86 protein-coding genes (1 of these 86 cut by a window edge) are annotated in these 89,719 nt (G+C 37.9%); 63 read left to right on the top strand and 23 right to left on the bottom strand.

Features of this window, described 5'->3' with window-relative positions; translation table 11 throughout:
• Positions 1-301: 301 nt before the first annotated feature.
• The 4 genes from glgA to rsmC all read right to left on the bottom strand — a co-directional run bounded on the left by glgA (position 302) and on the right by rsmC (position 5,541).
• Positions 302-1,774, bottom strand: a complete 1,473-nt coding sequence (gene glgA / locus H5084_RS02510) for a glycogen synthase GlgA (RefSeq protein ID WP_310735726.1) — start codon at positions 1,772-1,774, stop codon at positions 302-304.
• Between the two features lie 81 nt (positions 1,775-1,855).
• The gene (gene glgC, locus H5084_RS02505; RefSeq protein ID WP_182689429.1) at positions 1,856-3,079 is read right to left on the bottom strand and encodes a glucose-1-phosphate adenylyltransferase; all 1,224 of its coding nucleotides are present in this window, start codon (positions 3,077-3,079) and stop codon (positions 1,856-1,858) included.
• A gap of 56 nt (positions 3,080-3,135) precedes the next feature.
• Positions 3,136-4,362 carry a glucose-1-phosphate adenylyltransferase gene (glgC, locus tag H5084_RS02500; protein ID WP_182689428.1) on the bottom strand — a complete coding sequence of 409 codons (1,227 nt, stop codon included), beginning with the start codon at positions 4,360-4,362 and terminating at the stop codon, positions 3,136-3,138.
• Between the two features lie 129 nt (positions 4,363-4,491).
• Positions 4,492-5,541: a 16S rRNA (guanine(1207)-N(2))-methyltransferase RsmC gene (gene rsmC / locus H5084_RS02495; RefSeq protein ID WP_182689427.1), complete on the bottom strand. Its 1,050-nt coding sequence runs from the start codon at positions 5,539-5,541 to the stop codon at positions 4,492-4,494.
• Between the two features lie 225 nt (positions 5,542-5,766).
• Here rsmC and H5084_RS02490 point away from each other — a divergent pair, with 225 nt between their 5' ends.
• A complete protein-coding gene (locus H5084_RS02490) occupies positions 5,767-7,680 on the top strand; it encodes an EAL domain-containing protein (RefSeq protein WP_182689426.1) in 1,914 nt (637 codons plus the stop codon).
• A gap of 59 nt (positions 7,681-7,739) precedes the next feature.
• On the opposite strand, the gene H5084_RS02485 is transcribed toward H5084_RS02490, so the two are convergent.
• Positions 7,740-8,681, bottom strand: coding sequence for a 1-aminocyclopropane-1-carboxylate deaminase/D-cysteine desulfhydrase (locus H5084_RS02485; protein WP_182689425.1), 942 nt, complete (start codon positions 8,679-8,681; stop codon positions 7,740-7,742).
• A 154-nt stretch (positions 8,682-8,835) separates the two neighbouring features.
• Here H5084_RS02485 and H5084_RS02480 point away from each other — a divergent pair, with 154 nt between their 5' ends.
• The 5 genes from H5084_RS02480 (at position 8,836) to H5084_RS02460 (ending at position 13,008) form a co-directional block, all read left to right on the top strand.
• Positions 8,836-9,168, top strand: coding sequence for a YnfA family protein (locus H5084_RS02480; protein ID WP_182689424.1), 333 nt, complete (start codon positions 8,836-8,838; stop codon positions 9,166-9,168).
• A gap of 136 nt (positions 9,169-9,304) precedes the next feature.
• Positions 9,305-9,682, top strand: coding sequence for an MmcQ/YjbR family DNA-binding protein (locus H5084_RS02475; RefSeq protein WP_182689439.1), 378 nt, complete (start codon positions 9,305-9,307; stop codon positions 9,680-9,682).
• Positions 9,683-10,049: 367 nt separating this feature from the next.
• Positions 10,050-11,120, top strand: coding sequence for a TRAP transporter substrate-binding protein (locus tag H5084_RS02470; protein WP_182689423.1), 1,071 nt, complete (start codon positions 10,050-10,052; stop codon positions 11,118-11,120).
• Between the two features lie 82 nt (positions 11,121-11,202).
• The gene (locus H5084_RS02465) at positions 11,203-11,706 is read left to right on the top strand and encodes a TRAP transporter small permease subunit (RefSeq protein ID WP_182689422.1); all 504 of its coding nucleotides are present in this window, start codon (positions 11,203-11,205) and stop codon (positions 11,704-11,706) included.
• A gap of 12 nt (positions 11,707-11,718) precedes the next feature.
• Positions 11,719-13,008, top strand: coding sequence for a TRAP transporter large permease subunit (locus H5084_RS02460; protein ID WP_182689421.1), 1,290 nt, complete (start codon positions 11,719-11,721; stop codon positions 13,006-13,008).
• Between the two features lie 312 nt (positions 13,009-13,320).
• Here the strand turns inward: H5084_RS02460 and lipA are convergent, their stop codons facing one another.
• The 4 genes from lipA to H5084_RS02440 form a co-directional block, all read right to left on the bottom strand.
• Positions 13,321-14,289: a lipoyl synthase gene (gene lipA, locus H5084_RS02455; protein ID WP_028867394.1), complete on the bottom strand. Its 969-nt coding sequence runs from the start codon at positions 14,287-14,289 to the stop codon at positions 13,321-13,323.
• On the bottom strand, positions 14,279-14,932 hold the full coding sequence (lipB, locus tag H5084_RS02450; RefSeq protein ID WP_182689420.1) for a lipoyl(octanoyl) transferase LipB: 654 nt from the start codon (positions 14,930-14,932) through the stop codon (positions 14,279-14,281). Before lipB ends, lipA begins: the two co-directional genes overlap by 11 nt.
• A 25-nt stretch (positions 14,933-14,957) precedes the next feature.
• Positions 14,958-15,221: a DUF493 family protein YbeD gene (gene ybeD, locus H5084_RS02445; RefSeq protein ID WP_028867396.1), complete on the bottom strand. Its 264-nt coding sequence runs from the start codon at positions 15,219-15,221 to the stop codon at positions 14,958-14,960.
• Between the two features lie 115 nt (positions 15,222-15,336).
• Positions 15,337-16,494, bottom strand: coding sequence for a D-alanyl-D-alanine carboxypeptidase family protein (locus H5084_RS02440; RefSeq protein ID WP_182689419.1), 1,158 nt, complete (start codon positions 16,492-16,494; stop codon positions 15,337-15,339).
• A gap of 468 nt (positions 16,495-16,962) precedes the next feature.
• On the opposite strand from H5084_RS02440, the gene H5084_RS02435 reads away from it, so the two are divergent.
• The 55 genes from H5084_RS02435 (at position 16,963) to H5084_RS02165 (ending at position 73,811) form a co-directional block, all read left to right on the top strand.
• On the top strand, positions 16,963-17,301 hold the full coding sequence (locus H5084_RS02435; RefSeq protein WP_028867398.1) for a P-II family nitrogen regulator: 339 nt from the start codon (positions 16,963-16,965) through the stop codon (positions 17,299-17,301).
• A gap of 30 nt (positions 17,302-17,331) precedes the next feature.
• The gene (locus H5084_RS02430) at positions 17,332-18,549 is read left to right on the top strand and encodes an ammonium transporter (protein ID WP_182689418.1); all 1,218 of its coding nucleotides are present in this window, start codon (positions 17,332-17,334) and stop codon (positions 18,547-18,549) included.
• A gap of 174 nt (positions 18,550-18,723) precedes the next feature.
• Positions 18,724-19,311, top strand: coding sequence for an LPP20 family lipoprotein (locus H5084_RS02425; protein WP_182689417.1), 588 nt, complete (start codon positions 18,724-18,726; stop codon positions 19,309-19,311).
• 297 nt (positions 19,312-19,608) lie between these two features.
• Positions 19,609-19,935, top strand: coding sequence for a flagellar hook-basal body complex protein FliE (gene fliE / locus H5084_RS02420; protein ID WP_166371922.1), 327 nt, complete (start codon positions 19,609-19,611; stop codon positions 19,933-19,935).
• A 40-nt stretch (positions 19,936-19,975) separates the two neighbouring features.
• Positions 19,976-21,691, top strand: coding sequence for a flagellar basal-body MS-ring/collar protein FliF (fliF, locus tag H5084_RS02415; protein WP_028867402.1), 1,716 nt, complete (start codon positions 19,976-19,978; stop codon positions 21,689-21,691).
• Positions 21,684-22,733, top strand: a complete 1,050-nt coding sequence (fliG, locus tag H5084_RS02410; RefSeq protein WP_028867403.1) for a flagellar motor switch protein FliG — start codon at positions 21,684-21,686, stop codon at positions 22,731-22,733. The genes fliF and fliG overlap by 8 nt, the downstream gene beginning before the upstream one ends.
• Positions 22,734-22,948: 215 nt before the next feature.
• A complete protein-coding gene (fliH, locus tag H5084_RS02405; protein WP_051368919.1) occupies positions 22,949-23,959 on the top strand; it encodes a flagellar assembly protein FliH in 1,011 nt (336 codons plus the stop codon).
• Positions 23,960-23,961: 2 nt separating this feature from the next.
• Positions 23,962-25,293, top strand: coding sequence for a flagellar protein export ATPase FliI (gene fliI / locus H5084_RS02400; protein WP_028867404.1), 1,332 nt, complete (start codon positions 23,962-23,964; stop codon positions 25,291-25,293).
• Positions 25,294-25,305: 12 nt separating this feature from the next.
• The gene (gene fliJ, locus H5084_RS02395) at positions 25,306-25,764 is read left to right on the top strand and encodes a flagellar export protein FliJ (RefSeq protein WP_182689416.1); all 459 of its coding nucleotides are present in this window, start codon (positions 25,306-25,308) and stop codon (positions 25,762-25,764) included.
• 146 nt (positions 25,765-25,910) lie between these two features.
• A complete protein-coding gene (locus H5084_RS02390) occupies positions 25,911-27,467 on the top strand; it encodes a flagellar hook-length control protein FliK (protein ID WP_182689415.1) in 1,557 nt (518 codons plus the stop codon).
• A gap of 114 nt (positions 27,468-27,581) precedes the next feature.
• Entirely contained in the window at positions 27,582-28,094 is a 513-nt protein-coding gene (gene fliL / locus H5084_RS02385; protein WP_028867407.1) for a flagellar basal body-associated protein FliL, read from the top strand.
• A 16-nt stretch (positions 28,095-28,110) separates the two neighbouring features.
• Complete coding sequence (gene fliM / locus H5084_RS02380; protein ID WP_028867408.1) at positions 28,111-29,142, top strand: flagellar motor switch protein FliM; 1,032 nt, start codon at positions 28,111-28,113, stop codon at positions 29,140-29,142.
• 60 nt (positions 29,143-29,202) lie between these two features.
• On the top strand, positions 29,203-29,595 hold the full coding sequence (gene fliN / locus H5084_RS02375) for a flagellar motor switch protein FliN (protein ID WP_028867409.1): 393 nt from the start codon (positions 29,203-29,205) through the stop codon (positions 29,593-29,595).
• Complete coding sequence (gene fliO / locus H5084_RS02370) at positions 29,592-30,014, top strand: flagellar biosynthetic protein FliO (RefSeq protein ID WP_028867410.1); 423 nt, start codon at positions 29,592-29,594, stop codon at positions 30,012-30,014. Before fliN ends, fliO begins: the two co-directional genes overlap by 4 nt.
• Complete coding sequence (gene fliP / locus H5084_RS02365; RefSeq protein ID WP_409077623.1) at positions 30,004-30,750, top strand: flagellar type III secretion system pore protein FliP; 747 nt, start codon at positions 30,004-30,006, stop codon at positions 30,748-30,750. The genes fliO and fliP overlap by 11 nt, the downstream gene beginning before the upstream one ends.
• Before the next feature lie 8 nt (positions 30,751-30,758).
• On the top strand, positions 30,759-31,028 hold the full coding sequence (gene fliQ / locus H5084_RS02360) for a flagellar biosynthesis protein FliQ (RefSeq protein ID WP_028867412.1): 270 nt from the start codon (positions 30,759-30,761) through the stop codon (positions 31,026-31,028).
• A complete protein-coding gene (gene fliR, locus H5084_RS02355) occupies positions 31,028-31,819 on the top strand; it encodes a flagellar biosynthetic protein FliR (protein ID WP_028867413.1) in 792 nt (263 codons plus the stop codon). Before fliQ ends, fliR begins: the two co-directional genes overlap by 1 nt.
• 78 nt (positions 31,820-31,897) lie before the next feature.
• Positions 31,898-33,037 carry a flagellar biosynthesis protein FlhB gene (gene flhB, locus H5084_RS02350; RefSeq protein WP_028867414.1) on the top strand — a complete coding sequence of 380 codons (1,140 nt, stop codon included), beginning with the start codon at positions 31,898-31,900 and terminating at the stop codon, positions 33,035-33,037.
• 301 nt (positions 33,038-33,338) lie between these two features.
• Complete coding sequence (flhA, locus tag H5084_RS02345; protein WP_051368922.1) at positions 33,339-35,435, top strand: flagellar biosynthesis protein FlhA; 2,097 nt, start codon at positions 33,339-33,341, stop codon at positions 35,433-35,435.
• 12 nt (positions 35,436-35,447) lie between these two features.
• Positions 35,448-36,902 carry a flagellar biosynthesis protein FlhF gene (flhF, locus tag H5084_RS02340; RefSeq protein ID WP_028867416.1) on the top strand — a complete coding sequence of 485 codons (1,455 nt, stop codon included), beginning with the start codon at positions 35,448-35,450 and terminating at the stop codon, positions 36,900-36,902.
• Between the two features lie 61 nt (positions 36,903-36,963).
• Positions 36,964-37,836 carry a MinD/ParA family protein gene (locus tag H5084_RS02335; protein WP_037070847.1) on the top strand — a complete coding sequence of 291 codons (873 nt, stop codon included), beginning with the start codon at positions 36,964-36,966 and terminating at the stop codon, positions 37,834-37,836.
• Entirely contained in the window at positions 37,837-38,547 is a 711-nt protein-coding gene (locus H5084_RS02330) for an RNA polymerase sigma factor FliA (protein ID WP_028867417.1), read from the top strand.
• Between the two features lie 185 nt (positions 38,548-38,732).
• Positions 38,733-39,116 (top strand): chemotaxis response regulator CheY, encoded by a 384-nt coding sequence (gene cheY, locus H5084_RS02325; protein WP_028867418.1) that lies wholly within the window; start codon positions 38,733-38,735, stop codon positions 39,114-39,116.
• 17 nt (positions 39,117-39,133) lie between these two features.
• Positions 39,134-39,880, top strand: a complete 747-nt coding sequence (locus tag H5084_RS02320; protein ID WP_182689413.1) for a protein phosphatase CheZ — start codon at positions 39,134-39,136, stop codon at positions 39,878-39,880.
• Positions 39,881-39,892: 12 nt separating this feature from the next.
• Entirely contained in the window at positions 39,893-42,154 is a 2,262-nt protein-coding gene (locus H5084_RS02315) for a chemotaxis protein CheA (protein WP_182689412.1), read from the top strand.
• 10 nt (positions 42,155-42,164) lie between these two features.
• On the top strand, positions 42,165-43,367 hold the full coding sequence (locus tag H5084_RS02310) for a chemotaxis response regulator protein-glutamate methylesterase (RefSeq protein WP_028867421.1): 1,203 nt from the start codon (positions 42,165-42,167) through the stop codon (positions 43,365-43,367).
• Entirely contained in the window at positions 43,360-44,112 is a 753-nt protein-coding gene (locus H5084_RS02305) for a flagellar motor protein (protein ID WP_084296184.1), read from the top strand. Before H5084_RS02310 ends, H5084_RS02305 begins: the two co-directional genes overlap by 8 nt.
• Positions 44,112-45,098 carry a flagellar motor protein MotB gene (locus tag H5084_RS02300; protein ID WP_051368925.1) on the top strand — a complete coding sequence of 329 codons (987 nt, stop codon included), beginning with the start codon at positions 44,112-44,114 and terminating at the stop codon, positions 45,096-45,098. Before H5084_RS02305 ends, H5084_RS02300 begins: the two co-directional genes overlap by 1 nt.
• A gap of 2 nt (positions 45,099-45,100) precedes the next feature.
• The gene (locus H5084_RS02295) at positions 45,101-45,874 is read left to right on the top strand and encodes a ParA family protein (RefSeq protein WP_028867423.1); all 774 of its coding nucleotides are present in this window, start codon (positions 45,101-45,103) and stop codon (positions 45,872-45,874) included.
• On the top strand, positions 45,875-46,567 hold the full coding sequence (locus H5084_RS02290) for a chemotaxis protein CheW (RefSeq protein WP_182689411.1): 693 nt from the start codon (positions 45,875-45,877) through the stop codon (positions 46,565-46,567).
• A 69-nt stretch (positions 46,568-46,636) separates the two neighbouring features.
• Complete coding sequence (locus H5084_RS02285; RefSeq protein WP_028867425.1) at positions 46,637-47,125, top strand: chemotaxis protein CheW; 489 nt, start codon at positions 46,637-46,639, stop codon at positions 47,123-47,125.
• A gap of 20 nt (positions 47,126-47,145) precedes the next feature.
• Complete coding sequence (locus H5084_RS02280; RefSeq protein ID WP_182689410.1) at positions 47,146-47,538, top strand: DUF2802 domain-containing protein; 393 nt, start codon at positions 47,146-47,148, stop codon at positions 47,536-47,538.
• Positions 47,539-48,234: 696 nt separating this feature from the next.
• Positions 48,235-48,873 carry a cytochrome c biogenesis heme-transporting ATPase CcmA gene (ccmA, locus tag H5084_RS02275; protein WP_182689409.1) on the top strand — a complete coding sequence of 213 codons (639 nt, stop codon included), beginning with the start codon at positions 48,235-48,237 and terminating at the stop codon, positions 48,871-48,873.
• Positions 48,866-49,534 carry a heme exporter protein CcmB gene (gene ccmB, locus H5084_RS02270; RefSeq protein ID WP_028867428.1) on the top strand — a complete coding sequence of 223 codons (669 nt, stop codon included), beginning with the start codon at positions 48,866-48,868 and terminating at the stop codon, positions 49,532-49,534. The genes ccmA and ccmB overlap by 8 nt, the downstream gene beginning before the upstream one ends.
• A gap of 121 nt (positions 49,535-49,655) precedes the next feature.
• A complete protein-coding gene (locus H5084_RS02265) occupies positions 49,656-50,417 on the top strand; it encodes a heme ABC transporter permease (protein WP_182689408.1) in 762 nt (253 codons plus the stop codon).
• A gap of 1 nt (position 50,418) precedes the next feature.
• Positions 50,419-50,625, top strand: coding sequence for a heme exporter protein CcmD (ccmD, locus tag H5084_RS02260; RefSeq protein ID WP_028867430.1), 207 nt, complete (start codon positions 50,419-50,421; stop codon positions 50,623-50,625).
• A complete protein-coding gene (gene ccmE, locus H5084_RS02255) occupies positions 50,622-51,092 on the top strand; it encodes a cytochrome c maturation protein CcmE (protein WP_028867431.1) in 471 nt (156 codons plus the stop codon). Before ccmD ends, ccmE begins: the two co-directional genes overlap by 4 nt.
• A 12-nt stretch (positions 51,093-51,104) precedes the next feature.
• Positions 51,105-53,093: a heme lyase CcmF/NrfE family subunit gene (locus H5084_RS02250; protein ID WP_182689407.1), complete on the top strand. Its 1,989-nt coding sequence runs from the start codon at positions 51,105-51,107 to the stop codon at positions 53,091-53,093.
• Positions 53,086-53,628 carry a DsbE family thiol:disulfide interchange protein gene (locus H5084_RS02245; RefSeq protein ID WP_182689406.1) on the top strand — a complete coding sequence of 181 codons (543 nt, stop codon included), beginning with the start codon at positions 53,086-53,088 and terminating at the stop codon, positions 53,626-53,628. Before H5084_RS02250 ends, H5084_RS02245 begins: the two co-directional genes overlap by 8 nt.
• Positions 53,625-54,119, top strand: coding sequence for a cytochrome c-type biogenesis protein (locus tag H5084_RS02240; RefSeq protein WP_182689405.1), 495 nt, complete (start codon positions 53,625-53,627; stop codon positions 54,117-54,119). Before H5084_RS02245 ends, H5084_RS02240 begins: the two co-directional genes overlap by 4 nt.
• Complete coding sequence (ccmI, locus tag H5084_RS02235) at positions 54,116-55,459, top strand: c-type cytochrome biogenesis protein CcmI (protein WP_182689404.1); 1,344 nt, start codon at positions 54,116-54,118, stop codon at positions 55,457-55,459. Before H5084_RS02240 ends, ccmI begins: the two co-directional genes overlap by 4 nt.
• A gap of 298 nt (positions 55,460-55,757) precedes the next feature.
• On the top strand, positions 55,758-56,546 hold the full coding sequence (locus tag H5084_RS02230) for a VacJ family lipoprotein (RefSeq protein WP_028867435.1): 789 nt from the start codon (positions 55,758-55,760) through the stop codon (positions 56,544-56,546).
• A 191-nt stretch (positions 56,547-56,737) separates the two neighbouring features.
• Complete coding sequence (cmk, locus tag H5084_RS02225) at positions 56,738-57,424, top strand: (d)CMP kinase (protein ID WP_182689403.1); 687 nt, start codon at positions 56,738-56,740, stop codon at positions 57,422-57,424.
• A gap of 102 nt (positions 57,425-57,526) precedes the next feature.
• Positions 57,527-59,197, top strand: coding sequence for a 30S ribosomal protein S1 (gene rpsA, locus H5084_RS02220; protein ID WP_028867437.1), 1,671 nt, complete (start codon positions 57,527-57,529; stop codon positions 59,195-59,197).
• A gap of 83 nt (positions 59,198-59,280) precedes the next feature.
• Positions 59,281-59,568, top strand: coding sequence for an integration host factor subunit beta (gene ihfB / locus H5084_RS02215; protein WP_028867438.1), 288 nt, complete (start codon positions 59,281-59,283; stop codon positions 59,566-59,568).
• Between the two features lie 217 nt (positions 59,569-59,785).
• Positions 59,786-60,073, top strand: a complete 288-nt coding sequence (locus tag H5084_RS02210; RefSeq protein ID WP_028867439.1) for a LapA family protein — start codon at positions 59,786-59,788, stop codon at positions 60,071-60,073.
• A 6-nt stretch (positions 60,074-60,079) separates the two neighbouring features.
• A complete protein-coding gene (gene lapB, locus H5084_RS02205; RefSeq protein ID WP_182689402.1) occupies positions 60,080-61,252 on the top strand; it encodes a lipopolysaccharide assembly protein LapB in 1,173 nt (390 codons plus the stop codon).
• 104 nt (positions 61,253-61,356) lie between these two features.
• Positions 61,357-62,061: an orotidine-5'-phosphate decarboxylase gene (pyrF, locus tag H5084_RS02200; RefSeq protein WP_182689401.1), complete on the top strand. Its 705-nt coding sequence runs from the start codon at positions 61,357-61,359 to the stop codon at positions 62,059-62,061.
• 30 nt (positions 62,062-62,091) lie between these two features.
• On the top strand, positions 62,092-62,778 hold the full coding sequence (locus H5084_RS02195) for a MaoC family dehydratase (protein ID WP_028867442.1): 687 nt from the start codon (positions 62,092-62,094) through the stop codon (positions 62,776-62,778).
• 785 nt (positions 62,779-63,563) lie between these two features.
• Positions 63,564-65,270, top strand: coding sequence for a flagellin (locus H5084_RS19895; protein WP_182689400.1), 1,707 nt, complete (start codon positions 63,564-63,566; stop codon positions 65,268-65,270).
• Positions 65,271-65,857: 587 nt separating this feature from the next.
• Complete coding sequence (locus tag H5084_RS02185; protein WP_182689399.1) at positions 65,858-67,564, top strand: flagellin; 1,707 nt, start codon at positions 65,858-65,860, stop codon at positions 67,562-67,564.
• Between the two features lie 85 nt (positions 67,565-67,649).
• Positions 67,650-68,048 carry a flagellar protein FlaG gene (locus H5084_RS02180; protein ID WP_182689398.1) on the top strand — a complete coding sequence of 133 codons (399 nt, stop codon included), beginning with the start codon at positions 67,650-67,652 and terminating at the stop codon, positions 68,046-68,048.
• Positions 68,049-68,174: 126 nt separating this feature from the next.
• Positions 68,175-70,262, top strand: coding sequence for a flagellar filament capping protein FliD (gene fliD / locus H5084_RS02175; RefSeq protein ID WP_182689397.1), 2,088 nt, complete (start codon positions 68,175-68,177; stop codon positions 70,260-70,262).
• A 170-nt stretch (positions 70,263-70,432) separates the two neighbouring features.
• Entirely contained in the window at positions 70,433-72,418 is a 1,986-nt protein-coding gene (locus tag H5084_RS02170) for a 6-hydroxymethylpterin diphosphokinase MptE-like protein (protein ID WP_182689396.1), read from the top strand.
• Positions 72,419-72,437: 19 nt separating this feature from the next.
• A complete protein-coding gene (locus H5084_RS02165) occupies positions 72,438-73,811 on the top strand; it encodes a tetratricopeptide repeat protein (protein WP_182689395.1) in 1,374 nt (457 codons plus the stop codon).
• On the opposite strand, the gene H5084_RS02160 is transcribed toward H5084_RS02165, so the two are convergent.
• Genes H5084_RS02160 through fliS form a run of 14 tightly spaced genes read right to left on the bottom strand, consistent with a single transcriptional unit; the run spans position 73,803 to position 87,032 of the window.
• Positions 73,803-75,707: a hypothetical protein gene (locus H5084_RS02160; protein WP_182689394.1), complete on the bottom strand. Its 1,905-nt coding sequence runs from the start codon at positions 75,705-75,707 to the stop codon at positions 73,803-73,805. The two genes, H5084_RS02165 and H5084_RS02160, sit on opposite strands and share 9 nt — an antisense overlap.
• Positions 75,700-76,941, bottom strand: coding sequence for an ATP-grasp domain-containing protein (locus H5084_RS02155; protein WP_182689393.1), 1,242 nt, complete (start codon positions 76,939-76,941; stop codon positions 75,700-75,702). Before H5084_RS02155 ends, H5084_RS02160 begins: the two co-directional genes overlap by 8 nt.
• Entirely contained in the window at positions 76,913-77,635 is a 723-nt protein-coding gene (locus H5084_RS02150) for an SDR family NAD(P)-dependent oxidoreductase (RefSeq protein WP_182689392.1), read from the bottom strand. Before H5084_RS02150 ends, H5084_RS02155 begins: the two co-directional genes overlap by 29 nt.
• On the bottom strand, positions 77,616-78,521 hold the full coding sequence (locus H5084_RS02145; RefSeq protein WP_182689391.1) for a transketolase family protein: 906 nt from the start codon (positions 78,519-78,521) through the stop codon (positions 77,616-77,618). Before H5084_RS02145 ends, H5084_RS02150 begins: the two co-directional genes overlap by 20 nt.
• A gap of 2 nt (positions 78,522-78,523) precedes the next feature.
• A complete protein-coding gene (locus H5084_RS02140; protein WP_182689390.1) occupies positions 78,524-79,321 on the bottom strand; it encodes a transketolase in 798 nt (265 codons plus the stop codon).
• A 9-nt stretch (positions 79,322-79,330) separates the two neighbouring features.
• The gene (locus H5084_RS02135) at positions 79,331-80,359 is read right to left on the bottom strand and encodes an FkbM family methyltransferase (protein ID WP_182689389.1); all 1,029 of its coding nucleotides are present in this window, start codon (positions 80,357-80,359) and stop codon (positions 79,331-79,333) included.
• 10 nt (positions 80,360-80,369) lie between these two features.
• Positions 80,370-81,578, bottom strand: coding sequence for a class I SAM-dependent methyltransferase (locus H5084_RS02130; protein ID WP_182689388.1), 1,209 nt, complete (start codon positions 81,576-81,578; stop codon positions 80,370-80,372).
• Complete coding sequence (locus tag H5084_RS02125) at positions 81,568-82,620, bottom strand: hypothetical protein (protein WP_182689387.1); 1,053 nt, start codon at positions 82,618-82,620, stop codon at positions 81,568-81,570. The genes H5084_RS02130 and H5084_RS02125 overlap by 11 nt, the downstream gene beginning before the upstream one ends.
• Positions 82,520-83,389 (bottom strand): N-acetylneuraminate synthase family protein, encoded by an 870-nt coding sequence (locus tag H5084_RS02120; RefSeq protein WP_182689386.1) that lies wholly within the window; start codon positions 83,387-83,389, stop codon positions 82,520-82,522. The genes H5084_RS02125 and H5084_RS02120 overlap by 101 nt, the downstream gene beginning before the upstream one ends.
• Complete coding sequence (pseF, locus tag H5084_RS02115) at positions 83,382-84,083, bottom strand: pseudaminic acid cytidylyltransferase (protein ID WP_182689385.1); 702 nt, start codon at positions 84,081-84,083, stop codon at positions 83,382-83,384. The genes H5084_RS02120 and pseF overlap by 8 nt, the downstream gene beginning before the upstream one ends.
• On the bottom strand, positions 84,080-85,237 hold the full coding sequence (gene pseC, locus H5084_RS02110; RefSeq protein ID WP_182689384.1) for a UDP-4-amino-4,6-dideoxy-N-acetyl-beta-L-altrosamine transaminase: 1,158 nt from the start codon (positions 85,235-85,237) through the stop codon (positions 84,080-84,082). The genes pseF and pseC overlap by 4 nt, the downstream gene beginning before the upstream one ends.
• On the bottom strand, positions 85,234-86,235 hold the full coding sequence (gene pseB / locus H5084_RS02105; protein ID WP_182689383.1) for a UDP-N-acetylglucosamine 4,6-dehydratase (inverting): 1,002 nt from the start codon (positions 86,233-86,235) through the stop codon (positions 85,234-85,236). Before pseB ends, pseC begins: the two co-directional genes overlap by 4 nt.
• 50 nt (positions 86,236-86,285) lie before the next feature.
• Positions 86,286-86,585, bottom strand: coding sequence for a hypothetical protein (locus H5084_RS02100; protein ID WP_182689382.1), 300 nt, complete (start codon positions 86,583-86,585; stop codon positions 86,286-86,288).
• A gap of 51 nt (positions 86,586-86,636) precedes the next feature.
• On the bottom strand, positions 86,637-87,032 hold the full coding sequence (fliS, locus tag H5084_RS02095; RefSeq protein ID WP_182689381.1) for a flagellar export chaperone FliS: 396 nt from the start codon (positions 87,030-87,032) through the stop codon (positions 86,637-86,639).
• 417 nt (positions 87,033-87,449) lie between these two features.
• On the opposite strand from fliS, the gene H5084_RS02090 reads away from it, so the two are divergent.
• Both H5084_RS02090 and H5084_RS02085 read left to right on the top strand, forming a co-directional pair.
• Positions 87,450-88,901: a sigma-54 dependent transcriptional regulator gene (locus H5084_RS02090; RefSeq protein ID WP_182689380.1), complete on the top strand. Its 1,452-nt coding sequence runs from the start codon at positions 87,450-87,452 to the stop codon at positions 88,899-88,901.
• 248 nt (positions 88,902-89,149) lie between these two features.
• Positions 89,150-89,719 carry the 5' portion of a PAS domain-containing sensor histidine kinase gene (locus H5084_RS02085; protein ID WP_182689379.1) on the top strand. 561 nt of this gene lie beyond the right edge of the window, so only the first 570 of its 1,131 coding nucleotides appear in the window; the start codon lies at positions 89,150-89,152; its stop codon lies beyond the right edge, outside the window.

Below are 89,719 nucleotides of genomic sequence, written 5' to 3'. Positions count from 1 at the left end.
AAATAACTTATTTCTTCGTTGTAACTTTCATAAAGGAAACAACCATTTAGTTCAATTTACGCCTTGAACTAAGTCATTTTTCCTGCGCAAAATTTAGATCACTTATTTAATGTAATCGGTATTATACCAACTCCGCTAACTCACTGAACAATCTTACTAGTTAAAAGAAACTATTTTCGCGTTAAAATTTTTGTAAAGGAAAAAAACATTTACGGCAATTTGTTGCTTAAACTAGCTCTTTTTTCAGTTTATTCTTTCAATAATAGCAATATATATTACTCGTCTATTTTACTGATTTTTTTTACCAATGCTGGTGTAAGTGTAATGCTCTTTGATATAAACGTTCATAATGTTTCGCTGAATCTGACCAATAAAAATGTGATTGCATTGCCTGTGTTTTCAAACGAAACATCTCTTCAGGATGCTCAATATAAAGCAGTACCACACGACGTAATAGATTTAATAATTGATCTGCGTTAGCGTCATAAAACATAAAACCATTTGCATGTTCTGGATCTTGGTCATAATCAATGACGGTATCTTTTAAACCGCCAACTGCGCGTACTATCGGTAAAGTACCGTAGGCTAAACTGTATAATTGGTTTAAACCACAGGGTTCGAATATCGATGGCATTAAAAAGAAATCTGCACCAGCTTCAACCATGTGTGACAGTTTATTGCTGTAAGTATTAACAAACTTAAACTTATCTGAATAATGTTCAGATAAAGCAGTTAAATGCCCTGTAATACCCGGATCGCCAGAACCAATAATGATTAGTTGTACGTTATGCTTTAAAAAACGTTCTAAAATTGGCTGAATTAAACCAAAGCCTTTTTGATCTGTTAAGCGACAAACCATACCAAAAATAGGTAAATCACCTACTTCAAGCCCTACCTCTTGTTGTAACGCTTGTTTGCATTTTTCTTTACCGGATAGATCTTCATGGTTAAAGTTAAATGGAATTAAGTTATCTGTTTCAGGGCTCCAATCATTATAATCACAACCATTTAAAATACCTTCAAAGTCATGGATACGCTCGATAAAGTGATGTGACATACCATGAGAGCCTAAAGGTGTTAATAGTTCGCTGGCATAATTGGGGCTAACGGTATTGACTTTATCTGCGTAAATAACGCCGACTTTTAAGTAATTAATGTAACTATAGTTTTCTAAAACACGTTCATCCATACATGAGCTAACTTCTGGGATCAGGTTTAATTGTGACTTTTCAAAAATACCTTGGTATGCAGAGTTATGACTGGTTAGCACGGTTTTGGTATGTGCAAAATGAGAATGATCATGGAAACGTGTTTTTAGCAGGTAAGGTACTAAACCTGTATGCCAATCATTACAGTGAATGATATCAGGAGAGAAACCTTCGGCTAATGAAGTCAGTAGCGATGCTAAGCTGAAAAATGCAAAACGCTCTCCATTATCTTGATATGCATTATTTTCTTCGCCATAAAACCCAGCGCGGTCAAAATAATGTGCGTTATCAATGGCTAAAACTTTAATCCCATCCAGTGATAACTCTTTTACTGTGAACTGTACATCTGGTCGAGAGGAGTCTGTGTGCAACGTTAGTTGGTGTACTTGTTGAGCATGTTCACGGTGTTCAATAGTGCGATAAAATGGTGTAATAATAACCACTTCATGGCCTAAATTGCGAAGTTCAAGCGGTAATGCTTTCGCTACGTCTGCAAGGCCACCTGTTTTAGAAAAGCCTTCAACTTCAGACGAAATAAATAAAATTTTTAATTTTTGAGAATCCACTGGGACCTCCTTTGGTATAGGCCATGGATAGCTATAAAAAAAGCCACCAGAAATAGTGGCTTTTAAAATCATTATGCTGGTTTAAAAACCGATTCTAGATCCTTTCGGAATAACTACAATACCTTCATCAGAAACGGTAAAGCGTTTTTTGTCATCCTCTAGATTAACACCAATTTTTACTCCATCGGCAATTCTTACGTCTTTATCAATAATTGTTTTTGTAATAACGCAATTTTTGCCTATTTTAGTATCACCTAATAACACTGATTGATAAATATCCGTACCTTGACCAACAAAACAATTAAAACCAAGAACTGATTTTCTGATCGTTGCACCAACAATTAGAGCGCCATCAGAAATCAATGAACGACGAATAGTACAGGTCACATCACCATCATTTTGGAAGTTAGCTGCAGGAAGCGGTGGGTAATGCGTATGCATTGGCCATGCTCTATTGTAGAAAGAGATAGGTGGAGTGGATTTTAGTAGATCCATATTCGCTTCCCAGTATGACTCAATCGTACCTACATCACGCCAGTAAGCTTCACCTTCCTCATTGGGGATTTTATTGGTCGTAAAGTCATACACAAAAACTTTACCGCTTGGCATTAAATAAGGAATGATATCTTTACCGAAGTCATGACTTGATTCATCATCTGCTGCATCGCGGATCAATTCGTTTTGTAACTCTTCAGATTTAAAAACGTAGTTACCCATTGATGCCAGAACATGGTCTGGGTCGCCTGGAATCGTTTTAGCATCCTCTACTGCTGGTTTTTCTGCAAAACCTATCATACGGCCTTCTTCATCGACTTCGATAATACCAAAGTGATAAGCCTGATCTTTAGGTAGGCGGATCGCAGATACAGTTAATATTGCATCTTTTTCTTTATGAAATTCAATTTTTTGTCGAATATCCATTTTATAAATATGGTCACTACCGAATATACAGATGGTGTCTGCTTCATCTGATTGGATAAATTGTAAGTTTTGATAAATTGCATCGGCTGTGCCGCTGTACCAATGTTTACCTTTACGCATTTGCGCAGGAATGGCATCAATAAAAGTATCAGTAAAACTATTTACTTCCCAAGCTTGACGAAGATGATCATTTAAAGATTGAGATTTAAATTGAGTTAGTACGTAAATACGTAACAAGTCAGAATTCACAAAATTATTAAGTACACAGTCAATTAGACGGTAACTTCCTCCAAACGGCACAGAAGGTTTAGTGCGCGATTGGGTTAAGGGGTAGAGGCGTGAACCTTCACCACCTGCTAAAATCATCGAGAGAACTTTTGCCATGAGAAAACCTCATCTAAGTAATATAAAAAATTGTCATTTGTTAACCCTATGCCAGTTTAATCAAAACCTACACGGCTACCTTTTGCAATCACAACAATGCCATTTTCAGAGACAGTAAAATGCTTGCGATCCTCTTCTAAATTTTCACCAATAACCATGCCTGGAGCAATCTCTACGTTCTTATCTAGTATTACATTAGTGAGGCGAGCACCACTACCAACTTTAGCGTTGCCTAGGAAAATACAGCCTTTTATTTCTGCATTGGTACATAAATGCGTTCTGAAACCTAAGATAGAGTTTTCGATGGTTGCACCATTAATGTAGGAACCAGCGCCAAGGTGTGATTTAGATACATGACTTACAGAATTACCTTGGTCGCGGAATGTTGCTGGTGGTAATGGTGGGTGATAAGTGTGTAATGGCCAATGTTTGTTATATAAAGAAATGGGCTGATTGTCGTTTAATAAGTCCATATGCGCTTCCCAGTAGGAATCGATAGTACCTACATCACGCCAATAGGCATGTTCTGGCTCACCTGGGATTTTATTTTTACTAAAGTCATACACAAAAACTTTACCCTGAGGGAACAGTTTAGGAATAATGTCTTTACCAAAATCATGAGTAGAGTCTTCTATTACGGCATCTTTTTCAAGTTCTTCTACCAATGTGTCGGCTTTGAAAATGTAATTACCCATTGAAGCTAATACATGGTCGGGATCTCCTGGAATCGTTTTTGCATCTTCAACAGAAGGTTTTTCTGCAAATCCAATCATATGACCAGCTTCATCAATTTCGATTATACCAAAATGGAAGGCTTGCTCTTTTTGCACTCGAATTGCGGCAACTGTTAAGTCTCCTCCCATCTCTTTATGGTACTCAACCATTTGTTGCACATCCATTTTATAGATATGGTCACTACCAAAGATGCAGACATGTTCGGCGTTGTTTTTGGTGATGAAACGAGAGTTTTGATAGATGGCATCTGCGGTTCCTGAATACCAGTTCTTGCTTACACGTTGTTGTGCCGGTACTGCTTCAATGAAGCGGTCTCTAATGTTAGAAACTCGCCATGCTCGGCGTAGATGAATGTTGAGAGATTGGGATTTGAATTGGGTTAGTACGTAAATTTTCATTAAATCAGCATTGACGAAATTATTTAATGCAAAATCTACTAATCGGTAATTGCCGCCAAAAGGCACGGCGGGTTTGCTTCGGTTCTGGGTTAATGGGAAAAGCCGAGAGCCTTCACCCCCAGCAAGAATCATAGCCAAAATACCAGCCATAAGAGCCTCCACATATTTTGTATAATAAAAACTATGCCAGTACGGCGATAGCGCCTGTTCAATTATTTAATAATTTCAACTGTCTGACACTAGCAATAAAAACAAAGTTATGAAATACCTGCTTGATGATTATTTGAGACAGCTCAATACTTTAAATTTATTGTTTTGGGCATTTTCAAAGAATTTTTTATAAGTAAGGGTTAAAAGTGGTTCATAGCGTAAGAATTTATTGGCTACAATGGTCAATTTTCCTTTCTTTTTCAAAAAATTAATGGATTGATTTATAAAGGTTTCTGCAGCGTCATAGTTTGTTTTTTGACCAGAGTGAAAAGGAGGGTTCGAAAGCAATACATCATATTCTTTGCTTACGTTGGAAAAAACATCCGATGCAAACACATTTGCGTGCAAATTATTTTTTTCTAAAGTTAACTTAGCACTAGCAAGCGCATAAACGTTAACATCAATTAAATCTAAGGTTAGTTTTGGATGCTTTTTCAGTAAATAGCAAGAGAGTACGCCTGCACCACAACCAAAGTCTAAGCCATCTCCGCTTAATTGTTCAGGTAAATTGTTGAGTAAGAGTTCACTGCCTTTATCTAATTCTCCAAAGCTAAATACACCAGGCAATGAGCGAATAGTTAGAGATATATCATTAATGTTAATCTGGTAATCTTTTATCCATTGTTGCTGGTCAAAAGGAGCGACGGCTTTAGTTAGCTGCGAATAAATAATGCTGCAATGACGAGCTGAGTCAATAGTATTGCTATTTTCAGCATAGGGAGTTAACAAAGTCGCTACACTTTTTATTCCACACTTTTTCTCACCGACTAATATAATGTCGGCATTGTTCTTTAGGTGAGGAGTCAGGTTTGCCAATAAATATTCAATTTCTGTCTTTGCTTTAGGAATATAAATCAATAATAAATCGAACTTCTCTTGAACATCCCTGCCTTGATAATCAGCGGTAAAGTGTACTTCAGAAGATCCCAGTTGGCCTTCTAATTGATGATAATAACGATAATCATTAAAACAAAAACAGCTTGATGATGCTATTTTTTGTAAATGAACTGGGTAATGATCGTCAATGTTACCTGCAACTAAAATAGACTTTCCGGAAAATAAAGATTCATTACGCTGTAAAACTTGACTTGGATTTGAATAAATTTGATTAGAGGCCATATAAAAGTCCTATTACAGCTTGTTATTAAAAGTTTGATGTTGATATATCTATGCTACTTCGACCTTACAGCTGATAATGCATTTGAAGCTGCAGGCGTACATATACCTAAAATGCATAAACATGGGTATTTAAGTCATTAGGTTATAGAGTATGAGGACAGTATTATAAGGGTATTTTAGCGATTACTCACCTACTCATGGAAAATAGTTTTTCACAGGGATGTTATGAAGTTTACTAATAAATTTACGTTTATTACGAGTGCGATTGTGTTGACTTGTATTGCATTGGTACTGGCAGGAGGAATGGTTAGTTTACGTGCTTTGTCCTTAAAGTATCATCAGCAACGTATTGATAGCATTATTCAAGTTATTGAAAAACAAGTCGCGAAGCAAACTACCATCACACAATTCGATCACTGGTTACCTGATGTGCTGGATGCCTCGGGAGTGGTTCGTTTACGTGTTGAGCGGGATCAGCAAATTGTTTATCAAAACTATTATGAAGGGCGACGCTATTTTCCTTCTCGATTACTATTGCGGTATGACTACGATCTGAAGTATTACCCCGGCGTTCGAATAATAATACATACTAGGCAGCCTTTTTCTGATCTCAAATTTACCTTTTGGCCATTATTAGGGATCACCTCTGCAGTTATTTTATGTCTTAGCTTATTATGGTTTGCTATTCGTTGGATGCGACGTTCTTTTTATGGTGCCGAGCTATTAGAGCGTCGCGCTCGTTACTTATTACAAAATAATCCAACCGCACGTTTTGCGCAAAAAGGTGAGTGGCCAAAAGCTGCTAGTAAAGCCTTGGACGTATTGTCTGAGCGATTAGAAAATAGCCGTAAAGAGCGAAGTATCTTTGATACACATATTCGTGGGAAAGTGTTTTTAGATGAAGACACAGGTTTAGGTAATCGCTTAGCCTTTGAAAATAGGTTAGATGCAGTGGCGATGGACGAAAACTTTTTAGCTAGCACCTTAATGCTAATTAGTTTGACTGAGTTAAGTGCTGCTAAGTATCAGTTTGGTGCCGATGAAGGTGAAAAAATCATCCAGCAGGTTGTCGATTTACTGCACCATTTTTGTGGTCGCTACGGCGATAGCTTTTATGGCAGGATTCAGAAGTCAGAGTTTGTGGTCCTATTGCCACAGATGTCCTACCAGGAAACCAAAATAGCCGCTAAACAGTTAACTAAACTGTTGTATCAATTGCATTTACCAGAGGCATCTTGGATTGATAATTTTTTCCATATTGGCGTGGTTAACTTTCCTTTGGGCGCTAAAACCATGCATATTATTGATGATGTTAATCAATCATTATTAGTCGCAGAACATCAAAAAGTAAGTGGTTGGCATCTATCAGAGGAAGATGAAAACCAAGCTATTATTGTTAAAGGAACAGTACGTTGGCGTGCATTATTAACGGATATTTTAGATAGACAAGCGCTGTTAATGTATCGACAACATCTTATGCATCGCGATGCCATGAGTATTTTATATTGTGAGTTATGGCCTCGCATTATCGGATACCAAAAAGAAATTATTGCCGCTGGTACTTTTATGCCAATGGCTGAGAAGTGTGGTTTAGTTGATCAAATAGACAAACAAATGCTAGAAAAAGTATTGGCGTTGTTGGTGATGCGTGGAGAGTTGTCTAAACCTATTGCAGTTAATTTAGGTGCTCATCTTCTAATGAATAAAAAAAATCACCAATGGTTTATGTTCGAGTTAATGCAACAGACTCGACAAATTCGCCATAATTTAGTGATTGAAGTGTCAGAGCATTTGATCAACAAAGATTATTTTGCACTTCGTTCAGCCTTAATTGCTTTACAAAAAGTGGGTTGTAAGATTGCAGTGGATAATGTGGGTAAGTCCGTGGTCAATACCTCTTATATACTGGATTTTAATATTGATTACCTAAAACTACATGCGAGTTTAATCCGTGATATTCATAATCGTAAAACTAATCAAATCGCAGTACAAAGCTTAATGGCTAGTTGCTTGAATAGTCATGCGAAAGTGATTGCGGTTGGTGTGGAAAGCAAAGAAGAGTGGGAATGCCTCTTACGACTGGGTATTTATGCTGCGCAAGGATCGTTATTTTCGACCCCTCAGGCAATGAGTATTTAACGTTTCTGCTAAGTTAAAGGCTATTTTGTTGGGTCTAAAATTAGCAATCACAACAGCGTTTAAAATTTCTGTTGTGATTTTAACCCCGCTAATCCCTGTAACCCACCGGTATGTACCGCCACTATGTGCGTACCGATAGGAAAAAATCCTTGTTCAATTAATTGCCATAATGCATAAAACATTTTCCCGGTATAGATAGGCTCTATCGGGATTGTTGTTTGTTGTGTAAATTGACGGCAAAAATCCGCTAATGCTGGCGATACCTTTCCGTACCCTCCTTCATGAAAGTCCGTATGTAAATGCCAATTTAACGAGTTTGCTTGAGGTACAAAGTGAGTCACAGTGTCACACAAATAATGTGCATTTTTAAGCACTGCAATGCCATGAACTTGCGTTTGGGGAGAATGCTTTAATGTGCCACTGATTAAACCTGACAAAGTACCTGCACTGCCTGTTGCGGTAAAAATATGATCTACAGGTTGCTCAGATTGTTGCGTTAATTCTATGCATATTTCTTCAACGCCAGGAAGAGCTAAACGGTTACTGCCTCCTTCAGGGATAATATAAGCATCGCTATATTGTGATTGGATTGTTTGTAAATACTCAGCCTGTTCTTTTAAACGGTAGGTTTTTCTATCCACAAATTGTAGCTGCATTCCCCATTGTTGAGCTTGTGATAACGTTGGGTTGGCTGCATAGTGGGCTTCGCCTCTAATGATGCCAGTGGTCTTCACATTGAAGTGTTTACCAGCGGCGGCCAGAGCATGGATGTGGTTAGAAAATGCTCCGCCAAAACTAAGTATATGTTGTTGATCGTTTTTTTCTGCATGCAATAAGTTATATTTTAATTTCCGCCATTTATTGCCGGATATTTCCGAATGTAATAAATCATCCCGTTTTATTGACACCTTTACTCCATGAGCAGTGAGGAAAGGGAGAGTGATTGATTGTAAAGGGCTAGGAGGCAGCTGCTGATATATACTGCTTTCTGTGAATCTCATTTACTTTATTACCTATAACGGGAAAGGACAGTTTTTTGTATCTTATACGAGTTAAATTTATCATGATATACATGATTAAGTGCTTAATTGACCGGTTTGATTTTTAAGGTGTTTAACTTTTTCTTTACGTCTACTTTATCCCTTGAGGAATAGCATGTTTGAATTAAAAACCATTGCGCTTTTTGTATTGACTGCGATTACTGAAATTGTAGGTTGTTATTTACCTTATCTTTGGTTAAAACAGGATAAAAGTATCCTATTATTATTGCCTGCGGCCTGTAGCCTTGCGCTATTTGCTTGGTTGCTTTCTTTGCACCCAGCCGCTTCAGGGCGGGTCTATGCGGCTTATGGCGGCGTTTATATTTTTGTTGCAATAGTCTGGTTATGGGCGGTTGATGGGGTAAAGCCTACAGTCTGGGATATGGTGGGGGCTTCAGTCGCATTAGCGGGAATGGCTATTATTATGTTTGCACCTAGAGGGACTTGATGTTTAGTTGTCCTGTTAGTGGAGTTACTATGCGCTTAGTTATTTATTAAAAATAAGGGTAAGTTCGCATGAAAACTTTATTGAATGCAGTTAAATTACAGAACGATATTAATGATTAACGATAAGGTGCTTTATTATTAACTATCAACGATTTAATCAGTTTTGTGCTTCATTACCTGCTACGACTTATGTTCAACAGTGGGGCGGCTCACATGTGTGGAAAGTCGGTGGAAAAGTCTTTGCGATTGGCGGCTGGGGAAAAGATCAAACACCGGCTTTCACTTTTAAAACATCAATATTGAATTTTGGATTTCTAAGTGAAGTTGAAGGCTATAAGCCAGCTCCTTATTTCGCTAGTCGAGGCATGAAGTGGATCCAGCTATATGATGGTGATGCAGCAAAAGACCAAGATTTACACTATTACTTAAGTGAGTCGCATCGACTAGTATCATTAGGTTTAACTAAAATAAAACAGAAACAATTAGACTTAAATCAGAACCCCAATGATTCATAGTTCGCTTATCTTTCGTTTACATATAGCTAAGTATATGATTCATTTAAACGGTTAAAATAATGTATTGCCTCAACATCACTTCCTTACCTCAATATCACTCCTTATTTTAGTTCATCATCTTTGTTCTTTTTTCTGACGTTATTCCTTCATTTTTTATTGCGTGATCCCTCTTTAATGATCAAAAAATAGAGCCTCGTGTGATATGAGCAACAAATTGTTAATTAAAGAGATTCATATTTTTTAGTGAAATGGCACCCTATTAACAAATAGGTAACATTTAGTTTAATGAAGCTTAATAAATTTACATATTTTTATTGGATTGCTGAATAAGCAATAATTTCAATTCTAACCTTACATGGAGTTAACAATGCTGAAGACTTTTTATAAAAGTACCTTAATCGCGGCAGTTGTCATGGTGACAAGTGCTAATGCTTTTGCAGCTGATAAAGTATATCGATTGAAACTTGCTGAATCGTGGGGACCTAATTTCCCTGTTTTTGGCGATTCAGTTAAAAATATGGTGAAAATGGCTGAAGAGATGTCTAATGGCCGTTTAAAAATTCGTGTTGATTCTGCGAATAAGCATAAATCAGCATTTGGTGTTTTTGATATGGTTAAAAGTGGTCAATATGACATGGGCCACTCAGCAAGTTATTACTATAAAGGCAAAGTGCCAAATACACTCTATTTCACCACTATGCCCTTTGGTATGACAGCGATGGAACAGCATGCGTGGTTCCAATACGGTGGTGGCCAAGAGTTAATGGATCAAGTTTATGGCGAGCATAATTTAATGGCTTTCCCTGGTGGTAATACAGGGGTGCAAATGGGTGGCTGGTTCCGTAAAGAAATTAATAGTCTTGAAGATCTACAAAACTTAAAAATGCGTATTCCTGGTTTTGCGGGTGAAGTACTGGCTAAGTTAGGTGCGACTCCGGTTAATATCCCACCTGGTGAGTTATATACATCATTAGAGCGTAATACCATTGATGCGTTAGAGTGGGTAGGTCCATCACTTGATTTACGTATGGGCTTCCATAAAATTGCACCGTTTTATTACATGGGGTGGCATGAGCCTGCAACTGAGTTGATGTTTATTATCAATAAAAAGAAAATGGCTTCATTACCTGCAGATTTACAAGCAATCTTAGAAGTGGCAATGCGAAAAGCTGCTTATGACATGTATGTACAGTCATATGCATTAAGTGCTGAAAACTGGGCGGTAATGACCTCTGAGTTCCCTAATATTCAAGTTAAAACATTCCCAGCTGAAGTATTAACTGCAATTAAAAAAGCAAATAATGAAATCCTTGCTGAAAAAGCAAGCAGTGATGAAATGGCTGCAAAAATCATTAAATCACAGCAGGATTATTTGAAATTAGTACGTGTGTGGACTGATATATCTGAGTACGGTTACATCAAGAGTACCAAAGAATAACAGTTACACTTCTCATTAAGGCTACTTTATGTAGCCTTTTTTCTTTTTCACCTCTCTGTTTACATAGAAGGAATTATCTTAAATGGAAGGTTTGCAAAATTTCTTTGATCGCTTCTCAGATTATATTGGTAAAATTTCTACAACATTGATGCTACTACTATTAGCCAACGTTTTTTATGATGTTGTGGCTCGTTATTTTTTTAAATATAGCTCCATTGGTTTACAAGAATTAGAGTGGCATATCTTTGCTTCTATGTTTCTACTAGGTATTGCTTACACACTAAAAGAAGAAGGGCACGTTCGTGTTGATATTCTTTATGAAAAACTCAGCCTTAAAAATAGAGCTTGGATTAACTGCATAGGTTGTGTGCTGTTCTTGCTGCCTTTTTGTGCTCTGGTTATTTGGTACAGCTACGATTTTGCTCTGGAATCTTATCATTTGAATGAAACCAGTGGCGACCCAGGTGGTTTATCACACCGTTGGTTAATTAAAGCAATGATCCCTCTTTCTACTCTCGCACTTGTGTTTAGCGGATTAGGTATGTTGGTAAAAAATCTGCGCTGTATTGTTGAGAAAGATATTTAAAAGGGACTTTTTATGATTGGCATTATTATGTTTGGTGTGGCTTTATTGCTACTACTAACTGGTTTCCCTGTTGCATTTGTATTTGCAGGTGTGGCATTAATATTTGGTGTGTTTGCCGAAGGTTTTGAGTTATTTGCTTTTATGCCTTATCGCATCATGAGTATTATGGAAAACTCGATTATGATGGCCGTTCCGATGTTCATCTTCATGGGGAACGTTTTACAAAAAACCAAATTAGCTGAACAATTACTAGAAGCCATGGGGCAATTATTTGGCCGCATACGTGGCGGTGTTGCAGTTTCAACTATTTTAGTAGGTTGTTTGCTTGCTGCTTCAACAGGTGTTGTAGGTGCTTCTGTAGTGGCGATGGGCGTTATCTCTTTACCTGTTATGCTCAAGTACAACTATGATAAAAAACTTGCGACAGGTGTTATTTGTGCCTCTGGTACATTAGGGCAAATTATTCCACCATCTATCATTTTAATCATTCTTGGTGATGTGATGGGCGTACCGGTTGGTGATTTGTTTAGATCTGCGGTATTACCCGGTGCAGTATTGGTTGGGGCATTTATTCTTTATGTATTGATTTACGCTTTCTTCAAACCAGAGTCTGCACCTGCGCTTCCTGAGTCTGAATCTGCAGGGCATGGAATGAAACCTTGCTGGACAGCGTTCAAAGCTATTGCTCCACCTCTAGCACTTATCTTCTCGGTATTAGGTTCAATATTTTATGGTATTGCGACACCAACAGAGTCTTCTGCAATCGGTGGTGCTGGTGCTATTTTACTGGCTATTTTGTACCGCCAATGTTCTTGGAAAGTGTTGTGGGAGTCTTCACTAGAAACTGTGAAAGTAACAGCAATGGTATTTGCAATTTTCATTGGTGCAACTGCCTTTTCAATGGTCTTTTCTTATACCGGTGGGGAAGAAATTATTGAAGAGATCATGTTCAGCTTGCCGGGTGACAAATGGGGCTTTTTAATCATATCAATGTTGGTTATTTTAGTACTGGGTTTCTTCATCGATTTTGTTGAAATATCTTTTATTGTGGTACCAATGTTGTATCCAATTGCTGAAATGATGGGTATAGATTTAACATGGTTTGCGATTTTAATTGCAATGAACCTACAAACCTCATTCTTAACGCCCCCCTTTGGATTTAGTTTGTTTTACTTAAAAGGTGTGGCACCACCAGAAGTCAAAACCATGGATATCTATAAAGGGGTTATTCCCTTTATTCTATTGCAATTGTTAGTATTAGCTTCAATTGTAGTGTTCCCAGGATTTTATGGGTTTGAATAATGCTCAAAGAGTCTGAGTTTTAGTAAGTTACCGATAAAACTATTGTCATTAAAAACCTCTCCTGTAGAGGTTTTTTTATAGGATTTTTTTATAGGATTTTTTTGTCGGTTTTATGAAGGGAATTATGTTTTTTTAGAGTATAGATATTGGTAAAAAAGTATGGGTTTTGCCAGTTAAAGAAAAAAGCCTACTTTGAAAGTAGGCTTTTTAACAACACAGTATTGTTGCTCATTAATCGTTTTAAGTGCTATTTATAACAATGACAAAACGTCATAACAGTACCATAACACCACTACGATGAGGGTATGTAGGTTACTTCACTTCTTTACCTGATGCTTGTAGATCCGCATGGTATGAAGAGCGAACTAAAGGCCCACAGGCAGCGTGCTCAAATCCAACTGATTTTGCCATTTCACCTAATGCGTCAAACTCTGCAGGTGGCACGTAACGCTCCACAGCAAGATGTTGTAAACTAGGTTGTAAGTATTGCCCTAAGGTCAACATAGTCACTCCATGAGCGGCTAAATCTTTAATTACCGTTTCAATTTGCTCATTGGTTTCGCCTAGTCCCATCATTACACCTGATTTAGTCGGTACCGTTGGGTGCTGTTCTTTAAATTTTTGTAACAATTGAAGAGACCATTTGTAGTCTGCGCCTGGACGAACTTGCTTGTACAAATGCGGTGCCGTTTCTAGGTTGTGGTTAAATACATCAGGCACATCTTTTTCAAAACAAGCCAGTGCTTTATCCATACGACCTTTAAAGTCCGGCACTAAAATTTCAATTTTTATGGCTGGGTTAAGTAATCGAATTTCACGAATACAGTCAGCAAAATGTTGTGCACCACCATCTCTTAGATCATCACGGTCAACGGAGGTGATCACCACATACTTTAGCTTCATATCTTTGATCGTTTCAGCTAATTTTTTTGGTTCATCTTTATCAACAGCCAATGGTTTACCATGGCCTACATCACAGAAAGGACAGCGACGAGTACAAATATCACCCAAAATCATGAAGGTAGCTGTACCGTGGTTAAAGCACTCATTTAAGTTCGGGCATGAGGCTTCTTCACATACTGAGTGTAATTTGTTTTTACGCAGTGCGGCTTTAATTTCATTGACGCGAGTATTATCTGCAGCCAGCTTGATTTTCATCCAAGCGGGTTTTTTTAAGATAGTGCCTTTGTCTGATGGAATAACTTTAATAGGTATATGAGACATTTTATCTGCATCGCGCAGTTTATTGCCCGCGGTTAATTGGCTTGGCTTAGTGTTCATTAATAAAGCTCTCTATCTGTGTGTATTGTAAATTCTGATTTAATTTCTCAATCAATAACGGCGATAATTCAGCGACGGAAGAGGTTAATCCTAAATCGCGACACTGGGTCATTTCTAATCCAGCATAACCACAGGGGTTAATCTGTAGAAACGGGGTAAGGTCCATATCTACATTTAAGGCTAAACCATGAAACGAACAGCCTTTACGAATCTTTAATCCTAATGACGCAATCTTTTTACCATCAACATAAACACCCGGTGCATCTGGTTTAGCTACTGCAGTAATATTATGATCCGCTAGTAAATCAATGATGGCTTGCTCAATAATAGTCACTAAGCTACGTACATTAAAATCTTTGCGGCGTATATTAATTAATAAATAAGCGATTAACTGTCCGGGAGCATGATGTGTTATCTGCCCACCTCGGTCACTTTTAACAACAGGAATATCTGTATGTGTTAATAAATGCTCTGCTTTTCCGGCTAACCCTTGCGTGAAAACAGGCGTATGTTCAACCAGCCAGATTTCATCAATCGTTTCTTGATCACGTTGCTCCGTGAAATCACTCATTGCTTGCCAAGTTTGCTGGTAGGGTTGAACCCCTAGGTAGCGAATAATTAATTTATCTTGTATTAATGTCATGAGCTTAGCTTATAAATAGACTGGTTTATAAAATAAAGCGAACAAGTTCAAGCTTGTTCAATTCACTATAAATTTCTTCTATATGTTCTTTGCTAGTAACAATCACTGGTACAGCTAAAGAATGATAGTTGCCTTTAGAGCTGGGTTTTATGGTCGGAGAATAGTCACCTGGTGCTATTTGTTGGATAACACTGATCACTTCTGGAACCAATTGAGGATGAGCCATACCCATCACTTTAAATGATAAACTACATGGAAACTCTAATAATTCATCAAATTTAGTATTCAATGCCATGACTAACTCCTAATTGAGAGATTGATTGAAAGTTAAAAGTGAGGACAAGCCTCACTGATAAAGATCCTATTAATGTTATATAGGTAATATAGCTTATATGGGGACTTTTTTAACCAAACCAACCAATAAATAATAATTTAATATAATCGATGATACGGCTGAAAATACCACCTTCTTCAACTGTCTCTAAAGCAATAAGGTCATAACTTGCTATTGCTTCATCTTCTAAGGTGTAATTTACACGGCCCACTTTGTCACCTTTTTGAATAGGAGCACGTAGTTCATTATCAATGACAAAGTCAGCTTTTAAATTCTGTGATTGATTACGTGGAAGTGTCAGCGGTGTATCAACTGCAACACCTAAACGAATGTTTGCTTGTTGACCCATCCAGATACGTTCACTAGCTAATTGATCATTTGCTTTGTAAGGAGTAATTGTTTCAAAAAAGCGAAAGCCCCAGTTAAGTAGTTTTTTACTTTCTACTTTACGTCCTTCATCTGAACGAGCACCCATTACAACACTGATCAAACGCATGCCATCTTTAGTTGCTGAAGAAACTAAGCTGTAACCTGCTGCACTAGTATGACCTGTTTTAATGCCGTCTACGTTTAAGCTTTTATCCCACAAGAGACCATTACGGTTATATTGAACAATACCGTTAAACTTAAACGATTTTTCACTATAAATTCGGTATTCCGCTGGTACGTCTGTGATCAATGCTTTAGCAAGGATCGCCATATCGCGAGCAGTAGTATGGTGGCCGTCTGCATGTAAACCGTGGCTATTAACAAAGTGAGTATTGTCCATGCCTAGTTGTACTGCCCATGAATTCATTAAATCTGCAAATGCGCCTTCACTGCCAGCAATGTGCTCAGCCATAGCAACACAAGCATCATTACCTGATTGAATAATAATACCGCGATTCAAATCTTCTACAGTGACTTCTTTACCTACTTCGATAAACATTTTTGAAGAATCTGGAAAGTTTTTTGACCACGCATTTTCAGAAATAGTTACTTTATCATCAAGATTTAAATTACCTGATTTAAGCTCCTGCCCAATGATGTAACTGGTCATCATCTTAGTCAAAGATGCTGGCTCTAGTAATTCTTCACTGTTGTTTTCAGAAAGTACCTTTCCTGAGTTGAAATCTATTAATAAGTACCCTTTAGCAGCAATAGAGGGTGCTTTAGGAATGATCATAGGAGCAGAGAATACATTAATGCTAAATAAGAAAGTGATAAGCAGTAGGCTTACTTTTTTCATGTTACATACCTTCAAGGTTGTTAAGTCGAAAAATTGTTACGCACTATAGCAGATGAAGCGTTATTTGCTAAGGGGCTAAGATGATTTGTTGAGTAAATATTATGGCTTTGTGTCTGTTCACCATTAAACCTTATTAATGAGTTTAATAAGGTTTATCTATCCTTATTGTATATCTTTTGGTTGCAATACTCTTAAGTTGTCATGCAAACAGTTAAGCAAAATGTAAGGGTAAGAAACTTCGGCAAAAAAATATTAATTAAGTTCGCTACAAATATTTATAAATAGAATTCAAGTGTTTCATATTAGTGCAGAAGAAGAATATTAAACGCACTGAGTTGGTGCGAAATGATTAGTTTAAAATATTTAATATATTTAAATTGTTGTTATTAAAGATAAATTTATTTTGGCACGTTAGTTGTAAATAGAATCATATATGTAAACGTTAAATACACATTAAAGGAATATATGATGAAAATGTTAACCGCAATTATTAAACCATTTAAGTTAGATGAAGTGCGTGAAGCCGTAATGGGTATCGGCATTGCTGGTGTTACTGTTTCTGAAGTTAAAGGTTTTGGTCGTCAAAAAGGACATACCGAGTTATATCGTGGCGCGGAATACCAAGTAGATTTTTTACCAAAAGTAAAATTAGAAATTGCAGTCAAAGATGATGATATTGAGCGTTTAGTTGAAGCTATCGTTGGTGCTGCAAATACAGGGAAAGTAGGTGACGGTAAAATATTCATTCAACCGTTAGAGCAAGTTGTTCGTATTCGTACTGGCGAATTAGACGAAGAAGCACTTTAAACCAAATTCATTAAGTTAAGGATTACCATTATGGAAACGACAGTTACAGAACTACGATTTGCGTTAGATACCTTTTATTTTTTAATTTCGGGTGTTCTTGTTATGTGGATGGCAGCAGGTTTTGCCATGTTAGAGGCGGGTTTAGTTCGTTCTAAAAATACCACTGAAATTTTAACTAAAAATATCGTGCTTTATGCTATTGCTTGTACGATGTTTTTACTTGTTGGTTACAACATCATGTATGTAGACAACACTGCAGGTGGTTGGTTACCTTCATTTGGTTCATTGATTGGTACTCAAGCAGAGGGTGCAGACCATTCTCTAGAGTCTGACTTCTTCTTCCAAGTAGTATTTGTTGCAACGGCAATGTCTATCGTATCGGGCGCTGTTGCTGAACGTATGAAACTATGGGCATTCCTTATTTTTACCGTATTTTTAACTGGTTTTATCTACCCGATTGAAGGTTTTTGGACATGGGGTGGCGGTTTCCTAAGCGAAGCTGGTTTCAGTGATTTCGCTGGTTCAGGTATCGTTCATATGGCCGGTGCAGCCGCTGCATTAGCCGCAGTATTATTACTAGGTGCTCGTCGTGGTAAATACGGTAAAAATGGTAGTATTCACCCAATCCCAGGTTCTAACATGCCACTTGCTACTTTAGGTACATTTATTCTGTGGATGGGTTGGTTTGGTTTTAACGGTGGTTCACAACTATTAATTTCTGATGCAGAAAACGCATCTGCAGTAGGCCTTATCTTTTTAAATACTAATGCAGCAGCTGCTACAGGTGCTATTGCAGCACTATTAGTAAGTAAGTTTAAATGGGGTAAAGCAGATTTAACAATGATTTTAAACGGTGCATTAGCTGGCTTAGTTGCGATTACTGCTGACCCACTATCTCCATCACCATTGTTTGCAGTCGTGATTGGTGCTATTGCAGGTATTATTGTTGTGTACAGTATTATTACTTTTGATAAATTGAAAATTGATGATCCAGTAGGTGCATTATCAGTACACGGTGTATGTGGTTTATTCGGTCTATTAGTTGTGCCAATGTCAAATGACGGTGCATCATTTATGTCTCAATTATACGGCGCAGCGGTTATCTTTGGATTTGTATTTGTTTCTTCATGGATCGTTTGGTCTATCATCAAAGTAACAATGGGAATTCGCGTTACAGCTGAGCAAGAAGATGCAGGTATGGATTTACACGATTGTGGTGTAGAAGCTTACCCTGAGTTTAAAGATTAATTACAGCTGATTATTAACGCTGAGTATTTTTAATATTTAAGATAATGCGTTAATTAAAACTGAAATCCCTACTTTATTATTTAAAGTAGGGATTTTTTTTATATTAACTTTGGATTATTCAATCTAAACTATGGAATGTAATAACGTATTTTTACCGTTGATTAAGGAATGATTATGTTTAAAAAAATCCATTTATTAAGCTTACCTGCAATACTTCTGTTAACTGCTTGTTCAAATAGCAACCCAACACAAGAAACAGCAATAGGTGAAATACCCAGTTGGATATTAAACCCTCAAACAGAAGATGGCATTGCTGTTTCTGAATGTGTTCTATGGTCGGGTAACATGTCGATTGATAAGCAACAGGCGATGGCGAATGCACGTGCTTCATTAGCACAACGTATTGACACTCGTGTTAGTGCAATGGATAAAGCTTATAGTGACAAAGTAGATGTAGCCACTGGGCTTGAATCAGGGGTCTCTTTTTCAAGTGTTTCTAAGCAAGTGACAGAACAAAATTTATCCGGCACCAGTGCATTAAAAACAGATATTGTTAAGATCGCCGAGAAAGATAATTTATGTGTACTAGTCGCAATTGGACAAGCGTCCACTAAAGCTATTTTTGAAGAGTTGGTGAGTGCTTCTAAGCTACCGCTAAACGCAGAGCAAAAAGATGCTCTTTATCAGGAGTTTAAAGCTCAAGAGGCGGAGCAGCAATTGGACCAAGAAATACAGAAGTTAAAAGATAATAAAACTGATTAATTGTTGATACCGAGGCTTCCTTAAGCTTTTATTTTTTTCGTTATATTTTAAAAAGGCATTAATAATCGTTAATGCCTTTTTTATAGCGCCTAGATTGTCAAAATTACACTATCCTAACAATTGTGCCTTCATCACACAGCTTAACTATAATTACAACATAAGCATTGCAACATTAAGTTTTTCTATGCCAAATTTAAGCTATCGACAAAATATTCAATAGGTAAATTTCCATTATAAAGTCAACTGGCATAGTTATTGCTATTTACTATTATCTGTGTCAAAAAAAGGCTATTTACAATGAATATTAATGCTGCATCAATGTTTAAAGAGTTACAAACTCAAGGCTTAGAAGCAAAAGGGTTAAGTAACGAATTAAGTACAAAAGCAACTAATCCAGCGTCTGCTGATTTTTCTGCAATGCTTAAGCAAGCAATTGAAAACGTAAATGGCTTGCAACAAAATACATCAGATTTACGTAATAGCTTTGAAATGGGTGATAAAGATGTCAGCTTAGCTGATGTTATGATCGCATCTAATAAATCTGGTTTAGCATTTGATGCGACCGTGCAAGTGCGTAACAAAATGGTTGAGGCTTATAAAGAAGTCATGAGCATGCCTGTTTAATCGTTTCACTGCATAAATATAATCGTTAAAAGGAAGCACTGTGTCTAATTCAGCAAGTAATGCTAATTTGTTGCTAGAAGGTAATGGTAACAATGATATACCAGCAGTACCGCAAAAAGGGGCGATTTCTTCGTTTTTCTCTAATGTGGATGTATTGCGTCAAATTAGTATGATCATCGGTTTGTTGATTGTCCTCGCAATTGTAGTGATCATTTGGTCATGGGGCAAAGAAGCTGATTATCGTCCTTTAGGCACTTATCAAACTGACGAGTTAATCAGCACGTTAGACTTTTTAGATCAGCAGAAACTTCCTTATAAATTAGAAGGTAATAATGTTTCTGTTATGTCTGATCAATATCAGAAAATAAAACTGCTAATGACACGAGCGGGTTTAGTCAGTGACAATACAGAAAATGGCGATGATATTTTATTGCAAGACATGGGGTTTGGTGTAAGTCAACGTGTTGAAAAAGAAAGATTAAAATTAAGTCGTGAGCGTCAACTAGCGCTTGCGATTAAAGAAATGAAAAATATTACTAACGCGCAAGTTCTATTAGCAATTCCCAAAGAAAGTGTGTTTGCACGTAAAGAACGCCAAGCCAGTGCTACCGTCGTTATTACCACTTCTCGCTCTTATGCATTATCAGGCCAAGAAGTTGATTCTATTGTTGATTTAGTGGCTTCTGCAGTACAAGGTTTATCTCCAAATAACGTCACCGTGACTGACCAACGAGGTCGCTTATTACATTCTGGTAGTACTTCAGGGGCTTCTGCGCAAACCAGTAAAGAATTTGGTATGCAGCGAGAACGAGAGGAAGAATATAAATCTAAAATTGATGCGATTTTAATTCCGGTATTAGGGATTGCTAACTATGCATCAGAAGTTGATTTAGTAATGGATTTTACTGTCGTTGAAGAAACTAAAAAAACCTTTAATCCTTCTAATCAAGCTGTACGTAGTGAAATGTTAATTGAAGATAGATCATCTTCATCTTCTTTATTAGGTTCTGTACCGGGTGCGCTATCAAACCAACCACCGGCTAATGGAGCAATACCTGAAGAGCTCACCGAAGCTAATGAAGAAGCTAATACTAACGATGGCTCATCACGAACTGAATCGACCCGAAATTATGAAGTTGATACAACCATCACTCATACCAAACACAAAGTAGGTAAAGTCGATCGCCTAGCGGTATCTGTCGCCTTGGATTACACTAAATCAGTAAATGATGCTGGTGAAGCGGTTTATACGGCAAGAACTCCTGAAGAAGTAGAAAATATTCGTCAGTTGTTGCTAGGTGGTTTAGGGATCAATGATGCACGTGGCGATATTTTGGCGCTGGCTTCTGTTAGTTTTAATCGTCCTGATGTTGAGCCTATAGCCGAAGAAGACTTTTGGGAAACTGAAACCTTCCAAGGTTATGTTCGCTTTGGTGGAAGTTTACTTGTCATAATTTTGACCCTATTGTTGATTGTACGTCCAATTATGAAAAAATTATTGTACCCAGAGGCTATTGAGACGGAAGAAGATTACGAATTAGGTGGCGCAATTGGTTCAATCGATAACGACAATCTACAATTATTATCTGATGACAATAATGATAGTGCTGAATTTGGATTAAATAACAGCGGGCAAATAAAATTACCTGATTTACATAAACATGAAGATTTATTAAAAGCAGTGAGAGCTTTAGTGGCGAATGAGCCTGGGTTGTCAGCGCAAGTAATTAGAGAGTGGTTATTAGAAGATGAGTGATAATGATACAAACGAAAAATCAACAAAAGTAGCAGAGTATGATATATCTACTTTAACGGGTGCAGAAAAATCAGCAATCTTAATGCTTAGTTTAACACCTGCTGATGCTGCGCAAATATTTCGAAATCTAGAGCCTAAACAAGTACAGAAGTTGGGGATGCGAATGGCCTCCTTGGAAGACTCTTCACAGGCGAAAGTAAGTGGTGTTCATCGTGCCTTTATTGAAGATATTCAACAATACAGTAATATCGGCTTAGATAGTGAAGACTTTGTGCGTAACTCATTAATCGAGGCCTTGGGTGCCGATAAAGCGGGTAATCTAGTTGACCAAATTATTTTAGGCAGCGGCTCTAAAGGTTTGGATTCCCTTAAATGGATGGATGCTCGACAAGTAGCTAGTATTATTCAAAATGAGCATCCACAGATCCAAACCATTGTTTTATCTTATTTAGACCCAGATCAATCTGCTGAGATCTTAACCCAATTTCCAGAGAAAATTCGTTTAGACTTAATGATGCGTATAGCTGATTTAGAAGAAGTACAACCAGCGGCATTGCAAGAATTGAACGAGATTATGGAGAAACAATTTGCTGGCCAAGCGGGAGCTCAAGCTGCGAAAATGGGGGGGACTAAAGCTGCTGCTGATATCATGAACTACTTAGAAACTGCTATTGAAGGTCCATTAATGGACTCACTACGTGAATCTGATGAAGAGATGAGTCAACAAATTCAAGACCTTATGTTTGTCTTTGATAATCTTATTGATGTAGATGACCGAGGCATTCAAACACTATTGCGAGAAGTGCCACCGGATCAATTGCAATTAGCGCTCAAAGGTGCTGAAGAGCAACTTAAAGATAAAATATTGGCTAATATGTCTAAACGTGCTGCTGAAATGTTAGTTGATGATCTTGAAGCAATGGGACCTATCCGTATTAGTGAAGTTGAAGGTGCGCAGAAAGAAATATTAACAATAGCACGCCGTTTATCCGATGCTGGCGAGTTAATGCTAGGTGGTGGTGGTGGCGAAGAGTTCTTATAATTGAGTGCTCATTAATACCCCTTGTTGTCAGTGTTTATTACTTACCTAATCGGTCACCCTTTTAGGTAAGTAAATACAATCATCCAACTTTAGTCAAATAGCCCTGTTATATCGCTCGTTAATCTAGAACAGTACTATGGTTTACAAATATAGGCTGGTTGTATTGTTTAGTCATATCGTCAGGCAACTCGTTAATTACTAAGTAAGGTAAATGCATGAGCATTGAAAGTGATAAAGATTTTCAAGAGTGGATCTTGCCAGATTTTGAAGTCGAGGAAAGCCTGCAAGAAAATGAAATTGACCTATTTGGTCGACCTGCAAATTGGTATCGTAGCCAGCAAGAAGAAATACCTACTCCACTCAAAGACGAACCTAAACCACTTACTTTAGAAGATATAGAATCAATTCGAGCTTCGGCCTATGAAGATGGCTTCAATGAAGGTAAGGAAGCTGGAATGGTAAAAGGTCTAGAGGAAGGGAAATTACAAGGCTTAGCGGAAGGGCACGAACAAGGTTTAGCGCAAGGCATTGAACAAGGCTTAAGCGAAGGCAAGGTAAAAGTTGATGTGCAAGTGTTACATTGGGAGCAGTTAGTTTCTCGCTTACACCAACCACTTGAAAAATTAGATGACAATGTCGAATTTCAATTGATTAAATTGGCAACTAGTTTAGCTGAACAAATGGTGCGCTGTGAAGTTAGTGTTAATCCTCAAGTTATTCTACAAGCGTTAAAGCAAGGTGTTGAAGCACTCCCAGTTAATGAACAAATGATTGTAATTTCGCTAAATCCTGAAGATCTTGTATTCGTAGAAACTGCATTCTCTGAATCTGAGTGTCAAAAGCGTGGCTGGGATTTACGTTCAGAACCCACCTTGTTAAGAGGTGATTGCCAAATACACACTCAAACTTCCAGTATTGATTATGCTTTCTCGACGCGTATCGAACAAGTATTAAAGCACTTCTTAAAAGAGAATTATGAAAATACCCCTGAAGTAAGTAATGACGGTGATATTAGTCATGATCAGCCTTTAGATTATGAAATGAAAACAGAACAAGATTTATTAGCAGAGGCCAAATCCTCGACTGAATCAACAGAGATTAATGGCACCAACTCCATTAACGATCCCGCAGCTATCACTGGTGCAGATAAAACCTCCAGTGAAACTGATGATAGCTCTGATGTAAATACTGAAGACGCCAATACTAATAATAAGACGCTTAATTAACCATGAAAACATTATCGCAACGCATTACTCAATATCAAGTGGGTGAATCAGTCACTCATCCGGTGGTGGCAGGAAAGCTGGTGCGTGTTGTTGGTCTGACTCTAGAAGCGGTTGGCTGTAGTGCTGCCGTGGGAAGTATGTGTAAAGTAGAAACCAATGACGGTTATATTGATGCCGAGGTTGTTGGCTTCTCAAGTGAGCGATTATTTTTAATGCCCAGCGAACGTTTAACCGGCGTATTACCTGGTGCTAAAGTCATTCCTCAAACAAAAGAAGTTGGTATTCCAGTAGGAATGGAGCTATTAGGGCGTGTTTTAGATGGCATGGGAAATCCTATTGATGGTAAAGGTGAAGTAAAAACCAATACCATGAGTGGTTATAATAATACGCGTATTAATCCTCTTTCTCGTAAAGCGATCAAACAACCTCTTGATACTGGCATTAAAGCAATTAATGCATTATTAACCGTCGGCCAAGGGCAACGAATGGGGTTGTTTGCAGGCTCCGGTGTGGGTAAAAGTGTTTTACTGGGCATGATGACCCGAGGTACTAATGCCGATGTGGTAGTGGTAGGGTTAATTGGTGAGCGTGGTCGAGAAGTAAAAGAGTTTATTGAAGAAATTTTAGGGGAAGAAGGGCGCGCTCGCGCAGTTGTGATTGCTGCACCTGCCGATGCATCGCCATTGATGCGTTTAAAAGGGTGCGAAACTTCGCTAACTATTGCTGAATATTTTCGCGATCAAGGTTTGAATGTTTTATTGTTAATGGATTCATTAACTCGTTTTGCACAGGCCCAGCGTGAAATTGCATTAGCAATTGGTGAGCCGCCCGCTACTAAAGGTTATCCGCCTTCTGTTTTTGCAAAACTACCGGCTTTAGTGGAACGTGCTGGGAATGGCAATGAAAACCAAGGATCTATTAGTGCGTTCTTTACCGTACTAACAGAGGGTGATGATCTCCAAGATCCTATTGCTGATGCTTCTCGCGCTATCTTAGATGGCCATATTGTATTATCGCGTTCGTTAGCTGACTCTGGGCATTTTCCTGCTATTGATGTGGGAAAATCAATTAGTCGAGTTATGCCAATGGTGACTTCAGATGAGCATCAAACCTTAGCGAGGGTGCTCAAACAGGCTTATTCTTTATACGAAGAAAATAGAGAGTTAATTACTATTGGTGCTTATGCGCGCGGTAGTGATCCTCGAATCGATAAAGCGATCCTGATCAGGCCAAGATTGGATCACTTCTTGCAACAAGGTATGAAAGAAAGTATTAGTTATAACGATTGTTTGACACAGCTTGCAGTATTGACGCAGGAGTTTGTTAAAAGTTAATAGGGAAAAACCATGGCCGCTGATGCATTACAGCTTGTTTATGAACAAAGAGAAAAGCAAGTTGAGAAAGCTTTACAAGCATATCAACAGGCTCAAAAAGCATTATTCGAACAACGTAACCAATTGCAAAACCTACATCAATATCGACGTCAATATACCGCTCAATTAAGTGAAAAAGGCTCGCAAGGTCTCACCATTTCAACATTGGCTAAATACCAACAATTTATTGTACAAATAGATCAAGGCTTAACTAATCAACAATCTTCATTAGTTAAGTTTGAATATGCAGTACGCGAAAAAAAACGACAGTGGACAGATAGTCAGGTTGCACATAAAGCAATGGGCTTATTGCTAGAGAAAAAAGCACGTGAAAAAATAAAACTTGCTGATAAAAAAGAACAACAACTATTGGATGAGTTTGCCACTTTTCAGTTTTTTCAAAAGCAACAAGCGGAACAAGATAAAAATTAATTTTTTACTTAGTAATATACTTTTTTGGTCTATTAATTGCTTTATTAAGGTAATAGTCAAATTTCGATAAAAGCGGCAACGAATGACATTAACCTTGTGAGAGATACCGCTAAAAATCCACCGTAAGTGAAATAGAGAATACTTTTATGATGCAATCCTTATTAAATGGCACAGTAAGCGCAAAAAGCAATGATCTGAAGGCGCATAAAGAGAGCGATAAAATAGATTCGGCTGCAAATCATTCTTCAAAATCTAAGCTTACGGAAGAGCAAAATAGTTTTTCTAAAGTATTAAAAGACAATATTGAACAAGATAGTGTCGCAATAGATAATAAAGATAATATTGAAGCAGAGCCCTCTGAAGTTGTGAATGATAAAAGTAGCGCTATTAGTGACCAAATTCCTCTACAACAACCCAGTACTAGTAATAATAATTATTCAGTACTTGCTAGACAACAAAATAATGTCGAAGAACTGAATGCTTCTGATGTTCTTGATGTCAAAATGGGAGAGAATGAGGATATTAATAATATACAGAATGAGCAGCTATTATTAGGTATTCAATCAGCTCAGAAAGTAGATACAAAGGTTAATTCTAACAGCAACGAAGCAACAGGTGAGAGTGCCACTGAATTCGACATTAATAATCAATTAATGTATTTAGATGAAAATTTGGCGACTTTAAATTCAGCTGAAAAAAATTCAAAAACAGAATCTGCCGATCTGATTGCATTGAAAAATACTTCTCAAGAAAACACGGTTGATACTGTAATTACAGACTCTTTCAACTCCCTAGTTGATGAGCAAATTACTACTGACTTGCAAAGTCACCAAGTGATAAATAACAATGCTGATATTCAAGCAGCTAATACAATAGATTCTAGTATGGCTACAAAAAATGTTGAAGGAAATATATCTGCGACTGAAAAAATTGAGCCTGCCATTTCTGCTTTAGCGAAGGATAATGTACAGAAAAACAATAAAATTACTGCAGCTACGGACAGTCAGCCTCAGCCGGTCGGGGCAAGTGTATCAGGCACAACTCCATCAAGCGAGTCTGAACCTGTCAGCATAGAAGCAGAATTGCAAACACTTAAAAAATTAGAACAAGATGACAGTGTAGGCTCTCCCATTAAGCATGAAAGTACAGCTACAGCACAAACTGTTACTGATGTTAACGGCGCCAGACCAAATCAAACTAGTTTAGCACAGTTAGATAAACTAATGGCGGGCAACCAACAGCAGCAAGCAACGAATAATCTATTACAACAACCTTTGGATATTCAATCAAAACAAGCTGCGGCAATGATGGGTGAGCGAGTGATGATGATGATCTCTCAAGGTAAGCAAGAGGTTCAAATTCGTTTAGATCCTGCAGAGTTAGGATCAATGTTTATTAAAGTTCATGTACAACAGGATCAGCTACAATTAAATATTCAGACTCAAGCAGGGTTGAGTAAAGATATTATTGAACAAAATATGCCTCGATTAAGAGAGCAACTTGCACAACAAGGGATTCAACTGGGTGAAGCAAACGTTCAGCAACAATCTCAACAGCAAGGTCAGCAGCAACAAAATAACGGTATGAATGCCATGTCAGGGGGGCAGACTCATAACAATGGAATGGTCGAAGAAGAGCAAATAGCGGTATGGATGCCATCAAAAGTAGCGTCTACAGATCAAGGAATTGATTTTTATGCTTAAACAAAGCAATAGTTACTGGCTTACTGAGAAAGAACGATTAAAATCAACTTATTATTTTTGTGTAAAACACATATTCTTGAGAAATTGAGAATAAATCGAGAGGAATAACCAGCAATGGCTGAAGAAAATGATGCATCAATAGATGGTGAAAATGCAGCACCTAAAAGTAAGAAAAAATTAATTATCATCATTGTTGCTGTTGTAGTTTTACTTGCTGCTGGTGGCGGTGGTGCTTTTTTTATGCTCTCTGGAGATGATGCAGCAAGCGATGAAACAGCGGTTGAAGCTACGACTGAAACCACAGAAAAAGGGGCTAATTATGTACCAATGCCAAGGCCTTTTGTGTTCAATGTATTAGAAGGTAAGCGTGATCGCACGGTACAAATTAAAGTACAATTAATGGTCAACACTAAAAGTAGTGAAGCTATTGTTCGTAAGCACATTCCATTATTAGAAAGTACGCTAGTGAGCGTTTTTGGGGCGGCAACGATTGAGCAGTTACGTAGCCCTGAAGGCAAAAGTGAATTACGACAAAAAGCGCTAGAAGAATTAAATGCCGCAACTACTATGGTTGGCGAAAGTGCACTTATCCATACGGTACTATTTACCGGTTTTGTTTTACAGTAATAGATAAGGGCTAAGCATGGATTTATTATCTCAAGACGAAATTGATGCACTATTACATGGTGTGGATGACGTTGATGAGGAAGTGATTGAAAGTGATAGTATGGATGAGAGTAACTCTCATGCTCATTTCGACTTTTCTTCACAAGACCGTATTGTTCGTGGTCGAATGCCAACCTTGGAATTGGTTAATGAGCGTTTCGCTCGTCATCTAAGGATCAGTTTATTTAATATGTTACGCCATACCGCTGAGGTTTCAATCAATGGTGTACAAATGCTGAAATTTGGGGAGTATGTTCACAGCTTATTTGTTCCTACCAGCCTTAACATGGTTCGTTTTAGACCTTTAAAGGGAACAGGGCTGATCACCATGGAGGCGCGACTGGTTTTTATTTTAGTTGAAAACTTTTTTGGTGGCGATGGGCGTTATCACGCCAAAATTGAAGGGCGTGAGTTTACTCCAACAGAGCGTCGTATTATTCAAATGTTATTAAAGATAATTTTTGAAGATTACCATGACGCGTGGTTGCCGGTGATGGATGCTGAATTTGAATATTTAGATTCAGAAGTCAATCCTGCAATGGCAAACATTGTTAGTCCGACTGAAGTGATTGTGGTTAATTCTTTTCATATCGAGTTGGACGGCGGCGGTGGTGATTTCCATATTGCGATGCCTTATTCGATGTTAGAGCCCATCCGTGAATTATTAGATGCGGGTGTGCAAAGTGATAAAGAAGATACTGACCTACGTTGGTCTCAAGCACTTCAAGATGAAATTATGGATGTTGAAGTTGACTTAGGTGCGCGCTTACTAGAAAAGCAAGTTTCACTGCGAGATATGATGCACTGGAAAGCAGGTGATATTATTCCCGTGGACCTACCTGAAAGTTTATTAGTATCAGTGGAAGGTTTACCGACTTATAGGGCAACATTAGGGCAAAGCAATGATAATTATGCATTAAAAATAATTCAAAAAATTGCACGTCCTGAAGTACAAAAAACACAAATTCAATTGCAAGACTTAAAAGAGAAAAAAGCTAAGTCCAGTTAACTTAAATACAGTTAAGCAATAATAAGTAAAGCGAAGTAATTAATCGATAGGATATAAAGCATGAGCACAGAACAAGATATGGCAGATGAATGGGCTGCAGCATTAGAAGAATCTGGAGATGCTGATTCAGGTGCTACAAATATTGATCTTGATGAATTAAAAGATACTGCAGCACCAATGAGTAAAGATGAATTAGCTCGTTTAGATAGCATCTTAGATATTCCTGTGACTATTTCAATGGAAGTAGGTCGTAGTAAAATTAATATTCGTAACCTGTTACAGCTTAATCAAGGTTCAGTAGTTGAATTGGAACGTGTTGCCGGTGAACCACTGGATGTATTAGTTAATGGCACCTTGATCGCACATGGTGAAGTTGTTGTTGTTAATGATAAGTTTGGTATCCGTTTAACCGATGTCATTAGCCAAACTGAACGTATCAAAAAACTAAAATGAGGCAGTTAATTCAAACAGTTTTGTTAACTGTGGTTAGCTTGCCTGTTGTCGCTTTAGAAGAGACGAGTAAGCGCCCAGAGTTAGCGATCGGTACTATGCTTGGATCGTTAATACTGGTACTTGCTTGCATTTTTCTATTTGCTTATTTAATGAAGAAAAGTAATTTTATTCGTCAAGGTGGCAGTAAAAATCCAATTAAAATCATTGCAACTCAACCGCTAACCAATAAAAGCCGTGTGCAAATTGTTGAAGTCTACGGTAAACAATATTTATTAGGGGTTAGTGAGCAATCAATCAACTTATTAGATCAACTAGATATACCGAGTGTCGAACTCCAGGCTGAAACACAAAGCCTACCATCATTTGCGACAGCTTTTGCCAGTGTATTATCTAAAGCAGGAAAAAAGAATAATGAATAAACTGCTGATATTATTATGCTCAGGCCTGTTTTTGTTTGTTCCACATGCCATCGCCGAGCCAGGTGCATTATCGGCAGTCACGGTGACAACAAGTGCCGCTGGCGATCAAGAATACAGTGTAACGTTGCAAGTACTTGCGTTTATGACCGCGCTCAGCTTCTTGCCTGCAATGTTGATTTTAATGACCTCATTCACTCGTATTGTGATTGTAATGTCGATCCTTCGTCAAGCGCTTGGCTTACAACAGACTCCTTCGAATCAAGTGGTTAATGGTATTGCTTTGTTTATGACGTTTTTCATTATGGCCCCTGTTTTTGACCGAGTGAATGAAAGTGCAATACAACCTTATTTAAATGAAGAGATGACCATAGTGCAAGCCCTTGAACAGGGGAAAAAGCCTATGATGCAATTTATGTTGTCACAAACACGCTTGAAAGATTTGAAAACATTTTTAGAAATTGCCAATGTAGAAGTTGATAGCCCTGAGGAAGTGCCGATTACTGTGCTGATCCCAGCTTTTGTGACCAGTGAATTGAAAACTGCTTTCCAAATCGGCTTTATGCTATTTATTCCTTTTTTAATTATTGACTTGGTGGTCGCTAGTATCTTAATGGCCATGGGGATGATGATGTTATCACCGATGATTATTTCATTACCCTTTAAACTCATGTTGTTTGTATTAGTGGATGGCTGGAATTTAGTGATGGGTAGTTTAGCTAATAGTTTCGGGTTGTAAGGAGACTTATGGAACCGGAAGTTTTTGTAAACATATTTAGACAAGCTTTGTGGTTGGTTTTGATCCTCGTATCTGCGGTTATCGTGCCCAGTTTATTGGTGGGATTGGTGGTTGCTGTGTTTCAAGCGGCAACATCAATTAACGAGCAAACCTTAAGTTTTTTACCGCGTTTAATTATGACCTTAGTTGCGTTAGCCTATGGTGCGCATTGGGGATTTGGTAAGTTGATGGAGTTTTTTATCGCCATGATTAATCAAATTCCGGAAGTGGTGGGGTAATGGTTTTTTCGGCTGATATTATTATTGATTTTATCGCCAGTTATTTATGGGCATTTTGCCGCATCGCTGCCATGTTAATGGTGATGGTCGCTGTCGGCTCTAACACAACACCAACACGGATCCGTCTTTTTTATGCGCTAAGCATTACTTTATTAGCCTTACCTTCTCTCCCTCCTGCGCCCGACTACATTGAACTCTTCTCCATGACTAGCTTTATTGTGGTGTTACAACAACTCTTAATTGGCATCGCAATGGGCACTATTTCTGTTTTTGTGGTGCAAACTTTTGTGGTTGCAGGGCAAATTATTGCAATGCAAACCAGCTTAGGTTTTGCTTCTATGGCAGACCCAATGAGTGGGCAAACTTCACCGGTTGTTGGTCAATTTTATGTATTGTTGGTGACTTTACTGTTTTTGGGAATAGATGGGCACCTCCTAATGATAGAGATGATTATTAGGAGTTTTGAAACCTTACCTATTTCTGAAAATGGCTTGTTAGCGGCAGACTATTATAAAATAGCTGAATGGTTCTCGACTATGTTCCATGCTGCACTAGCTTTCTCAATTGCATCGATGGTTGCGATGTTATTGGTTAACTTATCCTTTGGTATTATGACTAAAGCAGCACCGCAGTTAAATATTTTCAGTTTAGGTTTCTCAATCAGCATGGTATTTGGTTTATTTGTATTGTGGATCACATTATTAAATGTGCCATTACATTTTGAAAACCAATGGACAAAAGGTGTCATCACTATGTGTGAAATACTTGATAATCCTTGTACTAAACCGTAATGAGCTACACTCTTATCTATATTATTGTTTATATTGTTAGAGGTTACCTCACCCCACGGTTTATTAAAGGAGTAATTGATGGCTGAAAATGAAAACGGTACCGATAAGTCCGAGGAAGCCACCCCCGACAAAATACGAAAGTCCAAAGAAAAGGGGCAAGTCGCCCGCTCCAAAGAATTAGCGACTGCGTCGGTGTTAATTGCTGCAGCATTATCGGTATTTATTTTTGGAGATCGATTAGCCTACGAATTGTCGATAATGATGAAACGTTCATTTACTTTTGAACGCGCAGATATATTTGATCCAGAACAGATGTGGCATGCGCTTGTCGATGGTTTTAGCGGTTTAGGCGTGCCGATGTTTGTTATTTTGTTAATGCTGTTTATTATTTCAATTTTAGGCAGTGCGTTATTAGGAGGCATGATTTTTAGTACTAAAGCAATGATGCCTAAATTTAGTCGTATGAGCCCGAAAGCTGGCTTAAAGCGCATGTTAGGTTTACAAGCTTGGGTTGAATTGTTGAAGTCTATTCTAAAAGTAGCCGTGGTGATTGGTGTCGCTTGGGCTATTTTAGGTGCCACCTTTGAAAATATTTTACATTTATCGGTGAGCCAGCTTCCCGGTAGTGCTTTTGAAGCCCTGGATATGCTGAGGTGGATGTTTCTTATATTGTGTTTATCGTTATTAATTATTGTTGCAGTGGATGTTCCTTATCAAATTCACAAGCACAGTGATGAGCTAAAAATGACCAAACAGGAAGTAAAAGACGAATATCGTAATTCGGAAGGTAAACCAGAGGTTAAGCAGCGAATTCGTCAATTACAATATGAGATGTCACAACGTACCATGATGGGGGATGTGCCTGATGCGGATGTTATAGTCACCAATCCAACGCATTATTCAGTGGCTTTGAAGTACGATAAAGATGGAGATAGGCCTCCTTACGTTGTTGCTAAAGGTGTCGATTTCATGGCGCTTAAAATACGTGAAGTAGCACGAGAAAATGAAGTGCCGGTTATGCAATCTCCACAATTATGCCGCGCCGTTTACCATACCACTGATATTGGTAAAGATGTGCCAGAAGAGTTATTCATTGCGATTGCCAAAATATTGGCTTATATCTATCAACTAGAGCAGTTTAGAAAGGGCAGATCCGGGCGACCTAAAGCCTTACCGACGGATATTCCTGTGCCCGATGATTTTATTTATCCCAATTAAAAATTGGATCTAGGGTTAACAATAAAAGAATATCTTTGCCTGTTATTTATCTAAACTGGTATTGTTGCAGTGTTATCACTAAAATATAAGCATAAAATTAGTTAATATGTTTGATTAATAAGCATTAATTACTGGTTATGATCAAATTTGTTCAGGCAAGTTTCTATTTTTTAGCTATTATTTATGTCTATGCTCACGAGTTAAATTCGTAAAGCTAATATCTGCTACTTGAGTTTGTTAAAGTAGGCTGAATATAAGACATATTAACACTCGCTAATACATTCATTTTTTAGGTGACGCTATCAACACTGTTTTTTCATCTCTATGGGCTAAACGCGCAATTTTCTTCGGCGGTTTAGGTACTCCAATTTTAGTGTTAGCTGCACTAGGCATGGTTATTTTACCTATGCCTACTTTACTGCTGGATATCCTATTCACTTTTAATATTGCCCTCGCGTTAGTGGTTTTATTAGTTTCAATTTACACCAAGCGGCCACTAGATTTTGCTGCTTTCCCAACTGTTCTATTAATTGCTACCTTACTGCGCTTGGCGTTAAACGTTGCTTCTACCCGAGTGGTATTGTTAGAAGGTCATGAAGGTGGCAATGCTGCTGGTAACGTGATCGAAGCCTTTGGTTCGGTGGTGATTGGCGGTAACTTAGCCGTTGGTTTAATTGTTTTTATCATCTTAATGATAATTAACTTTGTGGTAATTACCAAAGGTGCTGGGCGTATCTCAGAAGTAAGCGCTCGTTTTACCCTGGATGCAATGCCGGGTAAACAAATGGCCATTGATGCGGATTTGAATGCTGGATTAATTAATCAAGAACAAGCTCGAACCCGCCGCGAAGAGGTCACCATGGAAGCTGACTTTTATGGTTCTATGGATGGTGCTAGTAAGTTTGTAAAAGGTGATGCCATCGCAGGTATCATGATCTTGTTTATCAATATCATTGGTGGCTTTATTATTGGTATGGTGCAATATGATCTACCTTTAGCTCAAGCTGCTGAAATTTATACGTTATTAACGATTGGTGATGGGCTTGTTGCACAAATACCGTCATTGTTACTATCGATTGCTGCTGCGATCACAGTTACTCGTGAAAATACTGAAGCAGATATGGGTAATCGAATGTTGGGGCAGATGTTTGATGACCCTAAGGCATTAACGATTACTGCTGGTATATTATTAGTGATGGGCATTGTGCCTGGCATGCCACACCTTGCTTTTTTAACCCTAGGTGGAATTGCAGCAGGTGGTGCATATTGGCAATTAAAGCGTTTGAAAGTTAAGCAGGAAACAGCCTTAGCGATCCAAGAAAATGGTGGACCAATTAGTGATAAACCTGCGGAAGTTAAAGAGTTAGGTTGGGATGACGTGCGCAGTGTCGATACCATTGGTTTAGAAGTCGGTTATCGCCTTATTCCGCTGGTTGATAAATCACAGGGAGGGCAGTTATTAGATCGTATTAAAGGGGTACGTAAAAAACTATCACAACAAATGGGTTTTTTAATTCCTCCTGTGCATATTCGAGATAATTTAGATTTATCGCCAAACAATTATAATATCTCCTTGATGGGTGTAAGCTGTGGTCAAGCAGATATATACCATGATAAAGATATGGCCATTAATCCAGGACAAGTGTTTGGGCCGATTGACGGGATTACCGGAGTTGACCCCGCGTTTGGATTAGAAGCGGTTTGGATTGATGAAGTGCAGCGTGAACAAGCACAAGCATTAGGTTACACAGTAGTCGATACCGCAACCGTTGTTGCAACGCATCTTAGTCAAATATTAAGTAATCATGCCGCGCAGTTATTAGGGCATGAAGAAGCCCAAAATTTATTAGATATGCTGGCTAAGAAGCAGCCGAAATTAGTGGAAGGATTAGTACCTGAGGTATTGTCGTTAAGTACAGTTGTTAAAGTGTTACAAAGTTTATTAAACGAGAACGTTGCGATTAGAGATATTCGCTCTATTGTACAAACGTTAGTGGATTATGGGCCGCGTAGCCAAGATGCCGAAGTTTTGACGGCGGCGTGTCGAATTTCATTAAAACGTATGATTGTACAAGAAATTATCGGTAATGAGCCTGAAATCCCAGTGATAACGTTGTCTTCAGAGTTGGAGCAAATATTGCATAAGTCTATACAGGCTGGTGGATCAGATGGTGCGGGTATTGAGCCTGGGTTGGCAGAGCGTATTCAAAATTCATTAATTGAAGCGTCGCAGCAACAAGAATTGATAGGTCAACCTGCGGTATTATTAACATCAGGTGTATTACGCGGTACCTTGGCCCGATTTGTTAAAAATACAATACCGAGTCTACACATACTGTCTTATCAAGAAATTCCCGATGATAAACAGATTAAAATAATAAGCTCAATTGGGCAATAATGGTTGTAATCAATGAAAATTAAACGATTTTTTGCAAAAGATATGCGCACGGCTATGGTTGAGGTCAAAGAAGTCTTAGGCCCAGATGCTGTGATCATGTCTAATAAAAAAGTAGTAGGCGGCATTGAGATTGTGGCCGCAGTTGATTATCAATCACAAACCTCGGTTGATGTAAAAGCAGATCAAGGCGATGCACTCTCACAGTTAAAAGAAGATAGCGTGCAACTATCGTCGAAAAGCGCTGAAAAAGTACCAAAAATTAAATTACCTAATAGTATTCGTAGTAATCGTAAAGAAAACGGAGATGACTTTGCTAAATCGTTAAACTCGTTTTTTGGTAAAGTAAATGCACAGCAAAACAAGAAACCACAGCCTAAAAAACGTGATGATTTGCCTGCTTTTTCATTTCAGGAAAAAGATGAAAGAACTTCTAGCTCTTATTCATCGTCTCAACCGGCTACTTTAGCAGAGCAGCAAAATTGGAATAATCGACAAGAAGCGAGTGCACCTTTAACAAGAAATTCAGCACCCACAAATCGTGCGAGTGATAATAAAGAGATTGCCAAAATCAGTGAAGAGGTTGCTTCACTACGTAAGTTGCTAGAGCATCAGGTTTCAGGATTAATGTGGCAAGAAATTGAACGTAAAGAACCTGTTCGAGCGATGATCATTAAGTGGTTAAACAGCGCTGGTTTTTCCGATGAAATCGCAGATCACTTAGCAAGTTATGTTCCTGAAGATGCCTCTTCAAGTGAAGTACAGCACTACATTCAAGCATTATTGCAAGATAAAATATCCATAGGTCAAAATGAAATATTAGTGCAAGGCGGTGCCATTGCGCTGTTAGGGCCAACAGGAGTAGGTAAAACCACGACCATTGCAAAATTGGCTGCACAATTTGCGATTAAGTATGGCCCTGAACAAGTTGCATTAATAACAACAGATACCTATCGAATTGGCGCTCATGAACAACTGGCAACCTACGGTAAAATAATGGGCTGTGCAGTACGTGTGGCCAAAGATGCCGATGAGTTGTCACAAATTTTATACCAGTTTAGAGAAAAACGATTAGTGTTGATCGATACTGCCGGCATGGGACAGCGAGATGTGCGTCTTTCTGAACAGTTAGAAACCTTAATGAGTAGTAGCCGTGTTAATATTAAAAGTTATTTAGTGGTGCCTTCCACTGCGCAACGTAGAGTGGTAGAAGAAGCGTTACAACACTTTAAGCGTATCCCGTTATCGGGCTGTATTCTAACTAAAATAGATGAAAGTATTGGTCTAGGAGAAGTGTTAAGTGTAACCATGAAGCATGCATTGCCGATTAGTTATATCACTACTGGACAGCGTGTTCCTGAAGATATTGAAATTGCTAAAGTAGAAAATTTAATTAGCGGCACTTTATCGATGATGGAAACACAACAACAACAAGACAAACATCAATGGTATAGCAGCACTGAAGATTAATTCAAACATGGTTTTGTGTACTATATTGGTTTAACTAATTTAAAAATGATGAGTAACAATGATGATGGCAGATCAAGCAAGCGGTTTAAGAAGAATGAGAAATCAGCAGGTTAAAGTGATTGCTGTCACTGGCGGTAAAGGCGGTGTGGGTAAAACTAACGTGACACTTAATATGGCCGTGTCACTTGCTAAAATGGGTAAGCGAGTGATGGTACTCGATGCCGATTTAGGGCTCGCTAATGTCGATGTATTATTAGGGATCCGTGTTCTTAAAAATTTATCACATGTGTTGTCCGGTGAATGTACTTTAGATGAAGTGATTGTAAAAGGGCCGGAAGGCGTGATGATCATTCCTGCAACCTCTGGTACGCAATCGATGGTTGAATTAACGGATGTTGAGCATGCGGGATTGATTCAGGCTTTTAGTTCATTGCAAACCCCGATCGATGTTTTGTTAATTGATACCGCTGCAGGTATTTCCAACATGGTGGTGAGTTTTGCTCAAGCTGCTCAAGATGTATTGATGGTGGTATGTGATGAGCCGACTTCGATTACCGATGCCTATGCGTTAATTAAAATATTAAGTAAGCAAAATGGTGTTTATCGCTTTAAAATCGTCGCAAACATGGTGAGAAGCTTACGTGAAGGGCAAGACTTATTTACAAAATTAACACGTGTAACGGATCGATTCTTGGATGCTTCATTAGAGTTAGTGGCTTGTATCCCATTTGACGGCAATGTACGTCAAGCGGTAAGAAAACAAAAAACCGTGGTCGATGCCTTTCCAAAAACACCCGCTTCTCTTGCTTTTAAAGCGTTAGCAAATAGAGCTTGTGATTGGCCTGTCCCTCATCAACCCGGTGGACATCTAGAGTTTTTCATTGAAAAGCTTTTGCTTAATGATAAAGACGATACTTTGAAAGAGCTGTTATAAGTGATTAAAGCGCAGGGATACCAAACCGACACATCAGAGCTGATTGGACGACATTCAGATCTGGTGCAAAAAATTGCTTATCATTTGATGGCTAGGTTACCTGCGAGTGTACTAGTCGATGATTTAGTACAATCCGGCATGATCGGGCTATTAGAAGCTGCGCGTAATTTTGATGCCACTAAAGGCGCAAGCTTTGAAACGTTTGCGGGTATTCGTATTCGTGGTGCGATGTTAGATGAAATGCGGAAAGGTGATTGGGTTCCTCGGTCAGTGCATAAAAACAGTAGAACTATCGCCAGTGCTATTGATGCTGTTGAAAAACAAACTGGGGAAGACGCTAAAGAGATCGATGTCGCTAAGTATCTGCAAATACCATTACTTGACTATCAACAAATGTTGCAGGATGTTAATTGTGCAAGGTTGGTCGCCTATGAAGATTTAGCCAATCCAGATGATATGTTTACCCAGCCAAGTTCTTCCTTTGATAGTACTTTTGATGCTGTTGCAGATAATCAATTCACTGCTCAATTAGCGCAAATGATTGAACAGCTTCCACAACGAGAAGCATTAGTGTTATCGCTTTATTATGATGAAGAATTGAATTTAAAAGAAATAGGCTTAATTCTTGAAGTCAGTGAATCACGTGTTAGCCAAATTCTTAGCCAAGCCGTACATCGACTGAAATCTAAAGTTAATCCTGATATAATGTAACTAATAAGGGGTAATTCCATGGAGTTGCTCACACTGTAAGTACCAAGCTAAAAAATAATGTAGAAATATAATGTTTTTTTCCAATTTTTATCTACTTTTATTGTAGCTAATAATAATAGGTAGATTGAAATACCAACAGGCAGATTTAAATAACAATAAGTAGATTTTTGACTTAGGGGAATGTTTTGAAAAAAGATATGAAAGTCTTGATTGTTGATGATTTTTCAACAATGAGAAGAATAATTAAAAATTTGTTAAGAGACTTGGGTTTTACCAATACCTATGAAGCCGATGACGGTCATACAGCCCTACCTATGTTAAAAAGTGGTAACTTTGATTTTGTGGTCACTGACTGGAATATGCCAATCATGCAAGGTATTGATCTTTTAAAAGAGATCCGTAAAGACCCTCAATTAAAACACCTTCCTGTTTTAATGGTAACCGCTGAAGCAAAACGAGAACAAATTATTGAAGCTGCTCAAGCTGGTGTGAATGGATATATTGTTAAACCATTTACAGCGGGTACGCTGAAAGAGAAATTAGATAAAGTATTTGAGCGTTTAGGTTAACTTTGGGGGGTTGCAGTATGGCAAATCCAATTATGCCACACATATCGCTCTCTCAAGCTAAGGCGCTTGTAGCACACTTAGAAGCTGAACAAATCACTGAAGCTAATAAGATTGTAGAGAGTATTGATTTTTCAGTTACATCCGATCAGATTATATTTGAACAAATTGGCGAACTTACGCGTGATTTGCATGAAGCTTTACTCAGTTTTAATAACGACACGCGTTTAGTTGATTTAGCAGGGCAAGATTTGCCGGATGCAAAAAACCGTCTAAATTATGTTATTGAGATGACTGATAAAGCGGCAAATACTACCATGGATGCCGTAGACTACTGTTTGCCTATTGCAGATAAATTAATTAACGATTTAGAGGCTATCACACCAAGCTGGCAAGGGTTAATGACACGTAACTTAGAATTAGGTGATTTTAAGAGGCTATGTCATTCTCTCGATGAAATTTTTGATCATTCTAAAGTCAGTGCCGTTGATTTACGTAATAAATTAACAGAAATTTTAATGGCACAAGAGTTCCAGGATTTAACTGGGCAAATGATTAATCGAGTGATTGATTTAGTACAAGAAGTTGAATCTAAGCTGGTTGTCATATTGACTGTTTGTAGTAAAGAAAACGAATTAGCTAACTGCACAAAAACACAACATAATAACATTGAGCCTGAAGGTCCTATTATGAACGCTGAAACGCGTGAAGACGTTGTTAATGGACAAGATGACGTTGATGATTTACTTTCAAGTTTAGGATTTTAAAGGAACCGGGAAATGACATTTGAAGTAGATGAAGAGATCTTGCAAGACTTTTTAGTTGAAGCTGGGGAAATTTTAGAATTGTTATCCGAACAACTCGTTGAGTTAGAAAATAACCCCAATGATACCGAGCTGTTAAATGCTATTTTCCGAGGTTTCCACACCGTAAAAGGTGGTGCTGGCTTTCTTTCACTGACGGAGCTAGTGGAGACTTGTCACGGCGCAGAAAATGTTTTTGATGGCTTACGTCAAGGAAACCGTCAAGTTGATTCTGAATTGATGGATACAATCTTAGGCGCGTTAGATATTATTAATGACCAATTTTCTGCCGTGCAAAATGGCGAACAAATGGAAAAAGCCTCAGCATCACTTTTAGATGCATTACATCGATTAAGCAAAGCTGCTGCTACGACTGAAGTTGAGCAAGTTGCCGTTGCTTCGCCAGAAGCGATCATAGAGCCAATTCTTACAACGTCAGATAATATTAGTGATATTGATGAATTTGAGTTTGATGCACTACTAGATGAATTACACACCCAATCAGGTTCCAATGTAGAAGCTCAACCCGTCAAAAAAGAAAATGCGGATATTACTGAAGATGAGTTTGAAAATTTATTAGATGAATTGCATTCAAAACCGAACACAAATAATGAAGCACCTAAACAAGATGCTGGCGACGATTCAGATATTAGTGATGACGAATTCGAATCATTGTTAGATGAGTTGCATGGGGTAGGCAAGCATTCATTATCTGCAGCGGCACCTGCAGCTACTGTTGAGAGTGATAGCGATGAAATTAGTGATGATGAATTCGAAAATTTACTCGATGAATTGCATGGCAAAGGCGCGCATGGTGGTATAGCTGCAATTGATAAGGATGCTTCAGACGAGATCAGTGATGATGAGTTTGAATCATTACTTGATGAGCTACACGGCTCAGTAAAAAGTACTGCGACTGAGTCAATACCGCCTGAAACAATACAGTCCACAGTCAAAGCCACACCCCAAACGCCTATTGCTAAATCTGAGCCATTAAAAAGTGAAGCTGTAAAACCGACTATAGCTAAAGAAAAAGCAGTGGCTGCAAAAGCGCCTGCCAATAAAGTAGCGCAAGCTGAGCCTACAGTGCGGGTTGATACTAGTACACTAGATGAAATCATGAATATGGTCGGTGAGCTGGTGTTAGTACGTAACCGCTTGGTGAGTTTAGAGTCAACATCCGACAATGAAGAGATGTCACGTGCGATTGCTAATTTAGCGATAGTCACCGGCGATTTACAAGGTTCAGTGATGAAGACGCGTATGCAGCCTATCAAGAAAGTATTTGGTAAATTTCCTCGCGTGGTACGAGATCTTGCTCGTCAATTAGGTAAAAATATCCACTTAGAATTAGTGGGTGAAGAAACAGACCTTGATAAAAATTTAGTAGAAGCTTTGGCCGATCCTTTGGTGCATTTGGTGCGTAATTCCGTAGACCACGGTATTGAAATGCCAGATGTACGTATGCAGTCAGGCAAAGAAACACAGGGAAGAATTTTATTATCAGCCGCCCAAGAAGGCGATCATATCTTATTAGTTATCGAAGATGATGGCGCAGGAATGGATGCTGAAAGATTAAAACAGATAGCGATCAATAAAGGCATCTTAGATCAAGATGGTGCGGATCGCATGACCGATAAAGAAGCGTATTCTTTGATTTTTGCACCTGGCTTTTCAACAAAAGCTGAAATTTCAGACATTTCTGGACGTGGTGTAGGGATGGATGTAGTTAAAACCAGTATCAGTCGCTTGAATGGAACAATTTCTATAGATTCTGCGATTGGTAAGGGGACTCGTTTAGAAATTAAAGTACCGCTCACGTTAGCTATTTTACCTACTTTGATGATAGTCATTGCGGAACAAACATTTGCTTTACCATTAACTAATGTTAATGAAATATTCCATCTCGATTTAGCTAAAACCAATGTCGTGAATGGCCAACTGACTATCGTGATTCGAGACCGTGCTATTCCTTTATTTTACTTGCGAGATTGGTTAGCGCCTAAAGCACCACGTGCTGAAAAAGGTAAAGGTTTAGGTCATGTTGTGATTGTGCAGCTTGGTACTCAATTGGTGGCTTTTGTAGTGGACGGATTGTTAGGGCAAGAAGAGGTGGTTATCAAAGCCTTAGATAAATTGTTGTCAGGTACGCCAGGTATGGCGGGTGCAACCATTACAAGTGATGGTGGAATAGCTTTAATCTTAGACTTGCCAAGTTTACTAAAGCACTACACGTAAAGGAAAGTTAATGACGATTAAAGTATTAGTAGTTGATGATTCAAGTTTTTTTCGTCGACGAGTTAGTGAAATTATTAATGCATCGCCTGCATTAGAAGTGATTGCGACAGCGAATAATGGCCAAGAAGCCATCGAGATGGTGATTAAATATAAACCTGATGTTGTTACCATGGATATTGAAATGCCAGTAATGAATGGCATCACGGCAGTGCAAAAAATTATGGCATCGACACCGGTGCCTATTTTGATGTTTTCATCATTAACACACCAAGGTGCAAGTGCAACGCTAGACGCATTAGAAGCGGGTGCTTGTGATTTTCTGCCGAAAAAATTTGAAGATATTGCCAGAGATAAAGAAGAAGCAACCACATTATTACAACAACGTATTCAAACGATAGCCAGAAGAAGGGTTTATCGAGTGGCAGAGAAAACGGCTGAAGCTACGCATAGTTCTGTCTCCCATAGTGTCAATAAACCTAGTATTGTTAGTAAACCTATTACTGCAGGGGCTGCTTCACCTTCGTTAACGGCATTACAAAGAGCAAATGAGCGTCAGCAGATCTCCGCCAAAAGTGCGTCAAATTCAAATCTGTCAAGCGCGACAGTGGCGGCAGCAAAACCTATGCGTACTAAAGCATCGGGTAAGTCATACAAGGTGTTGGCTATTGGTACTTCAACGGGGGGGCCTGTTGCATTACAAAAAATACTAACTGCATTACCTAGTGATTTTAAATTACCGATTGTGTTAATACAGCATATGCCAGGTACATTCACAAAAGCATTTGCAGAACGTTTAAATAGTAACTGTCGGATTGCGGTGAAGGAAGCTGAAAATGGTGACATATTAAGAGCAGGCTGTGCTTATTTAGCACCCGGTGGTAAACAAATGATGGTTGGGCCAAATGGGCAAATAAAAATATTAGATGGTAGTCCTGCGCTTAACTATAAACCGAGTGTTGATATTACTTTTGCTTCTTTATCAAAATCATACGCAGATAAAGTACTGGCAATTGTGTTGACCGGTATGGGCGCAGATGGGCGAGATGGGGCACGTTTATTAAAAGATAAAGGTGCTGAAATTTGGGCTCAAGATGAAGCAAGTTGTGTTGTCTATGGCATGCCACAAGCGGTTACCAAGGCGGGAATAGCCACGGAGTCAATTGCATTGGAGCAAGTGGCCAAACGAATTTTAGTGGAATTAAAGCATGAATAGAATAGGTATTGTTGGCTTCATTGTCATCGTATCTAGTGTGTTATTTGCACAGCTTTATCATAATGCACCGTTGAGTGGATTATTTGATCTCGCTGCTTTTTTAATTGTGTTTGGTGGTACCGTTGGCACTATTTTAATTCAATCATCTTCAAAGCAATTAAAAGATGCTAGTACACAGTTATTCACCTTATTTACACCTCCTCGTTATTCTCTAGATGAGCAAATACAAAAACTCAAGCATTGGTCTGTGTTATCTCGGCAGGAAGGGTTTTTAAGCCTCGAAAAGGAAAACCTAGAACAAAACGATAGTTTTACTCAGATTGGTATTGCTATGTTAGTGGATGGCTGTGATAAGGCTGCATTACAAGAGGTTTTGCAACAAGAAATTGAATTAGAGATGGATCAGCACGAGCGGAGTGCACAGGTTTTTGATGCGATGGGTGGATACAGTCCTACCATCGGTATTATTGGTGCAGTACTAGGCTTGATTCAAGCAATGGCATTTCTAGATCAGCCTGAATTATTGGGACAAGGCATCGCAGTTGCTTTTGTCGCAACTATTTATGGGGTTGCTTTTGCTAATTTTATGTTCCTGCCTATTGCCAATAAAATCCGTTTAAACTATCAACATCGAGCATTATTTCAAGAGATGTCGATGGTGGGATTAATTGCGATTGCTGATGGTGAAAATAGCTTATTATTAGAACGTCGATTACATGGGTATATCGCTAGAGCTGCTTACTAATGTCTAGACGCAGACCTCGTTTACATCAAAAGCAAAATAATCATATCCACCGTTGGACCGTCTCTTACGCAGATTATATGACCTTGATGTTTGCTTTATTTGTAGTGTTGTATGCGGTTTCGTTGAATAAAGAAGAAAAATACCAAGAAATTATTAGTGTAATTCAAAGTGCCAGTAAGTTTGTTCAACCTACCAATAGTGGATCTAATGCGACAGGCATATTAACTAAAAATAGTAACGATATTAAAGATAATACCGGCCCTGCATTAATTAGTGATGGTGATAATTATGCTCAGGGTTATGTTAGCGATTTGCCTTTTGAGCAACTTTCTATACAACAAATACCGGCTGAGCAGCTATCAACGCCACATGGTTATTATACTGGCAATGCCTTAAGCGAGTTACAGTTATCATTACAAGCTGAATTAGAGACAGAGTTAGAAGCAGGCGATCTAAGTGTTGATTTAAATGGTGATTGGCTAACCATTGAAATGAAAGGTCCGTTATTATTTGCAGCCGAAAGCCATACCATTTTAAATGCAGCTGAGCAGAAAATTGGACGCATTGCTGCTGTTTTAGCGCCGGCGACTAATATGATTCGATTACGTGGTTATACTGATTTAACTAACGTTTCCAACGAATTATACCAGTCAAACTGGGAGTTATCGGCATTACGTGCGATCAGTGTGTTACATGCTTTTAATGAGCGTGGTATCGTTGGAGAAAGAATGGTGATTGAAGGTTATGGAAAATTTCAGCCGATCACTGATAGTAACGGAAAAGTAGATCCATTAAACAGTCGTCGAGTGGTTATTGCAATCTCAAAATTTGCATTATATACAGATAATTCCTTTGGCAAAGACAATATGAAATCAACGGATAAAGAACAACAAAAAATATTACGCACACCTAAACCAGATAGTGAAGAAATGCGCGAGGTTTACCTTCCTAATGGACGACTAATTATTACCACAAGGCAGGAATAACGGTGAAAGTTTGGACGATTGCAAATCAAAAAGGTGGGGTCGGAAAAACCACAACCGTCACATCCCTTGCAGGGATCTTGGTGGATCGTGGATTTCGTGTTTTATTGATTGATACGGATCCACATGCATCATTAACCAGTTACTTACAATATGATTCAGACCAATTACCGGTAAGTTTATATGATTTGTTTCAAGATCCCGCGACTACCAAGGCGGAATTAGAAAAATTAATATTGCCTACAGCAATTGATAATTTATCCTTAATTCCAGCATCAATGTCGTTAGCCACCTTAGATCGTGTATTGGGAAACCAACAAGGTATGGGACTATTTCTCTATAAACAGCTTAAATTAGTCGAAGATGATTACGATTTTGTGCTTATTGACTGCCCGCCGGTATTAGGTGTGATGATGGTCAATGCATTAGCGGCGTGTGAACGGATCTTGATCCCTGTACAAACTGAGTTCTTAGCATCGAAAGGACTACAACGTATGGTACAAACCTTAGGCATCATGCAGCAGTCGAGAGGCAAAGATTTTAACTATTGCATTATCCCTACTATGTTTGACAGGCGTACCAGTGCTTCAATCAAAACTTTAGATGAACTAAAAAAGACCTATCAAGATAAAGTATGGAATGGTGTTATTCCTATTGATACTAAATTTAGGGATGCAAGTTTAGCTCACTTGCCTATTTCACATTTTATAAAAAGTAGCCGCGGTTCTTTTGCTTATGAAACTTTATTAAATTACTTGCTACAAACTGAGCATAACTAAATGAAAAACAACAATGACGAAGCCATGAAAAACTATTTTGATTCTATGCTTCATAATGAAAAAACGACGCCAGCCCCAGAAAAATCAGATAAATTAGAAAAAAAGGCCTCGACTGAATTTGCAGAGTTACCAGGATTACCTGAAGAATTAGTGTTTTCACATGCAAGTACTAAAGAGCAACTGGATTTACAAGTATCAGAAGAAGCTGTGATACAAAAACAACCCGCAGCTGCGGATGAATGGAAAAATATTGACGTAGATAATGAGTTTCAAGCATTATTTTTTGAGCTTAATCATGTTACGTTTGCAGTGCCTTTAACTGATTTAGGTGGTATCTATCACCTTGATAAAGAACTTAATTTTTTGATGGGTAAACCTGCTTGGTTTTCTGGTGTCACAAAACATAATAATAAACTCTATAATATCGTCGATACATCATTATGGTTGCAGCTTGGTTGCAGCGCTAAGGATCTTAAGTATAGTCATTATATTCTATTGGGTAGTACCGCTTGGGGATTATCCTGTGAGAAGTTATTAGGCACTGAAAATCTTAACAAAGATCAAGTGAGGTGGCGCGATAAAAAAGGATCTCGTCCTTGGTTAGCGGGTATGGTGAAGAATAAAATGTGCGCTTTGATCCATGTACAAGAATTAATTAAGCTATTGAATCAAGGAATGGACATTCGAGGCTAGGTTAGCATGGAAATTTAAATATTTGCTACTAAACTAAATTAAAATTAATAACATTTAAGCAGAGGCAAAATGAATATAGAATCTAAAATGTCTGATAAATCATCAGAAGATGAAATTTTTCAACGTGTAACGTTTCTTTTAGACAACGAAACATATGGTATCAATGTAATGCAGGTGCAAGAAATTTTGCGTTACAGCGAAATTGCAGCAGTGCCGGGGGCCCCCGATTATGTAGTAGGGATTATCAACTTGCGCGGTAATGTGGTTACTGTTATTGATACTCGCTCTCGCTTTGGGTTAATGCCTGCAGAGATCACTGATAATAGCCGTATTGTTATTATTGAAGCAGAAAAGCAAGTGATTGGTATTTTAGTAGACAGTGTTGCTGAAGTCGTTTATTTGAAAAAATCAGAGATGGAACCAGCTCCTCATGTTGGTACTGAAGAAAGCTCTCAATTTATTCAAGGAGTTTGTAACCGCGACAATGGTTTGTTAATTTTAGTTGATTTAAACAAATTACTCAGTGATGATGAGTGGGACGAGTTAAACCTACTTTAATGACCTGTATCGAGTAACACATGTTTTTACAATATATTCCTTGGCTAGCACTTTTGTTAGCCATTATTTTTTTTATTACTATGCTTTTTTTATTTAAAAAAATGAGTAAAAAAACGCACTCTTTAGAAGTATTAGTGAAGTCTTTACTTGCACAGCAAGAAGCCCATAAAAAACAATTTATAGAGATTCATTCTGGTGCGGTAGGAATGGGGAGGAAGCTGCAGCAGTTAGATGTAGTGGTGAGAAAAACCCAAGAAAACCAAGTTAACTTAGTGGCTTCTGCACCTGAAAATAGGCTTTATACACGAGCCATGAAAATGGTTGAGCTTGGAGCAAGTGTTGAAGAGTTAATGACAGATTGTGAATTGCCTCGAGCTGAAGCTGAGTTGTTAGTTAATCTACACCGCAAATAACTTGGGCCAATTAAGTTGAGCAACATAATTTTAACGACATAAGCATTGTTAGTCATAAGGGAAACATTGCTAGTCATAATAAAAGCACAGGCGCACTACCTTAATGAAACTCAAAATGCCAGTGCCGCCTGTTCTGAGTTGAAGTTAAAAGTCTTGATGATTATTTATTGACGCTGAGAGTGGGGTTGAGTCGCAACATAACGTCATTACTTTTTGTTTTTCAATCAATACTGACACATTTCAATACTGTCACCCATCAATTCATTAATCTACATATCATTAACTTATATATCATTAAGCTATATAGGGACTAAAAAAGAGGTGAATACCCTCCATTCTTATAATAATAGATTATTCATCTTAACTTCCCCATTTTTTCTTATTTTACCTGATCTCCGATAGTTACTCGGCTGCTTTTTCTATGTTAGGATCCGCTAACATTTTAATATGACATTAAATGGCATATTATGACGATTGTACTTTTTAAAGTATCACTTTTTGGTCATACTCTTGAGCGCATTATTGTTAAAGTAAAAATAATGAAATTCATTATGTTATCGCGATGAATGTTATAGCAAATATGTAAGACAGCTATGTAAGCAAGGTTAGTTTGATAAGGCGATACAGAAAAACAAGAAATGCAGCTAAATAAGGCAGATCACTTAATTATTAAGATTGCTATAAGGGTAAGTTAGAATGTTTCAGTGTAAAAACTTAACTTGTGTGCGTGAAGAGCGAGTTTTGTTCAATAATCTAAATTTTACCCTAGCTCCCGGCGAAATATTACAGGTCGAGGGACCTAATGGCGTGGGAAAAACCAGCTTATTCCGTTTACTGGTGGGGTTATCGACTCCCTATGCAGGAGAAGTGCACTGGCAACAGCAAAATATAATGTTAGATCGTGATTATTATTATCAAAATATACTTTATCTCGGTCATAAGTCGGGCGTGAAACCTGAATTAACCGCACTTGAAAATCTACATTATTTCCATCACTTATTTAATCCCAAGGTTAAATTCGATGCATGGGAAATTTTGACCTTAGTAGGTTTAGCGGGATATGAGAATGTACCAACGGCACAACTATCAGCCGGTCAGCAGCGTCGTGTGGCATTAGCCAGAATGTGGTTTAGTGATTGCCCGTTATGGATTTTAGATGAACCGTTTACGGCAATCGATAAAAATGGCGTACAAGTGATTGAAAAATTATTAATTAAACATGCTGAAAAGGGTGGCATGGTGATATTAACGACTCACCAAGATTTATTGTTACCACCACAATTATATAAGAAATTAACCTTACAAAAGCCAGCGGCAGGAGAGCAATATGTTTAATGCTTTTTTGCAGATTGTACGTAAAGAATTATTAGGGGCTTTCCGCCAACAAAGTGATATTTTAAATCCGATTTGGTTTTTTGTTATTGTGGTTACGTTATTTCCACTAGGGATTGGCACCGACCCGGCTTTATTAGCTCGTATTGCACCTGGGATTATCTGGGTTGCAGCCTTGCTAGCTGCGTTACTATCCTTTGAGCGTTTATTTAAAGATGATTTCATTGACGGTTCTCTAGAGCAAATGATGTTAGCACCACAACCTTTAACCTGGTTAGTCAGTGCCAAAGTGTTTGCACACTGGCTACTAACCGGGTTGCCGATCTTATTAGTTTCTCCTTTATTGGCAGTGTTTTTATCACTACAGGAAAATACTTTCTGGGCGTTGTTTTTAACCTTGCTGATCGGCACGCCAATTTTGAGTTTACTGGGTTCAATTGGCGTTGCGTTAACTATTGGCTTACGCAAAGGCGGTGTGTTGTTAAGTTTGATTATGCTGCCTTTGAGTATTCCTATTTTAATTTTTTCAACGATGGCGATTGATGCTGCAACATTTGGGCAATCGTATATTGGTTTATTAGCGTTATTAGGTGCCATGTTAGTTGCAGCAATGACATTAGCTCCTTTTGCTATTGCTGCTTCATTAAGGGTTAGCGTTAGTTAATCTATTTGCTAAGTGTCAGCGTATAGACTGTTGTGTTTGTTAATGATCAATACTGATAACTCAATATCAGGTATTATTTAAACTTTTTTATTAATGTAAAGATCAATATAGAGATTCGATTATGTGGAAATGGTTACACCCCTATGCAAAAGCGGAAAAAAGTTATGCATTATCAGGTAAGTTAATGCCGTGGTTTTTGGCCGTTGCATTGCCTACTTTTATAGTGGGTATGATTTGGGGCTTGGCATTTGCACCAGCAGATTATCAACAGGGTGATAGCTTTAGAATTATCTACATACATGTACCCGCTGCGATGATGGCGATGGGCGCATACTCGACGATGGCGATTGCCGCTTTTATTGGCTTAGTATGGCAAATTCGTTTAGCCGAAATGACTGTTGCAGCGACCGCTCCGATTGGCGCTGTTTATACTTTTATCGCTTTATTTACTGGTGCTGCATGGGGTAAACCGATGTGGGGTGCTTGGTGGGTTTGGGATGCACGATTAACTTCAGAGTTGATTTTATTATTTGTATATCTAGGCATTATTGCTTTATACAACGCTTTTTCAGACAAAGTATTAGCTGGGCGTGCAGCCTCTATTTTAACCTTGGTTGGCGTGATTAATTTACCTATTATTCATTTCTCGGTGGTCTGGTGGAATACCTTGCATCAAGGGGCAACTATCACTAAGTTTGATCAGCCTTCGATGGCAACCGACATGTTAATTCCACTATTGATCATGATTGTCAGCTTTGCCGCTTTTTTAGGGTTTATGGTGTTATACCGTTTTCGTAACGAAATCTTGCAAAGAGAAAGTCATCGCCCATGGGTGATCGCATTAGTACAACAATCCAGTTCTTCAGTTAATAAACGAGGTTAATATGGCATTTGCATCCTGGTCCGACTTTATCGCCATGGGCGGTTATAGTTTTTATGTTTGGTTAGCTTATGGCGTGTCACTATTCAGTGTTTTGTTGTTAGTTATCAGCACAGTGGCCAAGCGTAAAAAAATATTCAAGCATGTTGAACAACGCCTACTGCGTGAACAACGTATTAAAGCAGCTGAAAATAGAGAAGGCACCCTATGAATCCAAGACGTAAAAAGCGCTTATTAATCACCTCTTCATTAATTGTCGGGTTGTCTGTCGCAATTGGTTTGACGTTATTTGCACTACAGCAAAATATTGATCTGTTTTATACACCCGATGAAATCATTAATGGTAAAAACGAAACAGGTATAAAACCAGAAGTCGGCCAGCGCTTACGCGTTGGTGGTATGGTTTTAAATGGTTCTGTACAACGTGATCCAGAAAGCTTGAAAGTGAGTTTTGATCTGATTGATAATAAAGCAGGTCAAGTCACTGTTTATTTTGATGGTATTTTACCGGATCTTTTCCGTGAAGGTCAGGGGATCGTGGCACAGGGAGTGTTAAAATCACGTAATGCTATTGATGCTTTTGAAGTCTTAGCTAAGCACGATGAGGAATACATGCCACCAGAAGTTGCTGATGCGCTGAAGGGTATGGATCATTTAAAAACACAACAATCAAACTAAAGGGTTAGATTAATGCTTCCTGAAATTGGCCAATTTTCTTTAATCTTGGCATGTATACTGTCATTGCTACAAACTGTGTATCCACTTTACGGTGTTCATACGGGGCATCAAGGCGCTATTCGTAGTGCTAAAATATTTACTATTTTACAATTTGTGGCCGTCGCTACTTCCTTTGTTATTTTAAGTTACTCTTTTTTAATCAATGATTTTACCATTGGTTATATTGCGACTAACTCTAATTCCGCATTACCTTGGTATTACCGTTTATCTGCTGTGTGGGGCGCACATGAAGGCTCTTTATTACTGTGGGTCTTTTTACTATCGACTTGGAGCATTGCGGTTGCTTTAATGAGTAAACGCTTGCCGATTGAGTCGGTGGCGCGAGTGTTAGCGGTATTAGGTTTATTAGCCTTTGGTTTTTATTTGTTTGTTATTTTAACCTCGAATCCTTTTGACCGAACCTTGCCTTATTTCCCTATCGATGGCCGTGATTTAAATCCCTTATTACAGGACTTTGGCTTAGTCATACATCCACCTATGCTTTATATGGGGTACGTGGGGTTTTCTGTTGCTTTTGCTTTTGCTATTGCCGCTTTGTTAGAAGGGCGCTTAGATAGTGCTTGGGCTAAATGGTCTCGTCCTTGGACGATGGCTGCGTGGATGTTTTTAACCGTTGGTATCGCATTAGGCAGCTGGTGGGCTTATTACGAACTAGGTTGGGGCGGCTGGTGGTTTTGGGATCCAGTAGAAAACGCATCATTTATGCCATGGTTAGCCGGTACAGCCTTGATCCATTCTCTCGCGGTCAGTGAGAAACGTGGTGTGTTCAAATCATGGACAGTGTTATTAGCTTTAAGTGCGTTCTCTTTAAGTTTATTAGGCACATTTTTAGTACGCTCTGGTGTTTTGGTGTCGGTGCATGCTTTTGCTAGTGATCCAACACGTGGACTATTTATCTTAGGTTTCTTAGTGTTAGTGATTGGCGGCTCGTTATTATTGTATGCAATTCAAGCATCAAAAGTGAAAAGTCGTGGTCGTTACCAGTTAGTCTCACGTGAAAGTGTGCTGTTGATTAACAACATCCTATTAATCGCAGCTTTAATTGTAGTGTTATTAGGTACCTTGTTACCTTTAGTACATAAAGAAATTGGCCTTGGTAGTATCTCTATCGGCGAACCTTTCTTTAATCGTATGTTCACTATTCTTATTGTGCCTTTTGCTTTATTTGTGGGTGTCGGTTCATTATTCCGTTGGAAACGTCAGCAACTTAATGATCTGAAAAAGCCGTTAACGATGATCCTTATTCTAAGTGCGTTATCGACCGTTATATTCCTATTTACATTTGCGCCTTCATTAACTTGGTTAGCAGTAATGGGGACGTTTTTAGGATTCTGGATCATCGTTGGTGTGATCTATGAAATTTACCTGCGTTCAACACATCGTCATCGCTTTAGTAAAGGGGTGATGAAGTTAGGTAATAGTCATTGGGCGATGAGTTTTGGGCATTTTGGTTTAGCGGTGATGATTATCGGTATTACCATGACACAAAATTATTCAATCGAAAAAGATGTCAAATTAGCCGTGGGTGAGCATATTGCCTTTGAGCATTATGATTTTCATTTTGATCAAGTTAAACCACATAATGGGCAAAACTATACTGCCACTATGGGTGTATTTACGGTGAAAAAAGATCAACAAGCGATTGCAGTGATGGAAGCGGAAAAACGCATTTATACGGTGCAGCGTATGCCTATGACAGAAGCCGCAATTAATGCAGGTTTCACGCGTGATTTATATATCGCCATGGGAGAACAGTTACCCGATGGCGCATGGGCTGTACGTATCTATTATAAACCTTTTATCCGTTGGATCTGGTTAGGCCCATTGTTGATGGCATTCGGTGGTTTGTTAATGCTCTGTGACCGTCGTTACCGTAGTAAAAAAGACAACATTGAAAATAGTGAAAATAAACCAGCACCTTTAGGAGGCTCCGATGCTTAATAAACGTCGTGTATTAACCTTATTAGTGCCCTTTATTATATTTATCATTGGCGCTATTTTTTTAGCAACACCGTTATTAAAAGGTAGTGACCCCAGTAAATTGGACTCTGCTTTAATCGGGCAAGCTGTACCTGAGTTTACGTTGCAAGATATCTATGATGCAGATAAGCAATATGATGCGAGTATCTTCAAAGGTCAGAAAATGTTGCTTAATGTCTGGGCTACATGGTGCCCTACTTGTTATGCGGAGCACACCTATCTTAATAAATTAGCCAAACAAGGATTGTATATTGTCGGGATGAATTATAAAGATGACCGTAAAAAAGCGATTCGTTGGTTAAAAGACTTAAATGACCCTTACAAAATAAGCCTGTTTGATAAAAGTGGCATGTTAGGCATGGACTTGGGCGTTTATGGCGCACCTGAAACCTTTTTTATCGATAGCAATGGCATCATTCAATATCGTCATGTGGGCGATTTAAACGATAAAGTTTGGAATGATAAACTGCTGGCTATTTATGAGGATATGCAATGATTCAATTAAATAAAGTAAACAAATTACTGCCTTTGTTGCTCGCTGCCTGCATGATCTTATTCGCGCAAGCCAGTCAAGCAGCTATTGATACCTTTGAGTTTGAAAATGCGCAGCAAGAAAAAACCTTTCATGAATTAACTAAATTGTTACGTTGTCCTAAGTGTCAAAATCAAAACATTGCTGATTCCAATGCTGAGTTAGCAAAAGATTTACGCAATAAAACCTATGAGTTAGTGAAACAAGGGAAAAGCAAAGATCAAGTTGTGGACTATATGGTAGCGCGATTTGGTAATTTTGTGCGTTATGATCCGCCAGTTACGCCAGCGACAATATTTCTTTGGTTAGGCCCACTGTTGTTTATTATATTTGGCTTATTGGTGTTAATTAGACAAATTAAAAAACAACCAGCCAAAGCAAATAACTTAGATGACCAAGAACAGCAAAAGTTACAGCAGCTATTAAAACAGCATGCTAAGGATACAAAATCATGATTTTACAGTTTGTTATTGCCGCATTGTTATTATTGCTGGTATTTAGTGTGGTGATGGTAACCCATTTTATACGTGATAAAGCACAGCAGGGGCGAGATGAGGATCGCCGTAATCAGCTTAACCATGAGCTTTACGATATTCGATTGAAAGAAGTTGAAGACGACCTTAGCCAAGGTGTGGTGGTTGATAAAGAGGCAATGGTTGCTGAACTGCAATACAACCTGCTTGATGATATTGATGAAGGTAAGCAAAGTAAGCAAAATAACGCACAACATATCTGGGTACCTGGGGTTGTATTTCTGGTTTTAGCCACGGTTGCTTTGTATTGGTCAGTAGGTGCATTTCAAGAAGTGAATAACTGGCAACAAACGTTACAGCGCTATCCTGAAATACATAAAAAATTATTCGAAGAAAATGATGCACGACCTAATGAGCAAGAATTACAAGACTTAATGTTAGGGCTGCGCACACATTTAGCTAATCAACCTAATGATGCTGAAGGTTGGGTGCTATACAGCCGTTTAGGCCGTGTTTTTAAGGATAAAGAATTAGCGTTGGATGCCATTAAAAAGGCAGTTGACGTTGCACCAGAAAAGCCAGAGATAGAATTAGAATACATCGAATTAAAAATGAAAATTGGTGATGAGTATTCTCAAGCAACGGCACCTTTAATGCTTAAAAACTTCTTACAAAGATACCCTGATAATTATGATGCATGGTCAATGTACGGCTTTATGGCACTGCAACAGGAAAACTTTGCAGGAGCTGTTGAGCGTTGGCAAAAAATGTTGGGTTTAGTTGACCCTAAAAGTGAAAAAGCGATCATGCTGAGTAACAGTATTGATTATGCTAAAAAGCAATTAGTGCAACAGCAATTAGCGCAACAACAATTATCACAGCAAGCAGCGACTACTGGAACACAAACAGAGGGTGTTGAGAGTGAGCAGCAACTGAGCACAAATCAAGCGACGGCAGAGGCACAAGCTTCGCCTGCTGTAGTAGGTGCTGCTTACCAAGTTAATATTACTGTTGCACAACAAGTTAGCTATACTAAAAACAGTACGTTATTTGTTTATGCACAAGCTGTGAATGGTCCGGCTATGCCGATTGCCGCAGTTAAGTTACCGGTTAATGAATTTCCTGTGAAGGTTGTTTTATCCGATGCTAATGCCATGATGCAAGGTATTAAATTAAGTGACCATAAACAGTTTATTATAAAAGCACGTATTTCAGCTGATGGCACCGTGAATAAAACCAACGGACAATGGTCAGGAGTAAGTCAGGTCATAAAAGCAGGTCAGAAGGCGACGGTTAACATCGAGATCAATCAACAATCTTGATTGCTTACATTAATCCAACTTTAATACCTGACATTTTAATAACTGGCACTTTAATAATTGTGTAAAATAAACTCCATTCCATTAAGTACATGATCAGCTACTTAGCGGAATGGGTACAATTAACATCAACAGATAACAGTATCGAAGCATACTGTTATCTGTTCGCTATTCAAACGACTTAACTTTTAGCCTCAATAAAGTGGGCACTTAAGTCATACCAATTATATTAAATAAGTGTGATTGGTATTTTTTCTTACAATAATTTATCTCTTACTTAATTTGTCGCAAGGTACAGCATATGCTTAAACGTTCATTTCTACTTTCTTTGTTGTTTTTGGCTAACAGCACTGTGTATGCGCAAAGTGTGCAGGGCGACAAAGAAACTTATATGAGTGACCCGATCGAACCGGTTAATCGCTTGGTGTGGGATTTTAACTATTATGTATTAGATGGTTATATCTACAGACCGGTTACTGAAACCTATGTTGATTGGGTGCCCGACGGAGGCAGAACTGCACTTAATAACATGGTGCTTAATCTAGACGAGCCTTCAAATATTGTGAATAACTTATTGCAGTTAGAGTTTAAACAAGCCACCAATGCTTTTTTTCGTTTTACTTTTAATTCAACGTTTGGCCTGTTGGGTTTATTTGATATTGCTAAATACGGTGGCATCGAACGTCGTAGAGAAAGTTTCGGCAATGTATTAGGACATTGGTCTGTGCCGCACGGACCTTACCTTATGGTGCCTGTGATTGGGCCACGTAGTACCAGAATATTAGTGGGTAATGTGGTGGATGGTTTGTACTTTCCTATGAGTTATTTGAACTTGTGGCAATCAGGCGTGGTATGGGGATTAAATGGCTTAGACGTACGTGAAGGTTTATTAGGTCAAGAAGCGTTAATCGATCAATCCCTAGATCCTTATACTTTTGTAAAAGAAGCTTATATACAATACGAAGCCTTTAAATTTTATTCGCAGGGAGCGAGCTCGGATGAGTTTATTAAACTGCAACAGCAAAAATCACAACGTTCACAAAAACAAACAGAACAAGAGCTGAATGATTTCTTAGATGAAATTGATTAATAGCCATGCCGTTAAATTGTAGCAGATGTTTGTTGGTTAAAATGAATTGCTTCATTATTCCTGTCAACATTTGCTCAAACACTAAAATGAGTTGCTGCTACAAAACAGCCAAAAAAGCACCACATAAATGCTAGCAATATAAATATAAAAATAAAACGAAAAACTAATTTAATCAAAGACTCGGGGTTGATATGTCAGTTGCAAATTTAATTACCATTGATGGGCCAAGTGGTTCAGGTAAAGGTACCGTATGTCACATTCTAGCGAAAAAGTTAGGATGGCATTTATTAGACAGTGGCGCGCTTTATCGTATTTTAGCTTACGCCGCATTACAACAAAAAGTCGCATTAAACGACGCGCAAGGATTAGCGGATTTAGCATTAACATTAGATGTTTCATTTGTCTCTAATGGTAGCGGTGTAGATACCTTATTAAGCGCTGAAAATGTCGGTGATAAGTTACGCACTGAAGTGGTTGCACAAGCTGCATCCGAGGTCGCTTCTATTGAGCTGGTACGATCAGCCCTGCTGGCACGTCAAAAAGCATTCTTACAGCAACCTGGTTTAATCGCCGATGGCCGAGACATGGGCACAGTGGTATTTCCGGAGGCTGAGGTCAAGATATTCTTAGATGCAAGCGCCGAGGAGCGAGCCCAACGCCGTTTTAATCAGTTGCAAGATAAGGGCTTTAATGTTAGCATCGCGCAAATTTTAAGCGAGATTAAAGAGCGTGATTATCGTGATCGTAACCGAGCTGTTGCTCCATTACGACCTGCTGATGATGCATTAGTTATTGACTCAACGACATTAACGATTGATCAAGTTGTAGACAAAATATTAACCTTAACTGAACTTAAATTAAAAATTTCAACTGAATAATCAGTTGTTTACTAATACTACTTTATGGATGAAGTGGTAACTCTCTTGCCTCCCGTACGAATGGATTGTATGTGGTTGTATAAAATAAGTGTGAATAAATAGATGATGGAATCTTTTGCTGAACTATTTGAAGAATCTCTTCAACAAGTAGAAACTCGCCCAGGTACAATTGTTAAAGGTACAATCGTACGTATTAGCAACAACTTAGTATTCGTTGACGCTGGACTTAAATCTGAAGCTGCTATCCCAGTTGAAGAATTCAAGAACGCTGCTGGCGAAATTGAAGTTGAAGTTGGCGATGTTTGTGATGTAGCTCTAGACGCTGTAGAAGATGGTTTCGGTGAAACTAAACTTTCTCGCGAAAAAGCGAAACGTCACGAAGCTTGGATCCAATTAGAGAAAGCGTACGAAGACCAAGAAACTGTTATCGGTGTTATCAACGGTAAAGTTAAAGGTGGTTTCACTGTTGAATTAAACGGTATCCGTGCTTTCCTTCCTGGTTCATTAGTTGACGTACGTCCGGTACGTGACACTGCTCACCTTGAAAACAAAGATATTGAATTCAAAGTGATCAAGCTAGACCAAAAACGCAACAATGTTGTTGTATCTCGTCGTGCTGTTATCGAAACTGAAAACAGTGTTGAACGTGATGAACTTCTTGAGAACCTTCAAGAAGGTCAAGAAGTTAAAGGTATCGTTAAGAACCTTACTGACTACGGTGCATTCGTAGACTTAGGCGGCGTAGACGGCCTACTACATATCACTGATATGGCTTGGAAACGTGTTAAACACCCAAGCGAAATCGTAACTGTTGGTGAAGAAATCAACGTTAAAATCCTTAAGTTTGACCGTGAGCGTACTCGTGTATCACTAGGTCTTAAGCAATTAGGTGAAGATCCATGGGTTGCAATCGCTAAGCGTTACCCTGAATCAACTCGTCTAACTGGTAAAGTAACAAACTTAACTGATTACGGTTGTTTCGTAGAAATTGAAGAAGGCGTAGAAGGTCTTGTTCACGTTTCTGAAATGGATTGGACTAATAAAAACATCCACCCATCTAAAGTTGTTAACTTAGGCGATATGGCTGAAGTTATGGTTCTAGACATCGACGAAGAACGTCGTCGTATTTCTCTAGGCCTTAAACAATGTAAAGCTAACCCGTGGGAAGAGTTCTCTTCAACACACGATAAAGGACAAAAAGTTTCTGGTAAGATTAAATCTATCACTGACTTCGGTATCTTCATCGGTCTTGACGGCAACATCGACGGTCTAGTTCACCTTTCTGACATTAGCTGGGAAGTTGAAGGCGAAAAAGCAGTACTTGACTACAAAAAAGGCGACGAAATCGAAGCTGTTGTATTACAAGTTGACCCAGAGCGCGAACGTATCTCTCTTGGTATCAAACAAATTGCTGCTGACCCATTCAACAATTACTTAGCAGAATTCAAGAAAGGAACTATTGTTACTGGTACTATTTCTGAAGTTGATGCTAAGGGTGCAACAGTTACTCTTACTGAAGGCGTTGAAGGTTACATCCGTGTTGCAGATATCTCACGTGATCGTATCGAAGATGCATCTACAGTATTAAAAGCTGGTGAGCCTGTTGAAGCTAAATACGTAGGTGTTGATCGTAAAAACCGCGTAATTAGCTTGTCTATCAAAGCTAAAGATGAAGCAGATGAGAAAGATGCTATCGATAGCTTGAAGCAACAAGATGAAGCAAGCATGGGTAATGCAATGCTTGACGCGTTTAACGCTGCTAAAGGCAAATAATTAAAAGTGGCTGGTAACAGCCACCTTTAATAGCATTAACTGGTGTCTTTTTTAATTTGTATTCACATAATACGAGGTAAGTTATGACTAAGTCTGATTTGATCGAAAGGCTAACCAGCAAACACTTTCAATTGTCGGTTAAAGAAGTTGAAGATAGTGTTAAAGAAACATTAATGTTAATGACCAATTCACTTGCATCAGGCGAGCGTATTGAAGTCAGAGGCTTTGGTAGTTTTTCTTTACATTATCGTGCTCCACGCATTGGCCGTAACCCTAAAACAGGGGACAAGGTTGAACTAGGTGGGAAGTATGTTCCTCACTTCAAACCGGGTAAAGCATTGAGAGAACGTGTTAATGCAATAAATGCCTAAATAAAAATGGTGCTGAAAAGCACCATTTTTTTATCTATTATTCCTTCGTCATTTCTTTCAATATTTTTTAAAGTCCACTTCTGCAGCCATTTCATCGCTAATAGTATTAATCTGATCAATATCCTAGAGGATAATGGCAAAGGAATCATATCAATGATTTATTCCCTGCTTGATTTATAATACACTCATCACTTCTTATTCTTGTGTGGGTATCAGTATGAAACGCTTTCTAACTATATTAATCACAGTGGTGTTTTTTATTATTGTGATTGTAATAGGTTTAAAAAACCAACAGCTCGTCACCTTAAATTATCTCATTGCGCAAAATGAATTACGCTTATCAACATTATTAGCGATTGTTTTTTCAGTGGGTTTTTCAACGGCGATATTTATTGCTAGCTACTTTTATTTAGCATTAAAAATGAAGGCTCGTCAGCTACGTAAATTAACCGTTAAACAACGTAGAGAGCTGAATGATTTACGCGCCAACATTGAAAAAGATTAATTCTTAGTGCAAGAAGTCTTCTTTCTCTTACTGCCCGTGGCTGCCTTTTATGGTTGGTACATGGGCGTGCGCAGCGTTTATCAGAAAAAACAGCAGAAAGGTAATAAATTAAGCCGTGATTATGTTCAAGGGTTAAATTTTTTATTAAATGAACAACCCGATAAAGCCGTTGATCATTTTATTGCATTGTTAGATGTTGATGATGAAACCATTGAAACACACCTCGCTTTAGGCAATCTATTTCGTCAAAATGGCGAAGTCGACCGTGCGATCCGTATTCATCAAAACTTAATTGCACGTCCTAACTTAACACTTGAGCAACGCGACCTTGCTATGTTGCAATTGGGTAAAGACTTCTATCAATCGGGGTTGTTTGACCGCAGTGAAGAAACCTTTATTCAACTTAAGGAATCACCTGAGTACAGACAAGTTGCGCTAGAAAACCTATTACTTATCTACCAACAACTAAAAGATTGGCAAGAGGCGATTAACTGTACCGAACAGTTAAATAAAATGGGTCAAGATAAAGCCAAACCAAGAACCTTATCTTACCTGTATTGCAGCTTAGCGGACCAATTGAAAAAACCTGATCAACAAAAGCAAGCCATCAAGTTATATCAAAAAGCATTAGTGACTTACCCTAAGTGTATACGCGCTTGTATCGCTATCGCCGATTATTACGATCAAGAGCGACAGCAGAAAAAAGCCTTAGAAGTATTACAACGTGTACCAGAGTTAGATATCGACTTTACCGAAGTAATATTAGAAAAGTTATATGCCCTACACAAAGAGCTACATACAGAACAAGCGTTAATGGATTATTTGTACCATATTGTGGGTTTAGGGGGAGGCGCAAGTGCGGTTATCCTACTAGCTAGTTTGATTGCTGAATTTAAAAGCGTTGAAGAAGCCCAAGCATTTATGTTGCAAGAGCTAAGACGTAATCCGACCATGAAAGGTTTTAATCATTTAATGACCTATCATTTACGCTTAGCACAATCAGATAATGAGAAAGAAAGTTTAGTCTTTCTACATACCTTGGTGAGTGAGCAAATTAAAACTCGATCTCAATATCGCTGTCAAAAATGTGGCTATTCCACTAAAAAACTATTCTGGCAGTGCCCATCTTGTAAAAGTTGGGGACGCATTAAACCGATCCGTGGTTTAGATGGCGAATAGTCGATTGTGCATTTACAATCAGGTCACTTTGATACACGATCACACTGTAAATTAACAATCTCGCATTATAAGTAACTAATTACACGTTTGATATAGGAATAAAAATGACTCAGCTTACCGACCCTAAAGTTGTTATTGCACTCGATTATGACAACAAGCAACAAGCATTGGCTTTTATTGAGCAGCTAGATCCTAGTACTTGCCGTTTAAAAATTGGTAAAGAAATGTTTACTCACTTTGGTCCTGAATTTGTAAAATTAGTGGTCGCTAAAGGTTTTGATGTTTTCCTAGATTTGAAGTTTCATGATATTCCTAACACCGTAGCAAAAGCAGTGAAAGCTGCCGCTGAATTAGGGGTTTGGATGGTTAACGTACATGCCAGTGGCGGTCGTCGTATGATGGAAGCGGCCAAAGCTATTTTAGAACCTTACGGTGATAAAGCGCCATTACTGATAGCCGTGACGGTATTAACTAGCATGGATCAAAATGACCTCACCGAGTTAGGCATTGACCTGACACCTGCAGAACAAGTAAAGCGTTTAGCGACATTAACTAAATCATCTGGGTTAGATGGCGTGGTTTGTTCATCACATGAAGCGCAGGAGTTAAAAGCTTTGCTAGGGGAGTCATTTAAGCTGATCACGCCAGGTATTCGACCAGCAGGCTCCGATGCTGGTGATCAACGCCGTATTAAAACACCAAAACAAGCGCTTGAAAGTGGATCGGATTATTTGGTAATCGGACGCCCGATTACTCAAGCAGAAGACCCTGTTGCCGTGTTAAATGAAATTAATGCATCGCTAGGTTAATTAAGCTCCGTTAAGGGATCGTCATTTTTTATGAAAAAAATTGATATTACTAAATACAAAGCAGATTTTATGCAAAAAATTGCATTTGATTTCAAACAGTGGATGTCACCAGCAATACGTGATTATTATTCATTATTCTTGAAGAATGCACATCAAAATCGTGAACAACTTCTGTCATGGGTAAAGGAATATTCAGTATTAGAAAATGGTCGCTCGGTTAAAGTTGCACAAAAACCGATTCAAGTTTCTTCGGAAGCCCGTGAATTGTTTTTATGTTTACAAACTAGAATCGGTGAAGAAGTTCATGTAGGTGAGTGGTTGACGATCACACAAGATCGTGTGGATCAGTTTGCACATGTGACTGAAGATCATCAATGGTTACATAATGATGTTGAACGTGCCGAAAAAGAATCCCCCTTTAAAACCACCATTGCTCACGGTTTTTTGACGTTATCGTTACTGCCTCATTTAACCGATAGCGTAGATGCCAGTCGTCCTGCTTACCCTAATGCAAAAATGACAGTGAATTACGGACTTAATCAAGTACGTTTTCCTTACCCTGTTAAAACCGGCAGTGTGATCCGAGCGCACAGTCGCTTAATTAAAGTATCACCGATAAAACGTGGTTTAGAGATCGAAAAAGAGATCTCTGTGGAAATACAAGGCACGCGTCGCCCAGGTTGTGTGGCCGTTTCCGTGGTCAGGGTCTATTTCTAATTGGTGTTCTAAGATCTAGTAAACTTGAGTGGTTACAATAAATTGACACTTGTTATTGTCACTACTCATTACCTGAACCTAGTTCCATTATAAAATACTTAGATTCAAATAATAAGTGAATAAAAAGGACATTATTGCCACCTTATACAAACTGATTATTATTAATCAATAACTTATAATTATATTTAGCCTCTACTCACTCACTATGTACGAAAACCGCTACAATTCTCACTATATAAGATCCATTTAAGATCTTTTTGCTTCAGTTCACCCCTCCATCATTGTTGGCCGCTATTGCTCCTGAATACTTATTGTCAATATTGCGGACTTTATAGCGGCTCAATTCGCTTGATAATATTTCACTAACGCAAACCTTTCTCTGTACCAATGACTTAAATATCCACTACTTTAGCTGCAATAGGCCTGTCGTAAAGTGATTACTCGCTGTGCCTTGTGCTAAGGACATCTTAAAATAAAATCTCTTATTCGCTGGTATCAGCAGTCGCGTCATTTTTTAGTGGCGGTAACAATACACCGCCTCTTTTTTTTGACTTTGTGAATATCTTTGCTTAATCGAGCATCTCTTTATAATCAATAATTTAATACTATAATTGTAAGTTGTTAATATTAAATATATTTATTTCACTTTTTCTCGGTAAAACATTAAAAATAAAAGTTGGCATAAAAATCGCTTTATAACCCTTGAGAGTAAAAATTGACGGCAAAATAAACAAATCTTGCCGATTTTCCCGATTCAGGGATTGATAGGAACAAAGGAGTAATTTATGGCCCAGGTAATTAATACAAATATCATGTCGCTAAATGCGCAACGTCAATTAAATAAAAGTCAACTAACGCAAAATGAAGCAATGGAGCGTTTATCTTCTGGTTTACGTATCAACAGTGCAAAAGATGATGCGGCAGGGCTTGCTATTTCAACAGGTATGCAATCGCAAATTCGTGGTATTAATCAAGCAGTTCGTAATGCAAATGACGGTATTTCGATGTCGCAAACCGCTGAAGGTTCGATGGATGAAATGACTAATATCCTACAACGTATGCGTGAACTATCAGTACAAGCAGCGAATGATACAAATTCAGCAGATAATAAATTATCTATTCAAAAAGAAGTTGACCAACTTTATACTGAATTAGATCGTATTTCACAAACTACCCAATTTAACGGTACTAACTTGTTAGATGGTTCTAATCCATCGACGACATTGCAAATTGGTGCTAACTCAGGTGAAAATTTAACCTTTTCTATTGCAGCAGTAACAACCGCGGCACTTGGTCTTGATGGTGGTGTTAATAAAGGTGATTTAAATGGTGGTCGAGTTGTATTAGGCGCGGTATCAAAAGATCTTGTTGCTATTAATGGTGTGGATATTGGCGCTATTACAGCAACTGGTGGTGCTGCAGAGATGGAAAGAGTTATCAATTTAGAAACAGCTTCCACGGGAGTTGTTGCTGATGCTTATAATGTGGTTGAGGGAGCCTCTGCTAGTGACACTACAGGTATAACTAATGGGTTACAGTTCACGGTTGGAACGGGTGATACAGTGACATTAGGCGCTACATCATCTATCGCAAATCTTGCGGAGACCATTAACCGCGATGTTGAAGGCATAACGGCAACAGTAGGGGATGCTGGTAACATTATTTTAAATAATGATAGTGGTGAATCAATTAAGATTGCTGGCGCTACAGCATCACTCACAGGCGCAGGCTTGGAAGCCACTACCTTTGAAGGTTATTTAGGGTTAACGAGTCAAAGTGGAGAACCTATTGAAGTTGGGCAAGGTAGTTTAAGTACTGCAGCAGCAGGTGTTCCTACTAATACAGAGAAATTTGGTTTTCTTATCTCTAATGGAGATGCTGTACTCAGTAAAGGTATTACTCCAGGACCAATACTAGAAACTGATAAACTAACGATTAATGGTGTAGATCTAGTTGCAAGTGCAGCTGGTACAATTGCAGATCAAATCACTGCGATTAATAAGTTAACAGATGAAACAGGTGTAACTGCGACACCTGGTACTGCGCCAGCAAACACAATTATTTTTACTTCAGAAGATGGAGGAGATATCGTTATTGCTAGTGGTAAGGATACAACAACTGATAGAACTGCTGCATTAACTAAGCTCGGAGTTAATGAAGTGGGGGGCACAGCAGTTACTGATTTAAGTCTTAGCGTAACAACTTCAGATAAAGCAGTGCGAAGTTTAGATAAGATAGATAGTGCTCTACAGCAAATATCAGAATCGCGTGCGAGTCTAGGTGCGATTCAGAATCGACTCGGTTCTACTATTTCGAACTTAGAAAATGTATCTCAAAACTTGTCTGCATCAAACTCTCGAATTCAAGATGCTGACTTTGCTGCAGAAACATCAAAAATGAGTAAAGCACAAATATTGCAACAAGCTGGCACGGCAATGCTTTCGCAAGCTAATGCAAGTACGCAAAACGTACTATCATTGCTACAAGGATAAAGTGAGTTGATAATTGCTATTAATGTAGGCAATCACTCGCCACTTTAATCCGATTTATCATTACAAGTAAAATGGGTGAATATCTTACAGGTTTTTACTCTCATTTTCTCCTCAGTTCCCACCCATTTAAAGGCAGCCTAGGCTGCCTTTTTCTATTCTAGTTACCACCAAATCTGTTAAACATTAACTATAAGAAAACCTTTAAAAAATTAAAAAACATTAAATTATTAAAAATAAATAAAGTGTTTTAATATTTTGACCTTGCTTCTTTACCCTTCGTGGTAATTCGCTTTTGACTTTGACCTTTACCCCGCTACACCTCATTGGTTAAGGCCTTTAGATCTTTTAATAAATAAAACGATCTTTTTTTAATCTACCTCTAAAGTAATCGTTTTGTCAGTCGATAAAGTTATTAAGTCCGAACATCGACTGTTTTGAAAATGAACCGTTTAGCAATAAAAATTTTTAATGACACAAAAACATTAAAGTTATTTTTTAAGCGGTCGATAAGAATTACATACTTAATCAAACTGATTAAAAGTTTTATAAACAACTTAAGTCAGAAATAAATAACCAAGGAGCACATCATGGCCTCAGTAGTAAATACAAATGTAATGTCACTGAATGCACAACGTCAGTTAGGCAAATCACAATCAACACAAAATGAAGCAATGGAACGTTTATCTTCTGGCTTACGTATTAACAGTGCAAAAGATGATGCAGCCGGTCTTGCAATTTCTACTGGCATGCAGTCACAAATCAAAGGTATTAACCAAGCGGTTCGTAACGCGAACGACGGTGTATCAATGGCACAAACTGCAGAGGGTTCAATGGATGAAATGACTAACATCCTACAACGTATGCGTGAATTGTCTGTTCAGTCTGCCAATGATACAAACTCAGCAGATAACAGAGCGTCAATCCAGAAAGAAGTTGACCAACTTAGCTCAGAGCTTGACCGTATTGCTGAAACTACAGAGTTTAATGGTACTAAACTGCTTAATGGTACCGCTGGCGAAACCACACTACAAATTGGTGCAAACTCAGGACAAACATTAAGTTTCTCGATTGATTCTGTAACGACAAATGATTTAGGCTTAAATGGTAACCTTAATAAAGGCGACTTAAATGGTGGGCGTGTAACTGGTTTAATTACTAAAGATAAAATTGATGTTAATGGTGTTACGATCGGTGCCGCGACAGCTATTACTAATAATGATGCACTTTCGAATGCGAATGCAATTAATGAAAAAACAGCTGAAACGGGTGTAACCGCAAATGCATATAATGTTGTACAGGGATCTGGAACAGATAGTACTACAGGTAAAGAAGTAACGGGTATAACAACAGGAATGTCAATTCAAGTTGGTGCTGGAGATGCTGTTACTTTAGGTGCAACCTCTTCAATGGGTAATCTTGTTGATACTATTAATCGTGATGTTGCAGGTGTAACTGCGTCATTGGATGATGAAGGTGGCTTATTGTTAACTAACGATACTGGCGAAGATATTATCGTTACAGGAGGAGATGCAGCTACCACCGGTCTTACCGCTGCTACGTATAAAGGAAATGTTTCTTTAACTAGTGCGGATGGATCTGCAATTAGCGTCAATGATTTCGAGAAACCAGGACAAGGTGCAAACACTGGAGTTGCTGGTTTCTTGGCATCTAATGGAGCGGGTTCAATTAGTACTGGTTCTACTACTGCAACTCCAGGTGCAGTGGTCGCAACGGATAAAATACAAATTAATGGTGTTGATTTAGTTGCTAGTTTAGCAACAACATCAGGAGCTATGGCTACTGAAATTAACAAATTGACTGAGCAAACAGGTGTCACCGCAACGGCTAATGGGACTGGTCTTACATTTAGTTCAGCAGACGGTAGCGCAGTCGAAATTACCTCTGGAGCTGGTGGAGAAGTTGCTCAAAAAGCTGCATTGACTAAATTAGGTATGGGTGGTGGAATGGGAGGTAAAGTTGTTGACTCTCTTGGCACCAACGTAAAAACCGCAGCCGGTGCAACTAACACGATTGATCTGATTGATAGCGCATTATCGCAAATTAGTGAATCACGTGCGGGATTAGGTGCGATTCAAAACCGTTTAGGCTCTACTATTTCTAACTTAGAAAACGTTTCACAAAACTTATCTGCATCGAATTCTCGAATTCAAGATGCTGACTTTGCAGCAGAAACGTCAAAAATGAGTAAAGCACAAATCTTGCAACAAGCAGGTACATCAATGTTGTCGCAAGCTAATGCGTCAGCACAAAGTGTACTTTCACTTCTTGGCTAAACCTTAGGGTAGCTAACTTGTTGATTAATAGCTCCCTAGCAATAGGGGGCTTTTTTGCCATAAGGCTATAAGAGAAGAGGTTAATATGTCTGATTTTAATATTGCATTATCACCTTCCAATTTAGTAGGAATTGAAAAAGACAACATTAGAAGCACTCCTGCTGAAGAAGAGATTGCTCCAATCACGAAGTCTGAAGCAACTAAATCTGAAATAGTAAAAAATGAGAAAGTAATAAACGAAACAAAAGATAACGAGGAAACATCCAGTACAGTAAAAGAGACCGTTGATGAGATGAATGCTTTTTTACAAAGCATGCAACGCAATTTATCCTTTACGATAGATGAAGATTCAGGTGAAAAAGTTATTTCCGTTAAAGACTCTGAAACCGAAGAGGTAATTCGCCAAATACCTTCAGAAGAATTGGTTGTTTTACGTAAAAAAATGGATGACGTAGTCGGTATACTATTTGATACAAAAGTATAAGTTATTAGTTTAAAGTACCATGAAACTAAAAGCTATTCATCACTTCTATGAAGTGGTATAAATTTTGCTTTAATTAATGCATCAAAAATCGTTAATCGTAGATGATACGGAAAATAAGGAATCACTATGTCTTCAATCACTTCAACAGGTTTAGGCTCTGGCCTAGATATTAATAGCATTGTTACTGCAATTGTTGATGCAGAAAAAGATCCTGCGTTAAAAAAAATGACTGAAGAAGCCGTTGAAGCTACGGCAATGATATCCTCTTACGGTTTGCTAAATAGTGAACTTTCTTCTTTTAAATCATCTTATAAACAACTTGGTTACGATTCTAGTTTTGCTGCCGCTAATGCAACAAGTAGCGATAGCGATATTCTTGAAGCAACTTTAGGTTACGGCGCAGAAACGGGGCAATGGGAATTCGAAGTTAAGCAACGTGCGCAAGCGCATACTCTTGTTTCAGCAGTGGCCAATACTTTTACTGATATAACCAACGAAGTTGGTGAAGGCATTCTCACATTAACTTACGGTACTTATAGTGGCGTAGGTAATGATACTTTTACTGCTGATCCTGATAAAACATTTGAAACAATCACCATTTCTAACGATATAGATCCTCTCACTGGTAAAAGTAATAACTCATTGGAAGGTTTGCGCGACGAAATTAATGATGCTGATAATAATTACAGTGTTTCTGCATCCATTATTAATGATGGTACAAATTACCGCTTAATATTAACAAGTAAAGAAACGGGCGAAAAAAGTGCCGTGGAGTTGACTGCGACTGATCTTGCGGGTGACCCCATTGCGACCGCTGGTACAGGGTTAGATCGTTTTACTTATAGTGCTACTAACAAAAATATGACAGAGACGGTTGTTGCTCAAGATGCTGAACTTGTTATGAATGGTATTACTATTACTAGTGGCAGTAATGATGTTACCAGTGTTATTGAAGGTGTGACGTTAAACTTAAATGATGCTGAAGTTGGAAAAACAGTCACTTTAAAAATAGATAGTGACATTAGTCAAGTAGAGGAGCAAATCCAAGCTTTTTTTGAAAGTTATAATAGCACGATTACTAAAATGAATGAGTTAACCGTATTTAATGGTGTTGATGCAACTGACAACGGTGTATTGAATGGAGATTCAACAATTCGTAATATTCAATCTATGATGCGTGGCGTATTAAACACACAAATGGATCATATTGAAGGATCGATTCACAGCTTTGCTGATTTAGGCATGTTAACCAAACGTGATGGCACATTAGAATTAGATGCTGATAAACTTGCTGCTGCATTAAAAAATGATCTCGCTGGCGTTGCTGACTTCTTCACTGCGACTGGGACGACTACAGATTCGAAAATTTCCTTTGAAAGCAATAGTAGTTTTACAAAAGCGGGCACTTACGCTATAGATGTTTCCCAACTTGCAACGCAAGGTTCCTTAGCCGCTAATAATGTGGCTGGGCTTGTAATGAATGATACAAATAATAGCTTTCAAATACGTGTAGATGGTTATGAGTCGAGTTCAATTGACTTGACCATCGGTAGTTATAGCAGTGTTGATGAAATGATTATTGAAATGCAGGCTAAGATAAATTCTGATTCAAATCTCAAAGATAATGGTATTAGTGTCAAAATTATTAATGATGCAGGAAAACTTTCAATTACTTCTAATGAATATGGTTCATCTTCAACGGTTGGATTTACTACTAGTGATGCTGATTTTATTACCAACTTAGGATTTTCATCTTCTACTAGTATCATTGGCTTAGATGTTGAAGGTACGATTAATGGCATTTCTGCAAGCGGCAATGGTCAGTATTTATTATCTGAATCTGGCGATTCGGAAGGCATCAAATTACTCATCGAAGGAGGTGCTCTTGGAGAGCGGGGTAATGTTACTTACTCTGATGGTTTAACAACTGTGATGAATGATGTGTTAGACAGCATCATTGATACTAATGTTTCGGAATCTAGTGGCGATGTTAGCTCAAGCCAGGGCACTATTGATGGTAAAATAGATTCTCTTTATAAGAAAATTACCACATTAGAAGAGCAAGAAGAGGCATTAACATATCGTACTGATAAACTTGAGGCGCGTTTGTATAAAGAATTTAATGCAATGGATATCGCTGTTTCAACGTTAAATAATACCATGAGTTACTTAACCAGTGCATTAGATGCATTGCCTGGATATACTAGGGAGTAATTACTCGTAAGTATATTAATTCCTTACATATTAGTGCTATTACTTGTGGGGCACTTCTTGCCGTAACCTTATTGTTTAGTTCCCTACACTACATATACTAATTAAATTATAGATTATAGAATTATTTAATAATGATGTATTAATTATATTATTTGCTACTAGGTAGAAGAATGAACCCTCAAATAGATCAATTACAAGCCAAAATTCAAACTCAAATTTTGCAAGCTACTTTCTTAAAAAATATGACTTTCTTGAAATTAAAGATGCCGGCTATATTTCAGTATTTTCAAAATTATCAACCTCAAAAAGTTCAGCTTGCTTTTGATGCTAATGGGTATGTCAATGTAATAGCGAATAATAAGTTTGTTTATCAAGGTGATCCAAAAGATAGCTCTATTAAGCAAGTAGAGGCTTTTCTTGACAAGCCTCCGTGTTTTGATTTTGAAGTTGAGAGTAAGAATGAGGCTTCTTTTAATTACGAACATGAAAAAGTAATCCATGATATTTATACTAAGAGACGAGAAACCGTAAAAGATAGCGCGCTATACGATTTAAAAAAGGGTGGGCAAATTAATTTCATTGCTTTCATGGGAAGTGGTATGGGGTATCATATTGACCAGTTATGTTCGCAATATTCTATCCGTTCAATGTTTATTTTTGAACCTGAGCCAGATATGTTTTTTGCGACGTTGCATTGTGCCGATTTCAGTCATTGGTTTGAACATTGTCAACGCTTGGGAGGAGAACTAACATTTAAGGTTGGTGGCGTAGAAGAGGAGTTCGTTAATGATATTAACCTCTACTTTAAGCGTGAGGGAGCATTTAACTTACCACAGATGTATCTATACCGTCATTACATAAGTGATAAAACAACAGATGCGTTTAAAACCATAAATGAACTCGCATATCGATATAAAAGTGGTTGGGGATTTTGTGAAGATGAGATTATCGGCATCTCTCATTCACTCGCGAATGTATCTGCCAAAAAGGCTCATGTACTATTAAATCGCGCTAAAAAGAGTATTCCACAGCTTCCCGTGTTTATAATTGGTAATGGCCCATCATTAAATGAAAATATTGAGTACATTAAACAGAATCAAAATAATGTGATCGTTATTTCCTCTGGTACTTCTTTGAAACCTTTACTCGACAATGGCATTAAGCCCGATATACATGTTGAACAGGAACGACCTAAAAGCATTTATCATTGGGTTAAAAAAGTCGGCCATGAGGATACGTTAAAAGAGATACCTATCCTGTGTTTGAACACAGTATACCCTGGTATATTAGATTTATTTAAACAGCCCTATGTCGTGCTTAAAGTAGGCGATGCTGGGGCTTCTTTTATACGTGAATATGTTTCAGAAAAATATGCTGAATTGTGCTTTTGTAACCCGACAGTAACAAATGCTTCAACTTCTATCGCGATTGCTATGGGTTTTAAAAATCTATTTTTGTTTGGTTTAGATTACGGATTTAAAAAAGAAGGTGAAGATCATGCAAAGGGCAGTATTTATCAAGATATAAAAGGTTATCAACTTGCAAGTCACTTTAAGGTTCCTGCAAGTTTTGGTGGGGAAGTGCATACAACACGTATTTTTGATTTTTCGCGTGGTGTATTAGAAATGTTATTAGTTGAGCATCCGGAGGTTAAATGTATTAATGTGAGTGATGGTGCAGCTATAAAATTCGCAGAAGCTTGTAAAATGAACAATTTACCTCAGTTTACAAAAATTGTGAATAAACAAAAAATGGTCGATAACTGCTTGAACTCTAACTTTGATGATAGTTATATTATCTCACATGACTTATCAACTGATTTTAAAGCATTACTACCCACATTTAAAACGTATGCCTCATTCCTTTGCCAATGTTTAGATAATGTGAAAACAAAAAATGCCTTAACGCAAGCATTCTCGATACAATATAAGTTTGTTAATGATATAGATAATGAACGCGATAAAAAATTATTTTATCGTTTTTTCATTGGCACTATAAACTATCTTCAAGCCAGTATTATGAGCAATGTTGCCCGCTATAGCAATGAATTAGAGCAACAGAACTTTATTGCTTTTTGTATTCAAAAGATGCAACAGCATCTGTTGTTTTTAGTTGATGACTTAAGTGAACACTTTGATAAAGGTGCGCGCGTTTAACGGGTAACAAGGATAAGTCATGAAACAACATAAATTGATGCTAAAACTAAAAAAAGCAAGCAAGGCAGCAGGCAAAAAAGATCATGTCGGTGCAATTCATATCTGTAAACAAGTGCTATCGAAAGACATTGATAATATAAATGCTTTAAAGTTATTAGCGACTAGTTTCATCGCTTTAAACCGATTTTCTGAGGCAAAAAACATATTAAAAAAAGTAATTCCGTTAGTTAACAAACAAGATAGTTACCTATTATTACATCTATTAGGCTGTAACTATATTAGCCAACAAGATTATCATGCCGCGTTGCCTGTTTTAGAAGAGGTATTTAATAGCAGTGGTGATAGTAAGGTATTACTTGATGTGGCATTAGTTTATTTCAAGTTAGGAGATTATGAGGCCGCCCGTGACGTATATTTTAAATTAATTGAATTAGAGCCTGATAATCATCAAGCTAAATTTAATCTATATCCTATCCTATTACACTTTAAAGATTATAAAAGTGCATGGACTTGTTTTCATAGTCGTATTGAGCGTCAAGAAATAAAAGATCAAGTACATTGGTTTGCAGCGAAATGGGCTGGTGAACCACTTACTGATAAAAATATACTTATTTATCCTGAGCAAGGTATTGGCGATAACCTTTCATATACAGGGTGCTTCGCAGAAGCGATTGCAGATGCCAAACAAACTCATATTGTTTGTGATAATCGTTTAAAAGGACTTTATCAACATAATTTCCCTACCGCTATTATCCACTCCTATGATGATGTAAATCGAGAACAGGCAGTAAAAGGCGATTTTGATTGTCAAATTTTAGCAGGCTCTTTACCTTATTTTTATCGATTAGATGAAGAGGCATTTTTAAATGAACCCAAACTACAAATTTCAGATGAGTTACAGCAAGCTAAAGCCAGTCGTTTGTCAGATAAAAAACTAAAAATTGGGATTTCATGGTTCCATGGGCGTGTAAATGATGGCAATGCCAATTCTATGTACCTTGAAGAGCTACTCCCATTATTAAAAATGGAAAATATTGAATGGATCAATTTACAGTTTGGAGACTGGCAATCAGAAGTTGATGCGTTACAACGAAAATACGGTACTGAGATAACTCACTTCGAAGATTGCGCCGCCAGTGGTGATTTTGAACATTATGGTGCTTTAATCTCCAGCTTAGACTTAGTTATCTCCGCGAGCAACGCTGCATTGATGTTTGCTTCTCGTTTAGGTGTTAGGTCTTGGATGTTTTTGCCTGCTGCGCAAAAGTTATTACAACGCGAGGATTTTAATGAAGCTATATCATTGAGACAAGAGCGTCGCTTTTATAGAAGTAATGATGAAGGCTGGGAAGGGATTATACAGCAAATGTGTAATGAAATTGAATTACTCTAATCTGATGCTGTACTGTAGCTTGAATTCGGTTTGATTATCCTCTTTCAGCGTATCGTCTAGCTCTTGTAAACTGAAGAAAACTCTCGTTAAGAAAAGGTCGTTATCAACACTATTTTGTAGCATGACAAAAGGGGTTGATTGTTGTTGATCAATTTGAATCGAGAGTAGTTTTTTACTTTCTCTACCGAGCTCTAAAGTCCCCTCGCTTACACCCAAGCCGCCTTGACAACTTTGCATCAAAGACCGTACTTGAGCATGTTCAATAATGGTATACTCGTCGATGATGTGACGTTCAGGAAATTTCCCGCCATTATGAGTTTGATACCAAAAGGTTTCATTTTTAGGGCGTGTTTTTAAGGTAATTGCGCCACTTCTGATTGAGCCTTTAATGCATTTATGTAAGGAAATTTTTGCTTTGAAGGTGATTTTTTTTGTATTTAGATCAATCTCCCACTCTTTGTCAATATGACCAATTTTCTTTAATGCTATGTTTGTTTGTATTTGCAAGTTATTAGCTTGCTCTTGATAAGTGATATTACCTACTCTTGCTAAGTCACTCACTCTTCCATGCTCTGCACTGTCTATTACTGTTGTGCCCGTATAAAAATCAGCTCCGTGGTCAATGAAATCTAGCTCTCCATGGCGCACTGTACCAAAAGGAAGTTCCTTTCCATCTATTAGCAGGGACTCTAAACAAAGCCCCTTATCGCGTAAGAATATAAATTGACAGTTATCTTTTTTAATACAGATAGTTTTAGCTGATTCAATGATTTCAAAGTACTTTGGCGAACCAGTATTAGCGTCGGAAACTATTTCGCTGCTTTCAAAGTGTTGTAAATATCGCATTGCTTGAGCCCACTTTTTAGGGGTGATATGAGTGCGATAATCACTCCCCCAATACTGTAATAGCTTCTTCCATTGCTGCTCATCATTTTCATTTTTTATTGTCGTGAAAAAACGATAGCATAAATTATTAATATAAGTTGCTCCACGCCCACAGGCTGCCCAACGACTAAGTGCATATTTTTGTTGTTTTTTCACTAAAATAGGGTGGCTACTTGTTGTCAATGTGAGTTGTAACTGATTGTTTAGTAGTTTATCAAGAATGATTTTGGGTAATAAAAAATCACCCAATTCCTTTAGTTTTTTTGTGATATTAGCAATATTCTCCCATTCATCAGCAAGAATAGTTGCTTCGGTTTCAAAGCGCCCTGGGCGATAGTTAAATATCTCGAGATCTGAACTGTAAATAGGTAGTGCTTGATAACCGTGAGAGATATAGGTGGCAATTTTTGATAAATATTTATTTGTTTCTAATTCATTATGGATAGTGCGTTGATAGTGTTGAAAAATAATACTATCAGTCCACAATAAAGGTAGTTGCGTACTCGTTCCTTTTGCAATAACAGGGCGGTGAGCATAACTTTTTAACCAGTCTGAATGCAGGCTAAAGGCATTATTCCACTCCATCGCTAGACCTTGATAGCCTGACTCAGCGTAGACATCTATCATCGATTGCGACAATGCTTGCTCATTCACATAGGCGATAGTAGGTTTTATGCCTAAAATATTCTGATAGGTTCTCAGTCCGATAAGCTGATTTTTCAAATTAACTTGGTAAGGGACTAGCGGCCCAATAATTTGCATATAACCGCTACCAATTAACTCAACTAAACCTTGTTCATGTAACGCTTTAAATTGCGTTATCCACAGTGGGCGATAGTGTTGTATTTTCTCTAAGCTATATCCACTCAGCTCAATTCCAATCGGTGTTTTAGTCTTTTCTATAAATGCTAATAATGGGAAATAACACTTATCGATGACTTCAGGTAGGGATTCCTCTTCAATGGCAGAAAAAGCCAAATTACCATGGAATATTTTATAAAATTTAGTCAACCTGAATGCCCATGTTTAATATTTGTTGCTCTGCATGTCGGGTTGCACTTTCTCTAGAGCTACCTTTGCTGATTACAAAACCGAGTCGATTCGCATGGTTTTTTGTTTTAGTCGTAATAATATCACCAGGATTTGCATGGAAGGCTTGTAGTATTATATTCTCATTTTCGTCAGGTATCGTGAGCGATTTAATCTTTCCCTGTAAATTATCTTCTACAAATTTGTATCTAATCGAGATATGCTTATTCTGAGTAATCGATAGTTGAGAAGCATTGATTGATTCATTTAGGTGTAGTTTTATTGCGATTTTTAAGAAGTCTACGCCAGTATTTTCTGGTATTTCTACAGTGGAGAAGTTCCCTCCAGAAAGGCGTAATGCGAATTCAATAATAAATAGTTTATCTTCATAGATAACAATATCGCCTTTGATAACAGCATTATTTATGCCTAACCCGTCAATGATTAACTGCAGTTGTTTAGTAAGAGAATATTTTAAGGTTTCTGTCATATACAAAGAAGGTAGGTCGCCACCATCTTCGATGATATGTGGAAAAAATCTTTCCATATTACTGTAATTACGATCTGCAAAACCAATATTATGAATTTCTCCATTAATAATAAATGACTCGGTGCTGACCTGTGGGCCGGCTAAATACTTCTCTATTAATATTTTATCACTTTGGGTGTTATTAAAAGCTTCTGCAAAGGCCTCTTCAATTTGATCAAATGAGTTGATGAAGCTAACACCACGAGCCGCAGAGTTATCTATGGGCTTTATTATAATTGGTAATTGGTGCTGTTTAATAAACGTTTCAATTTCTTGTTGTTGTGAAACGAGTTTGAAAGCAGGAATATTAACGCCCTGTTCTTCCATAAAGCATTTACTTTGGTATTTATCTTCGCTTAATTGGGCCGCTTCATTCTTGATAGTGTAATTCACACCTAACCGTGTTGCCGTACGAGCAATGATATAGGGAATATCGACTCCAAACGCAATTACACCATCAACGGATTTATCTAACGTATTATCAATGAAGCTTTCAATTTGTTGGAAATGTTTAATGCTGACTTGATGAAATTCATCAGCAAGTGATTTGCCTTTAGCCTCTGGGTTTCCATCTAAAACAACTGTGTATAGACCCATCTCCCGGGCTTTTATAAGGCCCGGTATTTGATCTTGTCCCGCGCCTAAAACCAATAATGTTTTAACCAAAATACATTCCGCCATTTGCATTGATTGTTTGCCCTGTCACATACGACGATTGCTCTGAGGCTAAATATAGCGCGATGTCTGCAATCTCTTGTGAAGTGCCTAATCGTCCCATAGGGATATTCTTTGCCTTCTCTTTCCCTGCTTCGCTACTTAATTCTGCTTTTGACATTTCAGTTGCTACAAGCCCTGGAGAGATAGCGTTAGTGTTAATCCCATCTCTAGAGTAGATTTTTGCAAGCGAGTTGGTGAGGCTTATTAAAGCGGCCTTGGAAGCTGCATAATGAACTTGATTAAATCCTCCCCATTGGCCACCGATAGAGGTGATATTAATGATGCGGCCCCATTTATTTTGAATCATATTAGGGATTACTTCTTGAGAAAAAGAAAATGCACCTTTGAGGTTAACATTTAGCATATTTTCCCAATCGTCATCACTGATGGTTAAAAAATCTTTCTCTTGAGCAATTGCTGCATTATTTACCAATACGCTAATGTGAGTATTGAAGTGTGTTTCAGCTTTTTTTATCGCTTTTTTTATGGATGTTCTACTCGCAATATCAACTTGTACGGAGAAACAATTTTCATCGGTAATTATATTGTTGTTATACCCATAAGCTACGTAATACCCCTGCTTTCTAAAGGCATCAGCAATGGCTTTTCCAATGCCTTTTGCTGCACCAGTAACTAAGACAAGTTTATTTGTTAATGATTGCATTTTTTATACTCTCCGTAGATATATTGTATAAGGCTGCTAATTCTTCTGGTTCGCCAGACATACCAAACTTATCTTCAATGCCAATCCGTTTTAATTTTGCGTTTATGTTATTTTCTGCAAGCACTTCAGCAATCGCACTGCCTAATCCGCCAATAATATTGTGATCTTCACAGGTAATAACGTGTTCTGCATTCTTACAGTGGAGTAACACAGTTTCTTCATCTAGTGGTTTGATTGTACTCATATTGATAACAGTGATATCGCTATTTTCTGCTGCTTGTAGTGCTCTGTATACCATGATGCCCGTTGCAATAATTGTTGTTTTTCCTTTACCGTGTTTGAGCACGTTTGCTTTACCAATTTCAAATTGATAATCATCTGCATGAACTGTAGGTACTGGGCTTCTACCTGAGCGCATATAAACAGGCCCTTGATACTTAATAATTGCTTCAGTTGCTTGTTGTGTTTCTAACTCATCAGCAGGAGAAATGACTACCATGTTAGGTATTGAACGCATTACCGCAAGGTCTTCAATAGCCTGGTGAGTGGCACCGTCAGGCCCTGTATCTAAGCCTAAATGACTCGCTACAATTTTTACATTTGCATTAGGGTATGCAATAGAGTTGCGTATTTGATCGAGAGGACGCAGTGTGGCAAAAACACCATAAGCAGTTACGATAGGGACTAAGCCACTATTTGCGAGGCCGCTGGCTACACTCATCATATTTTGTTCTGCGATTCCGCATTGAATAAAACGTTCAGGGTAAGCTGCTTTAAAAAAATTTGTGTTGGTGCCGCCTGCTACATCTGCATCTAATACTACAAAATTTTCTTTTTCTGCTAATTCGACAAGTGCATGACCGAAGGCTTCTCTTAATGAAATCATATTTATGCCTCTTCTAATTCTTTAATTGCGATGTTCAGTTGTTCTACATTTGGGGCACAACTACCATGCCATAATGGATCATTTTCCATATAGGAAATGCCTTTTCCTTTTACGGTATGTGCGATAATAACGCTCGGCTTTCCTTTTATTTTTGAACAACGATCAAAAGCTTCTTTTAATGCGTCAATATTATGTCCATCAACTTCAATAACAAACCAACCAAACGCTTTCCATTTATCTGCAAGGGGATCAAGAGCGGTAATATTTTCACAGTAATCATCACTTTGTAATTTGTTGTAATCAATGATGGCAACAAAATTGTCGAGTTTATGGAAAGTGGCAAACATTGCCCCTTCCCATATTTGCCCTTCGTTACATTCTCCATCACCAATAATGCTATAGGTTCTATATTCTTTCTTTTGCAGTTTCGCACCAAGCGCCATCCCCAATGCTTGAGAAAAACCAATGCCTAAAGGGCCTGATGTCGCTTCAACTCCGGGAACTTTTACAGTAGGGTGCCCTTCACATAAGTTATTGGTTTGTCTTAATTTCAACAGCTCTTTTTTAGGCAAAATATCTTTGGCTACTAATGTCGCAAATAATGCTGGGGCTGCATGACCCTTAGATAGAATTATTCTGTCTCTTTCTGGTGAACCTAAATTATCTTTATTGATATTGGCTATATGAAAGTAAAGTGTATATAAAATATCAATACATGAGAGTGAACCACCTGGATGTCCGCTTCCTGCATGGTGTAAAGCTTGTAGTGCTAACGCTCTAATTTTATTTTGTGGCTTCATATTTGCTCTCTAAATTGCGTACAAGACGGTCTCAAATAGATTTTGAGAGTGATGTCCTAGGTATAATTGGTAGTTAGGGTTTAGTTGCTTAACTAATAAAGGGATTTTCCAAAGGTCGTCAAATTCATGATAAATACAAATGGCAAGGCGAGGTTTATCTTTTATGATGGTATTTACTGCACCTTTAAGCGCCATTATTTCTGAACCTTCGATATCCATTTTAATAAAATCGATATTTTCCAATTGCTTTTCTTGTGCAAAAGTATCGATAGATACAACTTCAATTTTGTGTTCGCTTATTTCAGACTGAACTTGAAATTGCATATCATTTTCAGCCTCTTTTTTGAAATAAAGAGACGTTTTTTTATTATATAATCCTGCGTTGACAGGGGTTACTGAGGCTGACATGTTTTTTGTTATAATGGTTTTTTGAAGTTTTTTGAAGTTTTCAATGTCAGGCTCAAATGCAAGTATTTTGCATTGAGTAGATAAACGGTTATTAAAATCTAAACTGCTGTCTCCATACCATGCACCACCATCAATAATTGTATCATTTTTTTGTGGGGATACTTTCGGATGAAAGTAATCAGGAAATTCTGCTGGTTGAATAGAGGTAGGGTTTTTAGTTTTTCTAAAATGGATTAAGCTTAAAAAAACTTCTTTAGATTGTTCATCATCAAGTATTTCCAATGCTTGATTAATTTCCTCTTCCGCATTATTAATGCGGTTTAAATCAAAGTGGCCATGCCATCTTTTATAATCAAAAGCATATGAGAAATCATAAAATTCTAGAACATGTAATTTAGCTAATTGTTTGCCAATATCTTTAGAGTACATGCTTGTGATTAATACTGGCAGACTTTTCGCTGTTAGGTCGTCTGGTTTCAATACTTTTAAGTTATTTATGTAACTTCCTTGAATACTCTCATTGTTATCGCATAAGTACTTCACGGAAATACCCATATTAGTAAGTTCACTAATGGCTATATTTAGCATACCTCCAGTACCGAATATTATGACTTCTTTTGATTTCAACATAGTATTTCCTTTAATAAACATTGATGTGGTCGTAAAGAGTAATAATTTTGTTCTCTTCAACACCATATTGTAATAGCTCATCTTTAATAATATTTTGATTTCTATAGCTGGATGCAATGTAGCTGATTTCAGGATGCATTAAATTTGAAATGATGTCGGGGGAGCATATATCAATACCTCTCCATGTTTTACCTTGTTTATTTTTATCTTTATCGACGATAATAAATTCAATTTCTTTGCTGAAGAGAGTGCTAATCTGATAAATGAATTCAAGATGCATTCCACCGCCCCAGATAACACAACGAGGAGTGTTTATTGCTAACAGCTTTTCTTCCGCCTTTGCGAGCGACATGTACCAATTTTGCATATAATTATATAAATATTTTTTTTCTTGGGGCTCTACAGATAAGTTATGATTTACTAATCCTTTCTCTACAATAACGCGACAACCGTTATAATCTTGTTGCTCTTCCCATTCAATAACCTCCCAACCTGACGCAGCTAAAATATTCTTAAAGCTATTGCGACTGAAGTGCGTTAGGTGCTGAGCGCTGAAAAATCCGTTGATATCATTGGTTAGACCATTTTCAAGAATAGGGATTTCAATAATAAACTTAGTATTGGTATTAGATAGTGTGTGAAGGCGTTTTAAAGTTTGCAGAGGATCTTGAAGATGCTCTAAAACATGAAACATAGTGATGATATCAATCTTATTATTATATTCGATCATTTCAAATGGCGAACACAGGAATAAAATATCGGGGTTATTTTTTTGTGCCGTTGAAATAGACTGTTCATCAATATCAATACCAATTTTATTAATATTTTTGGGCAGAGAAGCAATGAAGGAGCCTATGCCACATCCTATGTCCATGAAACTTGTATTTTCAACATTGATCCTATCTTTGATCCAATTAAATTGCTCTAGTGGCCTTTGCAATGTTGAACCATAAGATTGACCAGCTTCACTAAACAGCGTATTGAAACCTGTTGTGCTATAACAAGGGTTTAAAAATATTGCATTACACTTCTGACACTGTTGCTCTTGAATAGTTGCTTGTTTACAAGATGATTCTGAATCAGAGAAAAATTGAAAATTATTGAAAGTTAATACAGTTGTTGCTTGTTGATGTTGGCATATAGGGCAACTCCTGTATGTTAATAATTGAGCGTCATTATTGTTGTTTTTTATATTGATTTTTTTCCAGTTAAACTGCATTTCTAGCTTCCTTTAATATTTTTTTTACAATTAGGCATTGCTCTATACCATATCTATTTATATTAAGTGTTGGTTCAATAATAGTTGGATTTTCTTTAATATTATTAATATGCAAAGGCATCGCCAGTTTCTGTTTGTAAAAATATTGACTTGCTGTTTTGTGATCACTGTTTAATAAAATATGCGTAGCAGGAATGCCTAAGGCAATCAGCTCATATGCTGTGACTCCAAAGCTGATAACTGCATAATTGATCGTTTTTAGAAAATTACACATATTACTGACGCCATAATAGACTTTAGTATCTGTATTTATGATGGTTAGTCTATCTGGATGATCCTGTGAAATAATTGTGTGTATTTTAATGTTGTGAACCATTAGTAACTTATTGATAATAGGAAGAGTCAGGCGCATGGGGTCGGTTCCACCCATCATAACTAGAATATCTCTATATGTTTTTTTTGCTGGGTTAAGTACATTTTTTGAATAAAACTCAGGCCTTAGCAAAACATACTCTAATCCCTGCTTTATTTCTCCTGTAAATCCACTCCAATCAAGCTTGCTAAGCTGTGCATGAGGAGGATAAAAACAAAGATCACAGGCTTTTCGGTAATCACTTGGTTCATCAATGGCAACGGTAAGGATATTCTCTTGTTTTAATGACTCAATGGTTTTGATTGCTAAACCATCTCTTACGTCACCAATGAAAATATTAACAGACAATTGTGCTGCTAATGAGGTTATCCATTGGTGGTAATTAAAGGGCATTGGTGGCAAGAAGTAATGAAAGCCTTGTTCTGTTACTTTTTGAATACCAAGCTCGTAGTCTTTCTGGGCAAAGTAAACATTATGCCCTTTAGCCTTTAACTCGTTAGCCAATACTAAACAACGGGTTACATGGCCCAAGCCTATTTGAATAGAAGCATCACAGCGAATTAAAACATTAAGCGCTTTCAAAACTATCTCTAATTTCTTTGAAAGGGCGTAAACCATCACTCGGGTCTGCACGCCATAAGCGATCTGCTTGCTCACTGGGTGCTGCAATTTTTATTCCTGTCCCATCTGCAATAAAACCATCTTTAATTAATGAAATGGTATCTTTGATTGCATCGGGCAACCAGCAATGGCCTGCTGCAAACTCTTCTCCTTTGCCATCAATATCAAGATGAAACTCAATCGCTGTTGCTCCCCACTTATGCACGGCCCTTAATAACACTGCTGGTGACACGCTGTGATCTGATAACCCGACTTCACAGCTGAAATTACCTTGTAACGTATTGATTGCTTTTACATTCGCTTCATTAATTGGGGTTGGATACCCTGAGATTGCATGCAATAAGGTTAATTTAGCTTCGCTGTGTTGAGTGAATACTTGGACTGCATGTTTAATTTCTTCAAGTGTTGCCATGCCTGTTGATAAAACAAGATCTTTTCCTGTTTTTGCGCAAGCGATAATGAGGTCATCCCAAACTAGTTCATAGGAAGCAATTTTGTAAAAATCGACATAAGGCAATAATTCTGCGACGGCTTCAAGGTAGAAGGGAGTGCAGGTGAATTGCATTCCTAATTGATGGCAATATTCTGATAATTCAGGCAGAAAATCAGTGGGGAGTTCCCACGCTCTTCGATTACGGTGCTCGGCACTTTTTTCTAATATTTCAGGAGAAAAGAGTTGGTCTATTTTAAATAACTGAAATTTTACAGCATCACAACCAATCTCTTTCGATGTTCGAATAAATTCTTTAGCTCTAGAGATGTCCTGACCATGATTACTCGACACTTCGGCTATAAATAATGGGGCTAACTCAGACATTGCCTTTCCCTCTTTGCTGTATTAGTTGATACATCAGTTCCGCCTGTTCCCAATCTTCCCATGCGTCTATGTCTTGCACTAAATAGCGAGGAAGAATAATAGGGATACTGCCTTTTCCAAAAGTAATATCAGTGGCTGGTTTATTTAAAGATTTCCAATAAAACTGTCCTGCATCTTGATACGCTTCTTCTAAATCTTGGCTGCGAGTAAAAAAACACTCTGGTTGAAACATCTCACAGCGCCCACTTTCATTAATTTTGAAAGTTCGCTGAATTGGGAATGGCATACTAGTCACGCTAAAGGCTTGCTCAGCATTGCTATTTATTAGTTTGTTGTAGCCTTCAATCAGAAATTCTTTTTGCAATAGTGGGGCGGTGGCATAAATAGTACATAGATAATCATATTGCTGACCTAATGCTTGCATATGCTTTATCGCATGCTCTACAACATCGCCCGTTCCGGTGTGATCGTCCGCCAATTCATCGGGCCTAATAAAAGGAACTTCAGCACCATACTGCTGTGCTATTTGTGCTATTTGTTGATCATCGGTAGAAACGATTACTCTTTCAAATAAGCCGCTTTCTATTGCCAACTCAATGGAATATGCAATTAATGGCTTTCCATGAAATAGCTTTATATTTTTACGAGGAATGCGTTTACTACCACCTCTCGCAGGAATAATTGCAATGTTCATGACAGCACCTTATCTAATGCTTGAATAATAAGCGTCTGTGATTCAGTTGATAAATGTGCATAAATAGGAATACTAATAGAGTAAGCATAATATTTTTCAGCATTGGGAAAATCACCTTTTTTAAAACCAAATTTTTCGAAATAAGGTTGAAGATGTAGTGGGATATAATGCAAATTTACACCAATGCCAACATTTCTTAATTCATTGAATATTTGTCGATGACTTTTAGTTAATTCATCTAAATTCAGTTGAATGATATATAAGTGCCATGAAGAATCTGTTGATGGTAATTGTTTGGGGCGCGTGATTGGTAGGTTTGCTAGTTGTTCATTATAATATGTTGCAATAGCTGTTCGTTTAGCGACAAATTCTTGTAATCGATTTAATTGACTTACACCTAATGCTGCATGTAATTCGCTCATTCTATAATTAAATCCTAACTCAAGCTGTTCGTAATACCATTCACCGTGAGAAACTTCTGTCATGATTTTTTCATCACGAGAAATGCCATGGCTACGTAATAGTTGCATCTTATCTGAAAGCATTTTGTTGTTAGTGGTGGCTACTCCACCTTCTGCGGTTGTCACTATTTTGACTGGGTGAAAGCTAAAGACGGTTATGTCGCTATAACGACAATTACCAATAGGTTTATCCTGATATTTTCCGCCAATCGCATGCGCTGCATCTTCAATGATTTTAAATCCATACTTTAGACTTAGCTGGTGGATCGTTTGCATTTCGCAAGATTGGCCTGCGAGGTGTACGGGGATGACGACTTTAGGTAGTTTATTCTGTTGTTTGGCTACGATTAACTTTTTTTCAAGTTCTATTGGGGATAGGTTATAAGTCTCTGAGTCAATATCCACAAAATCAACGGAAGCGCCGCAATATAACGCACAGTTAGCACTTGCGACAAAAGTGATAGGGCTGGTCCAGACGATATCGCCTTTGCCTACACCTAGCGCTAAACAAGCGATATGTAATGCTGATGTTGCAGAGTTGACTGCAACAGCATACTGACTTTGTGTGACTTCATTAATCGCTTTTTCAAAAAGAGGCACTTGAGGACCTTGCGTTAAAAAGTCAGACTGCAATACTTTAACCACAGCCTCGATATCTTGCTGATTAATGTCTTGTTTACCGTAGGGGATCATTTTTCAGCTAGCTCATTCAATTTTAATAATTCATGTTGTGTTAGGAAATGTTCATTATTCAGCGAATTATATTCATAACCTGGCTTAACTAACTTTCCTTTTTCTTGAATATTATTTAACGTGAAGTCGTTACTACGATTAAAAAATTTAATGGAAGGAGCGATAAGGAAATGATCGCTATATTCATAAGTATGGTATGAATCATCAGCAGGGCACATTATTTCGTGCAGTTTTTCACCAGGTCTAATGCCGACTATTTTAATCGATAAATTCGGTGCCATTGCTAATGCTAGGTCTGTAATTCGCATTGACGGTATTTTCGGAACAAAAATTTCCCCCCCTAACATACGAGTAAAATTCTTTAGTACAAAGTCTACGCCGTCCTGTAATGTTATCCAGAAACGAGTCATATCAGGATGGGTGATTGGAATTTCTGTTACACCGTCATTAATTAATTTATCAAAGAAAGGGACAACACTACCACGAGAGCCTGCTACATTACCGTAACGTACTACAGAGAAAAGGGTTTGATGGCCTCCTGACATATTATTGGCTGCAACAAATAGTTTATCTGAAGCGAGTTTAGTTGCGCCGTATAAGTTGATTGGATTAGCCGCTTTATCTGTTGATAGCGCAATAACTTTTTTTACATTATTTTTTAAAGCTGCATAAATAACGTTTTCAGCACCATTAATATTAGTTTTAATACATTCTGTAGGGTTGTACTCAGAAGCGGGAACATGTTTCATCGCCGCTGCATGAATGACGTAATCGACTCCATTCATTGCTTGTGTTAAACGGTCTTTGTCTCGTACATCACCTATAAAATAACGCATGCAAGGTGCCTTAAAATCTTGCTGCATTTCAAATTGTTTAAGTTCATCACGAGAAAATATAATTATTTTTTTCGGTTGGTAACGCTCAAGTAATGTTTTGACATACTTTCTGCCAAATGAGCCTGTTCCACCTGTTATTAAAATAGATTGGTTATTAAACATGATGACCTTTTTAAATAATTGGCTGTCGAATGTAAATAAATAAATATATGTTATTTATATGCTTTTATTTTTTTTTTGTTGCGTTGCAATGCTAATGATTTATCTTTTAATGTTTTGAAGCTGTTGTCGGCTTTTTCTTGCAATGTACTAATTTGTTTTTTAAGTCTTTTAAGTGGTTCAATCACACTTAATAATTCGTTTTCAGTGTGTTTGGTAAGGAAGTCTTTTAATAAGTCCCCAAAGAGGTCTTGCTGTTGTCGAAATGTTTCGTACTCTTCCTGAACTATCAATAGATTAAGTTTTTTTTCAAATTCAAATAGTACTTCAAGTTTAGCGTTGATGTTAGTCATTAAAGATCCAATTTAAGCGTTTTTTAGCGATTATTTATTTAACGAATAGTATTAACGGTTATATTGCTGACGAATATCTTGTGGAATGCCATCCCAACCGGATTTTATTTCAGAGATTAAAGCACCGACTTCGGTTAACGGTTCTGTTGTGTTTTTTAAGTTCGCCTGGTTAACTTGGCGTACCATATAACCGTACAAGTCATATAGGCTAGCGGATAGATCCCCACCCTTTTCCATATCTAAACTATTTTGTAATTCACCAATTAAACCAATCACCTTTCTAAGCATTTTATTTTTATTTTCAAAATCTTTACGACCAATTGCCCCTTTTGCTCCTGCTAGGTTACCCAATATATGCTGCATTATCAGCGAAATAAGGGTATGAGGATCTGCTTGTTCGATGTTGTTCATATTGGAGTTTTGATATTGTTGGACTGAGCGACGCATATTGATTCCTTGCTGAAAATATTTAATCTTTCGTAAGCAGTGTACTTTTAGTTTCTATAACTGCACTGCTATTTATATTGTTTATTTAAAATGCTGTGTTGATTATCAGCGTATTTTGTCATTTAAGCTAGTTTGTACACTCGTATAGTCAACCTATCACTACGTCAATCTACAACTAGGTTGTACTAAAGCAACGTACAATAAATATAAGCAAAATATATACCATTTTGTTTTTTTTAGCAGTTTTACTTATTTTGATTATTGCAGCCGTATAAATGTTGTTATTTATACTACCTCTAAAGGTTTATTGTGTCATTTTACAGTCATCGTCATCTTTTTGACTGTTTTTCAATGCAAATAGTAAAAATTGTTCTATCATAACCTTCACATCTTGGTTTCTTTGAATGAGTACTGATTATGCTACAACGCCCACCCATTTATTTAGTCGATACAACTGCTCAACAAGTAGAGGTATTACAAACTGTTTTACATTTTGTTGGTGAAGCTTATCAAACGGTTGCTCTTGAAAACTTAGCGCAACAGGTAGAGAAAACAGCTCCTTTGTGCGTTATTTATGGTAATCAACATGAGCAATTAGATGCCCTACTAAACAGCTTTGCTAAGACTCCTTTTATTAGTCTCTCTGGGCAAGTGGCGAGTGTGGATAGTAATCATATCGGTGTGCTTAATTTACCTATCATATATTCAGAATTAACGCAGTTATTACATTATTGCCAAACGTTTTTGAATCCAAATCATAAATTGAGTAAAGCCAATAAATATTTAATCACTTCTTTAGTGGGTAAAGGCTTACGTATTCAAGAAATTCGTTATTTAGTAGAACAAGTGGCTGAAAGTAATGCGAATGTGCTGATTCTAGGCGAGTCAGGGACGGGAAAGGAGGTGGTTGCGCGTGCTATCCATGAGGTGTCTGGCCGAAATAGGGGGCCTTTTGTCCCGGTGAACTGTGGTGCAATCCCGGCTGAATTATTAGAAAGCGAATTATTTGGGCATGAGAAAGGTGCCTTTACTGGTGCTTTTTCTGCGCGTAAGGGACGTTTTGAGTTGGCTGAAGGCGGTACGCTATTTTTAGATGAAATTGGCGATATGCCAATGCCGATGCAAGTTAAATTATTACGTGTGTTACAGGAGAGAACCTTTGAAAGAGTCGGAGGTAATAAATCTTTGCAGGCGGATGTGCGTATTATTGCGGCAACACACCGTAACTTAGAAGAGATGATTATTGCTGGCTCATTTCGAGAAGATCTGTTTTATCGTTTAAATGTATTTCCAATTGAAAAGCCGGCGCTTCGAGATCGCCAAGAAGATATTCCGCTGCTTTTACAAGAGTTGCTGTCAAGGTTAGAAACTGAACATAAAGCCACATTACGTTTTACTCAACGTGCTTTAGATTCATTAATGAAACATGCTTGGCCAGGTAATGTTCGTGAGTTATCTAACTTGTTAGAACGTTTATTAATATTACACAGCAATAAAATCATTGATGTCACTGAATTACCGGTTAAATATCGTTACTTAGATGAACAAGGTGAGGCAGTTGAACACATTCACTATAACCCAGAAGAAGAAGCGCTGATGGAACGTGAAGCGTTATCGGGTATGTTTGGTGATGCGCCTATTTTGTCCGATGAAAGTGAAATGCACGATGAATCACTTGGCTTTTTGGGGCATTTACCAGCAGAAGGCATGAATTTAAAGGATAAGCTGGTGGAATTTGAAATTGAGATGATCCGTCAAGCTATTGACTCTCAGGATGGTGTGGTGTCACATGCTGCTGAGTTATTATCGATGCGCCGAACCACCTTAGTAGAAAAAATGAAAAAATACGGGTTAAATAAAGAAGGCTAAGCTAGCCATTAAACTAATCATTAAACTAATCATTAAAAGGTAACATCAAAAAGTAATATCAAAAGGTAAGCCGAGTATTTAGCGATACTTTTGCATCAGAAACCGTGCTTTTAATAGTGCGGTTTTTTGTTTTTAGGACTGTCATTTTTATGGCTATTTGCTTTTATCTTACTGTAAAGTAATTGATTTATTTGGTTGGCATAATAACTGCTTAGTAGTGATATCTATCTTTATTTTTAGGTGTTGCTATGACAACTTCACAATCAACAAATAATACGCCATTACAAACTGAACGTTATGTCGGTGAGTTACAGCAGTTACGTGCTCAAGCGAACTACATGGAGCAGTTGTATAAAGAATTACCTTCTGGGTTGATTGTTATTAATGGTAACGGGATTGTGGAACAAGCAAACCGTGTCGCAGTGCAGTTGTTAGGTGAACCTTTAGAGAATATGCTTTGGGGTGATGTGATCAAACGCTCTTTTAGTCCTAAAAATGATGATGGCCATGAAATATCATTAAAGAATGGTCGCCGTATTCAGTTATCTATCTCTTCTTTACAAGGCCAGCCTGGGCAGTTAATTCTACTCACAGATCTTACCCATACTCGCCAACTACAAGAGCATGTTGCCACATTAAAGCGTTTATCCTCATTGGGTAAAATGGTGGCGTCATTAGCGCATCAAATCCGCACTCCATTATCGGCGGCTATGTTATACGGTGCCAACCTTGCGAATAAAACATTAAATGAAAGCTCTCGTGCTCGCTTTCAAGGCAAGTTAATGAACCGGCTGCAAGATTTAGAAACGCAAGTGAAC

It is taken from the genome of Psychromonas sp. SR45-3 (assembly GCF_014163575.1).
In the GTDB taxonomy this organism is placed as follows: domain Bacteria; phylum Pseudomonadota; class Gammaproteobacteria; order Enterobacterales; family Psychromonadaceae; genus Psychromonas; species Psychromonas arctica.
Note: the sequence above shows the minus strand (reverse complement) of the source record. Positions and strands in the feature narration are given on the sequence as shown.

Coding starts and splice junctions, on each gene's coding strand:
- fliO (WP_028867410.1), top strand. CDS start 29,592: ATGAGGCAGTTAATTCAAACAGTTTTGTTAACTGTGGTTAGCTTGCCT.
- flhF (WP_028867416.1), top strand. CDS start 35,448: ATGAAAATTAAACGATTTTTTGCAAAAGATATGCGCACGGCTATGGTT.
- H5084_RS02145 (WP_182689391.1), bottom strand. CDS start 78,521: ATGATTTCATTAAGAGAAGCCTTCGGTCATGCACTTGTCGAATTAGCA.
- fliS (WP_182689381.1), bottom strand. CDS start 87,032: ATGCGTCGCTCAGTCCAACAATATCAAAACTCCAATATGAACAACATC.
- H5084_RS02430 (WP_182689418.1), top strand. CDS start 17,332: ATGGAAACGACAGTTACAGAACTACGATTTGCGTTAGATACCTTTTAT.
- H5084_RS02320 (WP_182689413.1), top strand. CDS start 39,134: ATGGCAAATCCAATTATGCCACACATATCGCTCTCTCAAGCTAAGGCG.
- H5084_RS02440 (WP_182689419.1), bottom strand. CDS start 16,494: ATGAAAAAAGTAAGCCTACTGCTTATCACTTTCTTATTTAGCATTAAT.
- ccmI (WP_182689404.1), top strand. CDS start 54,116: ATGATTTTACAGTTTGTTATTGCCGCATTGTTATTATTGCTGGTATTT.
- H5084_RS02150 (WP_182689392.1), bottom strand. CDS start 77,635: ATGCAATCATTAACAAATAAACTTGTCTTAGTTACTGGTGCAGCAAAA.
- H5084_RS02460 (WP_182689421.1), top strand. CDS start 11,719: ATGATTGGCATTATTATGTTTGGTGTGGCTTTATTGCTACTACTAACT.
- H5084_RS02195 (WP_028867442.1), top strand. CDS start 62,092: ATGAAAAAAATTGATATTACTAAATACAAAGCAGATTTTATGCAAAAA.
- fliM (WP_028867408.1), top strand. CDS start 28,111: ATGGATTTATTATCTCAAGACGAAATTGATGCACTATTACATGGTGTG.
- H5084_RS02480 (WP_182689424.1), top strand. CDS start 8,836: ATGTTTGAATTAAAAACCATTGCGCTTTTTGTATTGACTGCGATTACT.
- H5084_RS02490 (WP_182689426.1), top strand. CDS start 5,767: ATGAAGTTTACTAATAAATTTACGTTTATTACGAGTGCGATTGTGTTG.
- ccmD (WP_028867430.1), top strand. CDS start 50,419: ATGGCATTTGCATCCTGGTCCGACTTTATCGCCATGGGCGGTTATAGT.
- H5084_RS02315 (WP_182689412.1), top strand. CDS start 39,893: ATGACATTTGAAGTAGATGAAGAGATCTTGCAAGACTTTTTAGTTGAA.
- rpsA (WP_028867437.1), top strand. CDS start 57,527: ATGATGGAATCTTTTGCTGAACTATTTGAAGAATCTCTTCAACAAGTA.
- H5084_RS02300 (WP_051368925.1), top strand. CDS start 44,112: ATGTCTAGACGCAGACCTCGTTTACATCAAAAGCAAAATAATCATATC.
- fliE (WP_166371922.1), top strand. CDS start 19,609: ATGAATATTAATGCTGCATCAATGTTTAAAGAGTTACAAACTCAAGGC.
- H5084_RS02240 (WP_182689405.1), top strand. CDS start 53,625: ATGATTCAATTAAATAAAGTAAACAAATTACTGCCTTTGTTGCTCGCT.
- pseC (WP_182689384.1), bottom strand. CDS start 85,237: ATGATCCCCTACGGTAAACAAGACATTAATCAGCAAGATATCGAGGCT.
- H5084_RS02245 (WP_182689406.1), top strand. CDS start 53,086: ATGCTTAATAAACGTCGTGTATTAACCTTATTAGTGCCCTTTATTATA.
- H5084_RS02470 (WP_182689423.1), top strand. CDS start 10,050: ATGCTGAAGACTTTTTATAAAAGTACCTTAATCGCGGCAGTTGTCATG.
- H5084_RS02180 (WP_182689398.1), top strand. CDS start 67,650: ATGTCTGATTTTAATATTGCATTATCACCTTCCAATTTAGTAGGAATT.
- rsmC (WP_182689427.1), bottom strand. CDS start 5,541: ATGGCCTCTAATCAAATTTATTCAAATCCAAGTCAAGTTTTACAGCGT.
- H5084_RS02185 (WP_182689399.1), top strand. CDS start 65,858: ATGGCCTCAGTAGTAAATACAAATGTAATGTCACTGAATGCACAACGT.
- H5084_RS02155 (WP_182689393.1), bottom strand. CDS start 76,941: ATGCAAATGGCGGAATGTATTTTGGTTAAAACATTATTGGTTTTAGGC.
- H5084_RS02485 (WP_182689425.1), bottom strand. CDS start 8,681: ATGAGATTCACAGAAAGCAGTATATATCAGCAGCTGCCTCCTAGCCCT.
- flhB (WP_028867414.1), top strand. CDS start 31,898: ATGGCTGAAAATGAAAACGGTACCGATAAGTCCGAGGAAGCCACCCCC.
- lipA (WP_028867394.1), bottom strand. CDS start 14,289: ATGAACACTAAGCCAAGCCAATTAACCGCGGGCAATAAACTGCGCGAT.
- H5084_RS02265 (WP_182689408.1), top strand. CDS start 49,656: ATGTGGAAATGGTTACACCCCTATGCAAAAGCGGAAAAAAGTTATGCA.
- H5084_RS02290 (WP_182689411.1), top strand. CDS start 45,875: ATGAAAAACAACAATGACGAAGCCATGAAAAACTATTTTGATTCTATG.
- H5084_RS02425 (WP_182689417.1), top strand. CDS start 18,724: ATGTTTAAAAAAATCCATTTATTAAGCTTACCTGCAATACTTCTGTTA.
- H5084_RS02335 (WP_037070847.1), top strand. CDS start 36,964: ATGATGGCAGATCAAGCAAGCGGTTTAAGAAGAATGAGAAATCAGCAG.
- H5084_RS02250 (WP_182689407.1), top strand. CDS start 51,105: ATGCTTCCTGAAATTGGCCAATTTTCTTTAATCTTGGCATGTATACTG.
- fliI (WP_028867404.1), top strand. CDS start 23,962: ATGAAAACATTATCGCAACGCATTACTCAATATCAAGTGGGTGAATCA.
- glgC (WP_182689428.1), bottom strand. CDS start 4,362: ATGGCTGGTATTTTGGCTATGATTCTTGCTGGGGGTGAAGGCTCTCGG.
- pseF (WP_182689385.1), bottom strand. CDS start 84,083: ATGAACATTGCAATTATTCCTGCGAGAGGTGGTAGTAAACGCATTCCT.
- H5084_RS02165 (WP_182689395.1), top strand. CDS start 72,438: ATGAAACAACATAAATTGATGCTAAAACTAAAAAAAGCAAGCAAGGCA.
- H5084_RS02465 (WP_182689422.1), top strand. CDS start 11,203: ATGGAAGGTTTGCAAAATTTCTTTGATCGCTTCTCAGATTATATTGGT.
- fliL (WP_028867407.1), top strand. CDS start 27,582: ATGGCTGAAGAAAATGATGCATCAATAGATGGTGAAAATGCAGCACCT.
- H5084_RS02100 (WP_182689382.1), bottom strand. CDS start 86,585: ATGACTAACATCAACGCTAAACTTGAAGTACTATTTGAATTTGAAAAA.
- H5084_RS02435 (WP_028867398.1), top strand. CDS start 16,963: ATGAAAATGTTAACCGCAATTATTAAACCATTTAAGTTAGATGAAGTG.
- H5084_RS02090 (WP_182689380.1), top strand. CDS start 87,450: ATGCTACAACGCCCACCCATTTATTTAGTCGATACAACTGCTCAACAA.
- fliQ (WP_028867412.1), top strand. CDS start 30,759: ATGGAACCGGAAGTTTTTGTAAACATATTTAGACAAGCTTTGTGGTTG.
- ccmE (WP_028867431.1), top strand. CDS start 50,622: ATGAATCCAAGACGTAAAAAGCGCTTATTAATCACCTCTTCATTAATT.
- H5084_RS02135 (WP_182689389.1), bottom strand. CDS start 80,359: ATGTTGAAATCAAAAGAAGTCATAATATTCGGTACTGGAGGTATGCTA.
- glgC (WP_182689429.1), bottom strand. CDS start 3,079: ATGGCAAAAGTTCTCTCGATGATTTTAGCAGGTGGTGAAGGTTCACGC.
- fliD (WP_182689397.1), top strand. CDS start 68,175: ATGTCTTCAATCACTTCAACAGGTTTAGGCTCTGGCCTAGATATTAAT.
- H5084_RS02390 (WP_182689415.1), top strand. CDS start 25,911: ATGATGCAATCCTTATTAAATGGCACAGTAAGCGCAAAAAGCAATGAT.
- H5084_RS02170 (WP_182689396.1), top strand. CDS start 70,433: ATGAACCCTCAAATAGATCAATTACAAGCCAAAATTCAAACTCAAATT.
- H5084_RS02120 (WP_182689386.1), bottom strand. CDS start 83,389: ATGTCTGAGTTAGCCCCATTATTTATAGCCGAAGTGTCGAGTAATCAT.
- H5084_RS19895 (WP_182689400.1), top strand. CDS start 63,564: ATGGCCCAGGTAATTAATACAAATATCATGTCGCTAAATGCGCAACGT.
- H5084_RS02230 (WP_028867435.1), top strand. CDS start 55,758: ATGCTTAAACGTTCATTTCTACTTTCTTTGTTGTTTTTGGCTAACAGC.
- pseB (WP_182689383.1), bottom strand. CDS start 86,235: ATGTTTAATAACCAATCTATTTTAATAACAGGTGGAACAGGCTCATTT.
- H5084_RS02310 (WP_028867421.1), top strand. CDS start 42,165: ATGACGATTAAAGTATTAGTAGTTGATGATTCAAGTTTTTTTCGTCGA.
- fliJ (WP_182689416.1), top strand. CDS start 25,306: ATGGCCGCTGATGCATTACAGCTTGTTTATGAACAAAGAGAAAAGCAA.
- H5084_RS02305 (WP_084296184.1), top strand. CDS start 43,360: ATGAATAGAATAGGTATTGTTGGCTTCATTGTCATCGTATCTAGTGTG.
- H5084_RS02130 (WP_182689388.1), bottom strand. CDS start 81,578: ATGCAGTTTAACTGGAAAAAAATCAATATAAAAAACAACAATAATGAC.
- H5084_RS02280 (WP_182689410.1), top strand. CDS start 47,146: ATGTTTTTACAATATATTCCTTGGCTAGCACTTTTGTTAGCCATTATT.
- lipB (WP_182689420.1), bottom strand. CDS start 14,932: ATGACATTAATACAAGATAAATTAATTATTCGCTACCTAGGGGTTCAA.
- fliH (WP_051368919.1), top strand. CDS start 22,949: ATGAGCATTGAAAGTGATAAAGATTTTCAAGAGTGGATCTTGCCAGAT.
- pyrF (WP_182689401.1), top strand. CDS start 61,357: ATGACTCAGCTTACCGACCCTAAAGTTGTTATTGCACTCGATTATGAC.
- ccmA (WP_182689409.1), top strand. CDS start 48,235: ATGTTTCAGTGTAAAAACTTAACTTGTGTGCGTGAAGAGCGAGTTTTG.
- H5084_RS02140 (WP_182689390.1), bottom strand. CDS start 79,321: ATGAAGCCACAAAATAAAATTAGAGCGTTAGCACTACAAGCTTTACAC.
- fliG (WP_028867403.1), top strand. CDS start 21,684: ATGAGTGATAATGATACAAACGAAAAATCAACAAAAGTAGCAGAGTAT.
- H5084_RS02285 (WP_028867425.1), top strand. CDS start 46,637: ATGAATATAGAATCTAAAATGTCTGATAAATCATCAGAAGATGAAATT.
- cmk (WP_182689403.1), top strand. CDS start 56,738: ATGTCAGTTGCAAATTTAATTACCATTGATGGGCCAAGTGGTTCAGGT.
- fliN (WP_028867409.1), top strand. CDS start 29,203: ATGAGCACAGAACAAGATATGGCAGATGAATGGGCTGCAGCATTAGAA.
- H5084_RS02210 (WP_028867439.1), top strand. CDS start 59,786: ATGAAACGCTTTCTAACTATATTAATCACAGTGGTGTTTTTTATTATT.
- ihfB (WP_028867438.1), top strand. CDS start 59,281: ATGACTAAGTCTGATTTGATCGAAAGGCTAACCAGCAAACACTTTCAA.
- fliR (WP_028867413.1), top strand. CDS start 31,028: ATGGTTTTTTCGGCTGATATTATTATTGATTTTATCGCCAGTTATTTA.
- ccmB (WP_028867428.1), top strand. CDS start 48,866: ATGTTTAATGCTTTTTTGCAGATTGTACGTAAAGAATTATTAGGGGCT.